This is a genomic window from Calidifontibacter indicus (genome assembly GCF_003386865.1).
Lineage (GTDB): Bacteria > Actinomycetota > Actinomycetes > Actinomycetales > Dermatophilaceae > Yimella > Yimella indica.
This window is the reverse complement of sequence record NZ_QTUA01000001.1, coordinates 1-115,343: the sequence shown is the minus strand read 5'-3', so window position 1 is coordinate 115,343 and position 115,343 is coordinate 1. Positions and strand designations below refer to the sequence as shown.

99 protein-coding genes and 7 pseudogenes (1 of these 106 running past the window's edge) are annotated in these 115,343 nt (G+C 69.0%); 69 read left to right on the top strand and 37 right to left on the bottom strand.

What is annotated here, in order from left to right; genetic code table 11:
• The 8 genes from DFJ65_RS00520 to DFJ65_RS00485 all read left to right on the top strand — a co-directional run.
• A protein-coding gene (locus tag DFJ65_RS00520; RefSeq protein ID WP_115921320.1) for a bifunctional allantoicase/(S)-ureidoglycine aminohydrolase crosses the window boundary here: on the top strand, nt 1-180 show its 3' portion. 651 nt of this gene lie to the left of the window's left edge; 180 of the gene's 831 nt are visible here — the last part of the coding sequence; the start codon falls outside the window, past its left edge; its stop codon occupies nt 178-180.
• A gap of 197 nt (nt 181-377) precedes the next feature.
• Nucleotides 378-1,841 carry a xanthine dehydrogenase small subunit gene (locus DFJ65_RS00515; protein ID WP_211308322.1) on the top strand — a complete coding sequence of 488 codons (1,464 nt, stop codon included), beginning with the start codon at nt 378-380 and terminating at the stop codon, nt 1,839-1,841.
• A complete protein-coding gene (gene xdhB / locus DFJ65_RS00510) occupies nt 1,838-4,111 on the top strand; it encodes a xanthine dehydrogenase molybdopterin binding subunit (protein ID WP_115921318.1) in 2,274 nt (757 codons plus the stop codon). The genes DFJ65_RS00515 and xdhB overlap by 4 nt, the downstream gene beginning before the upstream one ends.
• Nucleotides 4,112-4,123: 12 nt before the next feature.
• The gene (gene xdhC / locus DFJ65_RS00505) at nt 4,124-4,942 is read left to right on the top strand and encodes a xanthine dehydrogenase accessory protein XdhC (RefSeq protein ID WP_115921317.1); all 819 of its coding nucleotides are present in this window, start codon (nt 4,124-4,126) and stop codon (nt 4,940-4,942) included.
• A complete protein-coding gene (gene guaD, locus DFJ65_RS00500) occupies nt 4,939-6,234 on the top strand; it encodes a guanine deaminase (protein WP_115921316.1) in 1,296 nt (431 codons plus the stop codon). Before xdhC ends, guaD begins: the two co-directional genes overlap by 4 nt.
• A 235-nt stretch (nt 6,235-6,469) precedes the next feature.
• Nucleotides 6,470-8,434 (top strand): MFS transporter, encoded by a 1,965-nt coding sequence (locus DFJ65_RS00495; RefSeq protein ID WP_115921315.1) that lies wholly within the window; start codon nt 6,470-6,472, stop codon nt 8,432-8,434.
• The gene (locus tag DFJ65_RS00490) at nt 8,431-9,261 is read left to right on the top strand and encodes an aldo/keto reductase (protein WP_115921314.1); all 831 of its coding nucleotides are present in this window, start codon (nt 8,431-8,433) and stop codon (nt 9,259-9,261) included. Before DFJ65_RS00495 ends, DFJ65_RS00490 begins: the two co-directional genes overlap by 4 nt.
• A 40-nt stretch (nt 9,262-9,301) precedes the next feature.
• Complete coding sequence (locus tag DFJ65_RS00485; protein WP_115921313.1) at nt 9,302-9,817, top strand: DinB family protein; 516 nt, start codon at nt 9,302-9,304, stop codon at nt 9,815-9,817.
• On the opposite strand, the gene DFJ65_RS00480 is transcribed toward DFJ65_RS00485, so the two are convergent.
• Nucleotides 9,811-10,530 (bottom strand): transporter substrate-binding domain-containing protein, encoded by a 720-nt coding sequence (locus DFJ65_RS00480; protein ID WP_115921312.1) that lies wholly within the window; start codon nt 10,528-10,530, stop codon nt 9,811-9,813. The genes DFJ65_RS00485 and DFJ65_RS00480 overlap by 7 nt on opposite strands.
• 91 nt (nt 10,531-10,621) lie before the next feature.
• On the opposite strand from DFJ65_RS00480, the gene DFJ65_RS00475 reads away from it, so the two are divergent.
• Nucleotides 10,622-11,653 carry a GNAT family N-acetyltransferase gene (locus tag DFJ65_RS00475; protein ID WP_115921311.1) on the top strand — a complete coding sequence of 344 codons (1,032 nt, stop codon included), beginning with the start codon at nt 10,622-10,624 and terminating at the stop codon, nt 11,651-11,653.
• Between the two features lie 144 nt (nt 11,654-11,797).
• Nucleotides 11,798-12,166 (top strand): hypothetical protein, encoded by a 369-nt coding sequence (locus DFJ65_RS00470; protein WP_115921310.1) that lies wholly within the window; start codon nt 11,798-11,800, stop codon nt 12,164-12,166.
• A gap of 65 nt (nt 12,167-12,231) precedes the next feature.
• On the opposite strand, the gene DFJ65_RS00465 is transcribed toward DFJ65_RS00470, so the two are convergent.
• Nucleotides 12,232-14,241, bottom strand: a complete 2,010-nt coding sequence (locus DFJ65_RS00465; RefSeq protein ID WP_115921309.1) for a vWA domain-containing protein — start codon at nt 14,239-14,241, stop codon at nt 12,232-12,234.
• 11 nt (nt 14,242-14,252) lie between these two features.
• On the bottom strand, nt 14,253-15,641 hold the full coding sequence (locus DFJ65_RS00460) for a magnesium chelatase ATPase subunit I (protein WP_115921308.1): 1,389 nt from the start codon (nt 15,639-15,641) through the stop codon (nt 14,253-14,255).
• Between the two features lie 91 nt (nt 15,642-15,732).
• Between DFJ65_RS00460 and DFJ65_RS17265 the strand changes: the two genes are divergently transcribed.
• From DFJ65_RS17265 to DFJ65_RS17260, 3 genes are all read left to right on the top strand, one after another.
• Entirely contained in the window at nt 15,733-15,894 is a 162-nt protein-coding gene (locus DFJ65_RS17265; protein WP_170143942.1) for a hypothetical protein, read from the top strand.
• A gap of 104 nt (nt 15,895-15,998) precedes the next feature.
• The gene (locus DFJ65_RS00455; protein ID WP_115921307.1) at nt 15,999-17,177 is read left to right on the top strand and encodes an acyl-CoA dehydrogenase family protein; all 1,179 of its coding nucleotides are present in this window, start codon (nt 15,999-16,001) and stop codon (nt 17,175-17,177) included.
• Nucleotides 17,178-17,463: 286 nt separating this feature from the next.
• Nucleotides 17,464-17,610, top strand: coding sequence for a hypothetical protein (locus tag DFJ65_RS17260; RefSeq protein WP_170143941.1), 147 nt, complete (start codon nt 17,464-17,466; stop codon nt 17,608-17,610).
• A gap of 4 nt (nt 17,611-17,614) precedes the next feature.
• On the opposite strand, the gene DFJ65_RS00450 is transcribed toward DFJ65_RS17260, so the two are convergent.
• Nucleotides 17,615-18,577, bottom strand: a complete 963-nt coding sequence (locus DFJ65_RS00450) for a helix-turn-helix transcriptional regulator (RefSeq protein WP_115921306.1) — start codon at nt 18,575-18,577, stop codon at nt 17,615-17,617.
• Between the two features lie 94 nt (nt 18,578-18,671).
• Here DFJ65_RS00450 and DFJ65_RS00445 point away from each other — a divergent pair, with 94 nt between their 5' ends.
• From DFJ65_RS00445 to purL, 3 genes are all read left to right on the top strand, one after another.
• Nucleotides 18,672-20,168 (top strand): MFS transporter, encoded by a 1,497-nt coding sequence (locus tag DFJ65_RS00445; RefSeq protein WP_115921305.1) that lies wholly within the window; start codon nt 18,672-18,674, stop codon nt 20,166-20,168.
• A 208-nt stretch (nt 20,169-20,376) separates the two neighbouring features.
• Complete coding sequence (locus tag DFJ65_RS00440; protein ID WP_147301259.1) at nt 20,377-22,419, top strand: HNH endonuclease signature motif containing protein; 2,043 nt, start codon at nt 20,377-20,379, stop codon at nt 22,417-22,419.
• Between the two features lie 114 nt (nt 22,420-22,533).
• Nucleotides 22,534-26,367, top strand: coding sequence for a phosphoribosylformylglycinamidine synthase (purL, locus tag DFJ65_RS00435; protein WP_115921303.1), 3,834 nt, complete (start codon nt 22,534-22,536; stop codon nt 26,365-26,367).
• A gap of 186 nt (nt 26,368-26,553) precedes the next feature.
• Here the strand turns inward: purL and ptsP are convergent, their stop codons facing one another.
• Genes ptsP through DFJ65_RS00410 form a run of 5 tightly spaced genes read right to left on the bottom strand, consistent with a single transcriptional unit; the run spans nt 26,554 to nt 32,382 of the window.
• Nucleotides 26,554-28,239, bottom strand: a complete 1,686-nt coding sequence (ptsP, locus tag DFJ65_RS00430; RefSeq protein ID WP_115924020.1) for a phosphoenolpyruvate--protein phosphotransferase — start codon at nt 28,237-28,239, stop codon at nt 26,554-26,556.
• A gap of 10 nt (nt 28,240-28,249) precedes the next feature.
• Nucleotides 28,250-28,519: an HPr family phosphocarrier protein gene (locus DFJ65_RS00425; RefSeq protein ID WP_115921302.1), complete on the bottom strand. Its 270-nt coding sequence runs from the start codon at nt 28,517-28,519 to the stop codon at nt 28,250-28,252.
• A gap of 49 nt (nt 28,520-28,568) precedes the next feature.
• Nucleotides 28,569-30,662 (bottom strand): PTS fructose transporter subunit IIABC, encoded by a 2,094-nt coding sequence (locus DFJ65_RS18205; protein WP_115921301.1) that lies wholly within the window; start codon nt 30,660-30,662, stop codon nt 28,569-28,571.
• 23 nt (nt 30,663-30,685) lie between these two features.
• Complete coding sequence (gene pfkB, locus DFJ65_RS00415; protein WP_115921300.1) at nt 30,686-31,630, bottom strand: 1-phosphofructokinase; 945 nt, start codon at nt 31,628-31,630, stop codon at nt 30,686-30,688.
• Nucleotides 31,627-32,382 carry a DeoR/GlpR family DNA-binding transcription regulator gene (locus tag DFJ65_RS00410; RefSeq protein WP_115921299.1) on the bottom strand — a complete coding sequence of 252 codons (756 nt, stop codon included), beginning with the start codon at nt 32,380-32,382 and terminating at the stop codon, nt 31,627-31,629. Before DFJ65_RS00410 ends, pfkB begins: the two co-directional genes overlap by 4 nt.
• Before the next feature lie 161 nt (nt 32,383-32,543).
• On the opposite strand from DFJ65_RS00410, the gene DFJ65_RS00405 reads away from it, so the two are divergent.
• On the top strand, nt 32,544-33,908 hold the full coding sequence (locus DFJ65_RS00405; protein ID WP_115921298.1) for a carboxylesterase family protein: 1,365 nt from the start codon (nt 32,544-32,546) through the stop codon (nt 33,906-33,908).
• Here DFJ65_RS00405 and DFJ65_RS00400 read toward each other — a convergent pair.
• From DFJ65_RS00400 to DFJ65_RS00390, 3 genes are all read right to left on the bottom strand, one after another.
• Nucleotides 33,905-35,131: a S1C family serine protease gene (locus DFJ65_RS00400; RefSeq protein ID WP_115921297.1), complete on the bottom strand. Its 1,227-nt coding sequence runs from the start codon at nt 35,129-35,131 to the stop codon at nt 33,905-33,907. The genes DFJ65_RS00405 and DFJ65_RS00400 overlap by 4 nt on opposite strands.
• A gap of 69 nt (nt 35,132-35,200) precedes the next feature.
• Nucleotides 35,201-36,103 (bottom strand): cation diffusion facilitator family transporter, encoded by a 903-nt coding sequence (locus DFJ65_RS00395; protein ID WP_115921296.1) that lies wholly within the window; start codon nt 36,101-36,103, stop codon nt 35,201-35,203.
• Between the two features lie 81 nt (nt 36,104-36,184).
• Nucleotides 36,185-36,502 (bottom strand): hypothetical protein, encoded by a 318-nt coding sequence (locus tag DFJ65_RS00390; protein WP_115921295.1) that lies wholly within the window; start codon nt 36,500-36,502, stop codon nt 36,185-36,187.
• Between the two features lie 182 nt (nt 36,503-36,684).
• Here DFJ65_RS00390 and DFJ65_RS00385 point away from each other — a divergent pair, with 182 nt between their 5' ends.
• Nucleotides 36,685-37,971, top strand: a complete 1,287-nt coding sequence (locus tag DFJ65_RS00385; protein ID WP_115924019.1) for an MFS transporter — start codon at nt 36,685-36,687, stop codon at nt 37,969-37,971.
• Here the strand turns inward: DFJ65_RS00385 and DFJ65_RS00380 are convergent.
• Complete coding sequence (locus tag DFJ65_RS00380) at nt 37,932-38,360, bottom strand: hypothetical protein (protein WP_115921294.1); 429 nt, start codon at nt 38,358-38,360, stop codon at nt 37,932-37,934. The two genes, DFJ65_RS00385 and DFJ65_RS00380, sit on opposite strands and share 40 nt — an antisense overlap.
• A 68-nt stretch (nt 38,361-38,428) precedes the next feature.
• Between DFJ65_RS00380 and DFJ65_RS00375 the strand changes: the two genes are divergently transcribed.
• Nucleotides 38,429-38,773 (top strand): hypothetical protein, encoded by a 345-nt coding sequence (locus DFJ65_RS00375; protein WP_115921293.1) that lies wholly within the window; start codon nt 38,429-38,431, stop codon nt 38,771-38,773.
• Nucleotides 38,774-39,201: 428 nt separating this feature from the next.
• Nucleotides 39,202-39,732, top strand: a complete 531-nt coding sequence (locus DFJ65_RS00370) for a GNAT family N-acetyltransferase (protein ID WP_245949897.1) — start codon at nt 39,202-39,204, stop codon at nt 39,730-39,732.
• 268 nt (nt 39,733-40,000) lie between these two features.
• Here the strand turns inward: DFJ65_RS00370 and DFJ65_RS00365 are convergent.
• Nucleotides 40,001-41,226 (bottom strand): IS3 family transposase gene (locus DFJ65_RS00365; RefSeq protein ID WP_245949895.1). Its coding sequence is split into 2 segments (ribosomal slippage): nt 40,001-40,941 and nt 40,941-41,226, totalling 1,227 coding nucleotides; the frame shifts between segments, so codons are not numbered across the junction.
• 323 nt (nt 41,227-41,549) lie between these two features.
• Nucleotides 41,550-42,497, bottom strand: coding sequence for an SDR family NAD(P)-dependent oxidoreductase (locus DFJ65_RS00360; RefSeq protein WP_115921292.1), 948 nt, complete (start codon nt 42,495-42,497; stop codon nt 41,550-41,552).
• A gap of 105 nt (nt 42,498-42,602) precedes the next feature.
• Between DFJ65_RS00360 and DFJ65_RS00355 the strand changes: the two genes are divergently transcribed.
• The 5 genes from DFJ65_RS00355 to DFJ65_RS00335 all read left to right on the top strand — a co-directional run bounded on the left by DFJ65_RS00355 (nt 42,603) and on the right by DFJ65_RS00335 (nt 47,972).
• A complete protein-coding gene (locus tag DFJ65_RS00355) occupies nt 42,603-43,253 on the top strand; it encodes a TetR/AcrR family transcriptional regulator (protein ID WP_115921291.1) in 651 nt (216 codons plus the stop codon).
• A gap of 512 nt (nt 43,254-43,765) precedes the next feature.
• Nucleotides 43,766-45,631, top strand: coding sequence for a molecular chaperone DnaK (gene dnaK / locus DFJ65_RS00350; RefSeq protein WP_115921290.1), 1,866 nt, complete (start codon nt 43,766-43,768; stop codon nt 45,629-45,631).
• Nucleotides 45,628-46,428, top strand: a complete 801-nt coding sequence (locus tag DFJ65_RS00345; RefSeq protein WP_245949893.1) for a nucleotide exchange factor GrpE — start codon at nt 45,628-45,630, stop codon at nt 46,426-46,428. The genes dnaK and DFJ65_RS00345 overlap by 4 nt, the downstream gene beginning before the upstream one ends.
• A 75-nt stretch (nt 46,429-46,503) precedes the next feature.
• Entirely contained in the window at nt 46,504-47,493 is a 990-nt protein-coding gene (locus tag DFJ65_RS00340; protein ID WP_115921289.1) for a DnaJ C-terminal domain-containing protein, read from the top strand.
• A gap of 65 nt (nt 47,494-47,558) precedes the next feature.
• The gene (locus DFJ65_RS00335) at nt 47,559-47,972 is read left to right on the top strand and encodes a heat shock protein transcriptional repressor HspR (RefSeq protein ID WP_115924016.1); all 414 of its coding nucleotides are present in this window, start codon (nt 47,559-47,561) and stop codon (nt 47,970-47,972) included.
• Between the two features lie 73 nt (nt 47,973-48,045).
• Here DFJ65_RS00335 and DFJ65_RS00330 read toward each other — a convergent pair whose 3' ends face one another.
• From DFJ65_RS00330 to DFJ65_RS00320, 3 genes are all read right to left on the bottom strand, one after another.
• Nucleotides 48,046-49,788 carry a pyruvate dehydrogenase gene (locus DFJ65_RS00330; RefSeq protein ID WP_115921288.1) on the bottom strand — a complete coding sequence of 581 codons (1,743 nt, stop codon included), beginning with the start codon at nt 49,786-49,788 and terminating at the stop codon, nt 48,046-48,048.
• A gap of 129 nt (nt 49,789-49,917) precedes the next feature.
• Nucleotides 49,918-50,382: an SRPBCC family protein gene (locus tag DFJ65_RS00325; RefSeq protein WP_115921287.1), complete on the bottom strand. Its 465-nt coding sequence runs from the start codon at nt 50,380-50,382 to the stop codon at nt 49,918-49,920.
• 60 nt (nt 50,383-50,442) lie between these two features.
• Nucleotides 50,443-51,297 carry an SGNH/GDSL hydrolase family protein gene (locus tag DFJ65_RS00320; protein WP_115921286.1) on the bottom strand — a complete coding sequence of 285 codons (855 nt, stop codon included), beginning with the start codon at nt 51,295-51,297 and terminating at the stop codon, nt 50,443-50,445.
• Nucleotides 51,298-51,419: 122 nt separating this feature from the next.
• Between DFJ65_RS00320 and DFJ65_RS00315 the strand changes: the two genes are divergently transcribed.
• Nucleotides 51,420-51,701 (top strand): hypothetical protein, encoded by a 282-nt coding sequence (locus tag DFJ65_RS00315; RefSeq protein ID WP_115921285.1) that lies wholly within the window; start codon nt 51,420-51,422, stop codon nt 51,699-51,701.
• On the opposite strand, the gene DFJ65_RS00310 is transcribed toward DFJ65_RS00315, so the two are convergent.
• Nucleotides 51,689-53,428 (bottom strand): TerD family protein, encoded by a 1,740-nt coding sequence (locus tag DFJ65_RS00310; protein ID WP_115921284.1) that lies wholly within the window; start codon nt 53,426-53,428, stop codon nt 51,689-51,691. The two genes, DFJ65_RS00315 and DFJ65_RS00310, sit on opposite strands and share 13 nt — an antisense overlap.
• Entirely contained in the window at nt 53,425-54,846 is a 1,422-nt protein-coding gene (locus DFJ65_RS00305; RefSeq protein WP_115921283.1) for a TerD family protein, read from the bottom strand. The genes DFJ65_RS00310 and DFJ65_RS00305 overlap by 4 nt, the downstream gene beginning before the upstream one ends.
• Before the next feature lie 371 nt (nt 54,847-55,217).
• Here DFJ65_RS00305 and clpB point away from each other — a divergent pair, with 371 nt between their 5' ends.
• From clpB to DFJ65_RS00285, 4 genes are all read left to right on the top strand, one after another.
• Complete coding sequence (gene clpB, locus DFJ65_RS00300) at nt 55,218-57,791, top strand: ATP-dependent chaperone ClpB (protein ID WP_115921282.1); 2,574 nt, start codon at nt 55,218-55,220, stop codon at nt 57,789-57,791.
• A gap of 227 nt (nt 57,792-58,018) precedes the next feature.
• On the top strand, nt 58,019-58,588 hold the full coding sequence (locus tag DFJ65_RS00295; RefSeq protein WP_115921281.1) for a peptidoglycan-binding domain-containing protein: 570 nt from the start codon (nt 58,019-58,021) through the stop codon (nt 58,586-58,588).
• Nucleotides 58,589-58,690: 102 nt separating this feature from the next.
• Complete coding sequence (locus tag DFJ65_RS00290) at nt 58,691-59,416, top strand: LppX_LprAFG lipoprotein (RefSeq protein WP_115921280.1); 726 nt, start codon at nt 58,691-58,693, stop codon at nt 59,414-59,416.
• Nucleotides 59,397-61,088: an MFS transporter gene (locus tag DFJ65_RS00285; protein ID WP_115921279.1), complete on the top strand. Its 1,692-nt coding sequence runs from the start codon at nt 59,397-59,399 to the stop codon at nt 61,086-61,088. The genes DFJ65_RS00290 and DFJ65_RS00285 overlap by 20 nt, the downstream gene beginning before the upstream one ends.
• Nucleotides 61,089-61,106: 18 nt before the next feature.
• Here DFJ65_RS00285 and DFJ65_RS00280 read toward each other — a convergent pair whose 3' ends face one another.
• The 4 genes and pseudogenes from DFJ65_RS00280 to DFJ65_RS00265 form a co-directional block, all read right to left on the bottom strand.
• Nucleotides 61,107-62,573: a flavin-containing monooxygenase gene (locus DFJ65_RS00280; RefSeq protein ID WP_115921278.1), complete on the bottom strand. Its 1,467-nt coding sequence runs from the start codon at nt 62,571-62,573 to the stop codon at nt 61,107-61,109.
• Between the two features lie 12 nt (nt 62,574-62,585).
• Complete coding sequence (locus tag DFJ65_RS00275; RefSeq protein ID WP_115921277.1) at nt 62,586-63,371, bottom strand: DUF4190 domain-containing protein; 786 nt, start codon at nt 63,369-63,371, stop codon at nt 62,586-62,588.
• A 52-nt stretch (nt 63,372-63,423) separates the two neighbouring features.
• Nucleotides 63,424-64,212 carry an exodeoxyribonuclease III gene (locus DFJ65_RS00270; protein ID WP_115921276.1) on the bottom strand — a complete coding sequence of 263 codons (789 nt, stop codon included), beginning with the start codon at nt 64,210-64,212 and terminating at the stop codon, nt 63,424-63,426.
• Between the two features lie 72 nt (nt 64,213-64,284).
• Nucleotides 64,285-64,760: pseudogene (locus tag DFJ65_RS00265) on the bottom strand (transposase); the annotation flags it as partial.
• A gap of 144 nt (nt 64,761-64,904) precedes the next feature.
• Here DFJ65_RS00265 and DFJ65_RS00260 point away from each other — a divergent pair.
• From DFJ65_RS00260 to DFJ65_RS00245, 4 genes and pseudogenes are all read left to right on the top strand, one after another.
• A pseudogene (locus DFJ65_RS00260) lies at nt 64,905-65,365 on the top strand (IS21 family transposase); the annotation flags it as partial.
• 5 nt (nt 65,366-65,370) lie between these two features.
• Nucleotides 65,371-65,973: a polyprenyl synthetase family protein gene (locus DFJ65_RS00255; protein ID WP_115921275.1), complete on the top strand. Its 603-nt coding sequence runs from the start codon at nt 65,371-65,373 to the stop codon at nt 65,971-65,973.
• A gap of 82 nt (nt 65,974-66,055) precedes the next feature.
• Complete coding sequence (locus DFJ65_RS18385) at nt 66,056-66,745, top strand: AfsA-related hotdog domain-containing protein (RefSeq protein WP_115924015.1); 690 nt, start codon at nt 66,056-66,058, stop codon at nt 66,743-66,745.
• On the top strand, nt 66,651-67,016 hold the full coding sequence (locus tag DFJ65_RS00245; protein WP_245949888.1) for an AfsA-related hotdog domain-containing protein: 366 nt from the start codon (nt 66,651-66,653) through the stop codon (nt 67,014-67,016). The genes DFJ65_RS18385 and DFJ65_RS00245 overlap by 95 nt, the downstream gene beginning before the upstream one ends.
• Here DFJ65_RS00245 and DFJ65_RS00240 read toward each other — a convergent pair.
• Both DFJ65_RS00240 and DFJ65_RS17885 read right to left on the bottom strand, forming a co-directional pair.
• The gene (locus DFJ65_RS00240; protein ID WP_170143940.1) at nt 66,982-67,593 is read right to left on the bottom strand and encodes a ScbR family autoregulator-binding transcription factor; all 612 of its coding nucleotides are present in this window, start codon (nt 67,591-67,593) and stop codon (nt 66,982-66,984) included. The two genes, DFJ65_RS00245 and DFJ65_RS00240, sit on opposite strands and share 35 nt — an antisense overlap.
• A 140-nt stretch (nt 67,594-67,733) precedes the next feature.
• Nucleotides 67,734-68,635 (bottom strand): annotated as a pseudogene (locus DFJ65_RS17885) (IS3 family transposase); the annotation flags it as partial.
• Between the two features lie 265 nt (nt 68,636-68,900).
• Between DFJ65_RS17885 and DFJ65_RS00225 the strand changes: the two are divergent.
• Nucleotides 68,901-69,982 (top strand): annotated as a pseudogene (locus DFJ65_RS00225) (IS110 family RNA-guided transposase).
• Nucleotides 69,983-70,020: 38 nt separating this feature from the next.
• Here DFJ65_RS00225 and DFJ65_RS00220 read toward each other — a convergent pair.
• Nucleotides 70,021-70,293: pseudogene (locus DFJ65_RS00220) on the bottom strand (transposase); the annotation flags it as partial.
• Between DFJ65_RS00220 and DFJ65_RS00215 the strand changes: the two are divergent.
• Entirely contained in the window at nt 70,292-70,885 is a 594-nt protein-coding gene (locus DFJ65_RS00215; protein WP_115921270.1) for a DUF2867 domain-containing protein, read from the top strand. The pseudogene DFJ65_RS00220 and the gene DFJ65_RS00215 sit on opposite strands and share 2 nt — an antisense overlap.
• A 544-nt stretch (nt 70,886-71,429) precedes the next feature.
• On the opposite strand, the pseudogene DFJ65_RS00210 reads toward DFJ65_RS00215, so the two are convergent.
• Nucleotides 71,430-72,152, bottom strand: a pseudogene (locus tag DFJ65_RS00210) (IS110 family transposase); the annotation flags it as partial.
• Nucleotides 72,153-72,441: 289 nt separating this feature from the next.
• Between DFJ65_RS00210 and DFJ65_RS00205 the strand changes: the two are divergent.
• From DFJ65_RS00205 to DFJ65_RS00140, 14 genes are all read left to right on the top strand, one after another.
• Nucleotides 72,442-73,218, top strand: coding sequence for an SDR family NAD(P)-dependent oxidoreductase (locus DFJ65_RS00205; protein WP_115921269.1), 777 nt, complete (start codon nt 72,442-72,444; stop codon nt 73,216-73,218).
• A gap of 25 nt (nt 73,219-73,243) precedes the next feature.
• Nucleotides 73,244-73,846, top strand: a complete 603-nt coding sequence (gene pyrE, locus DFJ65_RS00200) for an orotate phosphoribosyltransferase (protein ID WP_115921268.1) — start codon at nt 73,244-73,246, stop codon at nt 73,844-73,846.
• A 220-nt stretch (nt 73,847-74,066) separates the two neighbouring features.
• On the top strand, nt 74,067-75,494 hold the full coding sequence (locus DFJ65_RS00195; protein ID WP_115924014.1) for an MFS transporter: 1,428 nt from the start codon (nt 74,067-74,069) through the stop codon (nt 75,492-75,494).
• Nucleotides 75,495-75,503: 9 nt separating this feature from the next.
• Nucleotides 75,504-77,657 (top strand): molybdopterin oxidoreductase family protein, encoded by a 2,154-nt coding sequence (locus tag DFJ65_RS00190; RefSeq protein WP_115924013.1) that lies wholly within the window; start codon nt 75,504-75,506, stop codon nt 77,655-77,657.
• Nucleotides 77,654-79,198, top strand: a complete 1,545-nt coding sequence (locus DFJ65_RS00185) for an FAD-dependent oxidoreductase (protein ID WP_245949886.1) — start codon at nt 77,654-77,656, stop codon at nt 79,196-79,198. The genes DFJ65_RS00190 and DFJ65_RS00185 overlap by 4 nt, the downstream gene beginning before the upstream one ends.
• A gap of 103 nt (nt 79,199-79,301) precedes the next feature.
• Nucleotides 79,302-81,914 (top strand): nitrite reductase large subunit NirB, encoded by a 2,613-nt coding sequence (nirB, locus tag DFJ65_RS00180; protein WP_115921267.1) that lies wholly within the window; start codon nt 79,302-79,304, stop codon nt 81,912-81,914.
• Nucleotides 81,911-82,342 (top strand): nitrite reductase (NAD(P)H) small subunit, encoded by a 432-nt coding sequence (locus tag DFJ65_RS00175; protein WP_245949884.1) that lies wholly within the window; start codon nt 81,911-81,913, stop codon nt 82,340-82,342. The genes nirB and DFJ65_RS00175 overlap by 4 nt, the downstream gene beginning before the upstream one ends.
• The gene (gene cobA / locus DFJ65_RS00170; protein WP_115921266.1) at nt 82,339-83,502 is read left to right on the top strand and encodes a uroporphyrinogen-III C-methyltransferase; all 1,164 of its coding nucleotides are present in this window, start codon (nt 82,339-82,341) and stop codon (nt 83,500-83,502) included. Before DFJ65_RS00175 ends, cobA begins: the two co-directional genes overlap by 4 nt.
• Nucleotides 83,499-84,617 carry a uroporphyrinogen-III synthase gene (locus DFJ65_RS00165; RefSeq protein WP_342767479.1) on the top strand — a complete coding sequence of 373 codons (1,119 nt, stop codon included), beginning with the start codon at nt 83,499-83,501 and terminating at the stop codon, nt 84,615-84,617. Before cobA ends, DFJ65_RS00165 begins: the two co-directional genes overlap by 4 nt.
• A complete protein-coding gene (locus DFJ65_RS00160) occupies nt 84,614-85,312 on the top strand; it encodes a sirohydrochlorin chelatase (RefSeq protein ID WP_115921265.1) in 699 nt (232 codons plus the stop codon). Before DFJ65_RS00165 ends, DFJ65_RS00160 begins: the two co-directional genes overlap by 4 nt.
• A 57-nt stretch (nt 85,313-85,369) precedes the next feature.
• On the top strand, nt 85,370-86,167 hold the full coding sequence (locus DFJ65_RS00155; protein WP_115921264.1) for a LemA family protein: 798 nt from the start codon (nt 85,370-85,372) through the stop codon (nt 86,165-86,167).
• Nucleotides 86,164-87,324, top strand: a complete 1,161-nt coding sequence (gene macS, locus DFJ65_RS00150; protein WP_115921263.1) for a MacS family sensor histidine kinase — start codon at nt 86,164-86,166, stop codon at nt 87,322-87,324. Before DFJ65_RS00155 ends, macS begins: the two co-directional genes overlap by 4 nt.
• Nucleotides 87,321-87,998 (top strand): response regulator, encoded by a 678-nt coding sequence (locus DFJ65_RS00145; RefSeq protein WP_115921262.1) that lies wholly within the window; start codon nt 87,321-87,323, stop codon nt 87,996-87,998. The genes macS and DFJ65_RS00145 overlap by 4 nt, the downstream gene beginning before the upstream one ends.
• A 109-nt stretch (nt 87,999-88,107) precedes the next feature.
• A complete protein-coding gene (locus tag DFJ65_RS00140; protein ID WP_115921261.1) occupies nt 88,108-89,940 on the top strand; it encodes a DUF2339 domain-containing protein in 1,833 nt (610 codons plus the stop codon).
• An 84-nt stretch (nt 89,941-90,024) separates the two neighbouring features.
• On the opposite strand, the gene DFJ65_RS00135 is transcribed toward DFJ65_RS00140, so the two are convergent.
• The 3 genes from DFJ65_RS00135 to DFJ65_RS00125 form a co-directional block, all read right to left on the bottom strand.
• On the bottom strand, nt 90,025-91,146 hold the full coding sequence (locus DFJ65_RS00135) for an ABC transporter permease (protein ID WP_115921260.1): 1,122 nt from the start codon (nt 91,144-91,146) through the stop codon (nt 90,025-90,027).
• Nucleotides 91,143-92,075, bottom strand: coding sequence for an ABC transporter ATP-binding protein (locus DFJ65_RS00130; protein ID WP_115921259.1), 933 nt, complete (start codon nt 92,073-92,075; stop codon nt 91,143-91,145). Before DFJ65_RS00130 ends, DFJ65_RS00135 begins: the two co-directional genes overlap by 4 nt.
• 137 nt (nt 92,076-92,212) lie before the next feature.
• Complete coding sequence (locus DFJ65_RS00125; RefSeq protein ID WP_115921258.1) at nt 92,213-92,890, bottom strand: DedA family protein; 678 nt, start codon at nt 92,888-92,890, stop codon at nt 92,213-92,215.
• A gap of 148 nt (nt 92,891-93,038) precedes the next feature.
• Here DFJ65_RS00125 and DFJ65_RS00120 point away from each other — a divergent pair, with 148 nt between their 5' ends.
• The 5 genes from DFJ65_RS00120 to DFJ65_RS00100 all read left to right on the top strand — a co-directional run bounded on the left by DFJ65_RS00120 (nt 93,039) and on the right by DFJ65_RS00100 (nt 96,764).
• Entirely contained in the window at nt 93,039-93,938 is a 900-nt protein-coding gene (locus DFJ65_RS00120) for an ABC transporter substrate-binding protein (protein ID WP_115921257.1), read from the top strand.
• A gap of 40 nt (nt 93,939-93,978) precedes the next feature.
• A complete protein-coding gene (locus DFJ65_RS00115; protein WP_115921256.1) occupies nt 93,979-94,857 on the top strand; it encodes an amino acid ABC transporter permease in 879 nt (292 codons plus the stop codon).
• Entirely contained in the window at nt 94,854-95,585 is a 732-nt protein-coding gene (locus DFJ65_RS00110; protein ID WP_115921255.1) for an amino acid ABC transporter ATP-binding protein, read from the top strand. Before DFJ65_RS00115 ends, DFJ65_RS00110 begins: the two co-directional genes overlap by 4 nt.
• Nucleotides 95,586-95,590: 5 nt before the next feature.
• Nucleotides 95,591-96,283 carry a TrmH family RNA methyltransferase gene (locus DFJ65_RS00105; RefSeq protein WP_245949883.1) on the top strand — a complete coding sequence of 231 codons (693 nt, stop codon included), beginning with the start codon at nt 95,591-95,593 and terminating at the stop codon, nt 96,281-96,283.
• A gap of 148 nt (nt 96,284-96,431) precedes the next feature.
• Nucleotides 96,432-96,764: a hypothetical protein gene (locus DFJ65_RS00100; RefSeq protein ID WP_170143939.1), complete on the top strand. Its 333-nt coding sequence runs from the start codon at nt 96,432-96,434 to the stop codon at nt 96,762-96,764.
• Between the two features lie 78 nt (nt 96,765-96,842).
• Here the strand turns inward: DFJ65_RS00100 and DFJ65_RS00095 are convergent, their stop codons facing one another.
• The gene (locus DFJ65_RS00095; protein WP_245949881.1) at nt 96,843-98,366 is read right to left on the bottom strand and encodes an HNH endonuclease signature motif containing protein; all 1,524 of its coding nucleotides are present in this window, start codon (nt 98,364-98,366) and stop codon (nt 96,843-96,845) included.
• A 348-nt stretch (nt 98,367-98,714) separates the two neighbouring features.
• Here DFJ65_RS00095 and DFJ65_RS18200 point away from each other — a divergent pair, with 348 nt between their 5' ends.
• Genes DFJ65_RS18200 through DFJ65_RS00080 form a run of 4 tightly spaced genes read left to right on the top strand, consistent with a single transcriptional unit; the run spans nt 98,715 to nt 100,811 of the window.
• Nucleotides 98,715-98,846, top strand: a complete 132-nt coding sequence (locus tag DFJ65_RS18200) for a hypothetical protein (protein ID WP_281269828.1) — start codon at nt 98,715-98,717, stop codon at nt 98,844-98,846.
• Nucleotide 98,847: 1 nt separating this feature from the next.
• The gene (locus DFJ65_RS00090; protein ID WP_115921253.1) at nt 98,848-99,210 is read left to right on the top strand and encodes a YciI family protein; all 363 of its coding nucleotides are present in this window, start codon (nt 98,848-98,850) and stop codon (nt 99,208-99,210) included.
• A complete protein-coding gene (locus DFJ65_RS00085; RefSeq protein WP_115921252.1) occupies nt 99,207-99,557 on the top strand; it encodes a YciI family protein in 351 nt (116 codons plus the stop codon). The genes DFJ65_RS00090 and DFJ65_RS00085 overlap by 4 nt, the downstream gene beginning before the upstream one ends.
• A complete protein-coding gene (locus DFJ65_RS00080; protein WP_115921251.1) occupies nt 99,558-100,811 on the top strand; it encodes an RNA polymerase sigma factor in 1,254 nt (417 codons plus the stop codon).
• Here DFJ65_RS00080 and DFJ65_RS00075 read toward each other — a convergent pair.
• Entirely contained in the window at nt 100,805-102,343 is a 1,539-nt protein-coding gene (locus DFJ65_RS00075) for an alpha/beta fold hydrolase (RefSeq protein WP_115921250.1), read from the bottom strand. The genes DFJ65_RS00080 and DFJ65_RS00075 overlap by 7 nt on opposite strands.
• A gap of 141 nt (nt 102,344-102,484) precedes the next feature.
• On the opposite strand from DFJ65_RS00075, the gene fbaA reads away from it, so the two are divergent.
• From fbaA to DFJ65_RS00060, 3 genes are all read left to right on the top strand, one after another.
• A complete protein-coding gene (fbaA, locus tag DFJ65_RS00070) occupies nt 102,485-103,510 on the top strand; it encodes a class II fructose-bisphosphate aldolase (RefSeq protein ID WP_115924007.1) in 1,026 nt (341 codons plus the stop codon).
• On the top strand, nt 103,507-103,914 hold the full coding sequence (locus DFJ65_RS00065) for a DUF3151 domain-containing protein (RefSeq protein ID WP_115921249.1): 408 nt from the start codon (nt 103,507-103,509) through the stop codon (nt 103,912-103,914). Before fbaA ends, DFJ65_RS00065 begins: the two co-directional genes overlap by 4 nt.
• A 140-nt stretch (nt 103,915-104,054) precedes the next feature.
• Nucleotides 104,055-105,731: an AMP-binding protein gene (locus DFJ65_RS00060; RefSeq protein WP_147301257.1), complete on the top strand. Its 1,677-nt coding sequence runs from the start codon at nt 104,055-104,057 to the stop codon at nt 105,729-105,731.
• Between the two features lie 3 nt (nt 105,732-105,734).
• Here the strand turns inward: DFJ65_RS00060 and DFJ65_RS00055 are convergent, their stop codons facing one another.
• Nucleotides 105,735-106,811 (bottom strand): DUF2332 domain-containing protein, encoded by a 1,077-nt coding sequence (locus DFJ65_RS00055; RefSeq protein WP_115921247.1) that lies wholly within the window; start codon nt 106,809-106,811, stop codon nt 105,735-105,737.
• A gap of 7 nt (nt 106,812-106,818) precedes the next feature.
• The gene (locus tag DFJ65_RS00050; protein ID WP_115921246.1) at nt 106,819-107,523 is read right to left on the bottom strand and encodes a histidine phosphatase family protein; all 705 of its coding nucleotides are present in this window, start codon (nt 107,521-107,523) and stop codon (nt 106,819-106,821) included.
• 69 nt (nt 107,524-107,592) lie between these two features.
• On the opposite strand from DFJ65_RS00050, the gene DFJ65_RS00045 reads away from it, so the two are divergent.
• A complete protein-coding gene (locus DFJ65_RS00045) occupies nt 107,593-108,567 on the top strand; it encodes a helix-turn-helix domain-containing protein (RefSeq protein ID WP_115921245.1) in 975 nt (324 codons plus the stop codon).
• Between the two features lie 65 nt (nt 108,568-108,632).
• Complete coding sequence (locus DFJ65_RS17625) at nt 108,633-108,830, top strand: hypothetical protein (protein WP_211308321.1); 198 nt, start codon at nt 108,633-108,635, stop codon at nt 108,828-108,830.
• 98 nt (nt 108,831-108,928) lie between these two features.
• Here the strand turns inward: DFJ65_RS17625 and DFJ65_RS17255 are convergent, their stop codons facing one another.
• On the bottom strand, nt 108,929-109,684 hold the full coding sequence (locus DFJ65_RS17255; RefSeq protein ID WP_170143938.1) for a CHAP domain-containing protein: 756 nt from the start codon (nt 109,682-109,684) through the stop codon (nt 108,929-108,931).
• A 30-nt stretch (nt 109,685-109,714) separates the two neighbouring features.
• Nucleotides 109,715-110,563: a C40 family peptidase gene (locus DFJ65_RS00030; protein ID WP_115921244.1), complete on the bottom strand. Its 849-nt coding sequence runs from the start codon at nt 110,561-110,563 to the stop codon at nt 109,715-109,717.
• A 208-nt stretch (nt 110,564-110,771) separates the two neighbouring features.
• On the opposite strand from DFJ65_RS00030, the gene DFJ65_RS00025 reads away from it, so the two are divergent.
• The 5 genes and pseudogenes from DFJ65_RS00025 to DFJ65_RS17880 all read left to right on the top strand — a co-directional run.
• Entirely contained in the window at nt 110,772-111,821 is a 1,050-nt protein-coding gene (locus tag DFJ65_RS00025; protein WP_115921243.1) for a hypothetical protein, read from the top strand.
• 99 nt (nt 111,822-111,920) lie between these two features.
• A complete protein-coding gene (locus DFJ65_RS00020; protein ID WP_115921242.1) occupies nt 111,921-113,225 on the top strand; it encodes an adenylosuccinate synthase in 1,305 nt (434 codons plus the stop codon).
• 1 nt (nt 113,226) lies between these two features.
• Nucleotides 113,227-113,466 (top strand): hypothetical protein, encoded by a 240-nt coding sequence (locus tag DFJ65_RS00015; RefSeq protein ID WP_115921241.1) that lies wholly within the window; start codon nt 113,227-113,229, stop codon nt 113,464-113,466.
• A gap of 389 nt (nt 113,467-113,855) precedes the next feature.
• Complete coding sequence (gene istA, locus DFJ65_RS00010; RefSeq protein WP_115921240.1) at nt 113,856-115,115, top strand: IS21 family transposase; 1,260 nt, start codon at nt 113,856-113,858, stop codon at nt 115,113-115,115.
• A pseudogene (locus tag DFJ65_RS17880) lies at nt 115,115-115,343 on the top strand (hypothetical protein); the annotation flags it as partial. The gene istA and the pseudogene DFJ65_RS17880, both read left to right, overlap by 1 nt.

Below are 115,343 nucleotides of genomic sequence, written 5' to 3'. Positions count from 1 at the left end.
CTCGAGGGCAAGGCCGTCTACCTGCTCAACAAGGACTGGATCGAGGTGCAGGAGGGCGACTTCATGTGGCTGCGCGCGTTCTGCCCGCAGGCCTGTTACGCCGGCGGCCCCGGCCGCTTCCGCTACCTGCTCTACAAGGACGTCAACCGGCACGCGCCGCTGAGTCGGCAACTCCTCTGAGATAGCAACTTCCACATCACGAAATCGTAATTCCTACTGGCGAAACCTTCCCCTGTGAAGATCCAGCCCGTAGGCTGGCCGGACGGCCCCGTTCGCATGGATAACCGGCGCGCCGTCACGACCGCAACCATGCTCCGGGGATGTCCGGGAGAAGAGCAAACGGACGGCAACGACCGTCGGCGGTGGGAGGCAGAAAGATGACTGCACAACGAAGTTCCGGTGACCCCGGGATGACCCTCAACGGCCAACCCAGTTCGCTGGCCGGGATCGACCCGTCGACCAACGCGCTCGACTTCATCCGCGACCGCGGCTTCACCGGTGCGAAGGAAGGCTGCGCCGAGGGCGAGTGCGGCGCCTGCTCGATCATGGTGCTGCGCCCGGACGGCGAAGGACGCTCGCGCTGGACCGCGATCAACGCCTGCCTCATCCCGGCGCTCACCCTCGACGGGCAGGAGGTCGTCACCGCCGAGGGCATCGGCACGCCCACCGACCTGCACCCCGTGCAGCGTGAGATGGCGGTGCGTGGCGGCTCCCAGTGCGGTTACTGCACACCGGGATTCATCTGCTCGATGGCCGCCGAGTACTACCGCCCCGACCGCGCCGCGGGTGGTCACGACTGCGCCGAGCACGGCGCGAACGGGTTCGACCTGCACTCGTTGTCGGGCAACCTGTGCCGCTGCACCGGTTACCGCCCGATCCGCGACGCGGCGTACGCGTTGGGCGACGCCGACCCGTCCGACGAGCGCGTCACCCGGCTCGCTACGGCCGCGCCGGCCGGGGCCGCGACCCAGGTCGAGCACGAGTTCGGACGCTTCGTGCGGCCGACGACCCTTGCCGAGGCGATCGAGATCCTGCAGCGCGAACCCGACGCGATGATCGTCGCCGGGTCCACCGACTGGGGCGTCGACGTCAACATCAAGGGCGCGCGCGCCGGCCTCGTCGTCGCCATCGACCGACTCGCCGAGATGCGCGGTCTGGAGTTCACCGACGAGTTCGTCGAGATCGGTGCCGCGCTCACGCTCAGCGAGGTCGAGCGGCTGCTCGACGGACGCGTGCCGCTCCTGGCCCAGTTGTTCCCGCAGTTCGCATCGCGACTGATCCGCAACGGCGGCACGATCGGTGGCAACCTCGGCACCGGCTCGCCGATCGGCGACACCCCGCCGGCGCTGCTCGCGCTGGAGGCCGTGCTGGTGCTCACCGGCCCGGCGGGCGACCGCGAGGTGCCGCTGGCCGATTACTTCACCGGTTACCGGCAGACCGTCCGGGCGAAGGACGAACTCATCCGGGCGATCCGGATTCCGTTGCCGCTCAGTGGTCTGACCGCGTTCCACAAGATCGCCAAACGCCGCTTCGACGACATCAGCAGCGTGGCCGTCGGCCTCGCGCTCGAGATCGAGGGCGGCGTCGAGGGCGGCATTGTGCGCAAGGCCCGCATCGGCCTCGGCGGTGTCGCCGCCACGCCGATACGGGCCACCGCCACCGAGCAGGCGCTCGTGGGCAAACCCTGGACCGCGCAGACCGCCGCCGAGGCCGCAGAGGTGCTCGGTCGGGAGGGCACACCGATGGACGACCACCGCGCCAGCGCCGACTACCGCGCGGCCACCTTGCGCACCGCACTGCCCAAACTGTTCGCCGAGACCACGCAGGAGGTGGCGTCGTGAGCGTCCTTTCCCAGCGCCCCGCCAATGCGATCGTCGGGCAGGAGATGCCGCACGAGGCGGCCAACCTGCACGTCACCGGCGCCGCCCTCTACACCGACGACCTCGTCGGCCGCACCGCCGGCACGCTGCACGCCTACCCGGTGCGCGCCGAGGTGGCCCACGGCATGGTGACCAAGCTCGACGTGACCCCGGCGTACGACGTGCCGGGTGTGGTGCGGGTGCTCACCGGTGACGACGTCCCGGGTGTCAACGACGCCGGGGTCAAGCACGACGAGCCGCTGTTCCCGACCGAGGTGATGTTCTACGGGCACGCCGTCGCGTGGGTGCTCGCCGAAGACCTCGAAGCCGCCCGCAAGGGTGCCGCCGCGGTGGTGCTCGAGGTCGACCCGCTGCCGGCACTGATCACCGTGACCGAGGCGATCGAGGCCGAGAGCTTCCAGGGCGCGCGTCCGACCTTGGAGCGCGGCGATCTCGACGCGGGTTTCGAGCAGGCCGACCACGTCTTCGAGGGCGTCTTCGAGTTCGCCGGCCAGGAGCACTTCTACCTGGAGACCCACTGCTCGTTCGCGCTGGTCGACGAGAACGGTCAGGTGTTCGTGCAGTGCAGCACCCAGCACCCGACCGAGACCCAGGACATCGTGTCGCACGTGCTCGGTGTCCACGCGCACGAGGTGACCGTGCAGTGCCTGCGGATGGGTGGCGGCTTCGGCGGCAAGGAGATGCAGCCGCACGGTTTCGCCGCGATCGCGGCGATCGGTGCGAAGCTGACCGGCCGCCCGGTTCGCCTGCGGCTCAACCGAAACCAAGACATCACGATGTCGGGCAAGCGGCACGGCTTCCACGCGAGTTGGAAGGTCGGCTTCACCGCCGAGGGCAAGATCGTCGCGCTCGACGCCACGCTGACCGCCGACGGCGGCTGGAGCCTCGACTTGTCCGAGCCGGTGCTCGCCCGCGCGCTGTGCCACGTCGACAACGCCTACTGGGTGCCCAACATCAAGGTCGCCGGTCGCATCGCGAAGAGCAACAAGACCTCACAGACCGCGTTCCGTGGGTTCGGCGGACCCCAGGGCATGCTCGTGATGGAGGACATCCTCGGCCGGGTGGCGCCGAAGCTCGGCATCCCCGCCCACGAACTGCGGCGCAAGAACTTCTACACCGCCGGCCAGACCACGCCGTACGGCCAGGAGGTGCGCCACCCCGAGCGCATCGCGTCGTGCTGGAACCAGGTGTGGCGCGACGGCCAACTCGACCGCCGGATGGCCGAGGTGGAGGATTTCAACGCGGCCCACCCCTACCGCAAGCGCGGGCTGGCGATCACGCCGGTGAAGTTCGGCATCTCGTTCAACTTCGTGTCGTTCAACCAGGCCGGTGCGCTGGTGCACATCTACAAGGACGGCTCGGTGCTGATCAACCACGGCGGCGCCGAGATGGGCCAGGGCCTGCACACCAAGATGCTGCAGGTCGCCGCCACCACGCTGGGCGTGCCGCTCGACCGCGTCCGGCTGGCGCCGACGCGCACCGACAAGGTGCCGAACACCTCTGCAACTGCTGCGAGTTCGGGTGCCGATCTCAACGGCGGTGCCGTCAAGGACGCGTGCGAGCAGATCCTCGCCCGGTTGGAGAAGGTGAAGGCCGACGCCACCGAGGAGCTCGGCTGGGACGACCTGGTCAGGAAGGCCTACCTCGACCGCGTGCAGCTGTGGGCGGCGGGTTACTACCGCACCGAGGGGCTGTCATGGGACGCCTCGATCGTGCAGGGCAACCCGTTCAAATACTTCGCCTTCGGCGCGGCCGCGACCGAGGTCGAGGTCGACGGCTTCACCGGCGCCTACGCCACCCGCCGGGTCGACATCGTGCACGACGTCGGCGACTCGCTCTCGCCGCTGATCGACATCGGCCAGATCGAGGGCGGGTTCGTGCAGGGTGCCGGCTGGCTCACGCTGGAAGACCTGCGGTGGGACACCAGCGATCGCCCCTCGCGCGGGCGCCTGGCCACCCAGGCCGCCTCGACCTACAAGCTGCCGAGCTTCTCGGAGATGCCCGCGCAGTTCAACGTGCAACTGCTGCAGGACGCCCACGAGGACGGCGCCGTCTACGGTTCCAAAGCCGTCGGTGAACCGCCGCTGATGCTGGCGTTCTCGGTGCGCGAAGCGCTGCGTCAGGCGGCGGCGGCGTTCGGTCCGGAGGGCACCAGCGTCGACCTCGCCGGCCCGGCCACCCCTGAAGCCGTGTTCTGGGCCGTCGAGGCGGCCCGCGCGAACGCGGGCTGAGGAGCGTGCGTCATGCACTGGTCGGAACAGGTGCACCGGCTGCGTCGTGAGCGCGTCGGGTGCGTGCTCGTCACCGTCGTCAGTGTGCGCGGGCACGCGCCCCGCGCGGCCGGCGCGAAGATGATCGTCACCGCCGACACGACGTACGGCACGGTCGGCGGCGGCAACCTCGAGGAGACCGCGATCGCCCGCGGTAGGCAGATGCTCGAGGGTGGCATCGGCGAGGTCGAGCAGTTGACGATGTCGCTGTCGGAGCACGCCGACAACGCCCACGGTGTGCAGTGCTGCGGCGGCGAGGTGGTGCTGCTGTTGGAGCCACAACTGCCGGTGCCCGCCGTCGCGATCTTCGGCATGGGCCACGTCGGCCGCGAGCTCGCCCACATCCTCGGCCGGCACGACATCGACCTCTACCTGGCCGATTCGCGTGCCGCACAAATCGATTCGCTGCCCGAGGACTTGGGGGAGACGGTCGCCCAGGTCACCGTCCGTCGGGTGCCGGTGCCCGAACTGATGCTCGGCGAGGTGCCCGCGGGCACACACGTGGTGATCATGAGCCACGACCACGCCGAGGACGCCGCGCTCTGCGACGCGGCGCTTCGCTGCTCGCACCTCGGCACCATCGGCCTCATCGGGTCGAACGCCAAGTGGCGCCGCTTCGAGAAAACCCTTGCTGCCGAAGGGCATTCGCCGGAGTCGATCGCCCGCATCCAATGCCCCGTCGGCTTCCCGGAGATCACCTCGAAGGAACCGGCCGCCATCGCCGTCGGCATCGCTGCGGCCCTGTTGCAGGCGTTCGCCCGCGACCGCCTGGCCGAAAGGACCTCCCGATGACGATCTACCGCGCCACGGTGCTCGACACCCCGCAGAGTCCGTTCGACGGCGCCCGGCTGCGCACCGGCACCGACATCGGGTTGCGGGTCGTGGAGGGCGTCATCACTCGCCGCGACAGCTACGCCGCGATCGCCCGGGAGTACCCCGACGAGCAGGTCATCGACCTCACCGACGGCATCCTGTTGCCCGGCTTCGTCGACACCCACGTGCACTTCCCGCAGTTGCGGGTGATCGGCGCGCTCGGCATGCCGTTGCTCGACTGGCTCGACCGCGCGGCGCTGCCGGAGGAACTGCGGATGGCCGACGACGACCAGGCCGCGGCGGTCGCCGGTGGCTTCCTGCGCGGCCTGCGCGAGGCCGGCACCACGACGGCGCTCGTCTTCGGGTCGCACTTCGCCTCCGCGATGGACGTCTTCTTCACCCACGCTCGCGCCAGCCGCATCCGCATCATCAGCGGACTCGTCGTCTCCGACCGCATCCTGCCCGACGGGCTGCTCACCACCCCCGAGCGCGCCTACGAGCAATCGGTCGAGCTCGCCAAGCGCTGGCACGGCGTCGGCCGGTTGCACTACGCGGTCACACCACGCTTCTCGCTCTCGGCCGGCGAGGAGATGCTCGCCGCCTGCGGCAAGGTGATGCAGGACGTCCCCGGGCTCTACTTCACCTCGCACGTCAACGAGAACAAGCGCGAGGTGGAGGAGGTCGAGGAGCTCTTCGGCGGCCTCGACTACACCTCGACGTACGACGCGCACGGGCTGCTCGGCCCGCGCTCGGTGCTCGCCCACGACGTGCACCCCAAGGACGCCGAGCTCGCGCTCATGGCCTCGCGCGGCTCGTCGGTGGCGCACTGCCCGACGAGCAACTCCGCACTCGGCAGCGGACTCTTCCCGCTCAAGCGGCACGTCGAACACGGCGTCTCGGTCGCGCTCGGCAGCGACGTCGGTGCGGGCACCGGCTACTGCCTGCTCAAGGAGGGGCTGCAGGCCTACTTCATGCAGCAGTTGCTCGGCGACGAGGGCTTGCCGCTGACCGCGGCCCACCTGCTCTACCTGGCCACCCGCGCCGGTGCGCTGTCGCTCGACCTCGGCGACCGAGTGGGCGACCTGTCGGTCGGGCGCGAGTTCGACGCGGTGTGGATCCGTCCGGCCCACGGCGACCCGCTCGACATGGGCATCGAGCACGCGAAGGACTCCGACGACGTGCTCGCCAAGATCTTCGCGCTCGGCACCACCGACGACGTGGCCGGAGTGTGGGTCGGCGGCGAGCATCTCTCGCAGACGTCCGTCGGGTGAGTCTGTCGGCTGCGTGGATCGGCTGCGAGGCTGTGGGCTGCTTGGATCGTCGGCCGCATGAAAGGAAATCGCGTCTGACGCGACTTACTCGCCGGTATCGACCTGAACCGCCGAGTACGTCGCGCCTGGCGCGCGTTCGTGCGCATCGCGGTCGGACGCACGAGCCCGGTGTGTGTCGAGTGCCACCCTCGGGCAATTAGTTGATTAGCGAAACTATCAAATAAGATCGGCGGCGATGTCACACGCCGCCGCCCCCGTCAGGTCCCGCCGTCCGGCCGGACTCATCACCGCCGTCCTCGCAATCACCGGCACCCTCGTGGCGTTGCAGCAGACGCTCGTCGTGCCGCTGCTGCCCGAGGTGCCGAAACTGCTGCACACCACCGAGACGAACGGCTCGTGGTTGGTGACTGCGACGCTGCTCACCAGCGCCGTCGCCACTCCGATCGTGTCGCGCTGTGCCGACATGTTCGGCAAGCGCAAGATGATGCTCATCTCGCTGGCCACGATGATCGTCGGCTCGCTGATCGGCGCGCTGGGGCACCAGTTGTGGCAGGTCATCCTCGGCCGTTCGCTGCAGGGTTTCGCGGCCGCGCTGGTGCCGGTCGGCATCTCGATCATGCGCGACGAACTGCCGCGGGAGAAGGTCGGCGGTGCCGTCGCGCTGATGTCGGCAACACTCGGCATCGGCGCCGCGATCGGTCTGCCGTTGTCCGGCTACATCTACGCCCACTTCGACTGGCACGCGCTGTTCTGGGTGAGCCTCGTGGCGGCGATCGTGATGTTCCTGGCGATCGTGCTGGTGGTGCCCGAGTCGGCGGTGCGCACTCACGGACGCTTCGACGTGGTCGGCGCGCTGCTGTTGTCGAGCGCACTCATCTGCTTCCTGCTGGCCGTCTCCAAGGGCGGTGACTGGGGCTGGGGGAGCCGCACCACCCTCGGGCTGTTCGTGGCCGCCGTCGTGATCGCCGCGGCGTGGGTGCCGTGGGAGCTGCGCACCGTCGGCCCGATGGTCGACCTGCGCACCGCCGCCCGTCCGCCGATCCTGCTCACCAACATCGCCTCGGTCTTCGTCGGCCTGTCGATGTTCGTCAACCTCGTCTCCACCACGCAGTTGCTGCAGATGCCGAAGATCACCGGTTACGGGCACGGCCTGAGCGTGCTCGACGCCGGACTGTGCGTGCTGCCGGCGGGTCTGATGATGGTGGTGCTGTCGCCGGTCACCGCCACCATCACCAAGCGCTGGGGCGGCAAGTACTCGCTGCTGCTCGGTGGCCTCGTGCTCGGCCTCAGCTATGTGTTGCGCGTCTACCTCACCGGCTCGGTCTTCCAGATCGCGCTCGGTGCCGCGATCACCAGCGCGGGCACCGCGATCGCGTACGCCGCGATGCCGAGCATCATCATGGCCAACGCCCCTATCAGCGAGACCGCAGCGGCCAACGGCTTCAACGCGTTGCTGCGCGCGGTCGGCACGTCCACCTCGTCGGCGATGGTGGCCGCGATCCTGTCGACCGTCGCGATCAACGTCGGCGGTATCGACCTGCCGCGCCTCGAGGCGTTCCACTACATCTACTGGGTGGCCGCGGCCGCCGGTCTCGTCGCCGCGCTCGTCGCGTTCTTCATCCCGTCGTCCCGTCGTGAGGACGACCCGCAGGAGACCCACAGCGGACGCGATGTCGTCGTGCACGGTCACGTGCGCGACGGGTCGGGCCGCCCGGCCCGCAACGCGGTCGTCACGCTGCTCACCGACTCCGGCGAGAAGGTCGACTGGTCCCGCGCCGAGGCCGACGGTTCCTACTCGCTGGTGTTGCCCGGTCCCGGTGTCTACCAGCGGATCACGAACGCCGACGGTTACCACCCGCGCGCCGAACTCGTGTCGATCGATGCTGCCGGCGAGTACGCCGTCGAGCTCGGCACCCGCTTCCGGCTCGAGGGCACGGTGCGGCTCGACGGACACCCGGTTGACGGCGCGCTTGTCACCATCACCACGCCGCTCGGCGAGGTGGAGGAGACCGGCCACACGCAGGCCGACGGCAGCTTCTCGCTGCGCCTCGACGTCACCGGCCGGCACGTCGTCAGCGTCATCGACCCGGCCACCAGCGCATCCAGCGCGCGGCACGTCGTGGTGCTCGGCGCGGTCGACCCGCTGACCGTCGACCTTGTGCGCCGCCCGTCGGATCCCGCTCCTACTGTGGACGCATGAACTCCCACACGCTGAACGACTCCACCGAGGTGCCGGCTATCGGGTTCGGCACCTACCCGCTGAAGGACGAGGAAGGCATCACCGCGATCGTCGGTGCGCTCGAAGCGGGCTACCGCTACCTCGACACGGCGGTCAACTACGGCAACGAGACCGAGGTGGGCGAGGCGCTGCGCCGCAGCGGACTGCCGCGTGAAGACGTCCGCATCGCCACCAAGATCCCGGGGCGCTTCCACGCCAAGGATCTCGCGCTCACCTCGCTGCGCGACTCGGCGCAGCGGCTGGGCGTCGAGCAGATCGACGTCGGCCTGATCCACTGGCCGAACCCGTCGGTCGGGTTGTACGTCGAGGCCTGGCAGGCGCTCGTCGAGGCGCAGCAGGAAGGCCTCGTGCGCACGATCGGCGTCTCAAACTTCACCGGCGAGCACCTGCGCCGCATCATCGACGAGACCGGTGTCACCCCCGCGATCAACCAGATCGAGGTGCACCCGCTCTTCCCGCAGCAGGAGATGCTGCAGGTCGACGCCGACCTCGGCATCCTCACCCAGGCCTGGAGCCCGATGGGCAAGCGCAGTGCACCGTTCGAGGCCGAGCCGGTGGCCGCAGCCGCGAAGGCGCACGACGTGTCGCCCGGGCAGGTCATCCTGCGCTGGCACCTGCAGCGCGGGGTCATGCCGCTGCCGAAGTCGGCTACACCGTCGCGCCAGGCCGACAATCTCGACGTGTTCGGGTTCGAGCTGTCGCAGCAGGAGGTCGACGCGATCAGCGCGCTGGGGCGTCCCGACGGACGGCTCTTCGGCGGCGACCCCGACACGCACGATGAGCAGTAATTCGGTTGGTGTCGCCGGCGCGCACCGCCACGATGGGCGCATGACGAGCGAGCGCCACCGTCCGCCCTTCGTGGCCGACGAGAAGACCCAGCTGCTGGGCTGGCTGCAACTGCAGCGCGACATCATCGGCTACAAGTGCGAGGGGTTGTCGCACGAGGATGCGCATCGCGTGGTCGTGCCGACCTCACCGCTGATGACGGTGGCCGGCATCGTGTCGCACCTACGTTGGGTCGAGCACACCTGGTTCCAGATCGCGTTCCTCGGCGACGACCCGACCGGCAGTCCGGCCTTCTCCACCAAGACCGAGGACCTCGACTTCATGGTCGAGGGTCACGAACTCGACATGCTGCTGAAGATGTACCGCCGCGAGTGCGACGCCGCCAACCGGGTGATCGCGGCGTCCGACCTGGACGACATCGGGAAGTACGACGGGTTCCCCGCCGGGCATGCATCGCTGCGCTGGATCATGATGCACATGCTCGAGGAGACGGCTCGTCACGCCGGCCAGCTCGACATCATCCGTGAATTGCTCGACGGGGAGAAGGGTTACTACTGAGCGCGGCCCTCGGCCGGCGCCACCCGCACGCCGCCCTGCCCGTTGGCTTCCAGCGACGCGGCGACGAAACCACTCGCCTTGAGCTCCTCGACCGTTTCGTGCAGCCAACGGACGGCGGTGTCGGATAACGACTTCGGCACCGCTACTGCCTGCCGGATCTGCATGAACGCCTCGTCGATGACCCGTTGACCGGGCGTGCGTTCGGCGAACGCGCTGACTGGCTGGCGGATGCCTGCGCCGGCTTCGAGGCTCTCCTGGACGTAGACGTCGGTGCCCTCGGCGCCGCGCACCAACTCGGCATGTTCGAGGGTGCGGGTGAGGAACAGGTCGTACGCGGAGCCCTCTTTCACCCCGATCCGCACGCCGGCGACGTCGATATCGGCGACGGTGGACAGCGGGCTGTCGTCAGGGACGACATAGACGCCTTCGATGAGCGCGTACGGCGCGGTGAACGCCACCTGCTCGGCGCGGGCGGGCTCGACCGCCATGAAGCCGAGAGTGGCGGCGCCGGTGGTGAGGGCCTCGAACGACTTGCGGGCGGCGTCGAAGCAGACGAACTCGACCGGCACGCCGAGCCGGTGCGCGATCTCGCGGGCGAGGTCGACCGTGACGCCGGCGGGGTTGCTCGCATCACCCTGGGCCAGCACGGGGTTGCCGAGATTGATCGAGGCGCGCAGCACGCCGTCCGGGGCGAGTTCGTCGACGGGTTCCATGCGCCCATTCCTATCGCGAACGCCGGACAATGTGAGCGATCCGACGGATCGCGCTCGACTGCCGCGTCGGCCGACACGAAATGATGGACGGATGAGTGACAGCGAACTGTCGGTGAACGGCCTGCCCGAGGGAATGCAGGTGCGCCAACCCGAGCTCGACGATGTCGACGCCATTCTCGAACTCGTTGCGGCACACCGGCGCAGCGTCGGCCGTGACGGTGCCGTCGACGGGCCGATGATCGCCCGCCAACTCACCGGCGTCGGCTCGTGGACCCGCCGCCAACTCGTCGTCACCGACGCCGACGACCGCCTCGTCGCCTGGTTGTCGGTGCACGACCGCGCCGCCGGACGCACGGTCATCGAACCCGAGGTGTCGGTCGACCTGCCCGACGACGTGGCCGATCACCTCGCTGACTGCCTCTTCGCCGCCGGACGCCGGTGGGCGGCGCAGATCGCGAAGGCGCGCGGGCTGAAGTCGACGCTGCTCGACGGGCACGCGTACGCCGACGATGCGCGGCAGCAGCGCTGGCTGGCCAGCGCGGGCTACGAGAAGGTGCGCACCTGGTGGCACATGTCGCGCCCGGTGGAGGCCGCCGAGGCCGCGGGGCTGCCGGGGCCGCGGGAAGGCGTCACGGTGCGACGGGTCGACAAGCACGACGACGGCCTACCGGTGGCCCAAGACCTGCAGACGGTGCACCGGTTGCTCGAGGAGTCGTTCCAGGACCACTTCAGCTCCTACCGCGAGAGCTTCCCGGAGTTCGTGATGCGGCTGCGGGAAGACCCGGGGCACCGGTGGGACCACTGGTGGCTGGCGTTCGTCGAACAGGACGGTCAGCAACTACCGGCCGGAGCCGTGGTGTCGTCGGTCAGCCCGCCCGACGCGTCCGGGGTGGAAGGCAGCTACATCGACTACATCGGTGTGCACCGTCGCGCCCGCGGTCATGGTGTCGCGAAAGCGTTGCTGCACACCGTGATCGCCGACGCCGCCGAGCGTGGCCGCAACCGGGTCGGCCTCGAGGTCGACGCCGATTCACCGACCGGAGCCGACGGCCTCTACACCTCGATGGGTTGGCAGACGGAGTACGTCACCCAGTCGTGGCATGTCGATCTCGATCTGCGGTAGTCAGCCGCGCGGCTTGTCGAGATCCGCGCGCGTCATGACCCGCGCGGATCTCGACAACCTGCGCGTTTGGGCGTGCGGCTGGGGCTGCGGCGACGTCCAGCGGGGTTGCCTAGACTGAGGGAAACCGCACGAGAGGGGGGCGCCATGACCGCACTGATCATCGTGCTCATCACGCTGGCCTCCCTGTACGTGTTCGGCATCGTCTTCGTGATCGTCGCCGGCGCGATGAAACTCACCGACGACTCCCACCTGGTGCGCGAGCAGGGCCGTAGGCAGATCGCCCGAGCGCCGCTGTGGCCGATCGAGGAGTACCAACGGGTCAAGGCCGAACGCACCGAGTCGAAGCGGCTGGCGCACATCGAGCAGTCGGAGGACATCCTGCGCAAGCTCGATCGCGTCGAGCGGCTCCAGCAACGCAACCTCGAGACCTGGCGCAAGGCCGAGGAGTCGCGCAAGCAACTGCACGAGCGCGCGAGCCACGGCGACGAGACCCCCTCGTCACCCGAATCCTGAGCAGAAACCAGCGTGAACGTTTGCGCGATCGTGCGCCCACGTCGCGTGTCCTGCAAACTTTCGGGTCAGGCCCACCAGCCGCGTCCGAACCCGTAGTCGTCGTACAGGTCGTGCGGCAGGTCGGTGCGTGACCCGAGGAACGATCCGACGACGGCGCTGCCGAGGTCGTCGAGGTCGGGGGTGACGACGCGTCCGTCGACCCGCTTGGCGAGGTCGGCCAGGAACCGGCCGAGGGAGGGTTCATCGCCGAGTTGGAAGATGGTGGTCTGGGCGCCGAGGCGCCCGGCGGCCTCGAGTTCGCGGACGGTGGCGGCGATGGTGAACGGGTGCGGCGGGTAGTCGAAGAAGCTGTGCCCGTCGCGTTCGAGGTGGGCGGTGGGTTCGCCGTCGGTGACGATGAGCAGCACCGGTTGGGCGCTCGGGTGCTTGCGGAAGAACCGGTTGGCCAACAGCAACCCGTGGTGCAGGTTCGTGCCCTTGAACTGCATGCCGGCGAGGCCGGTGAGCTCCTCGATGCCCATCACCTCGGCATGCCGGCCAAAACCGATGAGCTGCAGGTGATCTCCGCGGAAACGCGTCGAGATCAGCTGGTGCAGTGCGAGTGCGGTGCGCTTCATCGGTACCCATCGACCGGCCCGGATCATCGAGTACGACGTGTCGACCAGCAGCGCCACCGCGGCCTGGGTGCGCGCCTCGGTCTCGGCCACCTCCACGTCGTCCATCCGGATGCGGACGCGTCCGGTCACCCCGCCGCCGCCGTCGGCCGCCTGCCGTTGGACGGCGTTGGTGATGGTGCGGGTGACGTCCCAGGTCTGGGTGTCGCCGAACTCCCACGCGCGGCTCGACCCGGTGAGTTCGCCGGCAGCGCCCGCGCGGCGCATGTCGCGCTGCCCGCTGCGGCCCGACATGCGGTGTGCGACATCGCGCAGCAGAGTTTTGCCGAGTTGCCGCATCGCCTTGGGGGACAGGCGAAGTGCGCCGTCCGAACCCTTGGTGAGCAGGCCGCTGTCCCGCAGTTCGCGCTCGAGCTCGGCGAGCGTGCGGGCGTCGACCGCGGCCTCCTGCCCGAGCAGTCGGGAGACGGCGTCGAGATCGATGTCGTCCATCCGGGCGCCCGGCCGGTCTTGGTCGAGTTGCTGCACGAGGTCGTCGAGTTGCGCCAACTCCTGCAGCGCGCCGGTGCCGTCGCCCAGGCCGAGGCCCTCCTCGCCGCCGAACTCCTCCGAGCCGCCCCAGTTCTCACCCGGACGCAGCTGCTGCAACAACTGGTCCATTTGCCCGAGTTGCTCCATCAGCTCCGGCGACCCGAAGGCCTGCGCCGACAACTGCATGAGCTCCTCGCGCTGCTCGGGCGTCATCGAGTTGAGCATCCGTTGGGCGGCGGCGGCGCGCGCCGCGAGGGCGTCGAGCAGTTCGTCGAGATTCTGCGGGCTTTCGGGGAAGAAGTCGCCGTGCTTGGCCATGAAGTCGGCGAAGTCCTGCTCGGTGTCCTGCCCGGCGGCGCGCTTGCCGAGCAGCTCGTTGAGGTCCTTCACCATGTCGCTGACCGCCGCGCGGTCCTCGTCCGTCGCCGACTCGAGCGCCTGCTTCATACCGGCGAACCTCTGGTCGAGCAGTTCGCGGCCGAGGAGGTCCTTGATCTGGTCGTACATCTCCCGGGCCTCGGGCGAACGCCACTGGTAGTCGGCCAGTTCGGTGACCGCCTGCGCGGGCGACGGCGGGAGGTTCTCGATGCGCATCTCGGCGAACCGCGCGTCGTCGTCGAGTGCCCGGGCCAGGCTCTTGCGCTCGTCCAGCACCGCCTTGTCGAGCAACTCCTTCACCTGCTGCAGGGTGCCGCCGAGGTTGCTGCGCGCCAGGATCTCCTCGCGTCGCTGCGACACCCGCCGCATCAACTCGTCGAGACCGGGACGGTGGTGGCTGCCGCGGCGCAGGTACTCCCGTATGGCCTGCTCGGGGGAGTAGCCGGCCATGACGTCCTCGCCGATCTTCGCCAGGGCGTCGGCGAGGTCGACCGGTGGTGCGAGCGGGTCGGGACCGCCGGTGAACCGGGCGTATCGGGAGTCGTGGGTCATGCGGGTTCCGTTCAGCCGTAGATGGTTTCGCGGTCGCCGGACTGCTTGTCGATCTTGCGGATGAGGTAGAGGCCCTCGAGCGCGAGCTCGATCGCGCAGGCCCGCTCGCCGTCACTCTTGGCGTCGATGCGGTCGGCGATGTCGTCGTAGAGCGAGCCGCCCGACAGCGGCGGCAGTGCGGCGAGGAAGTCGGAGGCGGTCACCCGCTCGCCGGTGGTGACCAGCGTGCCCTCCTCGAAGGCGGCGACCAGCGGCGCGAGGTCGAGCCCGGCGAACAGGTGCCGCACGGTGTCGGCGGTCGCCGTCCGCAGCAGGTGGTCGAGAATCGGCCGTTCGCGGCCCTCCTCACCCACCTCGAACTCCACCTTGCCGCCGAGCACATCGACCGCGGTCTCGAGGTCGACGACCCGGGCGACGGCTTCCTTCTCGCCCTGAACTGCCTTGCGGTGCAACGCTGCTGCGGCGACGGTCTCGGCGCCGGCGATCGAGAAGCGGGCCGAGACACCGGAGCGCTGATCGACCGACGACGACTCGCGCAGCCCGCGGGTGAACCGCGCCAGGATCTCGACCAGCGGGTCGGGCACCTCCGCGACGAGATGGGCCTCCTGCCGGATGACCGCCATCTCGTCGGCCAGCTCGACCGGGTAGTGGGTGCGGATCTCGGCGCCGAAGCGGTCTTTCAGCGGGGTGATGATGCGACCGCGGTTGGTGTAGTCCTCCGGGTTGGCGCTGGCCACCACGAGCACATCGAGCGGCAACCGCAGGATGTAGCCGCGGATCTGGATGTCGCGCTCCTCCATCACGTTGAGCATCGCCACCTGGATGCGCTCGGCGAGGTCGGGCAGCTCGTTGATCGCGACGATGCCGCGGTGCGAGCGCGGGATCAGCCCGAAGTGGATGGTCTCGGGGTCGCCGAGGCTGCGGCCCTCGGCCACCTTCATCGGGTCGACGTCGCCGATGAGGTCGGCCACCGAGGTGTCGGGGGTGGCGAGCTTCTCGGCGTAGCGCTCGTCACGGTGCCGCCAGGCGACCGGCAGGTCGTCGCCGAGTTCGGCCGCGCGCTGCTTCGAGGCGTGGGTGATCGGGGCGTACGGGTGCTCGCCGAGCTCCGACCCGTCGATCACCGGCGTCCACTCGTCGAGCAACCCGACCAGGGTGCGCAGGATGCGGGTCTTGCCCTGGCCGCGTTCGCCGAGCAACACGATGTCGTGGCCGGCGAGCAGCGCCCGCTCCAGCTGCGGCACGACGGTGTCGTCGAGCCCGTGCAGCCCGGGCCACGGGTCGCGTCCCTCGGCGAGGGCCGCGAGCAGGTTGTCCCGGATCTCTTCGCGCAGGTGCTTGCTCTGGTGTCCGCTCGCGCGCAACTCGCCGACGGTGCGGATGGAGGGTGGGTTCGTCACTCCTTCACGCTACGTCGCGATACCGACACTGACCAGAGGCGGTCCACCGACGGGGTCGTTCTCCCAGCCGAATCACAGCCGCATTCCCAGGGTGGTCGGAGGTGGGTCGGCCACGGCCTACGTCGACGCGTACTCCGCCCTCAAGGAGACCGCCGGCGACGTGTCCGACTACCTCGTCGACGACGGCGACCACCCCAACTCCGACGACCACGCCTTGCTGGCGGCGGCGGTGGTGGCCGCGGTGAATCGCTGACCCGGGACCCGCACACGATGCGACGTGCCCATGTGGGCTGCCCTGATCCGGCTGCCGCGAAGTAGGTTCGTGCCGATCGCGTACTTCGACGAAAGGCGAGGCCCATGGCTGCGCAGAGCCCCACCGAACTGTTCGGAATCGACTCCCTCATCGACCCCGACGACCGCGACATGACGTCCGCCGTCCGCTCGTTGTTGGACGCGCAGGTGCGCCCGCACCTGCAGGATTGGTACGACGCGGGCACGGTGCCGGTCAAGGAACTCGCGCCGAAGCTGGGCGAGATGGGGCTGCTCGGCATGCACCTGGAGGGTTACGGCTGCGCGGGCACCTCGGCGACTGCTTACGGCCTGGCCTGCCTCGAACTCGAGGCCGCCGACTCCGGCATCCGCTCGCTGGTGTCGGTGCAGGGCTCGCTGGCGATGTTCGCGATCTGGCGGTTCGGCAGCGAGGAGCAGAAGCAGGAGTGGCTGCCGCGGATGGCCGCCGGCGAGGCGATCGGGTGCTTCGGCCTCACCGAGCCCGACTTCGGCTCCGACCCGGGCGGCATGCGCACGCGGGCCCGCCGCGACGGCGACGACTGGGTGCTGAACGGTTCGAAGATGTGGATCACGAACGCGCCGGTCGCCGATGTGGCCGTGGTCTGGGCCAAGACCGGGGAGTCGAGCCGCGACGTCCGCGGGTTCGTAGTGCCCACGGACACAAAGGGATTCAGCGCCCCGGAGATCAAGAAGAAGCTGTCGCTGCGTGCCTCGGTGACCGGCGAGATCGTGCTGGACGATGTGCGGCTGCCCGGCTCGGCGATGTTGCCGGAGGCCGCCGGCCTGTCGGGGCCGCTCTCGTGCCTGAACGAGGCGCGGTTCGGCATCGTCTTCGGTGCGGTGGGTGCCGCCCGCGACTGCATCGAGACCGCGCTGTCGTACACCGGCGACCGCGACATCTTCGGCAAGCCGCTCGCCGGTTACCAGATCACCCAGACCAAGCTGGCCGACATGACGCTCGAGTTGGGCAAGGCGATGCTGCTGGCGCTGCACCTCGGCCGGCTCAAGGACGGCGACGGCGTGCGCCCGGAGCAGATCAGCCTGGGCAAGCTCAACAACGTGCGTGAGGCGATCAAGATCGCCCGTGAGTGTCGAACTCTGTTGGGTGCCAACGGCATCACGCTGGAATACCCGGTGCTGCGGCACGCGAACAACCTGGAGTCGGTGCTCACCTACGAGGGCACCTCCGAGGTGCACCAGTTGATGATCGGCCAGGCGCTGACCGGGCAGTCGGCCTTCCGCTGATCGGCGTTCGGGCGCCGCGCACGCGGCTCCCAGGTTCGTCGGAGGTCGTGCGGGCACGCTCACGGGTGTGCCACGACAGCGTCAGCGTCGGGCGTCGCACCCACTTGGGTGTCGCGTCGGCGCTGCTCGCGCTCGCGTGCATCGGGCTGAGCAGCGCGAGCACGGCGATGCAGCCGCTGCCGGGAAAAGGTGACGCGATCGCGGCCACCGTTTCGTCGAGTCCGCCGTTGCGCGTCGTCGGGCTCGGCGACTCCGTGCCATCGACCGCATCGCCACCGAGGAGGGGGTGGCGTACGCCGACGTGTACACCGCGCTCAATGGTGCCGACGGCAGGGCCGACGTCACCGACTACCTCGCCGGCGAGGGCGACCATCCCAACTCCGATGGCCACACCGTGCTCGCTGCTGCCGTGGTCGACGCCGTCGATCACTGACCGGTTACCGGGTGGCGACTGCGAAGCGCTGCGCCCAATCGGCCATCGCTTCGTGGATCTGCGGGCTCGCCTGCTCGATCTCGAACGGCACCCCGCTCATCCCGAGCCCGAAGATCGCCCAGCCCGGGTGGCGCACCTCCATCCGCACCCGGCAGGTGTGGTCGTCGACCGCGCTGATCTCACCGTAGCGACCCCATCGCGGCCCCATCTCCTGCGCCGGTGCGTGCAGCAGCGCTGTGAGAGTGAGTGATTCGTCGCGTCCGTTGAGGCCCGAGCGCACGTAGGCGGCGGGGTCGCCACCGGGCACCTCGCGCGGCCGGAACAGCGATCTGGTGCCGACCGGCTCGCTCATCCGATCGACGCGGAACGACCGCCAGTCGAGTCGGTCGAGGTCGTAGGCCACCAGGTACCAACGGGTGCCGACGGTGACGAGATGGTGCGGCTCGGCATAGCGGCCGATGGTGTCGCCGGCGGCTTGCCCTCCACGAGCTGTGTAGGAGAACCGGATTCGTTCGTGGTCGCGAGTGGCCGCCGCGACGCCGGCCAAGACGGACGCGTCCACCTCGGGTGCCGTGCCGAACGGCGAGTCGACCGTGACGGCGCGGATGGCCTCCGCGCGACGCCGCAGCTTCGCCGGGAGCACCTGCATCACCTTCGACAGTGCACTGAGCGTCGCATCGCCGAGTTCGCCTGGAGCGCTTGAGGATCCGAGAGCCACGACGAGGGCGATCGCTTCCTGCTCGTCGACCACCAGCGGCGGCATCGACCCACCGGCTTCGAGTTGATAGCCGCCGTCGACACCGCGGCTCGAGCGCACCGGGTAGCCGAGCTCGCGCAGCCGATCGACGTCGCGGCGCAGCGTGCGCTCACTGACCTCCAGGCGTCCGGCGAGCTCGGTGCCGGGCCAGAAGCGGTGGGTCTGCAGCAGGGACAGCAGTCGCAGCGTGCGGGAACTCGTGTTGGCCATGAATTCAGTGTCCGCCACAAAGCGGTCAGGAAGTGGCCGGAATGCCTTTTAGCGTCGTGATGTCACCAGACTTCGCCTTCGAAAGGGTCACGACATGTCCACCATCACCAGGGACGACGAATCTCCCGTCACCGGCCGCTCGCCGGCCGACCGCGTCAGCGACACGTTGCCGACCGGCCGCGCTCGCACGGTCGCGCTCATCAGCCTCTTCCTCGCCTCGGCGATGGAACTCATCGACGTCACGATCGTCAACGTCGCGCTGCCCAGCATCGAAGCCGATCTGCAGGCCACCGGCCCGCAATTGCAATGGATCATCGCGGCCTACCCGTTGGCATTCGCTATCGCATTGATCACCGGCTCGCGACTGGGCGACCGCTTCGGTCGCAAGCGGCTGTTCGTCGGCGGACTCGTCGCGTTCACCCTGCTGTCGGCCGCCTGCGGCGCAGCGCCGTCCGCCGAGGCGTTGGTGTTGTTCCGGGCGCTGCAAGGTCTCGGCGCCGCAGCGATGGTGCCGCAGGTGTTGTCGAGCCTGCAGGTGATGTACGCGCCCGAGGAGCGCGGCAAGGCGATGGGCGCGTTCACGGCCCTGGCCGGTATCTCGACCGTCATCGGGCCCGTGCTCGGCGCGGTGCTGACCGACCTTGACATCGCCGGATCGGGTTGGCGCGCAATCTTCTTGGTCAATGTGCCGGTCGGACTGCTCGCCCTTGTGGCGGCGCTGCGCTGGATCCCCGAGTCACGCTCGGCCGTTAGCCCCGGACTCAACCCGGGAGCCGTCGCGGTGCTCGCGGCCGGCCTGCTCGCGGTGCTCTACCCGCTCACGATGGGTCACGACCTCGGTTGGCCCGAATGGGGATTCGCGCTGATGATCGTCGGTGCCGTCGTGCTTGCAGGCTTCGTGCGCCACCAGCGTCGCGTGCAACGAGCCGGCTTGGAGCCGCTGGTCAACCTGGAGCTCTATCGCGGACGCGGCTTCGCCGGCGGCACCGCCGTGCAAATGCTGCTGTTCGGTGCGCTCTCGGCCTACTTCCTCGCCCAGACCGTCTACTTCCAGGCCGGGCTCGGCTGGTCGGTGCTGAAAGCGGGTCTGGTCGGAGTGCCGTTCGCGGTGGCGACCTCGGCCGCTGCCGGCTTCGGCGTGACCGTGCTCGCCCTGCGCATCGGGCGGCAGGTGTTGCAACTCGGCGCACTGGTGATGGCTGCCGGACTCGCCGTGATGGCGGTCGTGGTGCACCTCGCGTCGGTGACCACCCCGTGGTGGGCGTTCGTCGCGCCGATGGTCGTCACCGGTGTCGGGTTCGGGCTGATGGTGGCTCCGGTGGGTCTGTTCGCGCTCGCCGATGTGCCGGTCGAGCACGCGGGTTCGGCCTCGGGGCTGTTCAACACCAGCGGCCAGCTGGCCAATGCGGTCGGTATCGCGGTGATCGGAACGGTCTTCTTCGAGGTCGTGCAGTCGGTCGGACGTGCGGCGCCGGTGGATCTGTTCGCGCCGGCCTTCCAGGTGGTGCTGGCCATCGCGGCGGTGCTGCTGCTGGTCTCGGTCGCGGCCGCCCGGGCTGTGCCGGCGAAGGTGGAGGTGGACACGCGCTGAGCCTGCTTGCCGGGCGCACCCCCCACCCCGCGAAGGTTTACAGGACACGCGACGCAAGCGCGCGATTCTGCAAACTTTCGCGGGGGTTGCGATGGTGTGGGAGCGGTGGCGGAGGTCGAGTCGAGATCCGCGAAAACCCTTCAGAAATCAACCAAATTCGCCTGTTGAAACCCTTCCTATCGGGTTCGAACATGCGTATGATTAGCGCATGGAGGGGACACCAGAATTCGAGGCTCGACCGGGCGGTATCGACCCGGCCGAGTTGCTTGAATCTGTGATCTTCGAAGACGGGTTGGACGCCGCGATCGAGTTGGCGTCCCAGCCTCATTTGGTGCCGGGTGCGAACCCGGTGACGATCATGCTGATCATCTCCAAGATCCTCAGCGCCCACGCCTACGAGTTGCTCGGGCAGGACGACCCGTTCACGGTCGACGAACCCGACGCGCTCCTCGGGTACGACCTGTTCCCCGAAACGACTGCCCCGGCAGGAACACTTGGGGCAGTCGGATCAGCCGCGCCTGCGGCGGCGCCCGATGGGTCGGCCGGTCGTGCCGACGACGAAGCCTTGACTGTTCTGGACGCGGGTCTGGATGAGGTGTTGGTGGCCGAGTCGCGGGTGTTCGATCGGATGACGTTGTTCGAGGACGCGACCCGTGCCGCGCATCAAGCAGCACAGTCGATGGAAGCGGTGCGGGCTCGTTCGATTGCGGAGTTCGCTCGGTGGGAGCACCCCGACGGTCCGCAGGGCACGAGGAAGACGCCGTGGGTGCGGCACGGTCAGGGGTTCACGAGCATGTACTCCGCCGACACGGTCGCTGCCGAACTGGGGTTGGGGATCCAGGCCGGGATCGGGTTGGTGCAACGCTCCGCCCGGATGGTGACCCGCACCCCGAACCTGTTGCGGGAAGTCGCCGCGGGCCGGGCGAATCTGGAGACGGCCGCGGATATTGCGACGGAGTTGCAGGACGCCTCCCCGGATGTGTGCGAAACGGTCGAGGCGGAGATCCTCGGCCGGGGAGTCCACCAGACAACCAGGGGTCAGGCACGCAAGTCGTGCCGGACGTTGGTGGGGAAGCATCAACCCTCCGCCGCTCGAGAGACGGCGCGGAAGACGAGGGCGCAGCAGTGCGGTGTGTTCCAGGATCCGCATCCGACGCCGGGGTTGTCGGTGCTGACTGTCATTGGGGACAACGGGCAGATCACCGCGGTCAAGGACGCGATCGACCAGTTGGCGTTCGCGATGAAACACGGCGACGAGTCCGACAAGACGTTGGGCGAGTACCGGGTGGATGCGTTCTTCGACCTCGCGATGCGGAATGTGACCTTGAACCTCGACATCCAGGTGCTCACCCCGACCTTCGGCACGGCCGGGAAGACCTGGACAAAGCCCACCAACCAGGCACCGGCTGCTGCCGGGGCTACCGGGGCTACCGGGGCAAAAGGGACTGCTGGCAAAGACAGCAACAACAGCAACGACGACGACGGCCTTGCTGACGACAGTGGCCGTGCCGACGACAGTGGCCGTGCCGACGACAGTGGCCGTGCCGACGACAGTTGCCATGCCGACGACAGTTGCCATGCCGACGACAGCAACAACGGCAATGGCGAGGGCCGTGCTGACGACAGTGACCATGGGGACGGCAGTGATGCTGAACCACCGGCCACTGAGCCGTATGTCGAGCCAGAGATACCGGCAGCGTTCGGTGGCAGCAGCACCAGGGGTCGAGACAGTGCCGGCAAAGACAATGCCGGCAAAGACAGTGACGGCCGGGCCTTCGTCTCCGACATGCGTGAACGCGGCGCGACGAGCGTCCACGCCCGTGCCGGTGCGATCGACGCCGACAGCCTGACCGACCTGGCCCGGTTCGCCGACAAAGTCACCGTGAGTAGCTTCGAGTTCGACCCCGTCACCGGGGAACCCACCGCGAACACGATGGCCAGCGACAGCTACCGGCCGCCACCGACGATGGCGAGGTACGTGAAAACCAGGGACCAGCGGTGTCGGGCACCCGGCTGTGACCGTCCCGCGATCAAGAACGTCGACCTCGACCACGCGGTCGAATGGCCCCAGGGGCCCACCACAACGGTCAACCTCGAATGCCTCTGTCGGCGACATCACCGGATGAAGCAAACCCAGTGGCGGATCCGGTTACACCCCAACGGGATCGTCGAGTGGACCTCACCCACCGGACACACCTACCGCACCACACCAGGACTCACCGAAACCTGGCACGACCTCACCGACCCATAGGCGAAGAGGCTGCCCGGCCGCCGTCCGAGCCGTGACGCTGAACCGTGACAAGCCGCTCGCACGCGGGTCGATACCCTGTAGACCCGGCTTGTCGCACCAGGAGAACCCCAGCTCATGGCTTCCTCGCACTACGTCCTCACCCAGGTTCCTGGCGGGTCGGCACTCTCGCACTTCCGCGCCCGCGCGCTGCTCACGCGTCTGCAGCAGGCGCAGCCGTCGATCACCGGCGTCGCCGCGCGGCACCTGCACTGGGTGGCGACCGAAGGCGAGCTCGACGGTCTCAGCGCTGACTCCATCGCCCGCATCCTGACCTACGGCGACCCCTACGAGGGTCCGACCGAGGGCACGCTGGTGGTCGTGACGCCCCGCCTCGGCACGATCTCGCCGTGGGCGTCGAAGGCCACCGACATCGTGCACAACTGCGGCATTCCGGTGCATCGGGTCGAGCGGGTCACCGAGTTCGTGCTCACCGGCGAGGTCACCGACTGGCAGTCCGCGGCTGCCGTGTTGCACGACCGGATGACCGAGTCGGCCTTCCCCGATCAAGCCGCCGCGGCCCACCTGTTCGACGAACGCGACCCTGAACCGTTGGAGCGCATCGACCTGCTGGGCCGTGGACGGGTGGCCATCGAGGAAGCCAACACCACCTTCGGTCTGGCCCTCGCCGACGACGAGATCGACTACCTGGTCGACGCGTTCAACGGGCTCGGCCGCAACCCGAGCGACGTCGAGCTGATGATGTTCGCGCAGGCCAACTCCGAGCACTGCCGCCACAAGATCTTCAACGCCGATTTCATCGTCGACGGCGAGGAGCAGACCTCCTCGCTGTTCGGCATGATCCGTCACACCGAGCGCGTCAACGGACACGGCACGGTCGTGGCGTACAAGGACAACGCGTCCGTCATGGCCGGTGGCACGACCACCCGGTGGATGCCCACCGAGCAGTCGGGCCCGTCGGCGTACGCCGAGCGTGAAGACGAAGTGCACGTGCTGATGAAGGTGGAGACCCACAACCACCCGACGGCGATCAGCCCGTTCCCCGGCGCCGCGACCGGTGCCGGTGGTGAGATCCGTGACGAAGGCGCCACCGGACGCGGTTCGCAGCCCAAGGCGGGGCTCACCGGCTTCATGGTGTCGAACCTCAATCTCCCTGGCACACAAGATGCTTGGGAGGACGAGGACTACGGCGCGCCCGACCACATCGCCTCCCCGCTCGACATCATGATCGAGGGCCCGATCGGTGCGGCCGCGTTCAACAACGAGTTCGGCCGGCCGGGCCTCGGCGGCTTCTTCCGTGTCTACGAGCAGACGGTCGACGGGGTGCGCCGCGGCTACCACAAGCCGATCATGAGCGCGGGCGGTCTCGGCGCGATCAGCGCGAGCCAGACCGAGAAGATCATCTTCCCGGCGGGCACGCTGCTGGTGCAGCTCGGCGGTCCGGGCATGCGCATCGGCATGGGTGGCGGCGCGGCGAGCTCGATGGCTTCGGGCACCAACGCCGCCGAACTCGACTTCGACTCCGTGCAGCGCGGCAACCCCGAGATCGAACGCCGCGCGCAGGAGGTCATCAACCACTGCTGGTCGATGGGGGAGAGCAACCCGATCCTCGCGATCCACGACGTCGGCGCGGGCGGCCTGTCGAACGCCTTCCCCGAACTCGTGGACGGAGCCGGGCTCGGTGCCCGTTTCGACCTGTCGGCGGTGCCGCTGGAGGAGTCGGGACTCGCTCCGAAGGAGATCTGGTGCAACGAATCTCAGGAGCGCTACGTCATTGCGCTGCAGGCCGATTCACTGGAAGAGTTCGCCGACCTGTGCCGTCGCGAACGCTGCCCCTTCGCCGTCGTCGGCGTGGCGAAGGACGACGCCCAGCTGGTGCTTGCCGGCGATGACGAGCGGGAGCACCCGATCGACATGCCGATGGAGGTGCTGCTCGGCAAGCCGCCGAGGATGACCCGCGACGTGCGCCGCGTGCAGCGCACCAGCCCGGCGTTCGACCTCTCCGGGATCGACCTGCGCGAGTCGGCGTACGCCGTCCTGCGCCACCCGAGCGTCGCGTCGAAGCGCTTCCTTATCACGATCGGTGACCGCACGGTCGGCGGGCTCACCCACCGCGACCAGATGGTCGGCCCGTGGCAGGTGCCGGTGGCCGACGTCGCCGTCACCCTGTCCGACCTCGTCGGGCTCGCCGGGCAGGCGATGAGCAGTGGTGAGCGTTCGCCGCTGGCCTCGATCGACGCACCGGCATCGGGGCGGATGGCCGTCGGCGAGGCGATCACCAACCTCGCTGCGGCGCCGATCGATCTGCCCGGCGTGAAGCTGTCGATGAACTGGATGGCGGCCTGCGGTGAGGACGGCGAGGACGCCGCGCTCTACGACACCGTGCACGCCGTGGCGATGGAGCTGTGCCCGGCCCTCGGCATCTCGGTGCCGGTCGGCAAGGACTCCCTGTCGATGCGCACCAAGTGGGACGACAAGCAGGTCACCTCCCCGGTCACGCTCGTGGTGTCGGCGTTCGCGTCACTGCCCGACGTCACCGGCACCCTCACCCCGCAACTGCGCGGCGGCGACACTGCCTTGGTGCTCGTCGACCTCGGTGCCGGTCGTAACCGTCTCGCCGGGTCGATGCTGGCGCAGGTCAACGGGGAGTTCGGCGACGTGGTGCCCGACCTCGACGACCCGGCCCGCCTGGTGGCATTCGTCGAGGCACTCAACTCGTTGCGCGCCAAGGGAATCGTGCGCGCCTACCACGATCGTTCGGACGGCGGTCTGTGGTCGACCGCGTGCGAGATGGCGTTCGCCGGCAACCTCGGTGTCGACCTCGCCGTCGACGACATCGCCGAACTGTTCACCGAGGAACTCGGTGCGCTGCTCGAGGTCGACTCGGCGTCGGTCGACGAGGTGCTCGCTGCCTTCGCAGCTGCGGGCGCGGTCAAGGTTGTCGGAAAGCCCAACTCCGACAAGCAGATTCGCGTGTCGATCGCCGGTGCCAACTCGCTCGACGAACCGTTGCGTGACCTGGCGCAGGCGTGGGACGAGGTCTCCTGGCGCATCTCGTCGCTGCGCGACAACCCCGAGTGCGCCGACGAGGAGCACGCAGGTGTGGGTGCCGACCTGCCCGGCCTGGTCGTCGCCCCCACCTTCGACCCGTCCGAAGACGTCAGCGCGCCGTACGTCAACCTCGGCGCGCGACCGAAGGTTGCGATCCTGCGTGAGCAGGGCGTCAACTCCCATGTCGAGACGGCCTTCGCGTTCGACCGCGCCGGGTTCGAGGCCTACGACGTGCACATGACCGACCTGCAGTCCGGACGCTTCGACCTCGCCGACGCGGTCGGCCTGGTCGCGTGCGGCGGGTTCTCCTACGGAGACACGCTCGGCGCCGGTGAGGGTTGGGCACGCTCGGTGCTGTTCAATCCTGCTCTGACACAGTCTTTCTCGGACTTCTTCCGCCGCGATGACACCTTCGGGTTGGGCATCTGCAACGGCTGCCAGATGTTCGCGGCGCTGGCCGACCTCATCCCGGGCGCCGACGCGTGGCCGCGGTTCACCCGCAACCGCTCGGAGCAGTACGAAGCGCGACTGTCGCAGGTGGAGATTCTCGACAACCCGTCGATCTTCTTCACCGGCATGGCGGGCTCGAAGCTGCCGATCGCGGTCGCTCACGGAGAAGGCTTCGCCAACTTCGCTGCGCGTGGCGACGAACAGTCGGTGATCCGGGCGGCGCGCTACGTCGACGGTGCCGGCAACCCCGCGTCCGGTTACCCGACCAACCCCAACGGCTCGCCTGACGGCCTCACCGCTGTCACCACCCCCGACGGCCGCTTCACCGCGATGATGCCGCACCCCGAGCGGGTGCAGCGAAACGTACAGATGAGCTGGACCGACGGCCCCCTCGGCGACGCCAGCCCGTGGCTGCGGATGTTCCGCAACGCCCGCGTCTGGGTCGACTGAGCCGCAAACTCGACCTCGACACCCATTCCCGACCCACTCGTCCACCTAAGCCCGACCGCTCCTCCCGCAAACACTGCGGTTGCCTGCAGGTGCTGCTGTTGCACAGCAGCACCTGCAGGCAACCGCAGCGTTTGCGGGGGAGATGCAGCGTTTGCGGGTGGCCAGATGAGTGGGGAGGTCAGTTCGTCACGTGAGGAGGGCCTGCAACTCCGGGTCGGCCGCACTGAGCACGGCCTCGCGCGCCGCCGCAGCTGTCGCCGCCGAGACGGCCGACTCAGCCAGCCGCTGACACGCCTCGAGCGAGTGGCGCGACAGCGCGAACCGCACCGCCGGCACCTTCGACGGCGCCATCGACAGTGACGAGACGCCGAGCCCGGTGAGCACCAGCGCCATCAACGGATCGCCGCCCGATTCACCGCAGACACCGATCGGTTTGCCGAGTTCGGCGGCTCCTGCGCAGGCGGCTTTGATCACGTTGAGCACGGCCGGTTGCCACGGGTCGAGGAGGTCCGACAGTGCTCCCTGCATCCGGTCGGCCGCCATCGTGTACTGCGCGAGGTCGTTGGTGCCGAGGCTGCCGAAGTCGACGGGTGCAAGCACGTGGCGTGCGCCGAGAGCCGCGGCGGGCACCTCGATCATCACACCCGACTTCGGGAGCCCCGCGGCCGCCACCTGATCGGCGAACCATTTCGCTTCCTCGACGGTGGCCACCATCGGTGCCATCACCCGTACGTCGGCACCGGTGGCCGACGCGGCCGCGGCCAACGCCTTGAGCTGGGTCTCGAGCAACTCCGGGCGAGCCTGCGACAGACGCAACCCGCGACGTCCGAGGGCGGGGTTCTCCTCCGCGCCCAGGTCGGCGAAGGCGAGCGGTTTGTCGGCACCCGCATCGAGCGTGCGGACGACGATGCGCCGGTCGGTGCCGAACGGCTGGAACACCCGGGTGTAGATGTCGGTCTGCTCCTCCAGGGTCGGCGCGGTCTTCGCCGACAGGAACACGAACTCGGTGCGGAAGAGTCCGACCCCTTCGAGGTCTTGGGCGCCCGCCGCGACCGCGTCGTCGACACCGCCGATATTGGCCAGCAGCCCGACCGCGTGCCCGTCCGAGGTCTTGCCAGGGCCGGACGTCGCGGACAGCAGGGTGGCCCGCTTGGAGTCGCGATCGGCCAGTGCCGCGACCGATTCGGCGGACGGGTTCACGACCACCGCGCCCGAGTCACCGTCGATCGAGACCGAGGTGCCCGCCTCGATCGAGAGCGCGTCGGCGCAGTGGACGACCGCCGGGATGCCCATCTGCGCGGCGAGGATCGCGGTGTGGCTGTTGCGTCCGCCCTCCTGGGTGACGATGCCGGCGACCAGGTCGCGGTCGAGCACCGCGGTATCGGCCGGCGCCAGGTCGAGCGCGATGACCACGGACGGTGCGGTGAGCGTCGGCACCCCCGGGGCGGGCACCCCGAGCACCGCCGCGATGGTGCGCGAACCAACATCGCGCAGGTCGGTGACCCGCTCGGCGAAGTAGTCGCCGAGTGCCTCGAACTGTGCGGCGTACTCCTCGACCGCGCGGTGCACCGATGTCGCCGGACCGGAGCCGGCAGCCAGGTGTTTGCCGGCCGCCTTGTGCAAGCCCTTGTCGCGGGCGATGAGAGCGGTGGCGGTCAGGATCTGCGCAGCAGTCTTGTCGGCCCGTGCTGCGCGCGCGTCGAGTTCGGCGGCGACCTGCTCGAAAGCCGCCTTCACCCGCACCAGTTCCGCGTCGGCGTCGGCCGGGGCCGGTTCGTCGGCCGGCGCGGTGACCGGGGGAGCCACCACCACCGCCGTCGCGTAGGCCGATCCGGCGCTGACACCGATGCCCTGCAGAGTCCTGACCTCCATCGCCGTCACCTCATTCCGCGTCGAGGTCGCGGGAGAGCAACTCGACCAGCGAGTCGAGCGCGGCATCGGCGCCGTCGCCCTCGGCGGTGAGGGTGACCTCCTCGCCGTGCTTCGCGCCGAGCGCCATCACGCCGAGGATGCTGGTGGCGTCGACCGCGTCCTCGCCGGGCTTGGCGATCTCGATGTCGAGGCCGGTCTCGGCTGCTGCTTGCACGAACATCGCGGCGGGGCGGGCGTGCAAGCCGACCTTCGAGGCGATGGTGACGGTGCGCTGTGCCATGGAACTGACTCCTTCGTCGGTTGGGTGTGTTGCGAGTCTGCCGCAGCGATCAGGCTGCGACGAGGGTGTCGGCGGACTTCTTGGCAGCGGCTTGCTTGAGCACGACCACGACGGTGGTCATCACCAGCACACCCGCCGCGAGAGCGACCAGGAAGAGGGCGAAGTTGCCGATCAAGGGCAGCACCCAGATGCCGCCGTGCGGGGCGCGCAATGTGGCGCCGAAGGCCATCGACAGGGCTCCGGTGACGCTTGAGCCGGCGACCGACGCGACGATCACGCGCCACGGGTCGGCGGCCGCGAACGGGATGGCTCCCTCGGAGATGAACGACGCACCGAGCAGCCAGGCTGCCTTGCCGTTCTCCCGCTCGGGTTCGGTGAACAGCTTCGGGCGGACGGTGGTGGCCAGGGCGAGGCCCAGCGGCGCCACCATGCCGCCGGCCATCACGGCCGCCATGATCTTCAACTGCGGTGCGTCGGTGGCGGTGCCCGCGGCCGACAGGCCGGTGGTCGCGAAGGCGTACGCCACCTTGTTGACCGGGCCGCCGAGGTCGAAGCCCATCATCGCGCCGAGGATGAGACCGAGCAGCACCGCGCTGGTGCCCGACATCCCGTTGAGGCCGCTGGCGAGTTGGTCGGACAGCCACTTGATCGGGCGACCGACCACGGTGATGAGCAACCCGACGGTCAGCAGGGTCGACAGCAGCGGGATGACGACGACGGGCATGACACCGCGCACGTTCTTGTGCACGTTCCACCCGGAGATCCACTTCGCGAGCAGACCGCCGATCAGACCGGTGGCGATGCCGCCGAGGAACCCGGCCTGCATGGTCACCGCGACCGCACCGCCGACCACACCGGGCACCAGGCCCGGCCGGTCGGCGATCGCGTAGGCGATGTAGCCCGACAGGATCGGCACGAGGAAGCCGAACGCGGCCCCGCCGATGAGGAACAGCAGTGCGGCCCAGTGCATCCCGGACAGCGGGTCGAACGAGTTCTGCAGGATGGTGGCCTTCGACGGGTCGGCGCTCGGGTCGAGCGTGAAGTTCTTCGTGACGTCGATCGCGCCGGTCTCACCGCCCGCGATCTGGGCCAGCATGAAGCCGAGTGCGATGAGGATGCCGCCGGCCGCGACGAACGGGATCATGTACGACACGCCGGTCATCAGCCACTTGCGCAGGCGGGTGCCGACACCTTCGGTCTCGGGTTCGTCGGCCGCCGGTGCGGCAACGGCCGCCGAGGCCTTCGACGGGTCTTTCGCCCACTCGTCCGCCAATCGGCCGGCCTGGGACAGCAGCGCCGGTCCGTCGCTGATCGCCTTCTTCACCCCGACGTCGACCGTGGGCTTGCCGGCGAAGCGGGCCTTGTCGCGCACCTCCACGTCGTGGGCGAAGATCACCGCGTCGGCCTCGGCGATCTGCGCCGCGGTCAGCGGGGTCGAGCCGGCCGACTCCTGGGTCTCGACGGTGATGCGGTGGCCACCCTCGCGGGCTGCGTTCTCCAAGGCTTCGGCGGCCATGTAGGTGTGTGCAATGCCGGTGGGGCACGAGGTCACGGCGACGAAGGTGCGTCCACCGGACGGTGCCGCGGCGGGCTCGGGTGTCGCCACGGACGCAGCCGAGGCAGCCGTCGGGACAGCCGTCGCCGGGGCAGTTGTGGCCGGGGTAGTTGTGGCCGGGGCCGCCGCCTTCGCCGGCTCGTCGAGCGAGACCCGCGAGTTCACCAGCTCGACCACCTGCGACTCGTCGGTCGCAGCCATCAGCTCCGCGCGGAAACTCTTGTCCATCAACGCTTTCGCGAGCTTCGGCAGCATCTGCATGTGGGCTTCGCCGCCCTCCTCCGGTGCCGCGATGAGGAAGATCGTCGTCGCCGCGCCGTCCTTGGCGCCCCAGTCGATCCCGTCGGCCGCCCGTCCGAAGACCAGCGACGGCTCGGTGATCGCGGCGCTGCGGGCGTGCGGGATGCCGATGCCGCCGGGCAGCCCGGTGGCCATCTTCTCCTCACGGGCACGGACGTCGGCCAGGAAACCGTCCAGGTCGGTGCACCGACCGGATGCGACCAGGCGCTCGGCGAGCGTGCGGGTCGCTTCGTGGCGGTCTTCGCCACGCAGGTCGAGGATGACCTGCTCGTTGGTGATGAGAGACACGACGTGTCCTTTCGTGAGGCGCGTCAGGAGATGACGCGGTCGAGCTCGGGGGAGTTGGTGGAGGTCACTTCGACGGCGGCGATGTCGGCCGGGGCGGGCACCTGACTGCCGGGCAGTCGGACGGCGGCAGCGCCCCACCGCACGCCCTCGCGGACCGCGGCCTCGAGGTCGCCGCCGAGAACGCGTGCGTGAAGGAACCCGGCGAGCAGACAATCGCCCGCGCCGACGGTCGAGAGCGGGTCGTCGACGGTGGCGCCCGCCCAGACGAGGCCGGACGCGTCGACGCCGAGTGCGCCATCGGCACCGAGGCTGACGACCACCGTTTCGATGCTGTCGGCGACGAGTCCGCGGGCCGCATCGACGACGTCGCCGATGCGGGGCAGCGGGCGTCCGACGAGTTCGGCGAGTTCCTCGTGGTTGGGCTTGATCAGCTGCGGATGCGCCACGGCGGCGAGCGGGAACGGGCTACCCGAGGTGTCGATCGCCACCTTGAGATCGGCTGCGGCACAGCGCAACACGAGCTCGGCGTAGAAGGATTCAGGCACCCCTGGAGGCAGCGAGCCGCACGCGACCAGCCAGTCTGCGCCGTCGGCCGCTGTGATCGCAGCGTCGAACAGCGCCGACACCTCGGCCGCCGACATCTGCGGGCCGGGTTCGTTGAGCTTGGTGGTGGTGCCGTCGGGTTCGACCGCGGCGATGTTCATCCGGGCTGCGCCGGCGATCTCGACCGCGCGGTAGGGCACGTGCGCCGACTCGAGAAGTTCGGTGAGCAGGTGGCCCTCCGGGCCGCCCGCGGGGAGCACCGCAAGGGTCGGCGTGCGGTTCGCCTGCAGAGCGCGGGAGACGTTGATGCCCTTGCCCCCCGGGTCGATCCGGCTGGAGGTCGCCCGCTGCACCGCGCCGCGGCGGATGCGGTCGAACGCGATCGTGCGGTCGACGCTCGGGTTGGGAGTGAGGGTGACGATCACGCGTACACCACCTCCAGGCCGGCCTCGGCCAGCATCGATCGGTCGGCCTGGTCGGCGGCGTCGTCGGTGATGACAAGGTCGACCGCGGACAGCGGGGCGAAGCTGTGCAGGTGGTCGACACCGAGCTTGCTGGAGTCGGTGACGACGATGGCGCGGTCGGCGGCCTCGACCATGGCCGACTTGGCGGCCGCCTCGGTCTCGTCGGGTGTCGAGAGTCCGCGCCGCAGGCTCAGGCCGTTGGTGCCGACGAACGCCACGTCGACGCTGAGGCTGCCCAGCAGCGAGGTGGTCCAAGGCCCGACGGCCGCGCCGGTGACACCGCGGACGCGTCCGCCGAGCAACAGCAGGTCGAGGTGCGGGTGATCGGCCAGCAGGGCGGCGGCCTGCACCGAGTTGGTGACGACGGTCAGTCGGGCGTCGCCTGGGATGAGTGCAGCGACGGCGAGGGTGGTCGACCCGGAGTCGAGCAGGATCGCACCGCCGGACGGGACCTCGTCGAGGGCTCGTCCGGCGATCCGCCGTTTCTGCGTGGTCGACCGACTCGTGCGGGTGGCGAGCGACTGCTCGAGGCGCTCGATCGGGATCGCCCCGCCGTGTACCCGGCGCAGCGAGCCGCGCTCCTCCAGGGTGGTCAGGTCGCGGCGCACGGTCTCGGGCGTGACCCCGAGCGAGTCGGCGAGGTCGGCGACGGCGACCCGTCCGGCCCGGCGCGCCTCGTCGACGATCCGGCGGTGACGTTCGGCTGCGTACACGTCCGCTCCTGCTGGTTGATTCGACTGTGGCCCGGCTCACGTGTCCGGCGTCACACCAGAAAACCACTCAAGCAAAGCGAAGTCAACATAAACAAACATCTGAAATTGTGTGAACGGCTGGAGGTCGGAAGTGCGGTGCTGCCGTCTGCGACGATCTGGGCATGCCGGATCACGTCGTCGACCAACCTGGGCCCACCGTGCCCACCGTGCCCACCTGGCAGGTGCCCGGGGAGGCGCCCGACGCGGCGAGCACCGTCCGCGGACGGGTCGACGGCCCGGTCTGGAAGGCGAGCGGTATCCGATATGCCCACGCACAGCGTTGGCAGACATCGCAATTGGCGCCGCTCGCATCCGGTGACATCGACGCGACACGGCTCGCTCCGTCGTGCCCGCAGGTGTCGTTCCCGCTGATCGACGAGGTGCTCGACGAGGTCGAACCCAAGCTGCCGATCGACGAGGACTGCCTGCACCTCAGCATCACCATGCCGGCCGGCACCGCCCCCGACGCCGGGCTGCCGGTGATGGTGTGGATCCACGGCGGGTCGTACGTCACCGGCGCCGGTGACCTGCCGATCTACGACCCGACGGCGCTCGTCACCGAACACCAGGTGGTCGTGGTCACCGTGACCTACCGGCTCGGGCTGTTCGGCTACCTGCGCCATGCGGCGTCGCCGGGCAATCTCGGACTGCTCGATCAGCGCACCGCCCTGGAGTGGGTGCAGCGGTACATCGCGCACTTCGGCGGCGACCCCGCGAATGTCACGGCCTTCGGAGAATCCGCCGGCGGCGACTCCGTGGCCCACCTGATGATCGCCGACGGCGCCCGCGGGCTCTTCCGCCGCGCGATCGTGATGAGCGCCCCGCTCGGGCTGATGCCCGGCCGCGACAAGATGTACGCCGCGATGGCCGACAAGGTCGACGGTCTCAGCGCCGACGCGAGCGTCGAGGAGATGCTCGAACGCACGAACTCCTTGCAGCGCATGTCGATTCGTTACGGGCTGCGGGCTGGGATGCCGTTCGGCCCGCAGTACGGGGTTGCCCCGTTGCCCGCCGAGGACGATCTCGACGACGCCTGGTCGCAGGTAGCGCCCGACGTCGATCTGCTCATCGGTCACACCGCCCGCGAGGTCGCGCTCTTCGTGCCGCCCCGGCTCGGACGCGTGCCGTTGCGCCCCGCCGTCCGCGAACGTCTGGTGCGCCGGCTCGGCAACTCGATCTACGACGAGCCGGCCCGCCGGTTCGCCCAGCGTCACGCGGCGGCCGGTGGATCGGCGGCGACCTACCTGCTGCACGCCGACAGCCATGACGATCCACGCGGTGGGTTGCTCGCCGGCGCCCACACGACCGACCTGCCCTACGTCTTTCCGGGCCCGGCGTGGGAGACGATCGTCGCGGCGTCCGGCCCCGCCTGGCATGTGACCCCGGAGGCCGGACGCGAGGTGCGGGCGATGCTCGGCGGATTCGCCCGCGACGGTGTTGCAGTCGAACGCTCCGGCCCGCCGGTCCTCGTCCGGTCGCTCGGCTAGTTCGTTGTGGCGGTGCCGAGGGTCACCGTCGCCTGGTGGGTCTGACCCGATGCGTCGGTCCACCCGACGCTGACCTTGTCACCGGGCTGGTGCTGGTCGAGTGCGTCGGTGAGGCTCGAGGCGTCGGTGACCGAGGTGCCGCCGATCGAGGTGATGATCGAGCCGGCGGTCATACCCGCCGCCTCCGCCGCACCACCGGACAGCACTGCCATCACCTGCAGGCTCGACGACTGCTGAGCGGGGCCGTATCCGCTGCTGCCGGAGCTGATCTCGACACCGAGCGCGGCGCGCTTGCCGATGTGCACGGTGCCGGAGTCGTCGCCCGACTGGATCTTGTTGGCGATGCTCACGGCGGTCGAGATCGTGATCGCGTAGCCGGTGATCGGTGTGGTCGAGGAGGCCGCGGTGTCGATGCCGACAACCTCGCCGTCGGAGTCGAGCAGCGGGCCGCCGGAGTAACCGGGCACGATCTGCGCGTTGGTCTCGATCAGGCCGTTGAGCGTCTCGGAGTTGGCACTGGTGGAGCTCTCGGACGCGGTGATCTGCTGGTCGACGGCCGTCACGCTGCCGGACGTCGTATAGAGCACGCCCTGGCCGCCGCCCTGCCCGATGGCGGTCACCTTGTCGCCGACGACGACCTTCGCGGTGTCGAGGGTGGCCGTGGTGAGGTTCGACGCGTCGGCCAGTTTGAGCACGGCGATGTCGTTCGTCGAGTCGTAGCCGATGACGGTCGCGGTGTACTTCTTCGAGTCGCCGGTGGTCACCCGGATCTGCGTCGAGCCCTCCACCACGTGGTAGTTGGTCAGCACGATGCCGTCGGACCGCAGGACGATGCCGGTGCCCGCGCCCTCACCGCCGGTGACGACGGTGTCGATCATCACCACGCCCGGCGAGGAGGCGATCTGGGTGCCGGACGTCGTTGCGCTGGACTGGTCGGCGCTGCCGCGTCCGCCCCACCATCCGTTGCCGGGCTGCTGCCCGTCGGAAGCGGAACCGGAGGAACCCGACGAGTCGGAGGAACCCGACGAGGACGAAGACCCCGAAGACCCCGAAGGCCCCGAGCCGGTCGACGGCGACGTGGTGCCGGTCGAGGGTGACGTTGTCGCCGGCGCGGCCGCCGTGACCGACACGCGGTACTGCGGGAGGGCTCGGTCCACCGCGATCGCGGCGGGTGCGACGGCGAGTGCGGTGATGGCGGCCACGGAGGCGATCAGGCGGTTCATGTCTTCATGGAACGCCCGCCGTCCATGCCCGAGCCCTGGCTTACCTGTGCGCTTCCTGTGGCGTCGAGCTCACCAGTCGGCGCCGGTGCAGTCGTTGGTCTCGCCCGACTCGACCTGCAAGGTGGCGTGCGCGATCTCGAACCTGTCGCGCAGCAGCGCACCCGCGTCCCGCAGTACGGCGGTGCTGTCCTGGCCGCCGATCGTCACCAGGTGAGCCGTGGCGACGTTCATGCCGGACGTCAGTTGCCAGATGTGCAGGTCGTGCACCTCGTTCACGCCCGGCAACTGCTCGAGGGCGCCGAGGATCTCGGCCGGTTCGGTGCCCGCCGGTGCGTGCTGTCCGAGCACGGCCAGCACCTCGCGTCCGAGCCCGACAGCGCGGACGGCGACGAACAGCGCGATGGCCAACGCGACGACCGTGTCCCACCACGCCGAGCCGGTCGCCTGCACCAGCAGCGCGGCGGCGATGACGCCGATGGAACCCACCGCGTCGGCCACCACCTCCAGGTAGGCGCCCTTGACGTTGAGGCTTTCACCGGAACCGCTGCGCAACAACAGGATTCCGATGACGTTGATGACCAGCCCGATGATGCCGACGAGGAGCATCACGCCGGAGGCGGGCTCAGTGGGGGAGCCGATGCGCGAGATCGCCTCGACGACGATGTAGACCGAGACGCCGAGCATCACGAGCACGGCGAGGCCGGAGGCGAAGACCTCGGCGCGATAGGAGCCGAAGGTGCGGCGGCCGGTGGAGTCGGGACGCGTGGCGATGCGGGTGGCGACGAGCGCCGCCCCCAGCGTCACGACGTCGGCAGCCATGTGGCCGGCATCGCTGATCAGTGCGAGCGACCCGGCGGCGAGGCCCGTGAGGAGTTCGACGACGAAGAAGACGGCGACCAGGCCGAACGTGACCATGAGCCGCCACCGGTGCCGTCCGGTCGCGGACAGACCGTGGGAGTGGTCGTGGCTCATCGTGACCTCACCGGGTGCGGGCGCATGCTCCTATCGAAACCGACACGGCGCCGCGCGTGCAGCCGGGGGGTCGACCCGGCCTCAATCGGTGCGGCCGAGCGCGCCCTCGTGGGCGTTCTTGTACGGCGAGTGCATCACCAGTTCGAGGTCGACCGGACCGTCGTGCGGTTCGGGCGCGGCGGGCTTCACGCACACCTTCACCTCGACGGTGTCGCCCGGCCTCGCTCGAAATCGCGTGGTCGCCTCGGAGTAACCGAGCCGCACGGTCAGGACGTGCTCACCCGGCTCCACCGGGAACTCGACCACTTCCTCGCTGAGCTGGCCGATCTTCCTGCCACCGAGCACCACGACCCGCTGCGGCGAGGCGTACCCACGATGAATGCGAAGGGTTGCCGACATCTGCGTCCTCCGTTTCCTGCTGGAGGCGGTCGTCGGGCGACGGCCGTCGAAACCAGTATTGCCCTCGTTGACTGGGAGACGGGTGGATCCGAGGGGACTGCGCCCAAATGTGACCGAGGGGTGGAGCGTGTGCCGCCTCGCAGCCGGCGGTGGCAGGATGGCCGGGTTTCCAGGAGGTCCGTTTGTCCCGCGTCCGAGGTCTGCTCGCCGATACCCGTCCGTTGCGCGTACCCGCCTACCGGCGGCTGTGGTGGACCAACATCATCACCCTCATCGGTGCGCAGTTGACCGTCGTCGCGGTGCCCGCGCAGATCTACGGCATCACCGGCAGTTCGGCCTGGGTCGGGCTCACCGGCCTGTTCGGACTCGTGCCGCTGATCGTCTTCGGGTTGTACGGCGGCGCGCTCGCCGACGCGATGGACCGGCGCACGCTCCTGAGCATCACGACACTCGGGCTCATCGCCACGAGCGCGCTGTTCTTCGTGCAGGCCGCCCTCGGCCTCCACAACGTCTGGCTGATCCTCGGACTGTTCGCGGTGCAGCAGGCGTTCTTCGCGGTCAACCAGCCGACCCGGTCGGCGATCTACCCCCGCCTCGTGCCGCTCGACCAACTCCCCGCGGCCAACTCGCTCAACATGACCGTCATGCAGTTCGGTGCGATCGCCGGCCCGCTGGTGGGTGGCGTGCTCATCCCGATCCTCGGCTACTCCTGGCTCTACCTCGTCGACACGATCACCTTGTTCGCCACGCTGTGGGCGGTCGTCGGTCTACCGGCGATGCCGCCGATGGGGGAGGTGCGCAAGGCCGGATTCCGTTCGGTGATGGAGGGATTCGCCTACCTGCGCTCGCACCACGTGCTGCTCATGTCGTTCGTCGTCGACATCATCGCGATGGTCTTCGGCATGCCGCGGGCGTTGTTCCCGCAGATCGCTCACCTCGACTTCGGCGGGCCGGACGGCGGCGGGCTCGCATTCGCGCTGCTGTTCGCCGCGATCCCGGCGGGCGCCGTGCTCGGCGGTGTGCTGTCGGGCTGGGTCTCCCGGGTCGAGCGACAGGGTCTCGCCGTCGTCGTGTCGATCATCGCGTGGGGTGCCGCGATCGTCGTCTTCGGTGTCGCGGTCGGGTTCGGGCACGGGCGCGCCGGGGCCGCGCTCGTCGTCGCCGTGATCGCGTTGATGGTCGCCGGCGCCGCCGACATGGCATCGGCGGCGTTCCGCACCACGATGTTGCAGGAGGCGGCGACCGACGACGTCCGCGGACGCCTGCAAGGCGTCTTCACCGTGGTCGTGGCCGGCGGCCCGCGGGTCGCCGATGTGGCGCACGGCGCCGCGGCGGTCACCCTCGGCACCGCCTGGACGGCGGCCGGCGGCGGCCTCCTGGTGATCGTCCTGGTCGTCGTGGCGGCGCTCGCCGTGCCGGTGTTCGTGCGCTATCGCGTGCAGCGTGGTCTGAGCGTGAAGAACGGCTGACCCGCCGCCGGGGTCAACCGTTCCTCGACATCACTGGTCGATGTCGACGCTGGGGCGGCCTCGCGCGGGTCAGCGCACGGTCTCACGGTGCCTGAGCCGATCTTCTTCTGCATAGCCTCGGTGCCTGACTTCGTCGGCATCTTCTGGCCGTCGTCCGACTTCATGACCGCCCAATTCGTGCCCTTGACGTAGTAGATGGTCGTCGCGCTGGCGCTGCTCGCCGTCAGGGCCTTCATTGCCCCCGCGACCTGGTCGGCCGATGTGGTGCGGAAGCCGATGAACTCGGACTTGCCGTCGCCGCTGCACTTGACGGCGGAGACCATGCCTGCTGCCCCGCCGTTCTTGCCGGCCGGCTTGGCGGTCGCCGTTGTGCAGCCCGCCTTCTTCATGACCGCGACGAGTCCGGCGTCGTCGACATTCTCACCTGTCGCCGCCGGACGTCGAGTCCGCGGACGTCGTGCTCGACGTGGACGAGCGCACCGAACTCGACGTGCTGTGCACACTCGACGAGCTCGCGGGCGGCGGCGTCGCGCTGCTGGACGAGCTGGTCGTGGAGTCGGAGGACTTGGTCGCGGTGCTGTCCGATCCACAGGCGGCGAGACCCGTGATCGCGAGGGCGGCAATTGTCATCCTCAGGGTTCGCTTTATGTTTCGACCATTGCACAGAGGGTGCGCCGACGACCAGGCGGGGCTGGACGTGGCCCCCGCGGTGGTCGTCCCCGTCCGTCAAGGTGATCCACGACGTCGCGGTCGTCCCTATAACGCCTGCTCTGCATCCGCGGTAGGTTCTCGCGCATCCTGACCGACAGTCACGCTTTGTACCTGCGATGCTGTGGGGCTGTCCGGGGCCGATGAAGTCTCACCAAGTTGTCCGGTTCCTGCAGCGTTGTCGACGCGAGCAGTCACCGCATTTGCGACCGCGAGAGCCGCCACCATGAGGACGAACCAGCCGAACCTGGCAGCGAACCGGTAGCGAAGGAATTGCTGTGCGGTCATGAGCCAAACGATAGACACCAATCCGAGGTATTGGAGCGTGCGGCGGAGAACGTCGCCCACACCGTGATCCTCCCAGGGTCAACACACTCTCATGCCGCTGAGGGTGCATCCGAATCTGTCGAGATGAAGACAGTCATGGCACGGATAAATTGACTTGCTCCGCCGTCGGTGTCGTGCCAGCGTCTGCGCGTGACGAGAATTAGAACCAGCCCTTGGCCGAAGACCGTCGACGGTGTGCTGCTGCGGGATCCGACGCCTGCCGACGTGGACGTGATCGCGACCTTTCGCAACCTTCCGGATGTCAACCGTTGGCTCATCGTCACCCACGAGTCAACCGACGAGCTACGTCGCCGCTGGTTATCAGTGACGAGCAGCGACACGGACTTCTCCTGCATCGCCGAGATCAACGGCGAGCTCGCAGGTATCGGATTTCTCGAGATCGAGGACGGCTCGGGCCAGCCCGGCAAGCCCCGGGGGACGGACGCAGGCATTGGCTACATCGTTCGACCCGGCCACCAAGGAGGGGGTGTGGGCTCGGCGATCGCGCTGGGGATCACGCAGGCGGCTTTTGTCGACCTGGGTCTACGTCGAGTAACGGCCGGGTGCTTCGCTGACAACGCTGCCTCGTGGCGCATTCTGGAAAAGGCAGGTCTGGAGCGGGAGCAGCACGGCCGCGGCGACTCCTGGCATGCCGAACTTGGATGGATCGACGGGTACACCTACAGCGCCCTCGCCGAGGACTGGCTAGCTGAACACGCCCACTAGGCAGCGGCCCGTAACGCACGCTCATGCCGCGTGGGCGCGTCAGAATCTGTCGAAGAGAGAGCGTCCAGTCTCCGGACGAGCACCACGCGAATATCTGCGACAACGAGCTTCCCGGGGTGGATGGAGTCGTCGCGCTCGTGAAGGAGTGAAGGTGCACCCCGGGCTTACTGCTGGTAGCCGGTGGGTCGCGGGTGGGCCAGGGCGGCGGACAGGTCATCCTCATTTCCCGGCCGGTCGGACCTGAAGCGCCCTGGGTTCCGTTCCGTGGTTAGACGGTCGCGGGCGCGGTCGTCGTGGAGTGAGTGTAGGACGCTTCGACTTCGGCCGGGGTGCGATAGTCGAGTGCTTCGTGCAGGCGCTTCGTGTTCCACCAGGTGACCCAGTCCAGAGTGGCGATCTCGACGGCGGTCGCTGAGGGCCAGGTGCGGCGTCGGTGGATGAGCTCGGCTTTGTAGAGGCCGTTGACGGTCTCAGCCAGGGCGTTGTCGTAGCTGTCTCCGACGGATCCGACCGAGGCCTGGACTCCGGCGGTGATCAGCGCATCGGAGTAGGCCAGCGAGACGTAGTTGCTGCCCCTATCGCTGTGATGGATCAGCCCAGTCCGAGACGCTTCTGCCGGGGAGGTCTGGAGGGCCTGCTCGAGAGCCTGCAGTGGCAGTGCCTCAGTGCGGAGGCTGGTGGCCACTGCCCAGCCGACGATCCTTCGCGTGAAAACGTCTGTGATGAACGCGGTGTAGCAGAACCTGGACGGGATCCGGACGTAGGTGATGTCAGCGACCCAGAGCTGATTCGGTCCGGCAGCCGTGAAGTTCCGCTCGACCAGATCAGGACGACGGTCCAGGCCACCAGCAGGGCTCGTCGTGAACACCTTTCGACCACGGCGTATCCCGCACAGACCAGCAGCTTTCATCAGCCGAGCGGTCTGGTCGCGGCCGACTTCCCATCCGGCACGGCGCATCGCGTGATGCATCTTCCGATACCCGTAGACGCCGTAGTTCTCGGCATGAATCCGACGGATCTCTTCGACGAGCACCTCGTCACGGACCGCTCTGGCCGATGCCGGGCGCTGCTTCGCGGCACGGTAGCCGCGAGAGGTGAGGAACCCACGTTCCGTCGCGCCCAGGACGCGGCAGATGGCCTCGACCCCGAAGTGATCGCGATGCCTATCGATGAAGGCGATCATTTCGTCGTGGGGTGGTCGAGTTCCCTGGCGAAAAACACGGAGGCGGCCTTGAGGATCTCGTTGGCCCGCCGGGACTCGGCGAGCTCTCGACGCAGTCTGCGGTTCTCCTCCTCGAGAGACTCCGCGGGGCCGGCCGAGGGCTCGGCTGGCCCGTAGCGGTTGCACCAGATCCTCAGCGTCTCCATGCCAACGCCGAGTTGGGGCGCGACAGCTCGGATCGACTCCGATCGTGGGCCACCTTCGAGTGCCTGGCGGTCGTAGACCATGCGCACGGCACGGTCACGCAGCTCCGGACTGAACTTCTTGGGCATACTCCGATTCTCCTTGCTGAGACTCGGAACGGAACCCAGGGCGCTTCAGCCCGCCTGGAGCGAGTATGTCTCATCCAAGGAGGCGGCGGTGACCCCACCTGCGGGACCGGGGCAAGAGGCAGTCGTGCGCAGTCACTATCTGCGCGCGCAGGGCGCCGATGTCGCCTATGTTGATGTGTGGGGGAAACGTTCAAACGGCATAACGCTTAAACTTCTGAACAGGTGGTGTAGGTTCCGGCGCTTCTTAGCATCGGAGTTGCCCGGTAGGGCGGGGTTGGACAAGATGCTGGGACGCTTTTCGTCCCACTAACTTGTCCGAATCCTCACGTTGGTGGCGGGTCCGAAGCGGCGGGACGGTTGCAGGCCTCCGCGATGAGCGTCTCGATCGCCGCCCAGGCTTGGTGTTCGCGTTCCGGGTCATACGACTCTGGGGAAGACGGCGCGGCGCGGTCGCGGTCGATGTACGCCCCGCTCGATGCGGCGGTCGCGCCGCTGGCCGCGTCGGCCAGGAGTCGCCCGGCTCTCGCGGGCGATGTCGCTAGAGGCGTGAGGGTAAGCGCCGGCATGACCCGGCGCATAGCGAACCGGGAGAGCGCATCCGCATCGCGGGCAAGGTCGGTGCCGGGCACGAAGCCTGGGTTGAAGGCTAGGACAGTGGGACCGTCCGGAAACCGGCGAGCGTGCTCGTGGACGAGGTGGATCGCCGCGAGCTTGCTTGTCGAGTAGGCGGTGCGCCCAGCCCTGACGCTGCCGGCGTTGGGGAAGGCCCCCACGCGGGCGAGCGTCTCGACCGGCCGCCACCGTGGACCCGAGACCATACCCAGGTTGTGCCTCAGGTCGCCAAAGTGCGTGTCGCTGACGGTCACCACCACTCGTGCCTGCGATGTCAGATGCGCCCGGAGCCCGCTCAGCAGGAGGTGGTTGGCCAGGACGTTCACCGCGAACGTCTCCTCGAGCCCGTCGACCGTCTCGGTCAGCGCGGTCGTGTGCTGCACCCCCGCGTTGCAGACCAGTGTCCGGATCGGCGGGATCCGGCCGGAGCGCACCGCGTCAGCCGCCTCATCAGCGGCCTGGGCGACGCTGCGCATGGACGACAGGTCGACCCGGATCACCGAGACGTCCACCCCAGTGGCCCGCAGCTCGTCGACCAGCCCCACCGGGGTTCGCCGGTTCAGCAGGACCATGTGCGTATGTGAGGGGTGAATGGCCAGGTACTGGGCAGCGAATCGGCCGATCCCGCGGCTGGCGCCGGTGATCACGACGGAACTCATGAGACTCCTTCAAGGTCGAGCGAGCAAGTAGGGCGGGCACCCCCCCTCGCACTCTAGGCCAATACGAAATGAAGCGACTTCGTATCGTCTCGGTAGGGTCAACGCATGACCGAGCCGACCACGCCGCGAGACACCCGCCGGACCCCGGGGCGCCCCACCGACGCGAGCTTGCGCCCACTGATCGTGGACACCGTCCTGGAAGAGCTCGCCGAGACCGGGTACGCGCGCCTGACCCTCGCAGCGGTCGCAGCGCGCGCCGGGGTGTCCACGGCGACCATCCATCGTCGCTGGGCCACCAAGCGCGAGCTGATCCTGACCGTGGCCGAGCACCTCGCCGACACCGAAGCGCCCGACACCGACACCGGCTCGCTCGAGGGCGACCTGCGAGAGCTGGTCGAGGCGAAGCGTCGACTGTTCTCCGGAAAGGTCGGGGCCGCGTTCGTTGCTCTCGTCGGAGAGGCGCCCCACGACCCCGACCTCGCGGCCGCACTACGTCAGAGCGTCGTGCACCCCACCCGCGATCACCTCGCCGCCATCGTGGGCCGTGCGACAGATCGCGGAGAGGACGCCACGGGTGTCGACGTCGACGCGGTAGCCGGGACCGTGCTCGGCCTGATCGTCGCGAATGTCGCACTCAACTCCCGCGAGAACGGCGAGGGTGACGCAGGCGACCCCAGCGGCATCCTGTCGACCCACGACGAGGCAATCATCGCCAGAGCTCTCCAGCCACCCACAGTGCTGGAGGGGCAGGACTGACGCGGAAGGCTGAACTGCGCCCGTGCGGGCTTCGCGAAGATTGCTCGCTCCGAACCTGGTTGCCGACTGTGCCCTGCCTGACCAGGCCCGCGCGGACGAGCGCCTCGAAACCCCGGCCGACCGTGGGCCACTTGGCCAGCATCGGCCTCGGCAAGAGAGGTGACCACTTCGTCACCTTCACCGCTGATGTACCGCAGTGTGATCGAGCCCACGTCCTCAGCGTGCAGGCGTGGTCAGTTTTTTTGGGACGTGCGCAAGTACGTGGGACCCAAGTGGGACAAGTGCAAGTTATCTGGGATTCCACAGTGGTGGGCCACGAAAACGTGGTCCCGCGGGCGGGAATGATCCGCGGGGGCCTCAAGTTGAGTCATGTAGACGCAAGATTTGTCAGGCGCGACTTGACAGGCCGCTCGGCCAGGAGTTGAGTCGGACACAGTCAAGGCGACTCGTGCGCGCTCGTCCGGGCGCGTCGCGAGCACGCAGAACGACCTCTACACAAGGAGAACATCACCATGGCTCGTGCGGTAGGTATCGACCTCGGCACCACCAACTCGGCCGTTGCCGTCCTCGAGGGCAACGACCCGGAGATCATCGCGAACGCCGAGGGTGGCCGCACCACGCCGTCCGTCGTGGCGTTCGCCAAGAACGGCGACGTCCTCGTCGGCGAGATCGCCAAGCGACAGGCGGTGACCAACGTCGACCGCACCATCCGTTCGGTCAAGCGCCACATGGGCACCGACTGGACCACCGAGATCGACGGCAAGAAGTACACGCCGCAGGAGATCTCGGCCCGCATCCTGATGAAGCTCAAGCGCGACGCCGAGTCCTACCTCGGCGAGAAGGTCACCGACGCGGTCATCACCGTGCCGGCGTACTTCGACGACGCCGAGCGTCAGGCCACCAAGGAGGCCGGTGAGATCGCAGGCCTCAACGTGCTGCGCATCGTCAACGAGCCGACCGCGGCTGCTCTCGCCTACGGCCTCGACAAGGGCAAGGAAGACGAGCTCATCCTCGTCTTCGACCTCGGTGGTGGCACCTTCGACGTCTCGCTGCTCGAGGTCGGGAAGGACCCCGAGGACGGCTTCAGCACCATCCAGGTGCGCGCCACCAGCGGTGACAACAAGCTCGGTGGTGACGACTGGGACGAGCGCATCGTCAACCACCTGCTCACCTCGGTGAAGAACCAGACCGGTGTCGATCTGTCCAAGGACAAGATCGCCATGCAGCGTCTGCGCGACGCCGCGGAGCAGGCGAAGAAGGAACTGTCGTCCTCCACGTCCACCAACATCTCGCTGCAGTACCTCAGCATGGGTGAGAACGGCCCGATCCACCTGGACGAGTCGCTGTCCCGTGCGCAGTTCGAGCAGATGACCAAGGACCTCCTGGAGCGCACCAAGACCCCGTTCCAGAACGTCATCAAGGACGCCGGCATCTCCGTGGGCGACATCGACCACGTCGTGCTGGTCGGTGGTTCGACCCGTATGCCGGCCGTGGCCGAGGTCGTCAAGGAGCTCACCGGCGGTAAGGAGCCCAACAAGAGCGTCAACCCCGACGAGGTCGTCGCCGTCGGCGCCGCCCTGCAGGCCGGTGTGCTCAAGGGCGAGCGCAAGGATGTCCTGCTGATCGACGTCACCCCGCTGTCTCTGGGTATCGAGACCAAGGGTGGCCTGTTCACCAAGCTGATCGAGCGCAACTCCGCGATTCCGACCAAGCGCACCGAGGTGTTCTCGACGGCCGAGGACAACCAGCCGTCCGTCGACATCCAGGTGTTCCAGGGCGAGCGTGAGATGGCGAAGATGAACAAGCCGCTCGGCAACTTCGAGCTCTCCGGCATTGCCCCGGCCCCCCGTGGCATCCCGCAGATCGAGGTCACCTTCGACATCGACGCCAACGGCATCGTGCACGTCTCGGCCAAGGACCGCGGCACCGGCAAGGAGGCCTCGATCCAGATCACCGGTGGTTCGGCCCTCCCCAAGGAGGACATCGACCGCATGATCAAGGAGGCCGAGGAGCACGCCGCCGAGGACGCCAAGCGTCGCGAGGCCACCGAGGCGCGAAACACCGCCGAGAACCTCGTCTACTCGACCGAGAAGTTCCTCACCGACAACGGTGACAAGATCCCGGCCGACACCAAGTCGGAGGTCGAGACCGCGACGCAGGAGCTCAAGGACGCGCTGAAGGACGAGAACACCTCGCCGGAGGACATCTCGGCCAAGACCAAGAACCTCTCGGACGTCTCGCAGAAGATGGGTGCGGCGATGTACGCGGCCCAGGGCGAGGGTGCCGAGGGTGAGGCCCCGCAGGCCGACACCACCGCCGGTGGCGACGACGTGGTCGACGCCGAGGTTGTCGACGACGACGAGTCGGACGCCAAGTGACCGACGAGCAGGTGGGCTCCTCGCAGGAGGAGCCCACCGGCCCGGTCGTCCGTGACAAGCGCAGAATCGACCCTGAGACGGGCGACCTGCGCAGCGCGGACGCCAAGCAGCAGGAGGAGAACATCGTGAGTGACCAGAACTCCGGCTCGCAGTCCGAGCCGGTCGTCGAGGCCGACGGTGGCGACAGCGCCTTCGGCGGCGGGGTCGGCGACGAGCTGCCCGGCCGTGAAGCCGAGCAGAGTGCCGAGCAGGGCGCCCGCACCGGCGTCGACGAAGGGGCGAGCTCCGACGTCAACACCGAGGCCGTCAACGACGACGCCCAGCCGGTGGCCGACGCGCCGACCGCAGGGTCCGATGTCCACCCGGACACCGCGCTCGCGGCGGAGCGACTGGCCGATCTGCAGCGACTGCAGGCCGAGTACGTCAACTACAAGCGGCGCGTCGACCGCGACCGGGAACAGTTACGCAACAACGCTCTTGCCGGGTTCGTCGAGTCGCTGCTGCCGGTGCTCGACGAGATCCACCTGGCTCGTCAGCACGGTGATCTGGCCGAAGGCACCCCCTTCGCGAAGATCGCCGAGAAGCTCGACGGCATTCTCGGCAAGTACGGCCTGTCCAGCTTCGGCGAAGCCGGTGACGCCTTCGACCCGATGCACCACGAGGCCTTGATGCACGTCGAGGCCGAGGTGCCCGAGGGCAGCGAGGGCACCACCGTCGTGCAGGTCATGCAGCCCGGTTACAAGGTCGGCGAGCGCGTCGTCCGTCCGGCCCGTGTGGCGGTCGCCGACCCTCAGTGATTCCGTTCCCGTCGTGGGCCACGCGGCAGGGAGCGCACCCCACCCGTGGCCCACGACGCAGGACAAGGAGACAGCATGGCGAGTCAGGACTGGCTGGAGAAGGACTTCTACAAGATCCTCGGTGTGTCGCAGGACGCCTCCGACGCCGAGATCAAGAAGGCCTATCGCAAGCTCGCCCGGCAGTACCACCCCGACAAGAACCCGGGTGACACTGCCGCGGAGCAGAAGTTCAAGGACATCGGCGAGGCCCACTCGGTGCTCGGCGACAAGGACAAGCGCGCGGAGTACGACAACATCCGCGCGATGGTCGGCGGCGGTGCCCGGTTCACCGCCGGAGGCCCCGGCGCCGGCGCCGGCGCGGCCGGTTTCGAAGACCTCTTCGGTTCGATGTTCGGTGGCGGCGGAGCCGGTGGGTTCTCCAGCGGCGGCGGCCAGAGCATCAACCTCGACGACATCCTCGGCCAGTTCGGCGCACAGGCCGGACGCGGCGGCGGGTTCCCCGGGGGCGGTTACGGCGCTCCCGCCAAGGGCCGTGACGTGCGCGCCCGCATCACCCTGAGTTTCCGCCAGGCGGTCGAGGGCGACACCGTCACCCTCACCACCGGCGACGGCAGCACCGTGAAGACCCGCATTCCCGCGGGTGTGAAGGACGGTCAGACGATCCGGCTCGCCGGCAAGGGATCACCCGGCCCCGGCGGCAACGGCGACCTCCTGCTCGAGGTCTCGGTCGCGCCCCACCCCGTCTTCGGACGCGAGGGCAACGACCTCACCGTCGACCTGCCGGTCACCTTCGCCGAAGCCGTGCTCGGTGCCACCGTGTCGGTGCCGACGCTCGACGGGTCGACCGTCAAGGTGAAGATCCCCCCGGGCACCCAGGCCGGACGCGTTCTACGCGTCAAGGGGCGCGGCGTGCCCGCGAAGTCGGGCACCGGCAACCTGCTGGCGAAGGTGCAGATCGTCGTGCCCACCGACCTGTCGGACGAGGACAAGGAAACCTTGGCCCGCATTGCCGAGCAACGGGGCGGTGACCCCCGCGCCGACCTGATCCGCAAGGCAGCGCAATGAGCGCCGAGCGGAGCACCAGCCGCGCCGACCGCGCCTATCGAGCGGGCACGTCGAGCAGGTCGGGCATGCCCGGCCCCGAAACACCGGTCTACGTGATCTCGGTGGCGGCCCAGTTGGCCGGCATGCACGCGCAGACGCTGCGGCAGTACGACCGGCTCGGCATCGTCACGCCGTCGCGCACCAGCGGCGGCGGACGCCGCTACAGCTACCGCGACATCGAGATGCTGCGCGAGGTGCAGCGGCTCTCCCAGGAAGAAGGCGTCAGCCTCGCCGGCATCTCCCGCATCATGGAGCTCGAGTCGCAGGTCGACGCCCTCCGCTCGCGGGTCGCCGAGCTGCAGGAACAGCTCGAATATGCCTCGGGCGCCCGGGTTTTCGCTGCCGGTCCTGACGGCCAGATCGTCGCCCTACGGCCGGGTGAGCGGGCTCGCCGCCGCGCCCCGGGCACCTCGCTGGTGGTCTGGCGCCCGCAGCGCTGATTGGTCCACGCCGGGCGTAGTAAAGGGTTTCGGTCGCTATGGCGACCGAAACCCTTTACTACCGTTGTAGAGGTCAGCGCGGGAAGTTGCGCAGGTTGGACCGTGCCATCGACACCGCCTCGCCCGCACCTCCGTTGAGCACGATCTTGCTCATCGCGGTGGCGAAGCCGAATACCTGCGACGAGGTGATCTTCGGCGGGATGGACAGTGCGAGCGGGTCGGTCACGATGTCGACCAGGGCGGGCCCGTTGTGCTCGAACGCGGCTCGATACGCGGCCTCGAGGTCGGCCGGGTCTTCCACGCGGATCGCCTTGAACCCCAACGCCTGTGCGACCGCCGCGTAATTGACCGCGGGCACGTCGACCCCGAAGTCGGGCAGCTTGTCGACGAGCATCTCCAGCTTCACCATGCCGAGCGTCGAGTTGTTGAAGACCACCACATTGACCGGCAGGTTGTACGCCGCGACGGTCAGCAGTTCGCCGAGGAGCATGCCGAGTCCGCCGTCGCCCGACATCGAGATGACCTGACGACCACGGTCGGCGAACTGGGCGCCGATTGCGTGCGGCAGCGCGTTGGCCATCGAGCCGTGCAGGAACGACCCGATGATGCGGCGCGACCCGAGCGGGTTGATGTAGCGGGCGCTCCACACGTTGCACATGCCGGTGTCGGCTGTGAACACCGCGTTGTCGGCCGCCACCTCGTCGAGCACCGACGCCGCGTACTCCGGGTGGATCGGGGTGAACTTCTCAACCTTGCGGGTGTAAGCGCCGACCGCGTTGTTCATGAGCTTATCGTGCCGCTTGAGCGTCTTCTCCAGGAACTTGCGGTTCTTCTTGCGCTGCACCAGCGGGATGAGCATCCGCAAGGTCGCACCCACGTCGCCGTGCACCGGGATGTCGACGCTGGTGCGGCGTCCGATCACCGAGGCGTCGCGGTCGACCTGCGCCGTGGTGACGTCGGGCAGGAACTGGTCGTAAGGGAAGTCGGTGCCGAGCATGAGCAGCAGGTCGGCGTCCTCCATGCCGTCGGCGGCGGCGCCGTAGCCGAGCAGGCCGGTCATGCCGACGTCGTAGGGGTTGTCGTACTGGATGTGCTCCTTGCCCCGCAGCGAGTGGCCGACCGGCGCCCCGACGAGGTCGGCGAGTTCGACGACCGCGTCGTGCTCGCCGGCGATGCCGGCGCCCACGAACAACGCCACCTTGTCGGCGGAGTTGATGGCGTCGGCCAGCTTGCGCACGGTCTCGGCGGACGGTGTGACCACGCCGCGCTGTACCGGCACGTAGCGCGGCGCCTGCGCGGTGGCCTCCTCGTCGGCGATGTCGCCGGGCAGCGTGATCACCGCGACGCCCGGCGCGGTGACGGCGTGCCGGATCGCGGCGGCGACGACGCGCGGCGCCTGGGTGGGGGTGGAGATCATCTCGGAGTAGACCGAGCACTCGGTGAAGATGCGATCGGGGTGGGTCTCCTGGAAGTAGCCCTGCCCGATCTGGGAGCTGGGGATGTGGCTGGCGATCGCGATGACCGGTGCACCCGATCGGTTGGCGTCGTACAGGCCGTTGATGAGGTGCAGGTTGCCCGGGCCGCACGATCCGGCGCAGGCCACCAGTTCACCGGTCAGCTGTGCGTCGGCAGCGGCCGCGAATGCGGCCGCCTCCTCGTGGCGTACATGGATCCAGTCGATGCCCCCCTTCGCCGAACCGCCGGTGCGGCGGATCGCATCGACGACGGGGTTGAGGCTGTCGCCGACGATTCCGTAGATGCGGCGGACGCCGGCTTCGTTGAGTTGGGCGACGAGTTGCTCTGCGACGTTTGTCATGGTCCCAGTCAACGCCTCGCAATGTCGTCGGTGTGGGCCGGGGCCGTGGTCAATCGGAACATGCTCGGAAAAAGTCCGTGTGCGCACACCCCGAGAGGTGCGCGCACACGGGTATACGGACGGTGCGAGTCAGACGACCGACGAAAGCAGCTGCAGGCTCTCCTGGAGATCTGCCTCCGGCACCAGCGGGAAGCTGATCTTTTGCAGCAGTTCCTTGTCGGTGACCTTGCTCCAGTCGTAGGTCAACGAGACCTGGGTCTCCCGCTGACCGTTCGGCTCCAACTCCCAGACCCACTCCCAGCCCTTCGGCTCGGTGCCGGCCGGTGCGGTCTGCCACGCCACCAGCTTGTCCTTGACGTAGCCGGTCACGTGGTTGTCGGTCTTGTACTCGCCGCCCATGTGGTCGCCCTCCATGTTCATGGTGAACACCTGGCCGGTGGCCGTGATGCGGTCGCCCTGGTCCTCGCTGCGGACGAAGCCGGAGCCGTCGAACTCGCGGTGTCGCTTGGGGTTGGTGAGCACCTCGAAGACGGCATCGGCCGGCGCCTCGATCGTGCGGGTCACGGTGATCTTCTTCTCGTGGTTCTGGTTCATGACTCCATGGTGTCCGCCCGCGGACCGCCAGGCGGTCGAGCGGCCCGCCCAATCCGAAATTCACCCCGTGGGCAGATGGTGGCTGCGGCTGCGCTCCCACTCCCGGTGCACCCGCAACGCGTCCCCGCTGTCGGTGCGCGCCAGCCGTTTCATGCCGTCGGCAGGGTGCACCGGGGTCGGCCACTTCGGCGACAGCGAGTCACCCTCGCGCACTCCGCGCATGCGCCGACGGAACAAGGGGATCACCTCGTGCCGCACCCACGCGGCCTCGGCCCGCGCCGCCTCGCGCATCGGCCGACGCTCCCACGGTGGGAACTCCGGCACCTTGAGCGTGTGCGGGATGCCGAGGGTCTTCAGCACTTCGGCGGCGAGCACCTTGTGTCCGTGGCGCGACATGTGGATGCGGTCGGGTGCCCACATCCGTCGGTCACGGAAGACCGACAGTCGGGTGTGGTCGACCAGGATCGCGTTGTAGGCGACCGAGAGCTCGCGAACCACGTTGTTGTAGAAGACGATTCGGCGCCGCACCGGTTCGAGCACCGGCGACGTCGTGGAGTCGAAGGTGGTGAACAGCACGAGGTCGGGCACCCCGGCCGCGAGTTCGCGCAGCGCCGCCTCGTACCGCTCCATCACCGAGTTCATGTCGACCCGGACCGACAGGATGTCGTTGCCGCCGGCGTAGAACGACGCGAGCGTCGGTCGCAGGTCGAGCGCCGGGGCGAGTTGCTCGGCGACGATCTCGTCGAGCAACTTGCTGCGGATCGCGAGGTTGGCGTACTCCCAGCGTTCGTCGGCGCGGCCCAACTGCCGTGCCATCCGGTCGGCCCAACCGCGAACACCGTTGGGGTAGAGCAGATTCGGGTCACCGACACCCTCGGTGAACGAATCTCCGATCGCTACGAATCGCCCTGCCATCGGTGGGCACGGTAGGGCGTCGAATCGACCGGCCACCGACGGGCGGGTAACGGCCGGGCGAACTTGTCGAGGCCTCGGTGCGCCGCGCCGGTCGGTGGCACCGGCGATGGCACCCTTGGGTCGTGACCGAGTACCTGCTTGTCTTTCCCGAACGCGACGACGCCGAAGAGGTGGCGGAGGAACTGCGTGAGGAGGAGTTCGACGAGGTGCGGGTGGTGCGCGAGGCACTCGCCGGCGAGGACGACTCGGAAGACCACGACTGGGCGGTGTACGTGCGCGTCGACACCCTCGACGATCCGACCTCGGCCGTCGCCAAGGCGCTCGTCGAACGCTTCGAGGCCGTCACCGCCGATCGCGACGGCTGGCTCGACGATGACGTCAGCGGTATCGATCAGGCCCGCTGACCGCTCGCGGTGATGCGGCCGGCCACACTGCGTGCAGCAGGCGTGAGCTCCGGGTCGTAGCACCACGCCACCCCGGCGTCGTCGATCAGCGACGCGGCGCCGGCGTCGTCGAGCACCAGCGAGTGGTCGAGCAGGTCACGCAGCGGCCCCTCTGCGCCCGGTGATCCACCGGGCGTCGACGAGCCCCGCTCGGGGAGGTCGCTCTCGTGGCACAGCACGACCAGTTGCACCGACAGCGCGAACAGCCACGGCACACATTCGGTGATGCGCGCCTGCGCCCGGGCGTCGTACGCGTGCGGCCAGTGGCCCAGCACGACGAGGTGGCGGGCGCCGTCCCGCACATCCTGCAGCGCACCGGACACCCCCGACTCGATCGCCATCTTCGCCAGATCGCACAGGTGGGCGAGCTCGTCGACGAACGCCGAGAGTTCACCCGGGCTCGCATGGCGGGTGATGTCGGCCGCGATCGGGGCGCCGAGGGTGCCCATCCCGGACGACAGCGAACCGTCGAGATCGACCAGTTGCACGTCGAAACCGCCGGGGCTCGTCAGCGCCATCATCCGCGCGATCAGACCGTGCACCCAGGCGACACCGGACGGCGCGCGGTCGCTGCCCTCGGCCCAGATCAGCGGGCGTCCGGCCCACCCGTGCGCCATCGGCACGTTCAGCCGTTCACCCTCGGGTGGGTAGAGGCTGCCGAGGCGGATCACCTCGGCGGTGAGGTCGTGGGTGTCGATGCCGCGGTCGGGCGCGCCGTCGACAGCCGGGAGGCCGGTCAGGCGGTCCCAGTCGAAGGAATCGAGCCGGGCCAGTGGCAGCGGCATCGCGAGCTCCTCCGCCACGAGTTCATCGCGCAGCGACGCCGCCTCCGTGGCGTATCGGGCGTCGGCCTGCGCCATCAGTGCGGAGTACTCGTGCCGCGCGCCCGGCAACCCGGAGTCGGGGGAGTTGCGGGCGATCTCGTCGGTCTCGAGCAGCTTGTTCTGGGCGTAGCCGACCGCCGTCAGGTGGGCCAGGCGCGCCTGGCTGATGTCGCGGCGCAGGCTGCGGATCGCGCGCAGCGCCCCGGCCACGGTGTCGTCGTCGGGGCCGGGCGTGAGGGGAGTGGACGGGTGGTCCATCGAGTGGCTCGGGGCGAAGCCCGGCGACTGCCCGGGGGCGGTAGCCGGTGGTGGTGCTGTAGGGGTTGTCGGTGCAGCAGCCGGGGTCGGCTCGGGAGCCTCCACGGCGATACCGTGAGCGCCGAGCCCCGCCGCCAGACCGTCCTTCCAGCCCTGCCCGACGGCGCGCACCTTCCAGCCACCGGCGCGCCGGTAGAGGTCGAACCAGATGAGGCAGCGCTCACCGTCGAGCCGGTGCGGCGCATATTGCGCCGCCGCGTTGGTGCCGCGCACGGTGGCGACCACCGCGCCGTCGGCGAGGGGTGGCTGGTCGTCGTCGACGCTCACCAACACCCGCACCACCTCGATCTCCGGCGGCACCGCGGCGGTGTCGATGCGCAGCCGCTGCTCGTCGTCCGACAGTGCCTCCCAGGAGACACCGCCGGCCGCCGGGGCGTTGTAGAACACGAGGTCCTCGTCGTCGCGCACCTTGCCGTCGGCGCCGAGCAGCAGCGCCGACGCGTCGGCCCGGCCGCGCAGATACACGGTGGCCACCTGGTCGGGCCACGGGATGTTCTGTCCCGCAACGAGATCGGTCGGGTCTGTCGGTTCGCTCGGATCTGTCATCGCGCGAAGCGGTTCATCATCGGGAAGAGCTCCTGCGGCACGCGTGCCTGTGCGGCCTCCCCGATCGCCTCCATCCGCCAGCCGGCGTCGGTGCGCCGCAGGGCCGCCATCACCATGCCGGTCGTCGCGTCGCCGCCGGAGAGTTGGTAGCGCACCAGTTCACCCGCGCGGCCCGCCTCGTCGATGAGCCGGCAGAACGCGTTCTGCACCATCTGGAAGGTGTGGCCCTCGTAGGACGTCACGACCAGCACCACCGAGGTGACGTGCACCGGCACCCGCGGCAGGTCGATCATGATGACCTCGTCGTCGCCGTCGCCTGCTCCGGTGCGGTTGTCGCCGGCGTGACGCACCGAGCCGTCCGCCGACATCAGCCGGTTGTAGAACACCAGGTCGACGATGTCGTTGCCCGCCAACAGGATTGCCGATGCGTCGAGGTCGATCTCGGCGGTGCGACGCGACAACAGGCCACCACGCTGCACCGGATCCCAGCCGAGCCCCATCCGCACCAGCGACAGGCTGCTGCCGTCGTCCTTGCGCAGGTTGACCGACTGCCCCTTGCTCAGGTTGACCGGGCGGCCCCGGGTCAGCGAGGAGTTGTCGGCCGGCGGCGGGGCGGCCGGCCCGGGGGCGTACGGGTCGTGCGGGTGAGCAGGCGCGGGTGGCGGCGGTGTTTGAGGACGATGCAACTCCGGTGGTGTGGTGCGCGGCCGGCCCGACAGGCCGGACTGGACCGGTGCGGGCGGCATGCCGGCAGGCGCGGTGGGTGCGGACGGTGGCACCGGTGCCGGCTGGGGCGAGGGTGCTGCCTGTGCTGTCTGTGGTGCCGCCTGGTGGGCGGGGGGTGTCGGCTGGTGTGCCGGGGCAGTGGGTGCCGCAGCCGTGGGTGTTGGAGCCGCGGGCGCGGGTTCGTCGGCGACGTCGACGCCGTGGTCGCGCAGCAGGTCGGCGAGCCCGCCGCCGTAGCCCTGGCCGACCGCGCGGATCTTCCAGGCCGTGTCGCGACGGTAGAACTCCACCGCGACGACGATCGCCTCGGTGGTCAGTCCGTCGAGGGTCGCCTGCGCGACGGGGGTGCCGTCGGCCGACGACACCCGGGCGACCGGTGCGGTCGGGAGCGACCCGAAGGTGCGGCCGGCCTCGTCGAGCGAGGTGACGACCCGCACCTTCGCGATCTCGGCGGGCACCGCCGCCAGGTCGAGGTGCAACTGCCACGGCTGCCCAGCGGACGGCGGCACGCAACGCACGCCGGGACCCTCGGGCTGGTTGTAGAACACGATGTCGGAGTCGCCGCGCACCTTGGCGTCGGCGGTCAACAGCAGCGCCGACAGGTCGGCGGCCGCGGGCAGTTCGACCGTCGCGGTCAGCCGGGTGGAGGCGAGCGGGGCGTTCTGCCCGCGCGCCAGTTCAACAGCAGTCATCCGAAATCTCCTCCGCTCGCGGTGTCCCGCGACAACTCTACGGAGGGCTGACGTGCGATCCGGTCGGTGCGCTCCCACGCGTCCGGCCGCTTCCGCGATCCGGACAGCGGGGCCGCCGTCGGCCCGCCGTCCGCCCGCACCGAGTCGCGTCCGACGCGAGTTACTCGCGCGATCCGTCCGATACCGCCGAGTAAGTCGCGCCCGACGCGACTTGGTGCGCACCAGCGATTCATCAACATTGAGCGGAATGGACTCAACTTTGGCGACGTTGATTCTCGTAGAGCGACGCGCCGACCGTTCGCTGACTAGCGTGGCCGGTGAGCGTCACTGACCTGTCCGACAAGCAAGACCGAGGAAAGGGAGTTCCCGGAGTGGATCTTCAACTGACCACGAAGGCGCAGGAAGCGCTTTCGGCCGCAACCCGTTCGGCGATCACCGCCGGCAACCCCCAGATCGAGCCGGCCCACCTGCTCGCCGCACTGGCCGCACAGACCGACACCACCACCGGGCCGCTGCTCGAGGCGGTCGGCACGAGCGCGGCCGCCGTGCGTGGCGTCGCCGACCAGGCGCTGCGGTCGTTGCCGGCCGCCAGCGGGTCGAGCGTGGGTCAGCCGTCGATGTCGCGCTCGCTGGTGGGCGTGCTCGAGCAGGCCCGCCAGGCGATGACCTCGATGGGCGACGCGTTCGTCTCCACCGATCACCTGTTGCTCGCGCTCGCGCGCACCAACCAGTTCAGCCTCGACGCCGAGGCGATCGCGGAGGCGATCCCGAAGACCCGCGGCGGCGCCAAGGTCACCTCGGCCGAACCCGAGGGGCAGTTCGACGCGCTGGAGAAGTACGGCACCGACCTCACCGCGGTCGCCCGTGAGGGCAAGCTCGACCCGGTGATCGGCCGCGACGCCGAGATTCGCCGCGTCATCCAGGTGCTCTCGCGGCGCACCAAGAACAACCCCGTGCTCATCGGCGAGCCCGGCGTCGGCAAGACCGCGGTCGTAGAGGGTCTCGCCCAGCGCATCGTCGCCGGCGACGTGCCCGAATCGTTGCGCGACAAGCGTCTGATCAGCCTCGACCTCGGCGCGATGGTCGCCGGCGCGAAGTTCCGCGGCGAGTTCGAGGAGCGGCTGAAGGCGGTGCTGGAAGAGATCAAGAACTCCGGCGGCCAGGTCGTCACCTTCATCGACGAACTGCACACCGTCGTCGGCGCCGGAGCCTCCGGCGACAGCGCGATGGACGCCGGCAACATGCTGAAGCCGATGCTCGCCCGCGGCGAACTGCGGCTGGTCGGCGCGACGACCCTCGACGAATACCGCGAGCACATCGAGAAGGACCCGGCGCTGGAGCGCCGCTTCCAGCAGGTGTTCGTCGGTGAGCCGAGTGTCGAGGACACCATCGCGATCCTGCGTGGCCTGAAGGAGCGGTACGAGGCCCACCACAAGGTGGCGATCGCCGACTCCGCGCTGGTGGCCGCCGCCTCGCTGTCCGACCGCTACATCACCAGCCGGCAACTGCCCGACAAGGCGATCGACCTCGTCGACGAGGCCGCATCGCGGCTGCGGATGGAGATCGACTCCAGCCCGGTCGAGATCGACGAACTGCGGCGTCAGGTCGACCGCCTGAAGATGGAGCAGTTCCACCTGGAGAACGAGACCGACGACGCCTCCAAGGACCGGCTCGCCAAGTTGTTGGCCGATCTCGCCGACAAGCAGGAGCAACTCGCCGCCCTCAACGCACGCTGGGACGCCGAGAAGAAGTCGCTCAACCAGGTCGGTGACCTCAAGGCCCAGATCGACGAACTGCGCACTCAGGCAGACCGATTGGAGCGCGAGGGCGACCTTGGTGGTGCCTCGAAGATCCGCTTCGGTGACCTGCCCGCGCTGGAGCAGCAGATGGCCGACGCGCAGGCGGCAGAGGCGACGTCCTCGCGCGCCGGTGGCGAGGCCCCGATGGTCAAGGACGAGGTGGGCGCCGACGACATCGCCGACGTCATCAGCTCCTGGACCGGCATCCCCGCCGGGCGACTGCTCGAGGGCGAGACCGAGAAGTTGCTGCGGATGGAGGACTTCCTCGGCAAGCGGCTGATCGGCCAGCAGGCCGCCGTGCGGGCGGTGTCCGACGCCGTCCGGCGCTCGCGGGCCGGCATCGCCGACCCCAACCGTCCGACCGGGTCGTTCCTGTTCCTCGGCCCGACCGGCGTGGGCAAGACCGAGCTGGCGAAGGCGTTGGCCGACTTTCTGTTCGACGACGAGCGCGCGATGGTGCGCATCGACATGTCCGAGTACTCCGAGCGCCACTCGGTGGCGCGGCTCATCGGTGCCCCTCCGGGCTACGTCGGTTACGAGGAGGGCGGTCAACTGACCGAGGCGGTGCGGCGTCGGCCCTACAGCGTCGTGCTGCTGGACGAGGTGGAGAAGGCCCACCCGGAGACCTTCGACATCCTGCTGCAGGTGCTCGACGACGGACGCCTGACCGACGGTCAGGGCCGCACGATCGACTTCCGCAACGTGATCCTCGTGCTCACCAGCAACCTCGGGTCGCAGTTCCTCATCGACCCGGCGCTGTCGCCGGAGCAGAAGCGCGAGTCGGTGATGACCGCGGTGCGTTCGTCGTTCAAGCCGGAGTTCCTCAACCGGCTCGACGAGACGGTCATCTTCGAGCCGCTGAGCAAGGACGAGCTCGCCGGCATCGTCGATCTGCAGGTCGCGGAGTTCGGCAAGCGGCTCTCCGACCGTCGGATCACGCTGCGGGTCACCGAGGAAGCCCGCAAGTGGCTGGCCGACGAGGGTTACGACCCGGCGTACGGCGCACGCCCGCTGCGCCGCCTGGTGCAGAAGGAGATCGGCGACCGGCTGGCCAAGGCGCTGCTCGCCGGCGAGGTGCGCGACGGCGAGACCGTCGTCGTCGACAAGGGTGATCACGGACTGCAACTCGGCGAAGTCACCGCCTGATCAAGCGCACCGCGGCAAACACGCCGGTGGCCGGGCCTTCGGGCCCGACCACCGACGTCCGTCTTTTCAGCGTCCGTCTTTTCAGCGCCCGTCGGGGCACGTCCGCCTGGTGACCGGGCCGATGGAACCGTTCGACGGTTTCGTCCCGTCGGCTTTGTGCGGCCGGATCCGACAGGGAGTCCGGTCGTCACCACGAAACCGACGAGCACGCCAGGAGCGACGACGCGATGAACGACCAGACCCAGACCCTCACCAACACCCCTCGCATCGGCCGCCGCGCGATCCTCGCCGGTGTCGGCGCGACCGCGGTGACAGCCGTCGTCGGAGTCGGTATGGCGTCGTCGGCCTCGGCCGCCGGATTTCACTACCCGAAGCTGCGCCCCGGCGCCGTGCACTACGACAACGTGCTGCTGCTCAAGAGCTGGCTGAAGAAGAACGGCTACAACCCGACCTACGGCTCGCAGACCGCGCACTACGACCGCACCACCCAGCGACTGGTGCAGCACTTCCAGGTGCGATGCGCCCTGAAGACCGACGCGATCGTCGGCCCGAAGACCTGGTGCGCTCTCGTGGCGCACACCTCGAGCCGACCGACGCTGCGCCGCGGATCGCGGCAGTACGACGTGCAACTCCTGCAGTTGGCGCTCAACGCCCGCTTCGACTCGGGCCTGGGTTCGGACGGTGTCTTCGGCGCCGCCACCGAGCGCGAGGTGAAGCGCTACCAGCGGCTGGTCGGCCTCGCCGCCGACGGTGTGGCCGGTGCCAAGACGTGGAGCAATCTGGCCCGGGGCCGCTGAACCGCCCCAACAGCCAGGCTCGACCACAGGTCCGACGCGCGGGAACTCTCGAAGTTACTCGCGCGTCGGACTTCATGGCCCGTGGACAGATAGGTTGATCTCATGCGCGTACGCACCACCCAGACCGCAGTCGGCGCGATCGCGCTCTCTGCCACTCTGCTCGTCGCAGGTTGCAGCAGCACCAGCGGTAAGAAGACCGAGCCGACCCAGTCGGGCAGCCGGCCACCGACGGCGTCGCAGCGGCTGGCCGAGGCCAGGAAGGTCATCGACGGCACCCCCGGTTACCACTTCAAGCTGCAGGGCACAGACGTGCCGAAGACGAGCAGCGGGGTGCTCTCGGGTGAGGGCGATGTGATCGCGCGACCGGCGTTCAAGGGCACGCTCAGCGTGCAGGCCGGTTCGTTGTCGGCGTCCGTGCCGGTCATCTCCACCGGCGGCAAGACCTGGGCGAAGATGCCGTTCGCGGCGAAGATGTCCGAGATCGACCCCAACACCTACGGTGCGCCCGACCCGAACAAGCTGTTCAGCAAGAGCCAGGGTGTCGCCACCCTGCTGCCCCAGACCAAAGACCCCGTCTTCGGCGCGAAGCTGCGTGACGGGAAGGACATCGTGCAGACGGTGACCGGCACCCTGCCCGGCAGCGCGGTCAAGACCGTCCTCAACATGGGTGACGGGTCGGGCAGTTTCACCGTGAAGTACGGACTCACCGACGACAACCAGGTGCGCTCGGTTCAGGTCGTCGGCCCGTTCTTCGCGGGCACGGCGAAGACCACCTACGACCTCACCTTCACGAACTACGGGCAGACGGTTGACATCCAAGCGCCCTAAGGCACTGCTGGCGACGGCTTCGGTCGCCGTCGCCCTGGCTGCGGCCGACACCTATGTCGTGGTGTTGGCGTTGCCGGACATGATGAAGGGCGTCGGGCTCGGCATCGATGCCCTGCAGAAGGCCACCCCGATCATCAGCGGGTTCCTGCTCGGTTACATCGCGGTGCTGCCGTTGATCGGCCGGTTGGCCGACCTCGTCGACCGCCAACGCATCCTGCTGTGGTGCCTCGCGCTGTTCACCGTCGGCTCGGCGATCACCGGGGTCGCGGTCGACCTTCCGGTGCTCGTCGCCGGACGCGTGTTGCAGGGCATCGGGGGAGGCGGACTGGTGCCCGCGACCCTCGCGATCGTCGCGTCGCTCTGGCCCGTCGGCAGACGGGGGACGGCGTTCGGTGTCGTGGGCGCCGTGCAGGAGGTCGGTTCGGTGCTCGGCCCGCTGTTCGGCGCCGCGATCCTGCACGCCTGGGACTGGCGGATGATCTTCTGGATCAACGGGATCGGCGGCATCGTGCTGGCCCTGCTGATCCGCGCGACCGGTGGCCCGAGCACCGCCTCGCAGCACGCGAGCCCGGTACCGAAGTGGTGGCACGCCCTCACCGCACTGGCCGGGCTCGCCACCGTCGCGCTGCTCGGGCTCGCACTCATCGCACCCGAGGCCCTGACGACGTCGATCGTGTACGGCGACCCGTTCGTGCCCTACGAGGGACACACGGCCCGACTGATGACCCCCATCGGCCTGTGGGGCCTGAGCGCGCTCGCCGTGCTCATCGCGCTGTCGACCCGCTACTGGTGGCCGATCCTGCGCCGCGCCGATCTGTTCGGTGCTCTGCTCATCGTCACGGTGCTCGGTTGCCTCGTGCTCACCTTCTCCTCGGCCAACCCCGAGACCGAGGTCGTCGGACCGATGGGCTTCTGGCTGGTGCCGTTGGCCGTCGTCGCCGCAGGCCTCTACTGGTGGTGGCACCGCCGGGCCGCGCAACCGCTCATCGCCCGCGCAGCGGTCGTCGGACGCGTGCTGCCCGCGCTCGTCGTGTCGTTGCTGGTCGGCACCGTCATCGTGGCGATCGTCGTCGACGTGCCGATCCTGGCGCGCATCACCGTCACCGACTCCCAGACCGAGGCCGCGGTGATCCTGGTGCGCTTCCTCATCGCGGTGCCGGTCGGTGCGCTGCTCGGCGGGTGGCTGCTGCGCCGGGTCGGCCCGGGTCTGGTTGCCGGCGGCGGCATGGCGCTGGCCGCGATCGGGCTCTTCATGATGTCGCGCTGGACCGGCAACGTGCTCGACTCGCTGCATGCCACGATCGTGCTGGTGCTCGTCGGACTCGGGGTGGGCCTCGCGATCGCCCCGGTCAACGACGCCGCGCTCGCCGACGCCAGCGAGGACGACCACGGCGTCACCTCGTCGCTGATCGTGGTGGCCCGCATGGTCGGCATGGTCGTGGGGCTCGCGCTGCTCACCGCGATCGGTCTGCACCAGTACTACGCGGAGATCTCCGCCCTCGATGCCCCGACGGCGGCCGACTACAAGGCCGCCGGCATCCGGCAGGTCGACACGGTCTTCCTCGGGGCCGCGATCGCGGCCACCGTCGCTGCGGTCGTGTCGTGGTTCCTCGGCCGCGAGCGGCTCGTGGTCGACGCCGACTGCGAGGTGCGTGCGCTCTCGCGCGTGTGAGTCGGTTGACCCTCGCGCTCAGCTGGTGAACTCGTAGTCGACCCATTCGGGGTTGCGGACGCGCCGCTCGAACTCGCCGACGGTGCCCGGCCACAGCGTGCGGTTGCGACCCGACTCGTCGAGGTACCAGCTGCGGCAGCCGCCCTGCAGCCAGACGGTGCCCTGGCTGCGTTCGTCGATCTCGGCCATGTGCGCGGGCACGACCTCGGGCCGCACGCTCACCATCGCCGCGCCGCGCCGATCACGTTCGGCGAGCAGCTTGGTGACGAGCTCGACCTGCGCCTCCATCATCAGCAGCACCGAGTTGTGGCCGAGCTCGGCGTTTGGCCCGAGCAGCATGAACATGTTCGGGAAGTCGGGCACGGTGACGCCGTAGTAGCTGTCGATGCCTTCGTCCCACCGCGCGCTGAGCGAGGCGTGCTTGCGGCCGAACACGTTGACCGCCTTCCACCCCGCGGCCGGGTCGAAACCGGTCGCCAACACCAACAGGTCGAGCGGGTGGTGCGTGCCGTCGGCCGTGACCACCGCGGTCGCGTCCGCCGCGATGAGTTCGCCCGTCTCCAACTTCACGTTGCGCCGATTGAACGTCTCCAGGTAGTCGTCCGACAACGGAATCCGCTTGCAGCCCAAGGTGTGCGACGGGGTCAGGCGGGCCCGCAGCTGCGGATCGTCGACCGACGACCGCAGGTGCGCGCGGGCCCGCAGCGAGACGGCCTTCATCAGCGCCGGCTGCTTCACGAACGCCAGCGCACGGCTCTCGTTCGACGTCCGGATCTTGGCGCGCAGCGCCTTCATCAGCGCCGGACGCCGCTCGTACCGCTCGGAGGTCGACTCCGCGATCTCGTGGTCGCCCTTCGGCATCACCCACGTCGGCGTGCGCTGGAAGACGGTCAGCGCGGCGGCATCGGGCGCCACGGCCGGAATCAGCTGGACGGCGCTCGCGCCGGTGCCGACCACACCCACCCGCTTGCCGTGGGCGGTGGTGCCGGGCACCCAGGTCGCCGTGTGCATCAGCTCCCCGGCGAAGGTCTCCAAACCGGGGATGTCGGGCACGGTCGGCACCTGCAGCGACCCGACGGCAAGCACCAGGTCACGGCAGCTGATCGTCTCCAGCCGTCCTTCCGGTCCGGTGAACGCGACCTCCCAGCGGGAGGTCTCCTCGTCGAACCACGCCTGCTGCACATCGGCGCCGAACCGCACATGGCGCCGTACGTCGTACTGCTCGACGACATAGAGCAGGTAGTCCTGGATCTCGTCACCCGGTGCGTAAGCGCGCGACCAGTCGGGGTTGAGCTCGAAGGAGTAGGAGTAGAGGTGGCTCTGAATGTCACAGGCAACCCCGGGGTAGCGGTTGTCGCGCCAGGTGCCGCCGATCTCGTCGGCCCTCTCCAGCACGATCACGTCGCGACCGGCCGCCTTCGCCGCGATGGTCATCGCGATCCCGGAGAAGCCGGCTCCGATGACGACGAGGTCGTGGTTGTTCATCGGTGCGCTCTCTCAGTAGGAACTCGGCAGCGTGCCTGCGATGGCGAGGCCGATCCAGGCGACCATGCCGATAGTGCCGACTGCACCGATCACGATGCCGGCGATCGCCATGCCCTTCGCCGAACTGTCGCCCGCCCGCTTCGCCTTCGGCAACGCGACGATGCCGAGCACGAGGCCCACGATGAACCCGACTCCGCACAGGCAGCCGGCCAGGGAGGTCACCAGTGCCGCGATCGCCAGACCGTTGGACTCCTGCTGCGGGAAGCCGCCGGGTGGTCCGTAGGAGTAGGGGTCCGGTTGGAAGGGCTGACCGTAGGGCTGCTGATAGGACTGGCCATATTGCTGGCCATATTGCTGGCCGTACCCGTACTGGTCGCCGGACGGGGCGGCGCCGTACTGGGTGCCGTACGCCTGTCCGTACGGGTCATCGGACGGGGCGGCGCCGTACTGGTTGCCGTACGCCTGTCCGTACGGGTCATCGGACGGGGCGGCGCCGTACTGGTTGCCGTACGCCTGCCCGTATTGCTGCCCGTACTGCTGGTCGTACCCGCCGCCGGAGTAGGGCTGCTCCTGCGCCGAGGCAGAGCCGTACGCGTCGCCGGACTGCGCCCCGTACACCTGCCCGTAGCTCTGCCCGTACTGCGGCTGGTCGTTCGGCGGCGGAGTGCCGTAGGGCACCTCGCGGGTGCCCGGGTCGCCGAACTCCTGCGTGTGCTGCTTGTCGAGCATGCCGGGGTCGATCCGAGGGGTCGCCCGGGTGGGTTCGTCCGGGGACGCGTGTTCGGGATCGTGGCTCATGTTCCTGCTCTCCGACGTCGTGCTGGCCGACCCGACCCTAACCGGCGAAGGGTCAGCCGAGCGTGATCACCACGGGCGCGTGATCGGACGCGCCCTTGCCCTTGCGTTCCTCCCGGTCGATCATCGCGTCGGTCACCCGAGCGGCCAGCGCCGGCGACGCGAGCGCGAAGTCGATCCGCATGCCCTGCTTCTTCGGGAAGCGCAGCTGGGTGTAGTCCCAGTAGGTGTAGACGCCCGGGCCCGGCGTGTAGGGGCGCACGACATCGGCGAACCCGGCGTCGACGACCGCCTGGAACGCGTCGCGCTCGGGCGGCGTGACGTGGGTTTTGCCCTCGAAGAACGACGGATCCCAGACGTCGTCGTCGGTCGGCGCGATGTTCCAGTCGCCGGCCAGCAGGATCTGCGCCTCGGGGTCGTCGGCCAGCCAACCGGCCGCGTCGTTGCGCAGACCCGCGAGCCATTCCAACTTGTAGTGGTAGTGCGGGTGGTCGATCTCGCGACCGTTCGGCACATACAGCGACCACACCCGGACGCCGTCGCAGGTGGCGCCGATCGCGCGGGCTTCGGGGGCGACCGGGTCGCCGAAGCCGGGCATGCTCGGGAAGCCGATCTGCACGTCGTCGAGACCGACCCGGGAGATCACGGCCACGCCGTTCCACTGGTTGAGGCCGTGGTGGGCCAGCTCGTAGCCCTTGGCCGCGAGGTCGAGGGTCGGGAACTGGTCGTCACGACACTTGGTCTCCTGCAGCAGCAACACGTCGAGGTCGTGCCGTTCGAGCACGCCCATCACGCGGTCGATTCGGGAGCGGACGGAGTTGACGTTCCAGGTCGCAATACGCACGGACCGAGCCTAATCGCCGCCACCGACGGCACAGGTCGGGCGGGTTCGCGGGGGGTGTCCCTATGGTCTTCGTCAAGCAGCGGCGGGGGGTTTCTGTTGGTAGAGGGTTCCGTCGCGCAGCATCGCGTACAGCACGTCGCAGCGTCGTCGGGCGAGGCAGATGAGGGCGGCGTTGTGCTTCTTGCCTTGGCCGCGTTTGCGGTCGTAGTAGGCCCGCGAGGTCGGGTCGTGCAGTGCGGCGAACGCGGCGAGGAACATCGCTCGTTTGAGGTGTTTGTTGCCGCCTCGGGCGGGGTGCTCTCCGCGGATCGAGGTGCCGGATCGGCGGGTGACGGGTGCGAGGCCGGCGTACGCGGCGAGGTGGCCGGAGGTGGGGAAGCTCGAGCCGTCGCCGACTTCGAGCAGGATCCGTGCGCCGGTCCTGACGCCGATGCCGGGCATCGAGGTCAGGACCGCGGCAAGAGGTGGGCATCGAGCATGTCCTCCAGTTGGGTTCCCAGCTCGTCCCGGTCGTGCAGCAGGCGCGCCAGTCCGGTCGCGAGTTTGGGCTGACTCTGACAGGTTGTTCTGGCCCCACCCGTGACGGCCCGATCTGGCCCCACGTGCGACGCGCCGGGGCGGTTGTGACGGTTTGATCTGGCCTCACCCAAGTCTTGGCCTCATCCGAGGTTCTCAGGATGGGTGGGGTTGTGATGGGATCACGTGTGGAGTTGTTCGCCGCGATACGCCGGGACGCGAGGGTGGATGACCTCTCGGTTCGTGAGCTCGCGCGCCGCCACGGGGTGCACCGGCGAACGGTCCGGCAAGCACTGGCGTCGGCAGTGCCACCGCCACGGAAGCGCCCGGCCCGGCCCGGTCGTCGCCGCGGTTGGATCCGTTCAAGGACGCGATCGATGGCATGCTCCGGGCGGATCTGGAAGCGCCGAGGAAGCAGCGGCACACCGCGACTAGGATCCTGGCGCGGCTGATCGAGGAAGAAGCGGCGACGGGTCTGTCGTACTCGGCGGTGCGGGACTATGTGCGCCTCCGCCGCGCCGCGATTGATCTCGAGGGCGGGCGGCGGGTTGAGGCGTTCATCACCCAGGAGCACGCGCCGGGTCGGGAGGCCGAGGTCGACTTTGGCGAGGTCTACGTGGTGCTGGATGGGGTTAAGCCTCTCTGGCCGCACTGGCCGAGCTCGATCACGGCCGGGCGGTCAACGACGGGGCGGCCCTCACCCAGGGCCTGATCAACGGCCAGCGCCTCGATGTGGCCTTCGAATCGCGGGAGTCGGTCTCTGTGGACGAGTGTTTGGACATGGTGCGTCAGAAGACGGCCCTGTTCTTCGAGACGGCAGGCGCGTTGGGTGCCCGCCTGGGCCGCGGCAGCGCCGAACTCGCCGACTCGATGCGTCTGGTCGGGCGGAACGTGGGGATGGCCTATCAGATGTGTGACGACATCGCCGGCCTCATCGGTGACGTCGCCGTGACCGGAAAGGCCCGCGGGCAGGATTTGCGGCGCGCCAAGAAGTCGCTACCCGTCACGCTGGCCATGGACGCTGCCCCCGGGGCGCTCGGTGATGAGCTATCCGCTGCGTTGGCGACGTCGGACCATCCGGCAGTGCGTGCCGCGGCACGAATGTGTCGGCGGCACGTCGAGTCGGCCCTCCGGTCCATCGGTACGGGGTCCGGGGTCGGTGTCGGGGACCTGCAGGCCCTGATCGAAGCGATCTTCGAGCCGGTGCTGGCCCACCTGGGACCAGACGTCGTGTCGGTTCATTGACTTCCTAGAAAACCGACGGGTTGGTAGCCTTTGCCCGTTCGCGGCTCAGCGCGGGTCCGATTCGGGCAAGGGGAGGTCTTAAATGGGCCAGGGAATTACGGCGGGTGGGCCGGGGGCACCGATTCACGGGGACGGATGGAGCTGTGTCGATCGCAGGCTCGTCCACCGGGCGTCGATCTCCGAGGTGTTCGTCACGATGCTTCGTGACGCCTCGACCGGATGGCTCGTCGATGTGCAGTGGCCGCGCGAGCATCCGCTGTACATCCGGTCGGACCACTACAGTCCGACGATTTTCCTGGAGTCGTTCAGGCAGGCGGTCATCCTCGCGAGCCATGTCGTTTCGCAGGTCCCACTGGACGCGGCCTTCCTCATGAACGCCATCTGGATCGAGATACCAGACCCGCGGGTCGGGGGTGGTCCCACTCGTTCCGTTCGACCCGCAATTACTGATTCGGCGATATGCGGACACCGGTCGCCGGGCAGAAACCGAGTGGACGGTCGAGTTCAGCCACCACGGTCGGCTCCTGGCACGTCGTGGCGGTGCCATGCGGGTACTTCCACGCGGCGTGTACCGCAGAATCCGCCCCGGGACGGACACGCCGGTGAACCAGGGGACGGCACCGCACGGCCCGTCCGGGCGATGTGTCGAGGTCGGTCCGGGCGGAGCGGTCCTCTCGGTGGACCCGGCCGATCCGGTGTTGTTCGATCACACCGTCGACCACGTCCCGGGAATGGTGCTGCTCGAAGCGGCCCTCGAACTGGCCAGAACTGAGTCGGCGGGGCCGGTCATCGGTCTCGACGCGACGTTCGACACCTTCGTCGAATTCGACCAGGAATGTCGGCTGCTGATCGAGCGAAGCGAATTTGGGATGTCCGTGGCCTATGAACAGGGCGGCTTGCTCCGCGGTCGCACCGACCTCTGCATCGCACGGAAGGAGTCCGCGACGTCCGGCGATGCGAGGGTGCCTCCATGTCCCCATATCGTCAATACCTGGGTGACGCCCGACATCACTTACGCGGCGCGCTCAGCCGTAGCGACGTGAGGGCCTCGTCGGTGAAGGTGGCCGGTGCGACCAGTTTCCAGAAGTCGTGGAGGCGTCCGCGAATGTCGGAGTACTTCGAGTAGACGAGCGACGACAGCTGGATCCCGTTCACGGAGGCGGTGAGTGTCCGGGCGAGCTCCTTGGGTCGCACACCTTCCCGAAGCGAACCCTCCGACTTCGCCTGACGGCACAGTGCGGTGGCCGCATTGAGCCAGGCGTCGAACGCACTGCGCTGGACGTCGTCGAGGCCATGCCCCTCCGTGGTGAGGCGGACCGAGGCCCGGATGAGTTCGTCGGTCTGCAGCTGCACACCGAACACGTAGCTGGTATCGATCGCCTGTTGCGCCGCCGACCCGGTCAATTCGACCGTGGACAGCCACTCGGACTGTGCTGTCAGCACGGCCCGCGCGAGGTCGTCCTTCGAACTGAAATGGAAGTACAGGGCGCCTTTGGTGACCCCGGTGAGATCGAGGATGTCCTTGATGGTCGTCCCTTCGTAGCCGTTCTGGGACAGTGCCTGCGCTGCGCCGCGCATGATCCGTTCGCGGGTCACGAACGCTCGGGCTTGGGTGGGCATTCGCGGAGTTCTCCATGATTCGGCTACAGGTCGTTGTTGGTTAGCGTATCGGTTTGCACGCTGGAAACCTGCAATATTCGCACCGTCCGAGACCGGTCGGTTTGGAAAGGGGACTGCTGCACGGATAGGTGACATGTTGGTCATGCGGCCTGGGTGGCCGGTGTGGTCATGATGGTCTCGTACTCGATGGGGGTCAACTTGCCGAGGCGGGCTTGGCGTCGTCGGCGGTGGTAGGTCCGTTCGGTCCAGGTGACGATGGCCAGCCTCAGCTGGTCGCGGGTGTCCCAGGTTCGGCGGTCCAGGACGTTCTTCTGCAGGAGTGCGAACCAGCTCTCCATGGCGGCGTTGTCCGCGCTCGAGCCGACTCGTCCCATGGATCCGAGCAGGTCGTGCCGGGACAGGGCGCGCAGGTACTTGCGGGACCGGAACTGGGACCCGCGGTCGCTGTGGACGATGCAGCCGGCCACGTCGACGCCCGCTCGGGCGCGGGTGTCCACGGCGTGTTCCAACGCCTGCACGGCCAGGCGGGCCTTCATCCGCGAGCTGATGGAGTACCCGAGGAGCCGGTTGGACCACACGTCCTTGACGGCGCACATGAACACCTTGCCCTCACGGGTGCGGTGCTCCGTGATGTCGGTCAGCCACAGCTGGTTCGGGCCGGTCGCGGTGAAGTCACGCTGGACGCGGTCATCGTGCGCCGGCGGGCCGGGCCGGCCCTACTTCGCGCGCTTCTTCCCGAACACCCTCCACCACGCGTTGCTCGAACAGATCGCCCACGCGGTGCGGTCGCAATCTCCTGCCCGGCGTCGCGGGCCTCGTCAGCTAGGAGGCGGTACCCGAACTCCGGGTCGTCACGGTGTGCATCGAACAACGCGTTCACGCGGTGCGCTTCCACCCAGTCGGCGTCGGTCACGGGGTTGGCCAGCCACCGGTAGTACGGCGCCCTGGCAAGTTTCAGGACCCGGCACGTCACCGTCACAGGCACCCTGATCGGGGCATTCTGGGCGGCCAGCTCACGGACGAGCGGGTACATCTGTAATGGGCGCTGGCCGGCCCGTGGCTGGCTGGAAGGCTGGCCCCCGGCCCGTGCATGTGACTCGCGGTATATCCGACCCACCTGGCGGTGGTGTCTTGAAAATGACATGTCCGCGCGCAGGCCGAGGTTCGGTCCCTCCCGCGCAGATGCCTTGATTAGAAGCCTGTCCGGCGGCCACGAGATGGTCGCTGTGACTCATGACAGATGTGTCTCTGAGCGACCCACGGGCTCGAGCCGGAACGTCAGCATTCCCTTCGAGTTAGGAGTCCAAGTGACCATCGTCGCCCAACTGTTCGAGCACGTCGTCGGCATCGACACGCACGCCCGCACCCACACGTATTGCCTGATCGCGGCCGCGACCGGCGCGGTCATCGACACCGCGACATTCCCCACGACCAAGGCGGGGAACGCGCGCGCGATCAACTGGATCGTCCGTCGGACCAACGGCAGCGTGCTTGCCGCCGTCGAGGGCACCTCGTCCTACGGCTCAGGCATCACCGCAGCCTTGGCCGAGGCCGGCTTCGACGTCGCCGAGGTTCGCCCAGCAGCCCGCGCCACCCACGCCCACCAAGGAAAGTCGGACGCCCTCGACGCCGAAGCCGCAGCACGAGCGGTGGCCGGTCGCGAGTTCGACCGCCTCGCGAAACCTCGGCAGGCCGGTCAGCGCACTGCGCTTCGCGTCCTGCTGGCTTCGCGGTCGATCCTGGACCAGCAGCGCACGGCCAACCGCAACGCACTCCTAGCCTTGCTGCGCAGCGTCGATCTGGGGATCGACGCACGCAAGCCACTGACCGACGCGCAGGTCGCATGATCGCGGCATGGCGAGCCAGCCGTACCGCGGCGCCCAGTGACCCCCTGGCCATCGCTCGCCGCGAAGCCCGCCGCCTGGCCATCGCTCGCCGCGAAGCCCGCCGCCTGGCCATCGTCGTCGTCGAGCACGGCGAACTCCTCAAGCAGAACCATCGCGAGCTTCACCAGCTCGCTGAGGCGCCGGCACCCGGACTGCAGGATCAGCCTGGCGTGGGCCCCGTCACCGCGGCGATCATCATCTGCGCCTACTCCCACCACGGCCGCGTCCGCTCAGAGGCTGCGTTCGCCGCACTCGGCGGCATCGCTCCGGTCCCTGCCTCGTCGGGCAACACCGAACGTCATCGACTGTCCCGATCAGGAGACCGCCAACTCAACCGCGCCTTCGACGTGATCGTCCGCACCCAAATGAGCTACGACGAACCCACGCGTGACTACGTCGCCCGTCGACGCACTGAAGGGCGCTCCAACCGCGAGATCCGCCGCTGCCTCAAGCGCTACGTCTGCCGCGCGATCTTCCGCGAACTCCAGACCACGATGGCTTGACGAGAGGCATAGAAGCGTCATTTTCCCGGCAGGTTCGCCTGCGAGAGGTACGCCGCAGCGCGGCGTAGCACCTCGTTCTCTTGCTCGAGCAACCGGATCCGACGGCGAGCCTCACGCAACTCACCAGAGTCGCTCACCGCGGCGGCGGGTTTGTTCCCGTCCTGCCGGTCAGCGATGGCGATCCAGTTCGTCAGGCAGGACTCCGAGATCCCGAAGTCCTTCGCGATCTTCTTCAACGTCGTCCCGGCCTCACGAGAGCGAGCGACCTCGATCACGTTCTCGCGGAACTCCTTGGGGTACGGCTTGGGCATGGTGCACATCCTCTGCTGCGGCACCCAACGGCACCGCAGAGTCGATGTCACCTATCCGTGCAGCAGTCCCAAGTCGCGGCCGGCGCTGTTGTATGGTGACACCAAACCAACCAGTTGGTTATGTTTGAGGGGGCTCAACATGGTCACGTTTCAGGATGAACACACGGTCGCGCTGGCGAGAGCGGGGACGGCGCTGGAGTTCGCGCACGACGTGCTCGGCTCCGCACCCGAATGGCTGCACGCGCTGCTCGGGTTGCGCGACGCGGTGGTCGGGCGGCTCGGATTTGCGGTCCAGACCGAGGGTGCCAGGGATATCGATCTGCGTCCCGGGGGATCGGCCGGACCGTTCACGTTCAGCAGGGTTGACGACGACGGCGTGACCGGTGGCGCAACCGATCGGCACATGGCGTTCGAATCGACCTTCTATGTCACCCATGACAAGGTCGGACCACGGGGTCACTTGCTCACGACCGCACACAGTCGGTCCAGCCTCGGCGCTGCTTACCTGCGGGTGATCTGGCCCTTCCACACCGTCCTGATGGGGCGCATCCTGCGATCCGGAGCTGCCCGCTCCGACCTCAGGATCGGCTGACCGATGCCGACTTCCGGAACCATGAACATTCATGCGACCGGGGTCCGCCCGGATCGCGGTGGAGCTGATCTCTCGGCCATGCACGATGAGGTTCTGCGCGTTGCCGAGCGCCGAGGACTTCCACTCTCCCTTGCCCGGGATATAACCCCAAGTACTGCACCACCCCGGCCCGCGTCGCAGCGCGAGCTGACGGTGCGCTCGGGCCGCCACCCGATACCGGTCCGGAGTCTGCAGAACTGGCCGGAACAACCGCTAGCCCCAAGGCGAGCACTGCAGCGCCAGCAGCCGCGGAGCGGAAAGCCTTCATGATTCCTCCTCTGGCCCGATGCCGCCGCGTCCCCAACGCGAACACTGATCACCGAGCAGTTCAGTTAAGCGCCGCCGGGTCGCCATGCCTAGGGACTCCGCAAGGACACCAACGCGGAGGGCAACACCCAGCTGCGCACATTGACAGCCAGGACCCGCCCCTCGACGTCGCGGCCAGCCCGCGGTGGGGCCAGATCGGGCCGTCACGGTGGGGCCAGAACACCTTGACATAGCCATTGGGCAGGACGAGCTCGGCGGCGCGGGTGCCAGGGACGGTGACGGTCTGCTCGGTGAGCGCTGTCTGGATGTCGTCGACGAGGCGTTGGTAGGAGCGGGGCGCGCGGGGTTTGGCGACGGCGAGCAGACGTCGCCGGCCGGCCGCGCGCAGGCCGGTCGGGCCACCGAAGCGGGTCAGGAGTTCGAGGACTGCTGGGTGTTGGATGTGTGGGCCGAGGACGCGTTCGAGGGCTGGGTTCACTTGTGTCAGAAGGCCTCTGATCCGGTTTGCTTGTGCGGTGACCTGTCCGGCCAGGTCGTCATCGAAGCCGACGATGACTTCCAGGTCGGCCAGGGTGTCGTCGCCGACGTCGACCCGTCGCAGGGCGTGCGGCATCGACCGGGCGGCTTCGGCGATGACGTACGCGTCCCTTGCGTCGGTCTTGGCGTTGCCGGGGTGCAGGTCGGCGATACGGCGCATCGCCAGCCCGGGAAGGTAAGCGACGTCCACGCCCATGGCACGGGCGACCGCAACGGGCAGCGCGCCGATCGTTGCGGGTTGATCGACCACGACCAGCAGGCGACCGTGCGTGCCGAGTTTGGTCAGCAGGCCACGCAGCGACGACTCGTCTTGGGGCAACGGTTTGTCGTGCAGCCGATCGCCTTCAACGTTCAGCGCGCAGGCGTGGTGCGTCTGTTTGCCGACATCGAGCCCGATGTACACCGCGTAGTCAGGTCGGGACATGGTCCCTCCTCGTGCGTCCGAGCGGCTGGTCACCAGATCAGGCGCAGGAAGCCGACATCGACGTTACGAAGAGACCTACCCAAAGCTCGGGCGGCCCGGTCCCTATCAGCGGTCCACCAGCGCCACCAGCACCCGGTGACAACACCCCCCGGATCATGCAAGCGACAGGGGCAGTCAGTCATGCCGGGGCCGGCGACCAGGAGCCTTGCTTCAAGGCCCACAAACACGGTAACGGGGGGTCAGAGGCGGGTTCATGGGTTCGCGTGCGGCGCGACCTAGGATCGGCGCCATGCCTACCGCACTCGTCACCGGCGCCAGCGCCGGCATCGGCAAGACCTTCGCCCACCAGCTCGCCGCGCGCGGCCACGACCTCGTCGTCGTCGCCCGTGACGAGAGCCGGCTGGAGGCGCTGCGCGCCGAGCTCGAGGCGCAGCACGGCATCCGGGTCGAGGTGCTGCCGGCAGACCTCGCCGACCGCACCCAACTCGGCACCGTCGCCGACCGGCTCGGCGACCGGCAGCGTCCGGTCGACCTGCTGGTCAACAACGCCGGGTTCGGCCTGCGCAAGTCGTTCATCCGCAACACGGTCGAGGAAGAGGAGCAGATGCTCGACGTTCTGGTGCGCGCCGTGCTCGTGCTTTCGCACGCCGCCGCCCTGGCGATGAAGGAGCGCGGAGCCGGCAACATCGTCAACGTTTCCTCGGTGGCCGGCTTCATGTCGTCGGGCACCTACTCGGCGGCCAAGTCGTGGGTCACCGTCTTCTCCGAGTCGCTCGCCGTCGAACTCGCCGACACCGGCGTCAAGGTCACCGCGCTCGCACCCGGCTTCACCCGCACCGAGTTCCACGACCGCGCCGGCATCAAAGCCAGCCAGGCCGCCCCCGACTTCATGTGGCTCGACGCAGACAAACTGGTCTCCGACGGCCTGGCCGACGTCGACAAGGGCAAGGTCCTCAGCATCCCGGGCGTTCAGTACAAGATCGCCGCCGGACTCTTGCGCGTCGTGCCCCGCTCGATCGTGCGCAAACCGAAGCTGGTGCGCCGTCACCGTCCGAACAAGGACTGAGCGCTCCCGCTCTAGGCTGTGAGCCGTGACTGACGCCGCCGCCGACAACACCGCCACCACCTCCAACACCTCGGTCGACCTCGCCGCCGACCGCGCCCGCCTGCTCGAGCTCATCAAGGAGCAAGCCGTCGTGCACGGTCGGGTGATGCTCTCCTCCGGCAAGCAGGCCGACTACTACGTCGACCTGCGCCGCATCTCGCTGTCGGGCGAGGCCGCCCCGTTGGTCGGACGCGTGATGCGCGAGTTGACCAAGCAACTCGACTTCGACGCCGTCGGCGGACTCACCCTCGGCGCCGACCCGGTGGCCACCTCGATGCTGCACGCCGCCGCGGCCGCCGGCGACCGGCTCGACGCGTTCGTGGTGCGCAAGCAGGGCAAGGCCCACGGGTTGCAGCAGCGCATCGAGGGGCCGTCGATCAAGGGCCGCCGGGTGCTCGTGGTCGAGGACACCACCACCACCGGCGCGTCGCCGACCGACGCGGTGCAGGCCGCCCGCGACGAGGGCGCCGAGGTCGTCGCCGTCGCCACCATCGTCGATCGCGCCACCGGTGCGCAGCAGGTCATCGAGGACGGCCTGGGCGTGCCCTACCTGTCCGCGTTCAGCCTGGAAGACGTCGGACTGGCCTGACCGGCGCCGCACCTCACGGTCGATCCACGTGACGTGAGTCACTCCACGCCTCCTTCGGGGGTGGATCTGCGCAGGTCAGGACGCTTCACCACGCGCGGCAGCGGCGGTGAGGGCGGTGTGACCTGCGTGTTACGCAAGCAGTCGGCCGACGAAACACGGCGTCCATAGCGTTCCTCGCACTCGCTCACCGTCCGGGTGGGCACCTGCGTGCGAGGTGTTCATGGTCACCACAACCACCGAGCCGACCGATCTGGCGCTCGCCCCTCCCGTCGACACCGTCGACACCGCCGACGGGCTCGTCCGCCGACCGGGACGATGGCTCGACGGCTGGGACCCCGAAGACCCTGCCCAGTGGGCGGCGCACGGCCGCTCAATCGCACGGCGCAACCTCGGGTTGTCGGTGCTGGCGGAGTTCCTCGGGTTCGGGGTGTTCGCGCTCTGGGGCATCGTCGTGCCGCAACTGGCGGCCTTCGGCTATACCGGCGCGAACGCGTTGACCGACAGCCAGCAGTTCTGGCTGCTGTCGATGCCGGTGCTCGTCGGATCGGCACTGCGCATCCCGTACAGCTTCGCGGTGCCGCGGTTCGGCGGCCGCAACTGGACGATCATGTCGGCGCTGCTGCTGCTCGCGCCGACCCTCGGGCTGGTGGTGGCGCTGGAGAATCTGGCGCCCTTCCCGGTGCTGCTGCTCGTCGCAGCACTGGCCGGGTTCGGCGGCGGCAACTTCGCTTCGTCGATGACCAACATCTCCTTCTTCTTCCCGGCCGCCCGCAAGGGAGCAGCGTTGGGGCTCAACGCGGCCGGCGGCAACCTCGGCACGGCGGCGGTGCAGTTCGTCGTGCCCTTCGTGGTGGTCTGGGGAGCCGCGACGGCGACCGCTCCGAACCTTCCCGCGGCCGGTTGGATCTTCGTGCCGGCAGCGCTGTTGGCGGCATTGCTCGCCTGGCGCTTCATGGACAACCTGACGATGGCCGCGAACGACGGACGCTCGATGCGACGGGCCGCCCGGATGCCGCACACCTGGCTGCTGTCGTTGCTCTACATCGGCACCTTCGGTTCGTTCATCGGGTTCGCCGGGGTCTTCCCGAAACTGCTGCACGACGCGTTTCCGGCCGAAGGTCTCAAGCTCGCCTTCCTCGGCGCCCTCGTCGGTTCGTTGAGCCGTCCGCTGGGCGGCATCGCCGCCGACCGGGTCGGCGGGTGGGTGGTCACCGTGGTCTCCTTCCTGGCGATGGCGGTCGGCGCCGGTGGTGCGGTGATCGCGTTGCGCACCAACGACTTCGGGCTCTTCATGGTCAGCTTCTGCTGGCTGTTCGTGTTCACCGGCGTGGGCAACGGCTCGATCTACCGGATGATCCCCGCCGTCTTCGACGTGACGGCCACCGACCGCTCGCCGGCCGGTCGGGCCACCGCGGTGCGGACAGCGGGCGGCGCGATCGGGATCGTCGGTGCGATCGGTGCCTTCGGCGGGTTTCTCGTGCCGCAGGGCTTCGCTGTCTCCAAGTCGCACAGCATCGACGCCGCCCACCCGGCCGGCACGATCGTGCCCGCGCTGCTGGTGATCCTCGGGGTCTACCTGCTGATGGCGGCGATCACCTGGGCGGCGTACGGCCGCAAGGGTTCTGCTCTCGGCAGCCACCGGATCTGAGGCGTGGCGATGACGCTCACCGACCTCGACGCGCCGCAGCGGCGGACGAGCGCGACGGGCACTGATACGCACTGCCCCTACTGCGCGCTGCAGTGCGCGATGCGGCTCGAGCCGGCTGACGACGGCAGGCTCGCGGTGCAGCCCCGTGACTTCCCGACCAACCAGGGCGGTCTGTGCCAGAAGGGTTGGACCGCAGCCGAACTGCTGGCGGTGCGCGACCGGATCACGACGCCGATGGTGCGGGACGCGGGCGGTGAACTACGCGCAGCGACCTGGCAGGAGGCGTACGAACGGATCGTCAGCGCCATCCGTGCGGCACAACGCGCCGACGGCCCCGACGCGGTCGCGGTCTTCGGCGGCGGTGGCCTGACCAACGAAAAGGCTTACAGCCTGGGCAAGTTCGCGCGGGTTGCCCTCGGCACCGCCCTTATCGACTACAACGGACGGTTCTGCATGTCGTCGGCCGCCGCGGCGGGCAACCGGGCGTTCGGGCTCGACCGCGGTCTGCCCTTCCCGCTCGCCGACCTCGGCGGCGCCGACGCGGTGCTGCTGGTCGGCAGCAACCCGGCCGAGACGATGCCGCCGATGACCCGGCACCTGGCCGGCGCCCGGCAGCGCGGCGGTCTGATCGTCATCGATCCGCGGCACAGCGCGACGGCGGCGCTGACCGACGACGGGGCCGGCCTGCATCTGCAGCCGCTGCCCGGCACCGACGTCGTGCTGTTGCTCGGCCTGCTGCACGCGGTGATCGCGGCGAGCGGCACCGACGACGACTACCTCGCGGCCCGCGTCGAGGGGTGGGATGCGGTGGCAGCCGCGTCCACGTGCTGGTGGCCCGAGCGCACCCAGCAGGCGACCGGTGTGCCCGCCGGTCAGATCCGGGAGGCGGCCGAACTGCTCGTGGCCGCCGCACCACACCGCGGGGGAGCGGGCGCCTACGTCATCAGCGGGCGCGGCGCCGAACAGCACGCGCACGGCACCGACACCGTCACCGCAGCGATCAACCTGGCGCTCGCGCTGGGGCTGCCCGGTCGCGTCGGCAGCGGCTACGGCTGCCTCACCGGTCAGGGCAACGGGCAGGGCGGACGCGAACACGGCCAGAAGTGCGACCAACTGCCCGGTTACCGCAGCATCACCGACGCGCAGGCACGGGCGCATGTGGCAAAGGTGTGGGGTGTTGACCCCGACGCCATCCCCGGTCCGGGCCGCCCCGCGGTCGAACTGCTCGACTCGCTCGGTCGTCCCGGCGGCCCACGGGTGCTCTTCGTGCACGGCGCCAACCCCGCCGTCTCGGCACCCGACGCGGGCGCCGTCCGCGAACGGCTCGGCAGTCTCGACCTGCTCGTCGTCGCCGACTTCGTGCCCTCGGCGACGGCCCGGCTCGCCGACGTCGTGCTGCCCGTGCCGCAGTGGGCCGAGGAGGACGGCACGATGACCTCCCTCGAAGGACGCATCCTGCGGCGGGCCCGAGCAACAGACCCGCCCGACGGGGTGCGCGACGAGCTCGTCATCTGGGCGCAACTCGCCGAACTTCTCGGTGCACCAGTGAAATTCGCGACCGACCCGGTCGAGGTGTTCGCCGAGCTCGGGCGGGCCAGCGCAGGCGGCCGCGCCGACTACGCCGGAGCCGACCACGAGCGGGTGGCCCGCGAACCGGTGTACTGGCCGTGCCCCGACCGCGAACACAGCGGCACCCCACGGATGTTCCTCGACCGGTTCGCGACGCCGTCGGGTCGGGCGCTGGCGGTCGTGCCGTCGGTCGTCGGGGTCGACGACGACCTGCGCGAGGGCGCGCGCACCTACCTGCTCACCGGACGCGTGCTGCGCCAGTACCAGTCGGGCGCCCAGACCGCCCGCGTCGCGGCCCTCGGTCGGCCGAGCGAGCACCGGTTCGCCGAGGTGCACCCGCTCACCGCCCACCGCATCGGCGTCGAGGACGGCACACCCGTGCGCATCACCTCGGCGCGTGGCTCGTTCGTCGCGCCGACGCGGGTGACCACCGCGGTGCGGCCCGACTGTGTGTTCGTGCCGTTCCACGGCGACGGCGACGACCAGTTCTGCAACGACCTCACCAACCCCGCCACCGACCCGGTGAGCGGGATGCCGGAGTTCAAGGTGTGCGCGGTCGACGTGTCGGCCGCCGAGCACGGAGCAGGGACATGAGCGGCGACATGAGCGGCGACTCCAATGCACACCGCGTCGTCGTGGTCGGTCACGGCATGGTCGCGGCGCGCTTCGTCGAGGAACTGCAGACGCTCGCCGCCCCGGGCGCCGTCGCGGTGACCGTGCTCGGCGCCGAACCGCACCTGCCCTACAACCGGCTGCTGCTCTCGGAGGTGATCGCCGGCCGGGCGAACATCAACGCGCTCACCCTGCCGGCCGCGTCCGAGCCGGTCGTCGTGCGCGCCGACACCACGGTCGTCTCGATCGACCGCGCCGCCAAGGCGGTGACGGACGCCGACGGCGTGGTTCACGACTACGACACCCTGGTCTTGGCCACCGGCGCCGAACCACGGGTTCCGTTGCCCACCAGCGATCTTCGCGGTGTGCGCACGCTGCGCACCATCGACGACTGCCGCGACCTGGTGGCGGCGGCGCGCCCCGGCCGCCGGATCACCGTGCTCGGAGGTGGGCTGCTCGGCATCGAACTCGCCTGCGGCCTGGCCCATCGCGGTGCCGACGTGACGGTGGTGCACCGCACACCGACCCTGATGGATCGCCAGTTGGACGCCGCTGCGGCACGGGTGCTCGCCGACTCGCTGCGCGCCCAGGGCATCGGGGTGCTGCTCGATGTCGAGGTGATCGACGTGGTCGGCCACGACGGCGCGGTCTGCGGGTTGCGCACCGCCGCCGGCGCCGTGCTGCCGACCGACCTCGTCGTGGCCAGTGCGGGAGTTGTTCCGCGCACCGAACTTGCGTGTGCGGCAGGACTTCCGGTCGAGCACGGCATCGTCGTCGGTGCCAACCTGCGTAGCCCCGAAGACCCGGCGGTCGCCGCCATCGGCGATTGCGCCCAGGAGGAGGGCCGTTGGACCGGGCTGTTGGCACCCGGCTGGGAGCAAGCCCGACGCCTGGCCCACGAACTCGCCGGCCGGCCGGTTCGTGCCTCCGGGTCTGCCGATGGCGTCGTCACCCTCAAGGCCCGCGGACTCTCGGTGGTCACGATGGGCACCGCCGGCGGCGCCGGACGCACGGTGACACTCAGCGATGCCGGCGCCGGTCGGCACGTGAGTGTCGAGGTCGCTGCTGACCGGGTCGTCGCCGCGACCTGCATCGGCGCGCCCGACCTTGCGGCCGACCTCACCGCGGCGTTCGAGCGGCGCACACCCACGCCGAAGGACCCCACCCATCTGCTCTTCGCCGAGCTGCCGACCGGCACGGGCGCGGGCCAGGGTGCGGACCGCACCAACCTCGCGACCATGCCCGGCAACGCCACCGTCTGCCGGTGCAACGGCGTGACGAAGCGGGAGATCGTCGGCGCGCACGCAGCGGGTGACCGCGACGTCGAGGCGGTCGCCGCACGCACCCGGGCCACCACCGGATGCGGCGGATGTGCCTCGGCGGTGGAGGGGCTGCTCGCGTGGATGGAGGAGGTCGACCCACCGTCCGACACCCGTCCGGCGAACGCGACGCCGTTGTCCACACCGGTCGCGGCAGACGCGCACGCGACCCTCGGCGCTCACCCGTCCCAGGGCTCACCGTGAGCACGAATTTGCCTGCCCGAAACATTTTCGGACCTGGTGCCGAAACACGACGCACCTACTTTCGAACCATCCCGATGACCCCCGACGAAACCAGGAGCCCGCAATGAGCCCGACCGACTCGACTCAGCGACACGTCGTCGTGGTGGGCGCCGGCATGGTCGCGCACCGCTTCGTCGAAGCCCTCCGAGCCCGGGACAACGCCGACAGCTACCGGGTAACGGTGCTGGCCGAGGAACCGCGTCCGCCCTACGACCGGGTGGCGTTGACCTCCTACTTCACCGGCCGCGACCCCGACGACCTCGCGCTCGGGCAGGACCAGTTGTGGCACGACCCGCTGGTGCGCCTGCGCAAGGGCGTGCGCGCGCTTCAGGTCAACCGGGTGGCCCGCGTGGTCGAACTGTCGACAGGGCAGTTGCTCAGCTACGACCACCTGGTGTTGGCCACCGGGTCGTACGCGGCGGTGCCGCCGGTGCCCGGCAAGGACCTGCGCGGATGTTTCGTCTACCGCACGATCGACGACGTCGCCGACCTGCGGTCGTTCGTCGAGAAGCTGCGGGCCGACCATCCGGGCCGGCCGGTGCGCGGAGCCGTCGTCGGCGGTGGCCTGCTCGGGCTCGAGGCGGCCGGCGCGTTGCAGGCGCTCGGCGCCGAGGCCACCGTGGTCGAGTTCGCGCCCCGGCTGATGCCGTTGCAGGTCGACGAGGGCGGCGGAGCGCAACTGCGCCGGCTCATCGAGGCGTTGGGTGTCACCGTCCGCACCGACACGGCCACCGCCAAGATCACCGACAAGCGCACCGGACGGGTGCGGACGATGACCTTCGCCGACGGCGACTCGATCGACGTCGAGGTGGTCATCTTCGCCACTGGCGTGCGACCGCGCGACGAACTCGCCCGCGACGCCGGTCTGACGATCGGCGAGCGGGGCGGAGTGGTCGTCGACTCCGGTTGCCGCACCGACGACGAACTGGTCAGCGCGATCGGTGAAGTGGCCTGCATCGACGGTCGGGTGTGGGGGCTCGTCGCGCCGGGCTACGCGATGGCGGAGGTGGTCGTCGACCGGCTGCTCGACGGTGAGGCGACCTTCCCGGGTGCCGACTCATCGACCAAGCTGAAGCTGCTCGGCGTCGACGTCGCCTCGTTCGGTGACGCCTTCGCCACCACGCCTGGTTGTCTCGAGGTGGCCTACGCCGACGCGGTCAACGGCGTCTACAAGAAGCTCGTCGTCAGCGACGACGCCCGCACCCTGCTGGGTGGCATCCTCGTCGGCGACGCCAGCGCCTACGCCTCGCTGCGCCCGATGCTCGGTCAGGAACTGGCTTGTGACCCAGCCGCTTTGGTGGCACCCGAAGGCGGCGAAGCGGCGCAGCTGGAGCTGCCCGACGAAGCCACCGTCTGCTCGTGCAACAACGTCAGCGCCGGGCAGGTGCGCCGGGCCGTCGACCAGGAAGGGTGCTGCAGCCTCGCGGACGTGAAGGGCTGCACCAAGGCCGGCACGAGCTGCGGCTCCTGCCTGCCGCTGGTCAAGAAGATCACCGAGGTGCAGCTCGCCGCGGCCGGCGTCGAGGTTACCAAGGCACTGTGCGAACACTTCCCGATGAGCCGGGCGGAGCTGTTCGGCGCCGTGCAGGTCACCGGACTCACCACCTTCAGCGCAATCGTCGAACGGCACGGCACCGGTCACGGCTGCGATGTCTGCAAGCCGACGGTCGCCTCGATCCTCGCCAGCCTGGGCAACGGGCACATCCTCGACGGCGAGCAGGGCGGCCTGCAGGACACCAACGACCACATGCTCGCCAACCTGCAAAAAGACGGCACCTACTCGGTGGTGCCGCGCATCCCCGGCGGCGAGATCACCCCGCAGGGCCTCATCGCGATCGGCCAGGTGGCCGCCGACTTCGACCTCTACACCAAGATCACCGGCGGCCAACGCATCGATCTGTTCGGTGCCCGGGTCGACCAGTTGCCGGCGATCTGGAAGCGACTCGTCGACGCCGGCTTCGAGTCGGGGCACGCCTACGGCAAGTCGTTGCGCACGGTGAAGTCGTGCGTCGGACGCACCTGGTGCCGCTACGGCGTGCAGGACTCCGTGGGCATGGCGATCGCCCTCGAACTGCGCTACCGCGGACTGCGATCGCCGCACAAGCTCAAGGTCGGGGTGTCGGGTTGCGCGCGTGAGTGCGCCGAGGCCCGTGGCAAGGACGTCGGAGTCATCGCGACCGAGAAGGGATGGAATCTCTACGTCGGAGGTAACGGCGGATTCACCCCGCGCCACGCACAGTTGCTCGCCGAAGACCTCGACGATGCCGGCCTCGTGCAGGCGATCGACCGCTTCTTCATGTACTACATCCGCACCGCCGACCGGCTGCAACGCACGGCCGCCTGGCTGGAGGAGATCGACGGCGGGCTCGACCACGTGCGCGACGTGATCCTGCACGACAGCCTCGGCGTGGCCGCCGACCTCGACGCGGCGATGGCCAGGCACGTCGACTCCTACTCCGACGAGTGGCGCGACGTGCTCGACGACCCGGCCAAGCTTGCCCGGTTCGCGGCGTTCGTCAACGACGACGCTCCCGACGACGACCTGCACTACGTGGTCGAACGCGGCCAGCGGCGTCCGGCCACCGCGGCCGAGCGTAGCGACCCGCAGATCGAGGTCGTCGACGCGGCGCGCCGTCCGGTGTTCCTGTCCGGTCCGACCCTGGAGATCCGCCGATGACCGATGAGATGACCGACGCGATGGCCGACCCGATCCCGGACCCGGCGACTGCTCCGATCCACTGGACGCCGGTGGCCGACCTGGTCGCCATCCCGCTGGAACGCGCGGTGCCGGTGCGCGTGGGCGCCGCTCAGGTGGCGGTGGTGCGGCTCATCGACGGCTCGATCCACGCCGTCGGCAACCGCGATCCGTTCAGCGGGGCGCAGGTGATGGCCCGCGGCATCGTGGGATCGATCTGCGTCGGAGGCACGATTCACCGTACGCTTGCTTCTCCTATGTATAAGCAGACGTTCTACTTGGCGACCGGTCGGTGCACGACCGACGATCAGGTCTGCCTGGGCACCTGGAGCACCCGGGTGGTCGGCGACCGGCTCGAGGTCGGCGAGTGCGTCGTCCCGCCGACCACGACGGATGTGTTGAGCGCATGACCCCGTTGCACGCGATGGATCTCGCCGGTAAGCCGGTGCTCGTCGTCGGGGGCGGCCCGATCTCGGCCGCTCGGGTGGCGGCGCTGCTCACGACCGGCGCGACCGTGCGCGTGCACGCACCTACCCTGTGCGAAGACCTGCGCGATCTCTACGCGTCCGACGCGATCGCCTGGAACACCGCCGCGGTGACCGCCGCCGATCTTGCCGACGTGTGGCTGGTCTCGGCCGACGAACAACACCCCGCCGAGACCGAGCGGCTGCGTGCCCTTGCCACCGCGACGAAGGCGTGGTTCGAGGGCGGCGACGCGCGCACCTACGACGCCGCGACGATCGACGACGCGGTCATCGAGGCCAACGTGACGCTGCGCGAACTCCGGCCCGAATCCTCGACCGGCAAGGTGGTGCTGGTGGGTGGCGGCCCGGGCGCCGACGACCTCATCACCGTGCGCGGACGCCGCGAACTGGCCCGCGCCGATGTGGTCGTCACCGACCGCCTCGCCCCCGTCGGGCTGCTGCGCAGCCTGGGCTCGACCGCCGAGGTCGTCGACGTCGGCAAGACCCCCTACCGCCACCCCGTGCCGCAGCACGAGATCAACCAGATCCTCATCGACCGCGCCCGCCGCGGGCAGTACGTCGTGCGGCTCAAGGGCGGCGACCCGTTCGTGCTCGGCCGCGGCGGCGAGGAATGGATCGCCTGCCGCGAGGCCGGCGTCGAGGTCGAGGTCGTGCCGGGCGTGAGTTCGGCCTTCGCCGCGCCGCTGGCCGGACTGGTGCCGGTGACCCACCGCGGGGTGGCCGCCGGGGTGCTGATGATCTCGGGTCACGACGAGGTGTCGCCGGACGTGCTCGTGCAGTGGCCGCACACGATCGTCGTGCTCATGGGCATGGGACGGTTGCCCGAACTCGCCGCGTCGCTGGTGCGCGCCGGCAAAGACCCCGCGACCCCGGTGGCGGTGGTGCACAAGGCATACAGCCCGCAGCAGCGCAGCGTGCGCGGCACCCTCGACACGATCACTGAGCAGGTGCTCACGCAGCAGATCAGCAATCCCGCAGTGATCGTCATCGGCGACGTCGTCGGCCAACTCGCCTATCCCACCGATCCCACTGACCCCGACGGTGCTGACCCGGGCAACCCGCACGCCGCGAACGGATTCTCGTGAACCCGGTGGGCGACCAGCTGGTCGGTGCCCGGGTGTTGCTCACCGGGCAGCGCCGCAGCGCCGAGCTCGCCGCTGCCCTCGAGCGGCGCGGTGCGCAGATCGCGCACGCCCCTACCCTGTCGGTGGTGCCTCACGTGGACGATGCCGAACTCCTGCGCGCGACAAAGGAGTTGATCGCCGACCCGCCGCAGATCGTGGTGGGCACGACCGGTGTCGGCTTCACCGGATGGATCGAGGCCGCAGATGCCGCGGGCCTCGCCGACGAACTTCTCGCCATGCTGCGCGACACCCGCATCATCGCCCGCGGCCCGAAGACCAGCGGTGCGCTGCGCGCCGCCGGACTCGAACCCGACTGGGTGGCCGAATCGGAGACCAACGCCGAGGTGCGCGACTTCCTGTTGTCCGAATCGATCGCCGACCTGCGGATCGCGGTGCAACACCACGGCGCCGGCTCCGACGGTCTCGACGAGGCGTTCACCGACGCGGGCGCCACGGTGCAACCGCTCGTGGTCTACCGCTGGGGGCCGGCTGCCGACCCCCGAGCCGTCGAGGACGGCGTCCGCCGGGTGGCCGACCGGGAGTACGACTCGGTGGTCTTCACCTCCGCACCCGGAGCACAGGCCTTCCTCGACAGCGCGCGCGGCCTGGGTCTGGAGCAGGAGTGTGTGGCGGCGATGGCCGTCGACGGCGGCGTCGTCGCCGCGGCCGTCGGCCCGGTCACCGCGGCCCCGTTGCGGCTGGTCGGGATCGACCCGATGGTGCCCGACCGTTTCCGCCTCGGCGCGCTGGTGCGGTCGTTGGTGGCGCACCTGCCGGTGCACGCGACACAGGCGGTCACCCCGGCGGGCGCCCTGCGGGTCTGGCGTTCGGAGGCGGTGCTCGACGGCCGGCGGCTCAGCCTGCCACCGGCCGGGCTGGCGGTGCTGCGTCGCCTCGCGGCCGCCGACGGTGCGGTGGTGACCCGCGAGCAGATCCTCGCGGTGCTGCCCGGCACCGCCGTCGACCCGCACGTCGCCGAGGTCGCCGTCGCCCGATTGCGCGATGCGCTGCCCGACCGTGATCTGGTCACCACCGTCGTCAAGCGGGGTTACCGCCTGGCGGTGGCCGACCGATGACGCGGGCGCTCGTCGTCTGCGCCCACGGCACCGACAACCCCCAGGGGCAGGCTGTCGTGCGCTCGATCGTCGCGCAGGTCGCGCGCCGTCGCCCCGACCTCACCGTGCGCGAGGCGTACGTCGACGTGCAGCAACCGGAGTTGCCGCAGGTCGTGAACGAGCTTGCGGCGCACCATGATTCGGTCGTGGTTGTGCCGCTGCTGCTGTCGTCGGGCTTCCACACCGAGGTCGACGTGGCGCAGGCCGTGGCGGCCCACCCGCACGCCCACGCCGCGCCCGCGCTCGGGCCGCACGCGTTGCTGGCGAAGGTGCTCGTCGACCGGCTCGTCGACGCCGGCGCGACGCTGGACGCCTCGGTGGTGCTGGCCGTCGCCGGCTCGAGCCGCGCCGCCGGCGCGACGGACGCCGAGCGGATGCGTGAGCTGCTCGCCGAACGCTGGGCCGGGACGGTCGCGCTGGGCTATCTGTCCGCCCGGCAGCCTTCGGTGGCCGACGCCGTCCGGGTGGTTGCCGCAGAGCACGGCGGCGACCCGAGCGAGGTGGTCGTCGCGAGCTACCTCATCGGGCCCGGCTTCTTCCACGACCGGCTCGGCGGCCTCGGGGCGCGGGTGTCGGCGCCGCTCGGCGATGACCCGCGGCTGGCCGAGTTGGTGCTGCGGCGGTTCGAGGGTGTGTTCGAGGGTGTGGACAGCTGATCCGGGAGCCGACCAGCACGTAGGCTGAGCGGCAATGCAACCGAAGGAGACGTGCTGATGAAGTGGTTCCTGATCATCCTCGTGGTGATCATCGTCCTGCTGGTCGTGTGGGCCATCTCCGCCTACAACGGCCTGGTCAAGAAACGCAACCAGGTGCAGGAGGCCTGGCACCAGATCGACGTCGAACTCAAGCGTCGTCACGACCTGATCCCCAACCTCATCGAAACCGTCAAGGGTTATGCGCAGCACGAGCGCGCCACCCTCGAGGAGGTGCTGCGCGCCCGGTCGGCCGCGATCAACGGCGGCAACAACCCGGCGGCCGCCGCACAGAACGAAGGTCAGCTGACCCAGGCGCTGGGCCGGCTGATGGCGGTCGCCGAGGCATACCCCGACCTGAAGTCGAACGCCAACTTCCTCGGGCTGCAGAACGAACTGTCCTCCACCGAAGACCGCATCGCCTCGGGTCGTCGCTACTACAACGCCATCGTGCGTGAGCTCAACACCGCGATCGAGTCGATCCCGACCAAGTTCATGGCCGGCCCGGCGGGCGTCGCGCGCGCCGAGTACTTCGAGGCCGAGGGCAACGAGCGCAACGTGCCGAGCGTCAACTTCGGCACCGGCCCCGGCGGCACCGCCGGTGGTCCGGGCGGCTACAACATGCCCGACCCGGGTGACCCGGTGCAGCCCCACTCCACCGAATACCCGCAGATCGAGCAGCAGGGCGCCACGCCCAACCCGCTGCCCGGCCAGCCGCAGCAGTACCCGCAGGGCCAGCAATACCCGCAGGGTCAGCCGGCCCAGCCGCAGAACTACCCGCAGCAGGGCGGGCCGCAGGGGTACCCCAACCAGCAGTGACCACCGCGACACTTGAGCGGGACGCGTCCGGCCTTCTACCGCTGTGGCGCGCCGCTCAGGTGTTCCGGCTGGCGTCCCTCGCCTACGCCGGCGCGGTGCAGTGGACGGTGGTCGACAACTACGTCAACCGCACCCTCAGCTGGGTCGTCTTCGCGCTGATGCTCGTGTGGTCGGGCACCGCCGGCACGTTGCTGGCGTTCGGGCACCGGCACCGGGCCAGGATCGTGGCCGCCGACGTCGTCGTGACGCTGCTGCTCATGGCCAGCACGCTCCTGGTCGGCGGCCACAACGACTACTTCAGTCGCCACCAGACGGTGCCGACCACCTTCTGGGCGGCGAACGCCGTCGTCTCGGTGGCGATCCTGCTCGGCCCCTGGTGGGGCATGGGCGCCGCGGCGCTCATCGGGCTGTCGGCCCTGGCGATCGTCGACCAACTCGACAACCTCAGCTTCGATGCGACGCTGCCGATCCTGCTCACCGTCGGCCTGGCAGTGGGGATGGGATCGCAGATCGTGCGGCGCGCCCGAGAACTGCTCGACCGCGCGATCCGGCTCGAAGCCGCCGCCACCGAACGCGAGCGTCTGGCCCGCGAGGTGCACGACACGACCCTGCAGGTGCTCGCGTTCGTGCGTCGTCGCGGAGCCGAGATCGGCGGTCCGACAACCGAACTCGCGACGCTGGCCGGTGACCAGGAGGACGCGCTGCGCAAGCTGCTGTCGCGGCAGGCGGGCGCGTCACGCGCCGATCAGGCGGCACCGAAGGACCTCCGCTCCCGGCTCGAGCAGGAACTGCCGACCGACGTCTCGATCGCCGCACCCAGCCACCCGATGGTGTTGCCCGAGGCGGTCACGAACGAGATCGTGGCCGTGGTGCGTGCCGCGGTCGACAACACCCAGAAGCACGCCGGCCCGGGCGCCCGCTCGTTCGTGCTGCTCGAGGACAACGACGCGGAGTTCGTCGTCACGGTGCGCGACGACGGGGTCGGGTTCGATCCCGCACGGCTGGCCGAGGCCGAAGCCGAGGGACGAATGGGCGTCAGCAAGTCGATTCGCGGCAGGATGACTTCCATCGGTGGCACCGTCGACCTGTTCGCGCAACCGGGGGAGGGCACCGAATGGGAACTGCACATTCCGTTGGAGGGGACGAACCGGGCATGATCGACGCGACAGGTGCGACGGCCGCGACGAAACCGACGACGATCATGGTCGTCGACGACCACCCGATGTGGCGCGACGGCGTCAGCCGCGACCTCACCGAGAACGGCTTCGAGGTGGTGGCGACCGCCGACTCCGTCGCCGCGGCCACCAGCCGGGCGGCCGCCACCCAGGCACAGGTCGTGCTCATGGACATGCACCTCACCGACGGCAACGGCGCCCAGGCCACCGCCGCGGTGCTCGCGCAGTCGCCGCACTCGAAGGTGCTGGTGCTCTCGGCGTCGTCCGAGCGGGAGGACGTGCTCGAAGCGGTCAAGGCCGGGGCGAGCGGCTACCTGGTCAAGTCGGCCGGCGTGGCCGAACTGCTCGACGCGGTGCGGGCCACCGCCGCCGGACAGCCGGTGTTCACACCGGGGCTGGCCGGGTTGGTGCTCGGGGAGTACCGCCGGATGGCGACCGTGCCGACCGGCGACGGGCCGGAACTCCCCAAGCTGACCGAGCGCGAGACCGAAGTGCTGCGATTCGTCGCAAAAGGGTTGAGTGCCAAGCAGATCGCTGCCCGCCTCGGGGTGTCGCACCGCACCGTCGAGAACCACGTGCAGGCCTCGCTGCGCAAGCTGCAACTGTCGAACCGGGTCGAGCTGGCCCGCTACGCCATCGAGAACGGTCTCGATTGACACCCCCCGTGATCGGACCGGCACAGGTAGGTCACCGTTCAGGAAGTACCTACCCCGGTTGAGTAGTGCTACTCAGGCCCCGCGGCGCCCGCCGAACCAGGCTTGAAGCATGAACACGACACCCCGGCCCGACGGCCCGAACCAGCGTCCGAATCCCGACCAGCAGCAAGGCCGCCCGCCGTTCCCCGGCGGGCCGCGGCAGCGTCCGCCCTACGGGGTGCCGCCGCAGCAGAGCCCGGTGTACGGGCCGCGACCGCGTCCGCCCTACGGCCGGGCCACGCAGCAGCCCCCGTACCTTCTGCAGCCGCAGTACCCGAACGGTGCGCACTTCCAGACCATGGGCGGCCCCCGCCCGGCCTACCCCTACGCGACGGTGAAGCCGAGCGAGCCGTGGTGGGAGAAGGACGGCGTCGTCGCCAAGCTGTTCGCCGGCGCCGGCGTGCTCGTCACGCTGATCGGCGTGGTGATGCTGCTCGTCATCGCCGCCCGGGCCGGACTGCTGCGCCCCGAACTGCGGGTCGGTGGAGGCGCGCTGTTGTCGGCGGCTCTGCTCGCCGGCTCCACCCGACTGCACCAGCGACTCGGCGGACGCATCGGTGCCATCGCGCTCGCCGCCACCGGCACCGCCGGACTCTTCCTGTGCGTGCTGGCCGCCACGAACTTCTACGGATGGATCCCGGCCGTTGCCGGTTTGACGCTCGCCGCGGTCGTCGCCGCCGGCACCGTCGCGCTCGCCACCAAGTGGAACTCGCAGGTGCTCGCCGTACTGATGACCGCCGCCGTCGGCGTGCTCGCACCGGTGCTCACCCACGGTGTCAGCACCACCCTGGTGGCCTTCCTGGTGCTGCTGCAGGCCGCCGGCTGCATTCCCGAGTTCACCCGCCAGTGGCCGGGCATCGCGGTGGCCCGCACCCTGCCGGTCGCGATCGCCACCGGGATCGTCGTCGTCGACGACAAGTTCGCGCTGGCGTCGCAGCTCGCCGCCTACCTGGTCGCGACCATCGGTCTGGCCTCGGCGCTCCCGGCGAGCCGTCGCACCACCGAGTGGGTGACCGCCCTGACGTACGGCGCCGCCAGCGCCCCGATGATCGTTGCGATCCAGGCGCTCGACTTCCGTGTCGCGGCGATCGCCGGCACCGCGATCGCGGCCATCACGCTCACCTCGATCGTCATCGCCCGGCCGGTCGGCCTGGCCACCACCGCGGTCGCCACCCTGGTCACCGGCGCGGCGATGCTCTCGGCCGCGACCGTCATCACGACCGGTGCCTGGCTGGCGCCGATCCTGCTCGCCATCGCCCTCGTGCTCGCGGTGTCGGTCTACCAGGTGAAGAACCACTTCGTGGCAGCCCTGTCGCTGGCGTTCACGCTGCTCGGCATCGGGCAGACCACCAACCCGGGCATGGCGCTCTGGCCGGAGAACTACGCGGCGCAGAGCTTGACCACCGGACTCCTGCTCGCGGCGATCGTCGCAGTCGGCCTCCTCGTCGGCATCCGCCGGTACGGCGCCGACCCCATCGGTGCGATCTTCCTCGCGGCCTTCGGCCTGCTCATGGCCACCTACTTCCTGGCCGGCGGCGCCGCGGCGCTCGCGTTCGGCAGCGATGCGGCTCAGGTCGGCCACGTGGGCACCACCGTCAGCTGGATGTTGCTCGCAGCGGGGGTGCTCGCGGTCAGCCTGAAGGTCGAGAAGCCGGGCCTGCTGCTCGGGTTGGGCCTGGGGCTCGCCGGCCTGTCGCTGGGACGTCTGTTCCTCTCCGATCTCGCCAACACCGGTGGCGTGGTGCGGGCCGCGGCGTTCATCATCACCGGTCTGGTGCTGCTCGGTGCGGGTGCCGGATACGCCCGGGCGTTCGCCCAGCAGAAGGCGACTCGCGAGCCGGCCGACGGCCCCACCGGCACCCCGGCCGGCGCCGACAGCCACGTGGGTGCTCGCCGGGGCTGAGAACAAGGGTGTCGTGAACACCGCCGGTGGCCTTCCAAGGGGGAAGGCCACCGGCTGTCGTGTGTGCTCGCGTGCGCCCGCGCGTCAGGCGATGCGGGTGCCGTTCGGCAGCCGCTTGATCGGCGTGTGCGTGCGGCGGATCGCCACCACGAGCGAGCCGATCCCGATCACCGTGAGGATGCCGAGGCCCCAAGGCCAACTCGGCGGCTGCCCGGCCCGCGCGCTCGGCGTCGACGGAAGGCCACCGGTGTCGCCGACGTCGCACCAGTTGAGCGTGCCGGTCTCGGGTCCCTTGCGCGCCGAGCCCACACCCTCGGCGATCGCGGCCATCGGGGCGGTACCGGAGGTGTCGATCAGCCCGTCCGAGCGCTCGACGAAACCGGCGTCCGCGACGATGACGACGGGGTTCATCGCGAGCAACCACCACGTCTTCTCGGTGTGCACGCGCACCTGCTCCTGCGTCGTGGTGACGCACTCGGAGGTGGTGGGGTTGTCGTTCGGGTGTTCCTCGTACCACGACTGCGGAATCGTGCGCACCTGCACGGTGTCGACCGATTCGAACGGTTTGAGGCTCAGCATGAACGCGATGAGGGTGCCGATGACCAGGGTCGCCACCGCGAGATAGGTGAGCACGGCCGATCCGACCGGCCGCGCCGTAAGCGTCGAGAACATCAGCCCGATCGCGCTGATCACCGCCAGCACCGCGAGCAGCGCGACCATCGACCGCAGGATCGGCCACGGTCCGGCATGACCGGCCACCCAGCCCCAGATCAGGAACGGCAGGGCAGTGGCGAGGAAGACGAGTGTCATGCAGATCGAGGCGACCCACTTGCCGATCACGATGTCGGCGGGCGACAAGAGGGTCGTCTGCAGCGTCGCGAGCACCCCCTGCTCGCGATCGGAGTTGATGCTGGTGGCGGTCAACGACGGCACGATGAGCATCGACAGCCCGAGCACGAAGAAGGTCGTCAGGTCGTACATCGAGCGGCCGGCGCTCTCGGTGTGGGTGGCGCCCTCGAGGTCCTGGTAGGTCTGGTCCTGGGAGCTGATGCCGTACCACGTCAGCAACGCGACGGCCGCGATCAGCAGGAACCACACGCCGAGCACCACCGGCCAGCGCGAGGTGCGGGCCCGCTGCTTCAGTTCGAGTCCGGCGACGGTGCGCACGCCTTGCCCGCTCATCCGGGCTGCGGCCGGCGCGCTCATCGGCGGTCCTGCGTCGCGTCGAGGTAGGCCGCCTCGAGCGCCGTGTGCACCGGGGCGAAGCCGGTGACCTGCACCCCGTCGGTCACCAGATCGTGCAACAGACTCGCGGCCTGTTCCTGGCCGCCTACGTGCACTTCGACCAGCCGTCCGGACTCCTCGAGGCGCACCCCGCGCCGCGCGAGGGTCGCTCGCAGCACGCCCTCGTCGAGCGCGTTGATCCTGACCCGCACCCCCGCGTCCTGGCCGGTCTGCTCGATCGGCCCCTCGGAGATCGTCCGGCCGTCGGCCACGATCACCACGCGGTCGGCGACCTCCTCCAACTCCGACAGGATGTGACTCGACACCAGCACGGTGCGGCCCTCGGCGGCCGCCCGGCGCAGCAGGTCACGCAGTTCGATGCGGCTGCGCGGGTCGAGCCCAGATGCGGGTTCGTCGAGCACGAGCACACTCGGGTCGTGCAGCAGTGCCCGGGCGAGGCCGAGCCGCTGCTTCTGCCCCCGCGAGAGCACCCGCGCACGCCGGTCGGCGAGATCGGTGAGGAAGCACTGCTTGAGCACGATGTCGGTGCGTTCGGCGACCTGCGCCTTCGGCATCCGGTAGGCCGATCCGATGGTGTGCAGCACCTCCCGCACGGTGAGTGCGTCCCAGGTGCCGAATCCGTCCGGCATCCAGCCGATCCGGCGCCGCACCTCCGACGGATGCGTCACCGGGTCGAACCCGTCGATCCGCACCCAACCGCGGTCGGGCTCCAGCAGGGAGGCGAGCATCAGCATGAGGGTGGTCTTGCCCGATCCGTTGGGCCCGACCAGCGCCGTGACCGCCCCGGACGGCGCGGTGAAGGTCATCTCGTCGACCGCGACGACCGGGCCGAACGCGCGGTGCACCCGGTCGACCTCGATGCCCGGTGCACCGGGCTGCTGCTCGCTCATGGCGCGAGCCTAGGAGTGCAGGCCTCGCTGTACGGGGAGGCTCGCGTGTCTCGCGGCTCCAATGAAAGATCGGCGCTGCTCTGGCAACACCGACCTTCACTGAAGCTGACTCGTGCGCGCCCCGCGCGGCTCGCGCGTCAGTCGCGCGCCTCCTCGACGACGTCCTCGACGATCTGGTTGGCCTCGCGGCGGTGCTTGAGGTATTCGAAGACCATCGGGAGCACCGAGAGCACGACGATCACCACGATCGCGAGATCGATGTTCTTGCCCAGGCCCGGGAAGGTCTTGCCGAGCAGCGCGCCCGCGCCGACGATGAGCGCGACCCAGAGCACCGCGCCGACCGCCGACCAGGTGAAGAACCGCTTGCGGTCCATCTTGGTGACACCGGCGACCACGGTGATGAAGGTGCGCACGATCGGCACGAACCGGCCGATGACCAGCGCCTTGTTGCCGTGCTTGTCGAAGAACTTGTTCGTCTGGTCGAAGTACTTGCGCTTGATGATTCGGCCGTCCCGCTCGTACAACGGCGGGCCGATCTTGCGTCCGATCTCGTAGCCGACCACGTTGCCCGCGAACGCTGCCACCATGAGCGCGGGGATCGAGACGTACAACGGGATGTCGAATCCGTAGTTGCCGACCGAGAACATGCCGATCGCGAACAGCAGCGAGTCGCCCGGCAGGATCGGGAAGAACAGGCCGCACTCGACGAAGACGATGATCAATGAGATCCAGAAGAACGCCCCGCCGTACTGATCCAGGAGCCACGCAGGGTCCATCCAGCTCGGGCCGAGAGCGACAGGAGCGAAAGTATGCATCACGGGACACCAGCGTACGGGGACGGATGATCGTTCCCTGAATGACGCCCGCGAGCCGCCGTCATCGGCGGTGTCGCCGCCACTGAACGGGTGACCAATCTGCGGAATCGCCGGAGTTCGGGCGGCGCCGCCCGCGTACGCTTCGGCCATGGTGCGTTCTTCCTCCGCCGGCCTGTTCGCCCGGCGCATTGGTGTGGTGTCCACGGTCGTCCTGCTCGCGGCATGCGGTGCGCCGAAGTCGGATTCGTCGAGCTCGACCAGTTCGTCGGCGGCCGGTTCGGATACTTCGGCTGCGGCGTCGTGTGACAAGGCGTCGCTGAAGACGAAGACTGCGGGCAAGCTGACGATCGGCACCGACAACCCGGCCTACGAGCCGTGGTTCTCCGACAACACCCCGAGCAACGGCAAGGGGTACGAGTCGGCCGTCGCCTACGCGATTGCGCAGGAACTCGGTTACACCAAGGCCGAGGTGGTCTGGGCGAAGGTGCCGTTCAACAACGTGATCACCCCCGGCCCGAAGGCGTTCGACCTCGACCTCAACCAGGTGTCGATCAGCGAGGACCGCCGCAAGGCCGTCGACTTCTCCAGCGGTTACTACGACGTCACCCAGGTCGTCATCACCTACAAGGGCAGCCCGATCGACGGCAAGACGACGGTCGCCGACCTGAAGAACGCCAAGCTCGGTGCCCAAGTGGGCACCACCTCGTACACCGCGCTGAAGGACCAGATCAAGCCGAGCAAGGACCCCTCGGTCTTCGACACCAACGACCTCGCCGTCCAGGCGCTCAAGAGTCACCAGGTCGACGGCATCGTCGTCGACCTGCCGACCGCGTTCTACATGACCGCGGCGCAGATGGACGACAAGGGCGCGATCGTCGGGCAGCTGCCGGCCGCCGACAAGCCGGAGCAGTTCGGTGCGGTGCTGCCGAAGGGTTCTGCCCTCACCGGGTGCGTGACCAAGGCGGTCGACGCGCTGCGCTCGAAGGGCACCCTGACCCAGCTCGCCGACGAGTGGCTGTCCAAGCAGGGCGCGCCGAAGCTGTCGTGACCCGCCGCGTCCGCCCAGCAGTCGTCGTCGGGAGCCGGCGATGACCGCTGCCCCGAACGAAGCAACGACCAAGGACGACTGGACCCCGTCGGCCGTCGAGCGGGAACGGGCCGCCTACCGGGCGAGCCGGCAACGGCGATCCGCGCTCATCGCGACGTTGAGCACGATCGTGGTGCTCGGTGTCGCCGGCACGTTGCTGGTCACCAGCCCGGGCTGGGCCGCAGTGCACGAAACCTTCTTCAACTGGGAGAAGGCGAAGGAGTCGTTCCCCGATGTGCTGCGCGGGCTCTGGCTGAACATCAGGGTGATGCTCATCTGCGGCGTCGTCATCCTCGCGTGGTCGATGCTGCTCGCGGTGATGCGCACGCTGCGCGGCCCGGTGTTCTTCCCGTTCCGGATGTTCGCCGTGGTCTACACCGACCTGTTCCGCGGTCTGCCGTTGCTGCTGTTGTTGCTGCTGCTCGGATTCGGCATGCCGGCGCTGGGCCTGCAGGGTCTGCCCGACACGAGCATCTTCTGGGGTGGCGTCGCGCTGGTGCTGTCCTATTCGGCGTACGTCGCGGAGGTGCTGCGCGCCGGCATCGAGTCGGTGCACCCGTCGCAGCGCGCTGCCGCCCGGTCGCTCGGGCTCGGCTACGGCCAGACGCTGCGGTTCGTGGTGATGCCGCAGGCGGTGCGTCGGGTCATCCCGGCCCTGATGAACGACCTCGTGTCGCTGCAGAAGGACTCCGGTCTCATCGCGGTGCTCGGTGTGGTCGACGCGATCAAGGCGGCCCAGATCTCCACCGCCATCGACTTCAACTTCACGCCGTACGTCGTCGCCGGTTTCCTGTTCGTCTGCCTGACGGTGCCGATGGCACGGTTCACCGACTGGTACGCGCGCAAGCAGGGCTTCCAGGGTGCGGGAGGGATGCTGTGAGCCTGCTCGAACTCGACGGCGTGCGCAAGAGCTTCGGCACCCACACCGTGCTGCGGCAGGTCGAGCTCGCCGTCGACGAGGGCGAGTGCGTCGTGCTCATCGGGGCCTCCGGCTCGGGCAAGTCGACGATCCTGCGCTGCATCAACCTTTTGGAAGAGGTCGACGACGGTGTCGTCACCTTCGCCGGACGCGACATCACCGACCCGCGGGTCGATGTCGACAAGGTGCGTGCCCAGATGGGTGTCGTGTTCCAGGCGTACAACCTGTTCCCGCACATGAGTGTGCTCGACAACGTCACGCTCGCGCCGGTGCGTGTGCACAAGCGCGACCGAGCCGAGGCCCGCGATGCGGCGATGGGCATGCTCGAGCGGGTCGGTCTGGCGCACAAGGCGAAAGCCCGGCCCGACGACCTGTCGGGCGGTCAGCAGCAACGCGTCGCGATCGCTCGCGCGCTGGTGAACTCCCCGCGGCTGATGCTGCTCGACGAGGTCACCTCCGCGCTCGACCCCGAACTCGTCGGGGAGGTGCTCGATCTGCTCGGCGAACTCAAGCAGGAGGGCGTCACGATGATCCTCAACACCCACGAGATGGGGTTCGCCCGCTCGGTGGCCGACCAGGTGTGCTTCCTCGACGGCGGACAGATCGTCGAACGCGGCGCCCCCGAGCAGGTGCTGGACCACCCGGAGAACCCCCGTCTGCAGCAATTCCTGTCGCGTCTGCTGCACTGAGCCGCGTGTCTCAGCAGAACTCGGGCGACAGTCAAGTCGAGGACGAGATCGGTGTCGGGCCCTGGCCCGGCGACTGGCCGGTCGACGATTCCGGTGCCGTGCTGGCGCCCTACGACGAGCAGTTGTTGCGCGAGGGCGACCGGCGCAACGTCGAGGACCGCTACCGCTACTGGACCCTTGAGGCGATCGTCGCCGACCTCGACACCTCCCGGCACGACTTCCATGTCGCGGTCGAGAACTGGGAGCACGACTTCAACATCGGTTCGGTGATCCGCACCGCGAACGCGTTCAACGCCAAGGCTTTCCACATCGTCGGCAAGCGGCGGTGGAATCGGCGCGGCGCGATGGTCACCGACCGCTACCAGCACGAGTTCCACCACCCGATGGCCCAGGACCTCGCCGACTGGGCGGGCGCCGAGGGTCTGACGCTGGTGGGTATCGACAACGTGCCGGGCTCGGTGCCGATCGAGCCCTACGACCTGCCGCGCGGGTGCGTGCTGGTCTTCGGGCAGGAGGGGCCGGGGTTGTCGGCGCCGATGCGCGAGGTGTGCGAGGTGATCCTGCACATCGAGCAGTACGGCTCCACCCGTTCGATCAACGCCGGTGCGGCGGCGGCGGTGGCGATGCACGCGTGGATCCGTCGACACGTCTGGGGTCAGCGGCCGAGCCTGAGTGCTGCGGTGGGCCGGTCTGAATGACGAGGCGGACACTCGCGCTGCAACTCGACCTCCGGCGCCGACCGAAACCGCGGAAATCCGCGGTTCTTGCTACCCAGGTCGCGCGAGTTGCAGCGCGGGTGTCCGGTCTGCCGATCGCCCGCCCAGACTCGCGTCGTACCGTGCAGCCATGAGCGCACGAAACGGAATGAGCTTGCTGCCCGCGACCGAGGTCAACACCGCACCGGTCGTGGCGCTGGGACTGGTCGGCGGATTCCTGGTCGCCCGCGAGAGCGGCATCCGTCCGCTGGGTGGCGTGCTGTTGGCCGGTTGCGGAGCACTGGCCGGACGCACCTGGCTGGCCAAGGGTGGCCCGGTCACCGCCGGCGCGCTGAGCGCTCTGTACCTGGGCGGCTTCGGCGGTTCGCACCCGCTGGCCAAGAAGATCGGCGCGTGGCCCTCGGTCGCTGCCGTCACAGCGCTCGCCGCGGGCGCGGCGTACGTCGCCTCCGACCGCCGCTGAGCCCCCTGCCGCTGAGCCCCACTGCCGCTGGGCCGAGGAGTGCGAGGGACGAGCGCGTTTCGAAGCCAAGGGGACTTGTCACGCGACTGCGGTCTCGGTGTGGGCGTAGTGCCAGGTGACGCCGGTGTCGGTGACGGTGGCGGTGAGGTGGTCGCGGTGGACGATGCGGTGGTGGGTGCTGCACAGCAGGGCACTGTTCGCCAACGAGGTGTCGCCGCCGGCCCACCAGGATTCGACGTGGAGAACCTTCACCCCACGAAGTTCTCCGCTCGTTCCTCGCTCCGATACTTCGCGGAGACCCCAAAAACACTCGCACATGACCGGTGGTCGGTCGCAGCCGGCGTAGGTGCAGTGTTTGTCGCGGTGGATCACGGCTCGTCGTAGTTCGTCTTCCACCAAGCGTTTCTTGCGGCCGATGTTGAGGGGTTGGTTCTTCGACCCGAGGACCATCGGCAGGATGTCTGCGTCACAGGCGAGTTGTCGCACGGTGTCGGGGGAGACGCCGGTGTCGGTGTCGGTGATGCCGAGCCCGGCGAGGATCCCGGCGAGGACGAGGAAGTCGATCGTGACGACCAACGTGGCGGATCCGCGGTGTTTGATCTCCCGGTCTGCGTCGACGGCTTCGGCGCCGAGACCCAGCAGCAACACCAGGGCGTCGGCGCGACGCTTCCCGGCGCTCCTGGGGTCGGGCTCACCCGTCTTCTGTGACGTGCCGTCGGGGCCCGGGGTGTGCCGGTGGTGCGGATCATCGCAACACGCTGATTTCGGTGATGGTCCGGCGAGCGAGTCGACGGCCTGCTTCACCTGTTCGGCATGATCGGGCGACAGGTCGGCGGTGAACCTCACCATCCCGTTCGGTTCGTCCGACCAGGACAGTGATTCGACGCGTTGGTGCTCGTCCTCAGCCTGGTCGAGGACCTCGTCGCCGTACTGGGCGAGGATGCGCTTGGTGAGTTCCCGGACGGTTTTCGCGCCGGCTCCGACGTCGAGGGTGAGCAACCAGCCGTAGATCTCCTCGCGGCTCGCCGTCGGGATGACTGCCCGGATCTTGTCGATGTTGTCGATGCAGGTTTTCGCGATGGTGGTGTTGGTCCGCCCCGACTGCAATGCATCTGCCAACGGCTTGTTGAGCGGGGAGCGGACGGCGTCGGCGATCTTCGCGATCCGGGAGGCGTGGGAGGGTTCGAGACCGCACTGCCACGGCTCGTCCACATCGTCGGCGGCGGAGCCAGGTTCGTCGACCGGCACGAGCGGCCCTGCAGCAGAGACGGTGTCGGCACTCAGGAGCGCAGTGGCGGACTCGCCGGTCGACAGCCGCCGCACCCACTGCGTCGCATCAGCCGCTGTTGACCGGTACACCGCACCACGCTCGATCGCGTCGGACGCGATGCTCACCATGGCTGCTTCGGTCTGTTGGTGCACCAGCGCGAGTGATCTCATCGCCGCAGTGAGTTCGGCATCAGTGAGGTTGTCGGTCAACTGCGCCAGCCGGGTCACCGCGGCCAACGCGTCCGACACCACTGCGGCGCAGGAGGCAGCCTCACCCGGATACGAGTCGTGCATGCCTTCGGACAACGCCTCGAACGATTCGTCGGTGGTCATGCCGGTGCCTCCTCCCCAGGTGCTTTCGGACTATCTTCATCGTACACCCGTTCGAGCCACACGGAAGTACTTCGCACAACGAATTCTCTTGAAAGGCAGAAGAATTCGATACCCGGCGGTATCCACAGCCCTAAGCGGAAGGCTGGTTTGTCCACAGGCAAACCAGGGCTGGGCTGGGTGGGCTGTGGACAGGCAGTGACACCACTCGCAGACGCTGCACGTCGGCACATGGTCGATCGTCGGAGGCGCGCACGGCGCCACGGGCGTTTGCGGCAGCGAGATCCGCCCGACGGGAAACTGAACGAGTTTTCTTCGCGCGGCTGTCGATGTTCGTCCAGCCTGTTCGTCATGGTGATGTCAGAACACATCGAAACAAGGAGCGAACAGGCCAGGTATCTGATTCTGCTGCCGGCACCCGAGGAGTTTGCGCACGAGCCCGAGGATCTCGTATTCCCGCACCCCGACCTCGAGGAGCACTGAGATGACCGAGTACATGGTGCTGATCGTCGGCGACGCCGACCGCTGGTGGACGACGATGACGGCTGAGGAGCGCAAACACGGCTACGAGCAGTACAGCCTGTTCAGCAAGTCGCTGGTCGAGCGGGGCCACAAGATCACCGGCGGCGCTGAACTGCACGCCTCCACCGAGGCGAAGCATCTGCCGCCGGGCACGACGGCGGTGACCGACGGCCCGTTCGCCGAGACCACCGAACAGATCGGCGGCTTCTACACGGTCGAGACCGACGACGTCGACGACCTGCTCGAATGCTGCACGATCCTCACCGCGATCGGTGAAGGCATCGAGCTACGACGCGTCGTGCAACCCGAGGAGCGGGCGTCATGAAGAAGTACTTCGTGCTCATCGCCTACAGCCCCGACACCTGGAACGCCGCATCGACCGAGCAGCAGCAGGCGTGGCACCAAGATCATGTGCAATTCCATCGCGAGGTGGGGGAGCACATCCTCTCCGGTGAGGCACTGGACGGCGCGAGCACGGCAACCACCCTGCGGCACAAGGACGGTCGGCCGACCCTGACCGACGGCCCGTTCGCCGAGACGACCGAGACGATCGGCGGCTACTACCTGGTGGAGGCGACCGATCTCGACCAAGCGGTGGCGTGGTGCGAACTGCTGCCGGACTGCTACAGCCTGGAGATCAGGCCGGTCGTCGACATCGACGTTTCGGCGTAGATGTCGCTCGAACAGATCCACCGCGACGAGTGGGGCCGACTGCTGGCCCTGCTCGTCGCGCACTCGCGCCGCCTCGACCTCGCCGAGGACGCGCTGGCCGAGGCGTTCGAACAGGCGGCGCGCGTCTGGCCGGGAGACGGCACTCCGACCAACCCGGCCGGCTGGCTGATGATGACCGCGAAGCGGCGGATCACCGACCGGATCAGGGCCGAGGCGATGGCCGCCCGCAAGCAGCCACTGCTGGCGATCGACGAACGGAATCGCGTGCAGGACAACGACCGTGGTGACGAGCTGCTGCGGCTGGTGCTGCTCGCAGCGCATCCGGCGCTCGCGCCCGAGGCGGGCGCCGCATTGACCCTCCGGCTCGTGCTCGGCGTGCCGACCGGCGACATCGCCAAACTCTTCCTGGTGAGTGAGCCGACGATGGCGGCGCGGCTGACTCGCGCGCGCAAGAAGGTCATCGCTGCGGGCATCCCGCTCGCCCTGCCTGACGCCCGGGTGCTGCCCGGACGTCTCGACACCGTGGCCCAAGTCGCCTATCTGGCGTTCACCGCCGGCTACGCACCCGGCAGCGGCCCCGACCTCGTGCGCGTCGAGCTGGCCGGTGAGGCAATCCGATTGGTGCGGTTGATGCGTTCGAGCAGCCCGGCTGCCCGGGCGAGCCAGTCGCTCACCGCCCTGCTCGCACTCATGCTGCTGCAGCACTCCCGGCGCGACGCACGCGTGGGCGATGCCGGTGAGTTGGTTCGGCTGCCCGACCAGCAGCGTTCGACCTGGCACCAGCACGAGATCGCCGAGGGGCTCGACCTGCTCGGCGTGCTCACCGGACGGGAGACGTCACCCGCGATCGAGATCGACGGCCCGGTCGCGGCGTCCTACCTGCTGCAGGCGCTGATCGCCGCTGAGCATGCCCGGGCAGCCCGTGCACAAGACACCGACTGGGTGACGATCGCCGACCTCTACCGGCAACTCGAAGAGCTCACCGGGTCGCCGGTCGTGCGACTCAACCGGGCCGTCGCAGTGGCCGAAGCGGGCGACCTCGACGCCGCGATGGCGCTGGCCGACGGTCTGCTGACCGAACTGCCGACCAACCACCGACTGCACGCGGTGCGGGCAGAGTTCCTCACCCGGGCGGGGCGAACGACGCAGGCCGGGGATGCCTATCGCGAAGCGATCTCGTTGTGTGCCAACGATGTCGAGCGGTCAGACCTTGAGCAGCGACTCGCGTTCGTTGCTGACCCGGAAGGTCAGTAGAGCGGCCGGACGTCGGTGCACGCGACATCCTGGGCGGGCAAGGCCTTCGTCAACAGGTAGTTCGTGCGGATCCGGGTGGCGCATGCGCTGTCGTTGAGCAACAGATGACCGACCTTGTTGCCGGTGACCAGCCGCGAACCGGGCGACATCGCGTGGGCCGAGCGGGCGCCGACGATCGAAGTCGCCGGGTCGTAGAGCGCGTTCATGAACAGGATCGGCGTGGCCGGACGCCGGTTGAACGGTCCGCGATAGGCGCCCTTGCCCGCACCGGGCCAGCTGGTGCACAGCGAGCTGCTCCAGGCGCCGGCGGCGTCGAAGCCACGGGTGCGATCGCGCGTCGCCGCGGCCGCGCGCCAGGTGGCCCACCGGTCGTACGGGTCGAGCGAGTCGGAGCACATCACCGCCTGCCGGGTGACGTCGAGCACCTCGCCGGGCAGCCCGAAGCCCTGCCGCGTTGCCGACGCCTGGCGGTCGACCGTGGCCGCTGCCGCAGCGGGAGAGACCTGCTTGCCGGTGAGGGCGAGGTAGAGGTTGTGCACATCGTCGAGTGCGCCGGGCACGGTGCCGGGGTCGTACAGCGAGTAGAGCGTGCTGGTCACCAGATCCGCCCAGGTGAACCGGCTGCCCCACACGGTGCGCGGCGACTTCACCAGCAGGCTCCACACCGTGTTCCACTCCGCGATGCCCCGGGCTGCACTGGCGCACTTCGCTTTTCCGGCCCGCTGGCACTGTGCGTACGCCTGTCGCACGGCAGCCCAAGCGCCGTCACCGGTGTGCAGCCGGGCACCGACCGGCACGTACCGCGAGCGCGATCCGGCCGTCCACTGCACGGGGTCGAGCACGCCGTCGAGCACCATCGCCCGCACCCGCGACGGGTACATCGCCGCGTACGTCTGCCCGAGCACGGTGCCGTAGGAGAACCCGACGAAGGTCAGTTGCCGGTCGCCCATGAGGGCCCGAACCTGATCCATGTCACGGGCGTCGTCGGCCGTGGTCATGTGTTGCAGCAGGGGGCCGCCGGTGCGCCGGCAGGCAGCCCGCACGGCGTCGTCGTGGCTGATCTGTGCGCGAGCCTGCGCGACCGTGACCGGAAAGCCGGGCTCGAGACTCGGCGGTGTGGTGGTGCCCGGACGGGTCGTGCAGGAGACCTGGCTCGACCGGCCGACCCCGCGCGGGTCGACCGCGACGATGTCGAACCTGTCGGTTACCTTCCGGCCGAGCATGCGGGCGAAATCGTCGACCTTCGCGGTGGCCGCCTCGCCGGGGCCGCCGGGGTTGACGAAGATCGCCCCGACCCGAGCCGATGGCACCGAGGCGCGCCGACGCTCCACCGCGATCGTGGTCGATCCTGCCGCCGGGTTGTTGCGGTCGAGCGGCACCGACAACCGCGCGCACTGGTGGGTGCGCACGTCGGCACACTTCGCCCAGCGCAGACCGGGTGTGGTCGCGGCGTCTGCCGATCGGGGCAGTGCGTTCGGCACGAGGGCGAGCAGGGCGGCAGCGAGCGAACTCGCAACCAGGCGGCGGGACATGGGGCTCCGTTCGGGAGTGGTCGGTGAGGGGGTGTGGCCGCCGGGTCTGTTCGGACCGCTCGGCACGGCTGCGCACCAGCGTGCCAGACTCCTGTCAGCAGGGCGAGGAGGCCACGCTCGCCCACGAGACAGGGAGTGACCATGCCCATCGCAACACCTGACGTGTACGCCGAGATGCTCGACCGCGCCAAGCGCGAGGGCTACGCCTATCCGGCGATCAACGTGAGCAGCAGCCAGACGCTGAATGCTGCGATCCGTGGATTCGCCGACGCCGGCAGTGACGGCATCATCCAGGTGTCGACCGGTGGAGCCGAGTACCTCTCCGGCCCGACCATCAAGAACATGGTCACCGGTTCGCTGGCCTTCGCGGCGTTCGCCGAAGAGGTCGCAAAGAACTACGACGTCAACATCGCCCTGCACACCGACCACTGCCCGAAGGACAAGCTCGACGGCTTCGTGCGCCCGCTGCTCGCCGCCTCGACCGAGCGTGTGAAGAACGGCGGACTGCCCTACTTCCAGTCGCACATGTGGGACGGCTCGGCCGTGCCGCTGGATGAGAACCTTTCCATCGCACGCGAACTGCTCGACCTGTGCAAGGCCGCCAAGGTCATCCTCGAGATCGAGGTCGGTGTCGTCGGCGGCGAGGAGGACGGCGTCGCCCACGAGATCAACGACAAGCTGTACTCCACGCCCGAGGACGCCATCGCCACTGCGAAGGCGCTCGGCGTCGGCGAGAACGGTTATTACATGACCGCGCTCACCTTCGGCAACGTTCACGGCGTCTACAAGCCGGGCAACGTGAAACTGCGCCCCGAGGTGCTGAAGAAGGCCCAGGACGCGGTCAAGGCCGAGTTCGACACCTCGACGGACAAGCCGTTCCATCTGGTCTTCCACGGCGGCTCGGGCTCGACCGCCGAAGAGATCAAGGAAGCGGTCTCCTACGGGGTCGTGAAGATGAATGTCGACACCGACACCCAGTACGCGTTCACCCGTCCGGTGGCCGGTTGGATGCTCGGCAACTACGAGGGCGTGCTGAAGATCGACGGCGAGGTCGGCAACAAAAAGCAGTACGACCCGCGTGCCTGGGGCAAGGCGGCCGAGGCCGGCATGGCCGAGCGCATCGTCGAAGCCTGCGAGAACCTCGGCTCGGCCGGAACCCACAAGTGAGCGGCGAGAACCTGCTCGGGATCCCCGAGACCAAGCTCCCTGTCGACCCGGCCGCCCAGAAGCTCGACGACGGCGTCGACGCGCGCGATGTCGCACGCGGTTACCCGGCCTCGTCGCTGGTCTGGGCGACATTGGCCGAGGACGCATTGGACGACGGCGAGGTGATCGAGGCATACGCCTACGCGCGCACCGGCTACCACCGGGGCTTGGACTCGCTGCGCAAGTCCGGCTGGCGCGGGCAGGGTCCGGTGCCGTGGGAGCACGAGCCGAACCGTGGTTTCCTGCGGGCGCTCGCCGTACTCGCGAAGGCGGCCGGCGAGATCGGCGAGGAGGAGGAGCACCGTCGGTGCGCCGACTTCCTGCGCGACTCGTCCGCCACCGGAGCCCGCGAACTCGGCCTTTGAAGAAACCACTGACGAACCTGTCTCACGAGGGCTGACGCCGCGTGAGACAGGTTCGTCCTTTCTCGTCCGGACGTGTGCTCGTCTCGTAGCGTGAGCAGCGGCCTTTCCGATGACGGAAGGCGGAAGACGAGGAGACCACGGTGCCTGAGACAGACCCGATGACCGAACCCGCCGGACGGCGCTCGGTGCCAAGAAAACTGGACTACCCCGAACTCACGATCCCGCAGATGTTCGAGGACTCCGCGCAACATCGCGGCAGCGCCGTCTGCACCGACTTCCTCGGTCGCACCCGCACCTATGAGCAGATCGCGGACGAGGTGCGTCGCGTCGCGATGGGCCTGGTCACCCTCGGTGTGGAGCACGGTTCGCGCGTCGCGGTGTTGTTGCCGACCTGTCCGGAGAACCTGGTCGTGACGCTCGCGGCGCTCCGTCTGGGCGCCCATGTCGTGCAGCACAACCCGCTGTACTCCGCCGGTGAATTGGAGCCGATGTTCCTCGACCACGGCGCGAAGGTGGTCGTGGCCTGGGACAACGTCGTCCCCGCGGTGTTGTCGCTGCGTGAACGCACCCCGGTGGAGCACGTGATCGGGGTCGACCTCACCAAGTCGTTGCCGGCGAAGCTGCGGCTGGCATTGCGTCTGCCGATCGCGAAGGCCAAGGAGTCGCGCAAGAAGTTGACCGCGGGGTCGTTGCCGGACGGCGCGCGACCGTTCGCGAGCCTGGGCGAACACGGTCCACTGCCGCTCGGGCAACCCGGTCCGCGCCCGGACGACATCGCGGTGATCATGTACACCTCGGGCACGACGGGTCGCCCGAAGGGTGTGCCGCTCACGCACGCGAACCTGCTGGCCAACTGCCACCAGGGTGTCGCCTGGACCGGACTGCGGTTCGGCGAAGAGCGGTTCCTTGCGGTGCTGCCGATGTTCCACGCGTTCGGGCTGACGGTCGGTGTCCTGTTGGCGCTCGTCCTCGGTGCGCAGATCAGCATGGTGCCATCGCCCGAGCCGAAGTTGATGCTGGACGCGATCAAGCGCAGTGACACCAACTTCTTCGTCGGGGTGCCGCCGCTGTTGGAGGCGATCCTGGACGAAGCCGAGAAGAAGGACGTCTCGCTGCGCGGTCTGGAGTGGGTGTTGTCGGGCGCGATGTCGATGCCCGCCGAGTTCGTCCAGCGATGGGAATCGGCCACCGGCGGACGGCTCATCGAGGGTTACGGGCTGACCGAGACCTCGCCCGTCGTCGTCGGCAACCCGTTCGACTCGACCCGCCGGGCGGGCACGATCGGCCTGCCGTTCCCCGACACCGACACCCGCGTCGTCGACCCCGACGAGCCGTCCCGCGACGTGCCGGAGGGTGAGGAGGGCGAACTTCTGGTGCGCGGCCCGCAGGTCTTCGATGGCTACCTCGACCAGCCGGAAGAGACTGAGAAAGCATTCGTCGACGGTTGGTTCCGCACCGGTGACCTTGCCCGTCACGACGGCGATTACCTCGTGATCTCAGGCCGGTTGAAGGAGCTCATCGTCACCGGCGGGTTCAACGTGTCGCCGATCGAGGTCGAGGCGGTCCTGCGCAAGCACGAGTCGATCCGCGACGTGGCCGTGGTCGGCATGCCTTCCTCGCGCAGCGGGGAACAGGTCGTTGCGGCCGTTGTGGCGGATGGAGAACTCCCGTCGAACGAGGAGTTGCGCGCATGGGCCAAGCAGCACCTCACCGCGTACAAAGTGCCGCGTCGCTTCGTCGAGGTGGAGGAATTGCCCACCAACCTTCTCGGCAAGGTCGTGCGACGCGACGTCGTCGACCTCATCCCGGACGAGTGAGGACTACCGGAAGTTGATCGAATTCCCGTGCGGATGAACGGTTCCCAGTAGTTCGGGTGCGATCTCAGCGCCGTCGCGCCAACGCCGCAGGCCGACGTGGGTTCCCGTCAGACGGTCGGCGTCCGCGTGGTCGTCGCGGACGTCGGGCAGGCCTGGGATGCAACCCGGTGGCTCGGCGGTGACCCAGCTGACCGGGCGAGCGGATGCCACATCATCAAGGGTTCGCGCGATCAGCGGACGTCGTTCACGCGGCAGGTAGGTGACGGCCCAGGAGGAGAAGACCACCAGGTGGTCGTCCCCGCGCTCGATGACGCCGGGGAGCGCGTCGACCATGTCACCGCGAACGAGCGTCGGTGGATGGTCGCGCAGTCCCTCGACCGCCGCGTCGAAGCGTTCCACCCGACCAGGCATCTCCGGCCAGATACAGGCACGCAACCAGCGCAGGTCGTCGATGTCGTCGGGGCCGATCGGATCGGCGTCCAGACCGATCCGCCGTGCGATCGGTGGGATACGGAGTTCGACGGCGGATCCCAGGTTTTCGGCCTCACAACGGACTCGGGCATGCAGCGGGCCGAACGCCACGTCGCCGACTGCCACTCGATAGTGCTCGATGTTCAGCAGGAAGCCGGCGCTCGCACCCAGCTCCAGCAACGTGATCGGGGTGTCGGGCAGGTCGGCACATGCACGGGCCACCATCGCTCGCACGTAAGTCGAGCGGTTGACCTCGTTCGTCTGCGTCGTCCGGGTCGCGACCACCTGCGACAACTCGTCGTGGAACTCGGTGATCGCTCGTCGGACATCCGGCCACGGGTCCTGAGCCGGGCGTGCCGTAGGGGAGAACCAGTGTGCTGCAGGTGAATCCGGACGGCGCATCGCCAAGTCATGCAGCGCAGCAAGCAGGAGCACGGGACGGGCCTGGCCCGGAGCAGCCCGGCACAAAAGGTCGATCGCGTCCGGGTCGTCCGCCATGCCCGCGACGATCGCTGCGTACACCGGTACCTCGGAGTGCATCGAGGCGAAGTCGAGGCAGCGCTGCCTGGCGACCTCGGGGGAGTCGGCCGTGTCTCGAACGTCAGGCATGTCGCTCCTACCGGTAGCTGATGAGGTCGCGGTCGTGCTCGAAGTGGCTGTGGTCGTTGTAGCTGAGAAGGGTCGGCGTCGGACGGCGCCCGCGCAGGAACTTGCTGACCGCGCCGTTGACGGCCACTTCGTTCAGTCGCCCCCAGGCCTTCACCACCTCGGGGCCGGCATCATTCGCACCAAGAGTCGACAGTGCGGCAAGCACGGCGATGGGTCCACCGGAACTCGACACGACCGCCGTGCCCGGTCGCTCGGCCAGTTCGGTGGCCGCCTCACGGACCCGCCGGACGAACGTGGGGAAGGACTCGCGATAGTCGCCGTCGTGTTCACCCCCGGTCCAGCGGTCGACCGACGCGAGGAAGAGGTCCTGGAACGCCCGCGCCGGATTCTCTTGCGCAGCAAGGGCTTCCAACAGCGCGGGCCGGGTCGCGTACTCCGGGTGGGCAGCGGCCAGCAGGCCGTCGTGATCGAACTCGTCCCATCGGTCATCGGTCTCGACCGGGCAGGACCAACCACTTGCGGCGGTGATGCCTGAGGCCGTCTGGCCGTGGCGACGCAGTGACCCATGCACGATGACCGCGGGCTGCGCCATGCGCTCGCCCAGGGCACGCCCGGTGACCCCCGCTTGATGTTCGCCGAGCGGCGACAACAGGTCGTAGTCGTCGCCGGTGATGGATGCCTGTCCGTGGCGGACGAGGATCAGCAGACTCATTCGGGACCTCTCGTGAGCGTGGGCTGCGCCATTGTCCAACACCGGCGCGGCGTCGTTAGATTGGCGTCCGTGGACGGACGACTCGCGGTTCTGGGTGTGGACGCGATCGGTGAGGCCCTCTACCGGCAGGTGCTGCGCACACCGGGTCGACCCTTGTCGGCCCACGTGCGTGAACTCGGTTGCTCCGATCACGACGGCGAACGCGAGGTGCAGCAGTTGCGCGTCCACCGCCTCGTCCGGATCTCCCAGGACGGGACGCTCAGCGCGGATCACCCCAGGGCGGCGCTCGAACGGGTCGTTTCGGTCGAGGAGGCGAAGCTGGCCACCCGTCGCCAGCAACTCGCTCGGCTGCGCGACTCGATCGATCAGTTCGCGACCGATTACCGCGTGGGACAGGAACGTTCGTCCTCCACCCCGCCCACCCGAGAGCGGGTCGACGGGGCCCTGCTCACCTCCATGCACGAGCAACTCGCCGCGTCGAGTGTCGGCCCGATCCGGCGGACCCGTGCTCACCCGCCCGACCGGGACCCGACCGAATTTCCGACCACGGTCGGCCAGGTCGAAGCGGGCCGTGAAGTGCGAACCCTCTACGTCGCTTCGGCCGTCGACGGCAGTGCCGGGTGGATGCAGCGGTGGGCCGACGTAGGTGAGTTGCAGCGGGTCGCGCCGTCAGTGCCCTCGGAGTTCGTGTGTTTCGGCACCGATGCCGCGCTGGCGACGACGCAGTGGGGCAGGTCGGACGGCGACTGGGTCATTCTGCGCGACCCGATGGTCGTGGCCGCGTTCGTCGAACTGTTCGACCGGCTCTGGGCGGGCGCCGCGCCGGCGCCAGATGACGTCGACGGCGACGGACTGCTCGACCTGATGCGTCAGGGTCTGAAGGACGAGGCGATCGCCCGGGTCATGGGGGTCTCGCTGCGCACGGTCCGCCGCCGGGTCGCGGCGATGATGGAGGGCTACGGGGTCGAGACGCGCTTCCAGCTGGCGCTCAAGCTCGCCGAGAACGTGCGGGGTGACCACGCGCCGTCCGCCGACGACGCGTGACCGACACCGACTGACCGACAACGGAAGAGAAAGCCCCGGCAGCCCGCAGCCGACGATTCGCACAGGTGGACGTGTTCTCGGCCAAGCCCTACCGCGGCAACCCGTGGTTCGCCCGCACCGGCGTGGTCACCACCGGCTACCGCGTCGCGCAAGGACGCCGACTCGACCGCGCCGGCGACATCACCATCGGCATCGATCCGGACGGCGCCGTGTGGGTCGGTTGCGCCACCGTCACACTCTTCGCCGGCACCGCGCTCGCCTGAGGCGAATCCCGGCGCGCGCAAACGCGATTCGCCCCGGAAGCCGGGTCGGCTTCCGGGGCGAGATCACGGTGCACACAGGGATTCTTCGGTCGATCGGATCACCTCGCCTTCGGCGCGAGGATGTACTGCATCCCGGACACATCGGTCACCGAGCGGGTGTTGTAGACGTACTTGCCCTTGTAGTTCATCTCGACGATGTCGATCGTCTTGCCGCGCACCGCGGTCACCCAGGCGACGTGACCGTAGGTGCGGTTGGCGCCGTGCACACCGGGCTGGAAGACGACCATCGAGTTGACGTGCGGCTCGTAGGTGACGGTCCAGCCGTTGGCGCGTGCATTGCCGGGCATGTCCTTCGCGTTGCCCCGGACCAGCGGGTAGACGCCGGAGTACTGCTTGAACTTGTTGTAGGCGCCCCAGGTGCACTGACCCGATGCTCCGGTGTTGTAGCCGATCGTGTTGCCCCACTTGCGGGTGAGGCCGTCGTTGCTGGGTGCCGGCGGCTTCTTCTCCGCGCCGCACTTCGGTGCGACGAAGCCGTTCGAGCCGGTGTAGACGAACGCGTCCGAGACGTACTGACCCGGGCCGATCTTGTCCCAGATCTTCGAGGTGCGGTACGTGCCGCTCACGGCGGTGCCGTAGGTCTGGCAGATGATGTTGACCCGCCTGCCCTTGGCGACGCTGCCGACGACCGATGCGCCGGTCGATGGGCCCGAGCGGATGTTGAGGCGAGCGGACGCCGTCTGCACGGTGCCGGGCGCGGCGTCCGACTGGCTGGCACCGACGCCGATCGCGCCGCCGGCGGCGACAACGAGGCCGGCGAGACCGACACCGATGCTCCGAGTGGCCTTCTTCATGATGGTTGCCTTCCTTTGTCGTGTGGTGGGTCAGCTGATCGGGCGGACGACGGTGCCCAGCGGCGTGCCGGGTGAGTAGACCGAGGAGATGCGGATGCTGTTCTTGTCCCGCGGCGGAGCGGCCTCGATGATCTTGTTGTTGCCGAGGTAGATGGCCACGTGTGTGGTGCTGCTCAGGCTGCCGCCCCAGAAGATGAGGTCGCCCGGCTTGCGGTTCGCGAAGGAGTAGTGCTTGCCCGAGCTGACCTGAGCGCCGCTGTAGCCGCCGATGCTCTTGCCGGCTCCCTTCCAGAACGCGAACTCGGTCAGACCGGAGCAGTCGTAGCCGTAGCGCTTGGCGTCGTTGTAGCCGCTGGGGGAGGTGAACCCGTAGGACGGACCGTTCTTGCCGCCGCCACCCCAGGAGTACAGGTAGCCCTTGCCCATCTGGGACTTCGCGGCGGCGATCACCGACTGGATGCGCTTGTCGGCCGACCCGGTGGTGGAGCCGTTGTCGGTCGGGGTCGTGCACAGCGGCGCGACCCGGCCGTCCGAACCGGTGTAGATGTACGCGTCCGACACGTATCGGTTCGGGCCGATCTTGTTCCACCAGGTGCTGGTGCCGAAGGTGCCGGTGACGCTCGAGCCGCGGGTCTGGCAGGTGATCTTGACCTTCGTGCCCTTCGCCAGCGAGCCGACGGCGGCGCTCGAGGTCGACGGGCCCGAGCGCACCGTCAGGCTGGCCGACTTGGTGCGGACGGTGCCGGACGCGGCCCCGTCGGCGTGACTGGTTGCGGCGTACCCGCCGACGGCGACGGCGCCGGCGACAGTCGCGCCGAGCGCGGCCATCGCGACGGTCCTACGGGCGCCGAGCTTCGTGCTGGTCTTCGTGTTCTGCATGGCGATTCCTCCGGATGCTGCGAGGCCGTCCGTGGTGGGCCTCGTTCCTGTCGGCGTTGGGTGGGTCCCTCGGCCAGGGCACCAACTCCGAGTGATGTCAGGCCGTGTCAGGCACCGGATCGGTGGGAGCGAATGACGACCTGCTGACGTCGTACAGCCGTTGCCAAGACAGCCCGAACGGGCTTGAACCGAGGAAGAGACGACCCAGATGACCGCTTCACCGGCCAGACCGCAGACCGACCGGCGGGTCGTCGTCGAATCATTCGCCCAGACGCTGTCAGACATCCGCCAACAGGCCGGACAGCCGTCGTTCCGTCAGATGTCGCAGACGTCAGGCTGCATCTCGCACGCGACACTGCACGAGGCCACCCGAGGCAAGCGGTTGCCGACTTGGGAGACCACCGAGCAGTTCCTCATTGCCTGCGGGGTCGACCCGCGCGCCTGGCGGGATGAATGGTGCCGGGCCGACAGGCTGGTCAATCGCCGTGCGGGCCAGGCGAGTTCCACTGCGTCCGAGACCCCGACGTCGCACGCGCTGCCGGTGGCGCCTGCCGCGAAGAGCAAGAACGCGTCGAGGCAGGCGGGCGACGAGACCGACCCTGCCGACGAGCGCGAGACCGCGCCGATGCGGATGTCGACCCGGTCCAAACACGTCGCGCAACGGTGGGGTTCGCCGAGCTCGGTGGCCGGCACGCTCCTCGCCGCGGTGCTGCTGGTGGTGGGCGGCTTCGTCGCGGCCGACTGGACGCGTTCGGCGCCGGCGTCGACCGCCACGAGCCCGTCCGCCGCCCCGTCCACCGCCCCGACGACCACGCCGTCCCCGACCCCGACGAACACGCCGCCGACGATCGGCTCGGTCAAGTGCCCGCGCGCGGGCAGTCCCGAGGTGCGCTACTGGAGTGCTGCCCACCGGGACGACTTCGCGCTCGAGTACCGCGCCTCGGCGAAGCGACCGCTGTGCAGCACCGTGCCCGCCGGCAAGAAGGTCGAGGTCGTCTTCACACTCACCAACCGGGGCACGGCGTCGATGTCGGGGTTGAGATTGCACATGGTGCGTGCCACCGGCAGCTGCTTCGACGGGGAGCCGCGGGACACGAAGCTGGCGGTGCTGCGTCCGAACCAGCGCTACTCACAGGTGATCAGCTTCAAGGAGATGAGTCCCGGCGAGTGCAGCGCCGAGTTCGAGGTGCGCGACCGCGACGGCAAGCGCGTCTTCGCCGAGGGGGAGACGGTGCCGTTCGCGATCGTCATCGCCTGAGCGGTCGGCGGGCCCACGCGTGCGCGGTCGCCGGTATCGTTGACCATTGCGGGCGGCCGGCTGGTCGGCCGCGATCCGTGATGGAGGGGTTCGAGCAATATGCCGGCGATCGTGCTGATCGGCGCCCAGTGGGGCGACGAGGGCAAGGGCAAGGCGACCGACCTGCTGGGCAGTCGCATCGACTACGTGGTGAAGTTCAACGGCGGTAACAACGCCGGACACACCGTGGTCATCGAGCAGCCCGACGGCAGCCGCGAGAAGTACGCGCTGCACCTGCTGCCCAGCGGCATCCTCACCGAGGGCGTCACTCCGGTGATCGCCAACGGCGTCGTCGTCGACCTCGGTGTGCTGTTCGCGGAGATCGACGGCCTCAACGCCCGCGGCATCGACACCAGCCGCCTGCAGATCAGCGGCAACGCCCACGTCATACCGAGCTACAACAAGGTGCTCGACAAGGTCACCGAGCGCTTCCTCGGCTCCCGCAAGATCGGCACCACCGGCCGCGGCATCGGCCCCACCTACGCCGACAAGATGAACCGCATCGGCATCCGCGTGCAAGACCTCTTCGACGCCTCGATCCTGCGCCAGAAGGTCACCGCCGCGCTCGATGTCAAGAACGAACTGCTGGTCAAGAAGTACAACCGGCGAGCGGTCGAGGTCGACGAGGTCGTGAACGACCTGCTGCAGTACGTCGAGCGGCTGCGCCCGATGGTCGTCGACTCCTCGCTCGAGCTGTCCAAGGCCCTCGACCGCGGCGACATCGTGTTGTGCGAGGCGGGCCAGGCCACCCTGCTGGACGTCGACCACGGCACCTACCCGTACGTCACGTCGTCGAACGCGATCTCCGCCGGCGCGTGCACCGGCGCGGGCATCCCGCCCACCCGCATCGATCGCGTCATCGCGATCTTCAAGGCCTACACGACCCGCGTCGGTGAGGGCCCGTTCCCGACCGAACTGCTCGACGACAAGGGCGAGTTCCTGCGCAAGCAGGGCGCCGAGTTCGGCACCACCACCGGCCGTCCGCGCCGCTGTGGCTGGGTCGACACGGTCATCGGCCGCTACGCCACCCGGGTCAACGGCGTCACCGACTTCGTGCTCACCAAGCTCGACGTGATGACCGGCTTGGAGACCGTGCCCGTCTGCGTCGCCTACGACGTCGAGGGTGTGCGGCACGACGAGATGCCGATGAGCCAGTCCGACTTCCACCACGCCACGCCGATCTACGAAGAGCTGCCCGGCTGGTTCGAGGACATTTCGCACTGCCGCACCTGGGACGAACTGCCCGAGAACTGCCGCAAGTACGTCGAGTTCGTCGAGGAGCGCATCGGCGCCCGCATCTCGGTGATCGGCGTCGGCCCCGGCCGTGAAGAGGTCATCGTGCGCCACGACCTGCTCGCCGACTGAGGTGCTGGCGCTCGCGGCCCAGACCACCCGCAACACCCCGACCTGGTTCGTGGTGTTCATGTGGACCCTCGCGCTGGTCATGACCCTCGGTGCCCTGTGGGCGCTCGCCGCGGCCTGGAACCGGCGCGGCGACGCACCCACCGAGGGACGTCGCGCCCAAGCGAGTTGCCTGGCGGTGTTCGCGGTGCCGACGCTCCTGCTCGGCCTCTTCTTCCTCAGCTGGGCTGTCGGGATCAGCTGAGTCCGACTTCGTCGTCCCCAACTGATCCCGACCTGTACTTGTGCGGCGTCTCCATCCGTCGGCCTCGGGTCGCAGGCTCCCCGCGTCCGACTTCGTCGACACCGGTGGAATCAGCTGAGTCCGACTTCGTCGTCCCCAACTGATCCCGACCTGTACTTGTGCGGCGTCTCCATCCGTCGGCCTCGGGTCGCAGGCTCCCCGCGTCCGACTTCGTCGACGCCGGTGGGATCAGCTGAGTCCGACTTCGTCGTCCCAACTGTTCCCGACCTGTACTTGTGCGGCGTCTCCATCCGTCTGTCGGCGGCACGTGAAAACTGACCCTTAAACGGCAACTGAAAACTGACCCTCTCCGAGAGCCTGTCCTCGACCCTCGAGGCAGGAGATGCGGAGTGTTGGCAGTGGAGGATTGGGCTGAGATCCGGCGGTTGCACCGTGCGGAGGGAGTGCCGATCAAGGTGATCGCCAGGTCGATGGGCATTTCGAAGAACACAGTGCGTCGGGCGCTGCGTGCCGGTGGTCCGCCCCGGTATGAGCGGGTCGGTCGAGGGTCACTGGTCGACGCGGTCGAGCCGCGGATCCGGGAGTTGCTGCAGGTGACGCCGACGATGCCGGCGACGGTGGTGGCCGAGCGGATCGGGTGGGAGCACTCGATCCGGATCCTGCGGGATCGTGTCAGTGAGCTCCGCCCGGTGTATCTGCCGCCGGACCCGGCCTCCCGCACGGTGTATGAGCCGGGCGAGTTGGCGCAGTTCGACTTCTGGTTCCCAGCCATCGAGCTGCCGGTTGGGTACGGCCAAGCACGAACGGCGACGCGGTTGCCGGTGATGACGACGGTGACGGGGTACTCACGCTGGTCAGGTGGTCTGCTGATTCCCTCGCGGGAGGCCGAGGATTTGTACGCCGGGTGGTGGCAGTTGGTGTCGACCCAGTTGCAGGGCGTCCCGAAGATGCTGGTGTGGGACGGCGAAGGCGCGGTCGGGCGGTGGCGGGCGCGGCAACCGGAGTTGACTGGTGACTGTCAGGCGTTCCGTGGCGTGCTCGGCACGAAGGTGTACATCTGTAAGCCCGCCGACCCTGAGGCTAAGGGCATGCTCGAACGGCTCCACGACTACCTGGAGAAGTCGTTCTTGCCCGGTCGCACGTTCGCTTCACCGGAGGATTTCAACACCCAACTGGCTGGGTTCTTCGTCCGGGCCAACGCCCGACGGATGCGGGTGTTGGGGTGTAGCCCGAGCGACCGTGTCGCCGCGGACCGGGCCGCGATGATGCCGTTGCCGCCGGTGCCACCGCAGGTCGGGTGGCGCAAGTCGATGCGCCTGCCACGTGACTACTACGTCCGGGTTGATTCCAACGATTACTCGGTCCACCCGGCGGTGATTGGCCGCCGGATCGAGATCCATGCCGACCTGGACCGGGTATGGGCGACGTGCGCGGGCGAGGTCGTTGCCGACCATGCCCGGGTGTGGGCACAGCATCAGACGATCACCGAGTTCGACCACGCTGTCGCGGCCAAATTGCTGCGCCGAGGGCGCAGTGACGTGCTGCGCTCAGTCGCGGGCGCTGCGATGAAGGACGACGCCGAGGTAGAAGTTCGTTCGTTGGGGTTCTATGACAAAGCCCTCGGCCTGGTGGACGGGGAGCTGAGCTGATGACAACCCGAAACCCCGCCACCACCACGAACGCCACGAACGCCACGAACGCCACGAACGCCAGGGCGTCGGCATCGTCGCAGGAGGTGGCGAAGCCGAGGACGGGGAGAGATGTGTCGAGTGAGTTGGAATACCTCACTCGGGCGTTGAAGGCACCCACCTTGCGTGACTCGGTCGAACGGCTCGCGCAGCGGGCCCGGGAAGAGTCTTGGACTCACGAGGAGTTCC

Coding starts and splice junctions, on each gene's coding strand:
- DFJ65_RS00155 (WP_115921264.1), top strand. CDS start 85,370: ATGAAGTGGTTCCTGATCATCCTCGTGGTGATCATCGTCCTGCTGGTC.
- DFJ65_RS17255 (WP_170143938.1), bottom strand. CDS start 109,684: ATGAAGAAGGCCACTCGGAGCATCGGTGTCGGTCTCGCCGGCCTCGTT.
- DFJ65_RS00400 (WP_115921297.1), bottom strand. CDS start 35,131: ATGAACCGCCTGATCGCCTCCGTGGCCGCCATCACCGCACTCGCCGTC.
- DFJ65_RS00335 (WP_115924016.1), top strand. CDS start 47,559: ATGCCCGGCCCCGAAACACCGGTCTACGTGATCTCGGTGGCGGCCCAG.
- DFJ65_RS00100 (WP_170143939.1), top strand. CDS start 96,432: ATGAGCGCACGAAACGGAATGAGCTTGCTGCCCGCGACCGAGGTCAAC.
- DFJ65_RS00020 (WP_115921242.1), top strand. CDS start 111,921: ATGCCGGCGATCGTGCTGATCGGCGCCCAGTGGGGCGACGAGGGCAAG.
- DFJ65_RS00515 (WP_211308322.1), top strand. CDS start 378: ATGACTGCACAACGAAGTTCCGGTGACCCCGGGATGACCCTCAACGGC.
- DFJ65_RS00115 (WP_115921256.1), top strand. CDS start 93,979: ATGACCGCTGCCCCGAACGAAGCAACGACCAAGGACGACTGGACCCCG.
- nirB (WP_115921267.1), top strand. CDS start 79,302: ATGAGCCCGACCGACTCGACTCAGCGACACGTCGTCGTGGTGGGCGCC.
- DFJ65_RS00360 (WP_115921292.1), bottom strand. CDS start 42,497: ATGAGTTCCGTCGTGATCACCGGCGCCAGCCGCGGGATCGGCCGATTC.
- DFJ65_RS00330 (WP_115921288.1), bottom strand. CDS start 49,788: ATGACAAACGTCGCAGAGCAACTCGTCGCCCAACTCAACGAAGCCGGC.
- ptsP (WP_115924020.1), bottom strand. CDS start 28,239: ATGGAGGTCAGGACTCTGCAGGGCATCGGTGTCAGCGCCGGATCGGCC.
- DFJ65_RS00215 (WP_115921270.1), top strand. CDS start 70,292: ATGGTGCACATCCTCTGCTGCGGCACCCAACGGCACCGCAGAGTCGAT.
- DFJ65_RS00380 (WP_115921294.1), bottom strand. CDS start 38,360: ATGAAGAAGGCGGGCTGCACAACGGCGACCGCCAAGCCGGCCGGCAAG.
- fbaA (WP_115924007.1), top strand. CDS start 102,485: ATGCCCATCGCAACACCTGACGTGTACGCCGAGATGCTCGACCGCGCC.
- DFJ65_RS00195 (WP_115924014.1), top strand. CDS start 74,067: ATGGTCACCACAACCACCGAGCCGACCGATCTGGCGCTCGCCCCTCCC.
- DFJ65_RS00275 (WP_115921277.1), bottom strand. CDS start 63,371: ATGAGCCACGATCCCGAACACGCGTCCCCGGACGAACCCACCCGGGCG.
- DFJ65_RS00295 (WP_115921281.1), top strand. CDS start 58,019: ATGAACGACCAGACCCAGACCCTCACCAACACCCCTCGCATCGGCCGC.
- dnaK (WP_115921290.1), top strand. CDS start 43,766: ATGGCTCGTGCGGTAGGTATCGACCTCGGCACCACCAACTCGGCCGTT.
- DFJ65_RS00185 (WP_245949886.1), top strand. CDS start 77,654: ATGAGCGGCGACATGAGCGGCGACTCCAATGCACACCGCGTCGTCGTG.
- DFJ65_RS00310 (WP_115921284.1), bottom strand. CDS start 53,428: ATGACAGATCCGAGCGAACCGACAGACCCGACCGATCTCGTTGCGGGA.
- cobA (WP_115921266.1), top strand. CDS start 82,339: ATGACCCCGTTGCACGCGATGGATCTCGCCGGTAAGCCGGTGCTCGTC.
- DFJ65_RS00175 (WP_245949884.1), top strand. CDS start 81,911: ATGACCGATGAGATGACCGACGCGATGGCCGACCCGATCCCGGACCCG.
- DFJ65_RS00355 (WP_115921291.1), top strand. CDS start 42,603: ATGACCGAGCCGACCACGCCGCGAGACACCCGCCGGACCCCGGGGCGC.
- DFJ65_RS00190 (WP_115924013.1), top strand. CDS start 75,504: ATGACGCTCACCGACCTCGACGCGCCGCAGCGGCGGACGAGCGCGACG.
- DFJ65_RS00160 (WP_115921265.1), top strand. CDS start 84,614: ATGACGCGGGCGCTCGTCGTCTGCGCCCACGGCACCGACAACCCCCAG.
- DFJ65_RS00125 (WP_115921258.1), bottom strand. CDS start 92,890: ATGCATACTTTCGCTCCTGTCGCTCTCGGCCCGAGCTGGATGGACCCT.
- DFJ65_RS00490 (WP_115921314.1), top strand. CDS start 8,431: ATGAACTCCCACACGCTGAACGACTCCACCGAGGTGCCGGCTATCGGG.
- DFJ65_RS00475 (WP_115921311.1), top strand. CDS start 10,622: ATGAGTGACAGCGAACTGTCGGTGAACGGCCTGCCCGAGGGAATGCAG.
- DFJ65_RS00320 (WP_115921286.1), bottom strand. CDS start 51,297: ATGGCAGGGCGATTCGTAGCGATCGGAGATTCGTTCACCGAGGGTGTC.
- DFJ65_RS00450 (WP_115921306.1), bottom strand. CDS start 18,577: ATGGCCAACACGAGTTCCCGCACGCTGCGACTGCTGTCCCTGCTGCAG.
- DFJ65_RS00325 (WP_115921287.1), bottom strand. CDS start 50,382: ATGAACCAGAACCACGAGAAGAAGATCACCGTGACCCGCACGATCGAG.
- DFJ65_RS00095 (WP_245949881.1), bottom strand. CDS start 98,366: ATGACCACCGACGAATCGTTCGAGGCGTTGTCCGAAGGCATGCACGAC.
- DFJ65_RS00395 (WP_115921296.1), bottom strand. CDS start 36,103: ATGAGCCACGACCACTCCCACGGTCTGTCCGCGACCGGACGGCACCGG.
- DFJ65_RS00290 (WP_115921280.1), top strand. CDS start 58,691: ATGCGCGTACGCACCACCCAGACCGCAGTCGGCGCGATCGCGCTCTCT.
- DFJ65_RS00495 (WP_115921315.1), top strand. CDS start 6,470: ATGTCACACGCCGCCGCCCCCGTCAGGTCCCGCCGTCCGGCCGGACTC.
- DFJ65_RS00075 (WP_115921250.1), bottom strand. CDS start 102,343: ATGTCCCGCCGCCTGGTTGCGAGTTCGCTCGCTGCCGCCCTGCTCGCC.
- DFJ65_RS00140 (WP_115921261.1), top strand. CDS start 88,108: ATGAACACGACACCCCGGCCCGACGGCCCGAACCAGCGTCCGAATCCC.
- xdhC (WP_115921317.1), top strand. CDS start 4,124: ATGCACTGGTCGGAACAGGTGCACCGGCTGCGTCGTGAGCGCGTCGGG.
- DFJ65_RS00090 (WP_115921253.1), top strand. CDS start 98,848: ATGACCGAGTACATGGTGCTGATCGTCGGCGACGCCGACCGCTGGTGG.
- DFJ65_RS18200 (WP_281269828.1), top strand. CDS start 98,715: ATGGTGATGTCAGAACACATCGAAACAAGGAGCGAACAGGCCAGGTAT.
- DFJ65_RS00130 (WP_115921259.1), bottom strand. CDS start 92,075: ATGAGCGAGCAGCAGCCCGGTGCACCGGGCATCGAGGTCGACCGGGTG.
- DFJ65_RS00485 (WP_115921313.1), top strand. CDS start 9,302: ATGACGAGCGAGCGCCACCGTCCGCCCTTCGTGGCCGACGAGAAGACC.
- DFJ65_RS00455 (WP_115921307.1), top strand. CDS start 15,999: ATGGCTGCGCAGAGCCCCACCGAACTGTTCGGAATCGACTCCCTCATC.
- DFJ65_RS00390 (WP_115921295.1), bottom strand. CDS start 36,502: ATGTCGGCAACCCTTCGCATTCATCGTGGGTACGCCTCGCCGCAGCGG.
- DFJ65_RS00470 (WP_115921310.1), top strand. CDS start 11,798: ATGACCGCACTGATCATCGTGCTCATCACGCTGGCCTCCCTGTACGTG.
- DFJ65_RS00050 (WP_115921246.1), bottom strand. CDS start 107,523: ATGAGTCTGCTGATCCTCGTCCGCCACGGACAGGCATCCATCACCGGC.
- DFJ65_RS00080 (WP_115921251.1), top strand. CDS start 99,558: ATGTCGCTCGAACAGATCCACCGCGACGAGTGGGGCCGACTGCTGGCC.
- DFJ65_RS00085 (WP_115921252.1), top strand. CDS start 99,207: ATGAAGAAGTACTTCGTGCTCATCGCCTACAGCCCCGACACCTGGAAC.
- DFJ65_RS00340 (WP_115921289.1), top strand. CDS start 46,504: ATGGCGAGTCAGGACTGGCTGGAGAAGGACTTCTACAAGATCCTCGGT.
- DFJ65_RS18385 (WP_115924015.1), top strand. CDS start 66,056: ATGGGCCAGGGAATTACGGCGGGTGGGCCGGGGGCACCGATTCACGGG.
- DFJ65_RS00205 (WP_115921269.1), top strand. CDS start 72,442: ATGCCTACCGCACTCGTCACCGGCGCCAGCGCCGGCATCGGCAAGACC.
- DFJ65_RS00440 (WP_147301259.1), top strand. CDS start 20,377: ATGGAGGGGACACCAGAATTCGAGGCTCGACCGGGCGGTATCGACCCG.
- DFJ65_RS00240 (WP_170143940.1), bottom strand. CDS start 67,593: ATGCCCACCCAAGCCCGAGCGTTCGTGACCCGCGAACGGATCATGCGC.
- DFJ65_RS00025 (WP_115921243.1), top strand. CDS start 110,772: ATGACCGCTTCACCGGCCAGACCGCAGACCGACCGGCGGGTCGTCGTC.
- DFJ65_RS00135 (WP_115921260.1), bottom strand. CDS start 91,146: ATGAGCGCGCCGGCCGCAGCCCGGATGAGCGGGCAAGGCGTGCGCACC.
- DFJ65_RS00465 (WP_115921309.1), bottom strand. CDS start 14,241: ATGACCCACGACTCCCGATACGCCCGGTTCACCGGCGGTCCCGACCCG.
- DFJ65_RS00120 (WP_115921257.1), top strand. CDS start 93,039: ATGGTGCGTTCTTCCTCCGCCGGCCTGTTCGCCCGGCGCATTGGTGTG.
- DFJ65_RS00480 (WP_115921312.1), bottom strand. CDS start 10,530: ATGGAACCCGTCGACGAACTCGCCCCGGACGGCGTGCTGCGCGCCTCG.
- DFJ65_RS00405 (WP_115921298.1), top strand. CDS start 32,544: ATGCCGGATCACGTCGTCGACCAACCTGGGCCCACCGTGCCCACCGTG.
- DFJ65_RS00305 (WP_115921283.1), bottom strand. CDS start 54,846: ATGACTGCTGTTGAACTGGCGCGCGGGCAGAACGCCCCGCTCGCCTCC.
- guaD (WP_115921316.1), top strand. CDS start 4,939: ATGACGATCTACCGCGCCACGGTGCTCGACACCCCGCAGAGTCCGTTC.
- DFJ65_RS00030 (WP_115921244.1), bottom strand. CDS start 110,563: ATGCAGAACACGAAGACCAGCACGAAGCTCGGCGCCCGTAGGACCGTC.
- DFJ65_RS00445 (WP_115921305.1), top strand. CDS start 18,672: ATGTCCACCATCACCAGGGACGACGAATCTCCCGTCACCGGCCGCTCG.
- DFJ65_RS00425 (WP_115921302.1), bottom strand. CDS start 28,519: ATGGCACAGCGCACCGTCACCATCGCCTCGAAGGTCGGCTTGCACGCC.
- DFJ65_RS00280 (WP_115921278.1), bottom strand. CDS start 62,573: ATGAACAACCACGACCTCGTCGTCATCGGAGCCGGCTTCTCCGGGATC.
- purL (WP_115921303.1), top strand. CDS start 22,534: ATGGCTTCCTCGCACTACGTCCTCACCCAGGTTCCTGGCGGGTCGGCA.
- DFJ65_RS00055 (WP_115921247.1), bottom strand. CDS start 106,811: ATGCCTGACGTTCGAGACACGGCCGACTCCCCCGAGGTCGCCAGGCAG.
- DFJ65_RS00145 (WP_115921262.1), top strand. CDS start 87,321: ATGATCGACGCGACAGGTGCGACGGCCGCGACGAAACCGACGACGATC.